Raw genomic sequence first — 109485 nt, 5'->3', positions numbered from 1 at the left:
ATCGAACGCACCTTCTCCATGATCAAGCCGGACGCGACCAGGCGCAACCTGACGGGCGCCATCACCAAAATGCTGGAAGACGCCGGCCTGCGCGTCATCGCATCGCGCCGCGTGTGGATGAGCCGCCGCGAGGCGGAAGGATTCTACGCCGTCCACAAGGATCGCCCGTTCTTCGGCGAGCTGGTGGAATTCATGTCGTCGGCGCCGACCATCGTGCAGGTGCTGGAGGGCGAGAACGCCATCGCCAAGAACCGCGAAGTGATGGGCGCCACCAACCCGGCGAACGCCGCCGAGGGCACCATCCGCAAGGTACATGCACTGTCGATCGGCGAGAATTCGGTGCATGGCTCGGACGCGCCCGAAACCGCCGCGCAGGAGATCAAGTACTGGTTTTCGGACACTGAGATCGTCGGCTGAGGCGCAAGCTCGAGTTTCACCAAACGGCCCGCTCCAGCGGGCCGTTTTTGTTTGAAACGGGTGGTCACATCCGCCGCCTGCCCTAGGTTCAGCGAAATTGGCAAAAGTAGCGCTGGGCGTCGGCGGCTGTGAGCCGCGCTTCCGCCGAACCGAGGGAGGGAGGCATGATCAAGCCTCATGTTTCTGAAAGTGGCGGCCTTGCCTATCCGGACGACCTCGCCCTGTTGAAGCGTATCTATGACGAGGTCTGCGAGGAGCGCGGCATCGTCTTAGGCAGTCCCGAGGCGTCGGACCTGGCGATAGAGGCGATGAGACTGTTTTCCGCCGGTGTCTTCGATGAAGTGGCGATCGGCCGCCGTCTCCGAGGCGGTGACGTGGAGACCGGGGAAGTTCAGTCCCCGTCGCCGTAGCGGATGACTTCCACCTTCTCCCGGGTGATCAGGCAGCTCTTCGTCCTGGTCAGTGCCTTGATCTCTGGGATCAGCGCATCGATCTTCTCCGGCGCGTCGACGATCTCGACGACGATGGGCAAATCCTGCGACAGGCGCAGGATCTTGGCGGTGTGGAGCACGCTGGAGCGGCCGAAGCCGAGTGGGCTCCTCAGCACCGTGGCGCCGGCCATGCCGGTCTCGCGCGCCTTGATGACGATTGCTTCATGCAGCGGCTTGCCGTCGGCCGCCCTGTCGTCCTCGCCGAAGAAGATCCTGAGCAGCGCGCATTGCGCGGGAAGTTCCATGTTCTCTTCTCCCTGATCACCTGTGTGGCCCATCACCTATTGGCCGACTGCCTGTCGACCGGCAGGCGGTTGAGCCTGGACGCCATGAGATAGCCCAGCCACGCGGCGGCGAGCGACAGGCCGACCACACTGATGAGATAGGTCGCGGCCAGCGGCAAGTCGCCCTTGAACAGCAGAGTGAAGGTGTCGAGGCTCATCGCTGAGAACGTGGTGAGGCCGCCGCAGAAGCCGGCTATGACGAAGTTGCGCCCGGCCTGCCCGACCATCAGGCGGCCGTCCGGCCCGGTCAGCGTGGCGAAAGCGATGATGATCCAGGAGCCGACGACATTGACGAAAGCGGTCGACCAAAGCGCATTCAGGCCGAGCAGGGAGACGATGACATAGCCCGACAGGAAGCGGGCCAGCGAGCCGATCGCCGCGCCGCAGCCGACCGCCAGATAAAGCCGCATTGCCATCTGCCTGTCCACCATCGCTCAGCCCGCAGCCCCGATGGATGAACCAAACACCCACACCACCGCCCAGAAGCCAAGGGCGACGAACAGCACGCACAGAGCCGACGACGCTACGACATTGAAGGCGGCCAGCCGCCCCTCGCCTTCGAGCGCCAGGCTGAGCGTCTGCAGGCAGAAGGACGACACCGTGGTGTAGCCGCCGAACAGGCCGACGACGATCAGGTCGCGCACGAGATCGCTGGCGAAGACGCCGCCGACCGAGCGTGCCGCGCCGGCGAAGGCGCCGATGGCCAGGGCGCCGGAAACATTGACCAACAACGTGCCCCAGGGAAAGGTCTCGCCGATGGAACGGCCGACCACGCCGGAGAGGAAAAAGCGGGAAATGCCGCCGAAGAAACCGCCGATCAGGACCAGGGCGCAAGCCGCAAGGGTCATCGCTTCAAAGCCTTTCCAAACGCGATCCCAAGCCGGAATCACTTCATAAGAACAGGCACGAAGCGAAGCGGAAAAACAAATCCTGCCGCGCGAGAGCACGCCTGGCAGGAGTCATCAGCCCATAAGGGCGGTTTCGGGGGAACCCCATCCCCATTTTCGAGGGAACCTAGGCGGTCGCAACAGCGCGGTCAATTGCGACGTGCTTGAATGACGGGCAGAACCGTCGAGACGGTCAGGCCAGCCAGAGCATGATGCCGAAAAGCGTGAAGCGGCTTTCGGACGACATCATGCTCTGTTGTTTTCGACGCAATTCGGGACGGAAAACCGCGCCCCGTTTTTCCCGGAATTGCTCATAAAACCCGCCGCCCCCCGGCGGGCAGACGTCATTTGGCTTGACGGTCTTTCACATTCGCATGGGCGTTCGCTGCCTCGGTATCGGTAGACGGCGTCTTCGTCTCCTCACCGGTGAATGGACTGCCCTGTCCAGGCGCAAGGTCGCCGCTGTGGCCGGCCTTGTTGGTCTGGAACGGCTGGCTGTCTGGGCTGAGGCCATGCTGCTCGGCATTGAACAGATGATCGTCCGCCCGGGCAACGCCGGCAAAGGCAATCAGCGATACACCCGCGGCTGCGAGGATAAGCGTGCGCTTTTTCATGTCTGGTCTCCTTTGAGTGGCCAGATCGAGCCCGCGCATTCGGTCTGGCGGCTTAAGTGAAGGGACATTGTCCCTTTGCCTGCCCGCCATCTGCATAAGTCAACGCCCGGCGTTGCCGGTTTATTCCGGAGAAAACGGTGTCCAGGTACAAAAGTTGCGCGGTCGGGCTCGGCGCGCGACGTCAGCGCGCCATTTTCAGCAGAACCGTCTGGGGCTTGCCCGTCAGCGGATCGACCTGATGACTTGTAGCGGTAACGAACATCAGCCGTTCGCCAACGATAATACGCGCCTGCAGCGTATAGGTCCGGCCCTTCTGGATCGCCTTGCGATCGAAACCGATGTCGAACCTGATCGGCACCTGGCCGGTGGGCGCTATCCTGCGCCTAGCGACCACGGTTGCCGGCGCGTCGGCCAGCGAAACATCGGCGAGCTCGACCACGAGCACGGCGTCGGGCGGCAGCGCGATGCGCTCGCGGTAGGTCACCCCGCCCGCGATCGTCATTTCGCCGGCGTTGGTCGCTTCCGGCACGGCGAGCGCGCCGACGACCAATGGCACCAGCCCGAAAATGAAGAATTCCGCGATCCGGTCCAGCATGAGATTGCTCCCGCCAAGCAAATCAAACCAATCGAAAGGCTTGGGAGGGATTGCGGTCGTTCAATGGCCGAACGGGAGTTTTTTCTGATGCATGTCGTTGTCCAGAACCGCTGCACACTTCTGGGCGACATGCATTATTCGCCCTGTTTCTTCCAGCGCTCCGCAGCTTGATCGTCGGCTTCCTTGGCCTCGACCCAACCGCCCTCGGAGCCGTCGGCGCGGTGTTCCTTCTTCCAGAAGGGCGCACGCGATTTCAGGTAGTCCATCAGGAAATTCGCCGCCTCGAAGGCCGCCTGCCGGTGCGACGAGGCCGCGACCACCAGCACGATATTCTCGCCCGGCGCTATCTTGCCGTGGCGATGGATGACGGTGAGCCCCTGCAGGGGCCAGCGCCCGGCGGCCTCGGCGGCGATGCGGCCGATCTCGGCCTCCGCCATGCCGGGATAGTGCTCGAGCTCGAGCGCCGAGAGCGCGCCCTGCTCGTCACGGCAAAGGCCGGAAAAAGTGACCACGGCGCCGATATCGGTCCGGCCTTTGGCCAGGCCGGCGATCTCGGCGGCGACGTCGAAGTCCTCGCGCTGGATGCGGATGGCGGGCACGACCGCGCCGGCCATGTCAGCCCCCGGTCATCGGCGGGAACAGGGCGATCTCGCGCGCGCCTTCGATCTTCTCGCGATGGCCGACATGCTCCTGGTTGATGGCGACGCGGATGACGTCAGGGTATTGCAGCGCGTTCTCATACTCCTCGCCGCGCGACTTCAGCCAGCGCAGCAGATCGGCGACCGTCTCGATGCCGGCAGGCAAGTCGACGTCCTCTTCCGGCTTGCCGATCCGCTCGCGCACCCAGGCGAAATAGATGAGTTTCGTTGACATCCGCGCTTCCTACTCGTCCATGATGTGCTTGAGGCCGGCGCGGAAATAGTCGTAGCCGGTGTAGAGCGTGACAAGTGCCGCGACCCACAGCAGCACGAGGCCGATCTGCGTGGTCAGCGGAAAGATCTTGTCGCCGGCCGGGCCGACCAGCAGGAAGGCGATGGCGACCATTTGTATGGTGGTCTTCCATTTGGCGAGCTGGGTCACCGGCACCGACACCTTCAAGGCGGCCAGATATTCGCGCAGGCCCGAAACCAGGATCTCGCGGCACAGGATGATGATTGCCGCCCATAGCGACCAGCCGGCGATGCCGCCATGGCGGTCGGTGTCGGCGGCAAGCAGGAGCAGGCAGGTGGCGACCAGCAATTTATCGGCGATCGGGTCGAGCATCTTGCCGATGTTGGAAGTCTGCTGCCAGGCGCGCGCGAAATAGCCGTCAAAGTAATCGGTGATCGAGGCAAGCAGGAAAATGACCAGCGCCGACCAGCGGGCGAAGTCGGACGACTTCAGGTGGCCTTCAAGAAAAAAGCACAGCACGACCAGCGGCACCGCGATGATGCGGGCATAGGTAAGGATGTTCGGCAGGTTGAACGCGCGCTGTGCCATGTCGTCTCGGGAAATCTCCACCGCCAGACGTACTCAAATCAGAAGCCAATGTAGGGGGTCAACAGCCGAGATTCGATTGACCAGGGAAAAATGGCGCGAAGGTCGGCGTGAAGCACCCCGCTCTGGTCTGGGCATTCCACGTCAGAGGGCAGAGATTGGCAACTTCGATGTATACTATTCTTGCAACGTTGGGATTGGCGAAGCCTAAGCAACTTCGTCATCCACGGGCGGAGCGGGAGCGAAGCGGACGCGCAGACCCGAGGATCCATTCCGTGACCTCGCGCGGACTGCAATGGAGCAGAACGGAGGTTTTCTGAACCGCTGCAACGCGTAGAGGTAACGGAATGGATTCCAGGGTCTGCGCCGCGTCGCTGCGCTCCTTGCTCCGCCCTGGAATGACGACGTGGTGGGCGTTTGAGCTAATCGCCAAGGTGCAACATCCCTCACCACACCGACGCCTTGGTCAACCTTCCGCGCGCGTGACCAGCCCTCAGCTCTCGTGGAAGTGATTGTAGACCAGCTTCGCCACGTGCTCCGAAATGCCGTCGACCTTGACAAGGTCCTCGACCGCGGCGCGGCTGACTGCCTTGGCGGTGCCGAAGGCGTGGAGCAGCGCACGCTTGCGGCCGGGGCCGATGCCGGCGATCTCGTCGAGCGGGCTTTTGACCATCTCCTTCTTGCGGCGGGCGCGGTGGGAGCCGATGGCGAAACGGTGCACCTCGTCGCGCAGGCGTTGGACGAAATAGAGCACCGGATCGCGCACCGGCAGCATGAAAGAGTCCCTGCCCTTGACGAAGAAGCGCTCGCGGCCGGCGTCGCGGTCCGGGCCCTTGGCGATACCGATTGCCACCACCCTGTCCTCGACGCCGAGATCGGCAAGAATCTGGCGCACGGCCGTCATCTGGCCCTGGCCGCCGTCGATCAGGATGACATCCGGCCAGGCCGGGAAGCCGCCATTGCCGGCGACCAGATCCTCCTCGCCGGCTTCGTCCTCGACGGCCGAGCCGGACTGGACGTCGCCATGCTCCTTGAGCAGCCGCGAAAAGCGCCGCTGCATCACTTCGCGCATCATGCCGAAATCGTCGCCCGGCGTCATCTCGGTGGAGCGGATGTTGAATTTCCGGTACTGGTTCTTGACGAAACCTTCCGGTCCGGCGACGACCATGGCGCCGACCGCGTTGGTACCCATGATGTGCGAGTTGTCGTAGACCTCGATGCGCACCGGCGGCTTTGCCAGGCCGAAGGTCTCGGCGAAGCCGGCGAGCAGCCGCGCCTGCGTCGAGGTCTCGGCCAACCTGCGACCAAGCGCCTCGCGCGCGTTCTGCAGCGCGTGGTCTGTCAGTTCCTTCTTCTCGCCGCGCTGCGGCACCGAAATCGTAATCTTGCGGCCGGCATGTGTGGAGAGCGCCTCGGCGAGCAGTTCCTGTTCCTGCGCGGCCTGGGAAAGCAGCAGCGTGCGCGCCGGCAGCTTGTCGTCATAGAATTGCGCCAGGAACGAGCCCAGCACCTCCGCCGGCTCCAGCGCCGGATCGGCCTTGGGGAAATAGGCGCGGTTGCCCCAGTTCTGACCGGTGCGGAAGAAGAATACCTGGATACAGGTCTGGCCGCCCTCCTGGTGGATGGCGAAGACGTCGGCCTCCTCGACCGTCTGCGGGTTGATGCCCTGATGTGCCTGGACATGCGAGAGCGCCGCAAGACGGTCGCGGTAGATGGCGGCGCGCTCGAAATCGAGCTCTTCGGAGGCCTGCTGCATGGCGGCCGAGATTTCGGTCTTTACCTTCTGGCTGCGGCCGGAGAGGAAGTCCTTGGCCTCGGCGACCAGCTCGGCATAGCCCTGATGCGAGATCTCGCCGGTGCAAGGCCCGGCGCAGCGCTTGATCTGATAGAGCAGGCACGGCCTTGTGCGGTTCTCGTAGAAAGAGTTGGTGCAGCTTCGAAGCAGGAAGGCGCGCTGCAGCGAATTGATGGTGCGCCCGACGGCGCCGGCGGAAGCGAAGGGGCCGAAATAGTCGCCTTTTCGCGAGCGCGCGCCGCGATGCTTGTAGATGCCGGGCGAGACATGGTCGCCGGTCAAGAGGATATAGGGGAAGGACTTGTCGTCCCGCATCAGCACGTTGAAACGGGGCCGCAGCCGCTTGATGAGGTTGGCCTCGAGCAGCAGGGCCTCGATCTCGGTGCGGGTCACGACGAATTCCATCGTCGCTGTCTCACGCACCATGCGGCCGATGCGGGCGGTGTGGAAGCGCCCCTGCGCGTAATTGGTGACGCGCTTCTTCAGGCTGCGCGCCTTGCCGACATAGAGAACGTCGCCGGCGGCGTTCATCATGCGATAGACGCCGGGCTGGTTGGGCAGCCGCTTGACCAGGGTCTGGATCACCTCTGCGCCGACCATGCCGTCGGCGTCGCCGGCATGCGGCGTCCAGTCGATGGCCGTGAAGGCGACCTCGGGGCCGGACGGCAAAGGCTCGGCCTCGACGATCTCCTCCGTCGCCTCGTCCTCAACGTCCATCTCGGGGTCGATATCGGGCGGCAGATCGTCGGCGGCGCCGTTTCGTTTGTCTCTTTGGGCTACGGGACTCATTCCACCATGCCTGTCACATCGGGCGTATGCCACGCAAGATGCTGGCCGCCATCGAGCGCGATCATCTGGCCGGTCACCGAGCGTGCCTGCCACAGATAGCGGATCGTGGCGCCGAATTCGGGCAATTGCGGGCCGCGCTTCAGGATCAGGCCCTCGATCTGGCTCTCGAAATCATCGTCATCCTGGCGCTTGTTCTTCAGTGTCGGGCCGGGGCCTATGGCGTTGACGCGGATGCGCGGTCCGAGCGCCTGTGCAAGCATTTGCGTTTGCGTCCACAGAGCCGATTTCGACAGCGCGTAGGAGAAATAACGCGGCGTCGGCCGCCAGACGCGCTGGTCGATGATGTTGACGATCAGCCCCTCCCCGTCTTGCGGCAGCGCGCGAGCAAGGTTCTGCGCCAAAAGCGCCGGCGCCTTCACATGGATGGCGAAGTGGCGGTCCCAGGCCTGCCAGTCGAAATCCTCGACGCGATCGTCGACGAACAACGAAGCGTTGTTGACCAGCAGCGTGACGGGTCCGAGCGCCGCCTGCGCGCGACCGACAAGATCACCCACGGCATCCATGTCGGTGAGATCGGCGGCGACAACGGCGGCGCGGCCGCCACCGGTCACGATCTTCTTCGCCAGCGCCTCGGCCTCGTCGCCGGAGCGATTGGCGTGGATGGCGACCGCAAAGCCATTGGCGGCCAGATCCTCGACGATCGCCTTGCCGATCCGCCTTGCTCCACCCGTCACCAGCGCGACGGTCGTGGCTTGTCTCATGGTGTCAATCCTCAATCGGCTTCACGATTCCGGGAAGCCGGCACAATGTGACGGGCCAAGCGTTAAATGCCATTTCCACCTGGGGCAGGAATGTGGCGAAGCGGCCCGGACGCGCCTCCGCCCCATCGGATTCGGGGCGCCGTTCCCGGCAATATATGTCGCCGGACCCCTTGAACCAAGCGGTGTGCAGCGCAACATGACTAGCCTGCTGACATTCGCTGTTGCGAAGATGCAACGTCAACTTTCGGCCTTATTCGCGCCGGGGAATGACCCAAGTTCAGGTTCGCTTCAGCCGCATTTCAGCACGACATTCGGAACCGTTGAGCGCCAAGCCCGTTTATCCCCCCGGACGGGCCGGGGCGTTTCATGAACAAAAAAGCCTAAGTGTCTTGTGGCTTAAGGAGAGTATAACAATGAAGACCAATCTCAAATTCGCGCCGCTTGCCGCTGCGCTCGGGCTGTTCGCCTTTGCTGGCACCGCCTTTGCGGCCGACGTCGTTTCCGAAGAGCCGCCGGCTCCCGCCCCGGTTGCCGAGCTTCCGGTCGCTTCCTGGGCTGGCCCCTATGCCGGTATCAGCCTCGGCTACGGCTTCAGCGGCCATGCCGATGCTCGTGACGCCGGCGTCAATGTGAAGACCAAGGGCTTCATCGGCGGCGTGTTCGGCGGCTACAACTGGCAGCAGGATAACTTCGTCTACGGCGCTGAAGCCGATCTCGGCTACAACGGCGTCAAGGGCGACAGCGCTGGCATCAACGCCAAGGGCGGCCTCGAAGGCTCGCTGCGCGCTCGCCTCGGCTATGCCGTGACCCCGGAAATCCTGCTTTATGGCACCGGCGGTCTCGCCGCCAAGAACCAGAAGATCACGGATAGCGTCACCGCCACTGACGAGAGCAAGGCAATGCTCGGCTGGACGGCCGGTGTCGGCACCGACATCAAGATCACGGACAACGTGTTCGGCCGCGTCGAGTACCGCTACACCGACTACGGCGACAAGGACTTCGGCGCCCTCGGCAATGTCAAGTCGAAGGACAACCGCGTCACCTTCGGCGTCGGTATGAAGTTCTAAGTCGTAGAAGCCACGACACGAAAAAGCCGGGCCTTGAGCCCGGCTTTTTTTGTGTTTGTAATCCTGTCCTTCTGCCCTTGCCGGTTTCGAGAACCTTGTACGAGCAGGCAACAAACTGCACGCGAGCCGTATCGCCCTGACTTCAGGGAGTCGGCGTCGACGGCGCCTGCTGGAAATCCTCATGGACTGGAATCGACTGCAGCCGGTCGAGCCATTTTGCTCTTGAGCGCATCATGACTTGCGCATCCGCACGGTACTCGCCCGGGTCGTCCAGCGTGGCGGCGTGGACATGGATCTCGGCAGGCCATCGGTCGGAGCGGAAGTAGAGCCTCGCGCCGCAGGACGGGCAGAAACCGCGAAAAGTATTCGGGCTGCTTTCATAGTGCCTGATGTCGCCACTCCAGCTCAGCTTGTCCGGCCTCATTCCCAGAAAGGCCGTGAAGGGGGCGGATGTCGCCCGCTGACAATCGGTACAGTGACAGACCAAGTTGCGCGTGATCTCGCCTGAATAGGTCCAGGCCACAGCACCGCACATGCAATGCCCATTGAGTGCCATTGCTTCCTCCCCTGGCCGTTCGTTCCTCGAGGCCAGCTCAACAACACTGACCCATCGCGGTCCGCAAGGCCGATGCGACGAGCGGCTTACGCGCGTTTCTTTGCGACCTTGGCGGGTTTCGGCGGCAAAGTTTCGACGAATGCCAGCGCAAGGCCGAGCCAGCCACGGAGATCCGCCTCCGTGGCTGTGCCTTCCGGCGCGACATGGACATACCCTTCCATCGAGCGCCCGCCCATTTCCATCGGGCTTGCATGGGGCCGTGCGACTGCGGCCGCATGCGCGGCCTTGCCGATACGCACTAGCAAGCCGCGCTTCGACGTGCCAATCAGCATGTTGCCGTCGATCATGAAGCAGGTGCCGCCGAACATTTTCTGCTCGGTGAAGGCGCGCCGGCCGAGCGCCGCGCGCAGGCGCTCGACCATGGGGTCAGGCGCGAGGCCGGTTGAGGGCTTTGCCATGTCACCACTCCGACTTGGGCGGTGTCAGGCAAGCATGGAAGAGAATGGGATTCAAGGCGGTCTTCCCCTTCTCCCCTTGTGGGAGAAGGTGGCCGAGCGAAGCTCGGACGGATGAGGGGTGCTCCAGCTTGACGCATTCATCAGCGATGGACGGCACCGGGTTCGCCAGAGTCCCACTCCGTCCAACACCCCTCATCCGTCTCGGCGCTGCGCGCCGATCCACCTTCTCCCACAAGGGGAGAAGGAGGCGCCGCCGTCACCCCGGCACGCTGCCCTTCAGCTCCGGAAACTTCTCATCAAACCTCGCGGCCCAGCGCACGAGCCGGCTGCGGCCCTTCTCCCATTGGCCGGGAAAGCGCAGCGCCAGATAGCCGAGGCAGGCGCGCAGCGCCATATGGCCGGCGGTGATCTTCTTCGGCAGCTTCGGCGGGTTGGCGTTGATGAGGTCGAGCGCGGCGGTGACCTTCGCCCACTGGCGATCGAGCCAGGGCTGGTAGACCATCGTTTCCGGACGCGTGCGTCGTTCATAGACCATCGACAGCGCGCAGTCGCAGATGCCGTCGGCAAGCGCCTCGAGAACTTCCGCTTCGAGCCGCTTGTCGGGATTGCGAGGGAACAGCGCATTCTTCGACAGCCGGTTGAGATGTTGCGTGATGGCGCGGCTGTCATGGACCGACCGGCCGTCCTCCAGCACCAGCACCGGGATCTTGCCGAGCGGATTGGCCGAGATCAGCTCGGCCGGCTTGTCCTCCGTCTTGACCGGCACGAGATCGATGGCGATCCCGGCATGGAGGGCCGCCATGCGGACCTTCGAACTATAAGGAGACGTGGGCGCGTAAAGCAGCTTCGGCATGATCGGCTTTCCAGTTTGTCTGCGGCACTGTCGACCGAATGGGTCTCCAGGGCAACGGCCCAGCAAGGCCGATCCAGCTTGGCCAATGCATTTTTGACGCCCGGGCGCGGCAACAAAAAAGCTCCCGGAAGTTTTGCCTGGCAGCAAAATTACCGAGAGCTTTAGGAGGAGCGTGCGCTCCGACTCCGCTCGCCGTGACACCGAATTGGCGAGAGGGGTGCCTGAGTGGCACCCGCCCTCACCTGTTGCGGTTCGCGAGCGAAGCTACGCGATTACTTCTTGGCGGCCGGCTTCTTGGCCGGAGCTGCCTTCTTCACGGCTGCCGGTGCCTTGGCGGCGGCGGCCTTCATCGGAGCCTTGGCGGCGGGCTTGGCCGCAGCCTTCGCTGCCGGCTTCTTGGCGGCGGGCTTGGCCGCCGGCTTTGCCGCTGCCTTGGCGGCGGGCTTCGCCGCGGCCTTCGCTGCCGGCTTCTTGGCGGCGGGCTTAGCCGCAGCCTTCGCTGCCGGCTTCGCTGCTGCCTTGGCCGGGGCCTTGGCGGCTGCCTTCGGTGCGGCTGCCTTCTTCACTGCTGCAGGTTTCGCGGCAGCCTTAGCTGCCGGCTTCTTTGCCGGCGCTTTCGCCGCCGGCGCCTTGGTTGTCGTCTTTGCCATGCGATGCCCCTTGCGTTTTGCCAATGGTCGTGAGTGACCCGGCGTGTCTATGCATATCTGACTCGCGACTGTCTAGCCAGCGAAGCAACACAATGATTTTCAGTTATTGAATTTTGGTTACACGAAACGCTTTAAGATGCATCTCATGGAAAAATTGTGAGCGAATCTGTCACTTTCGAAGTGACGGCCTGGCGCACAGATTTTCGCGCGGCTTCTATCGCCCGATCCTCCATCGACCAGCGGCATAACCTTGCATCACAATGTGAGCAGAGTGCTCATAATAGACAAGAGGCCGTCGAACGTCGACTTCATCTTGTCCAGCAGAAACATCTACAGACGAACCGGCCAGATGCGACGACCAAAGCTTGAGCGCTTTAAAGTGAGCTTAAAGCTCATATTCACGCGCCGCATTCAAACGCCCGCCGGGTGGCGTCCGTGCCGCAGGCGGCGCGCCGGCTCGGCCTGGTGCAGATGGACGGCGTAGGTGTCCCAGGGCGGCGAGAGCGCGATGGCGGCCAGCATGCGGCCGATTTCGCCGCGATGGTAGCTGCCGTGCAATACGATATGGATCAGCATCTCCTGCCTCGTCATGCAGCCCCTGTCGCCGTCAGTGAAGGTGAAAGCGACAGGATCGGCAAGCCTTTGCTCCGAAACGGCTTCGAGATAGTCGAGATACCAGCCGTCGATCTCGGCCAAGGCGGCGCGCAACGCGCGCGGCTCGGGCGTGTCCGGCGTATTGTCGCTCGCATAGCCATGGGCGACGCCCTTCAGATGCGCGGCAAAAATCCGCGCCACGACATGGATATGGTTCATCAGGCGGATCGCGGCGTGGCGTTCCCCGGCGTCGCGAGACGGATCCATCCCGGCAAGCTTCTCCACCAGCTCGTCGTTCGCCCGCGCCTGGTAGGCGAGCATGCCCTTCAGCAAGGTCTTGGCACTCATCTTTGCCGCCCCATTTGCGTTGGTGAATTGAATGTGAGTATCCTGTCTATATTCTCGGGAGACGGGCCAGCATGTCTACTCGCGTTGCAAAGCCGGCCGCACGCATGCGCAAGCAGCCGCGCCAGGCGCGTTCGATCGCCACCGTCGAGGCGATCATCGAAGCCGGTGCTCACGTTTTGAGCGAGCTCGGCTGGGCAGGCTTTTCCACCAACAAGGTGGCAGAGGCCGCGGGCGTCAGCATCGGCTCGCTCTATCAATATTTCCCCGACAAGCTCGCCCTGGTCGAAGCGATCCGGCGCCGCCACTTCGATCATGTGCTGTCGGTGATTCGCGAAGCGGCGGCCGACGAGAAGCCGCTCAGGCAATTCGCGCGCGAGCTGGTGCGCGGCATGATCGGCGCGCACTCGATCCATCCGACGCTGCACCAGGTGCTGCTGGACGAGGCGCCCGGCGACCGCGGCTCACGCGCCGCGCATGCCTCGTTCCAGGCGCGCTATCTCGAACATTATGCGGCTGCCGTCGCGCAGTATCGCAAGCGCCGCAAGGATACCGAGACGATGGCGCGCGTGCTCTCCTCGGCGATCGAGGGCGTGATTCACAACGCGGCACGGCGCAACATGCTCGACGCGCCGGAATTGCAGAAGCAACTGGTCGAGCTGATCGAGGCTTACGTATCGGGCCACAAGGCAGCCTGAGTGAGCGGCAGCGGAGCTGGCTGTGAGCGGGAGCTGCTTGCATGGCTCCGGCGGCGACCTCTGAAAACCAGAAGCCAACTTCCGACAGGTCGGCGGGACAGCGCCCCATCTCCCCACAAGGGGGGAAATCAGATGGCGCGCCGGCTTTCGCCAATCACCAAGGCTGCAGAATGCAGCTGGACGCCGAAGCCGCTAATCTCCCCTCTTGTGGGGGAGAGGCCTGCAGGCCAGAGGGGGGCGCCGTAGAGCGCCGACCTCAATGTCTACCAGCCCGCAAAATATTATCGCAGCACGCGGCAGCGGCCGTTATACACCAGCCACCGGTCGAAGCCGGAGACGCAGAATTCGACATTGTCGCCGATCGAGGCAAAGCCCTGGCCTTCCTCGATCAGGTAGAAGATCGAACGGTCGCGGCCGTCCGTCAGGTTGACGGTGGCGCGGCAATAGTGGCGGCCGATCGGCCATTCATCGCTCGCCGGCTCATAACGATGCTGGCGGATGTTGCGGAAATCAGTGATCGCGACGTCCGGCAGATGCGGCACGTGATGCACCTGATAAGAGAAGCGGTCGGTGATCTTGTTCAGCACCCAGGCCTCGCCACAGACGCTGCCGTCATCCTCGGTGTAGATGGATAGGTCGGCGGCATGCGCTGCCTGGCTGAAGCCCAGCGATGTGGCCAACGGGGTGCATAGCGAAATCAGCGCGGCAAGGGCGGAATGGGCGAAGCGAGTCATGACAGCCTCTCAAGGTCGGTTCCGCACACTGTGCGGGAGCACTTGGCGGCGGTCAAGCGGTTGCGAAAACAATGGTTTCCGTAAAACTTCATTCCAGACTTCACCGGCTAATTGGGTTGCATGGAGATTCAGGTCAGCCGGCCTGACCTGAAACCCATCCAAACTAAAGCCCTCCGGCAAGCAGCAGCCCGCCGATAACGGCGATGTTGATCAGGACGCGTTGCGCAGCACCTGCCTCTCCGGCTCCTCCACGGCCCAGAAGCGTAGCAGCATGACGTTCGTCGCCAGCGTGAAGGTGGCGAGCGCACCGGCGGCAAAGGGCCGAGTTATGCCAACGGCAAGCAGGAAACCGGCAGCGACCTCGACCGTCGAACCGACGGCCAGCATCAAGGCCGGGGCCGGAAATTTCTGGGCGGCCAGATAGTCGCGCATCGCTCCGAATTTCAGGAAATGCTCGATGCCAGCGAAGACGAACACGCCGCCGATGAGGAGAGCGCCAAGCGCTTGAATGGATTGAACGGGCATGGCGGCCCCCTCTCTCGACGACGCGCTTCGCTTTGCTCAATCCAGCGGAATGAAGGCCGGGTTGTAGACGACCTCCCACAGATGATCGTCGGGATCCTGGAAATAGCCGGCATAGCCGCCCCAGAAAGTCTTTTGCGCCGGCTTGACCACGCGTGCGCCGGCCTTGACGGCCTCGGCCATCACGGCATCGACCTCGGCCTCGCTGCCGACATTATGGCCAATGGTGAGCTCGGTCGGGCTGCGGCCGCTCTGCGGCACCGTCGCGTCATGGGCGATGCTGGACCGTTCGAAGATGGCGAACTTCAAGCCGCCGGCGAGTTCGAAGAAAGCGACGGCGCCATGCTCGAATTCCCGGCCGATGATGCCTTCCGTCGGCAGCCCAAGGCCGTCGCGATAGAATTTGAGCGACGCTTCCAGATCGTCGACGCCGAGCGTCAATACGGTGATGCGAGCTTTCATTTCTCTCACTCCTTTCTATATTCGTGACCACAGCCGCAAACGGATGCGGTCTGATGCGAGCGCGTGAAGCGCGGTGAAGTTGCGTCCGTTTTGCCATGGATGACGTGGCCGGCCTTGAAGATTTCGGCCAAAATGACCGTCACACGATCCGGCAACTCCCGCTGGAGCAGATCGGAGAGAGAATGGAACCGGTCCTGGCGCAGACCACCGGCTTCTTTCGCGAGCGGCCCGTCGCTGGTGGCCTTGCCGCTGCCTTCTGCGCGGTCTGGGTCCACCGCATGGACGACCGCGCCGTTCCGCCCATCGTCATCACGCCGGATGCGACGATCGACCTGCAATGGATCGACGGCCGCTTCCGCGTGGCCGGCCCCGACAAGGAGCCGCAGATCGAGCGGCCTGCCGCGGGCGCGGTGATCGTCGGCTTCCGCTTCCGGCCCGGCGCCGCCGCCGGTTGGCTGGGCGTGCCGGCCAGCGAAATCGTCGGCGGGCGGCTCGATCTCCAGAAATTATGGGGTACGCGTGCCCGCGAACTGTCGGATCGCATCAAGGCTGCGAGCGATCTGCCGGCCATGCTGCGGCAGTTGGAAGAGACGGTCGGCATACGCACCGAAGGCCGCGATGCGCTCGACCCGCAGATGGGCCGGGCCTTCGACGTCATTCACAAAGGTTTGCCGCCGGAAACGCCGCTGGTTCCCTTCCTGCAGCGCCAGCTGCATATGAGCGAACGGACGCTGCGACGCCGCTTCGAGGACGCCTTCGGTTATGGCCCCAAGACGCTCGACCGCATCCTGCGCTTCCATCGGTACCGGCGCTTGCAACGACAGCAAGGCGACGCCTCGACCGCGCTGCTCGCCATCGAGGCCGGCTACGCCGACCAGGCGCATCTGATCCGCGAAAGCCGGCGGCTGACCGGCGTGACGCCTACGGCGCTGGCTTAGGCGATGCGGTCGCCTTACTCGCCCGCCAGCCAATCGAGCGACCAGCGCGACGGTTGCCGGAGGGCGAGCGCTTTATGCAGCACCGGCAGCATCAGCCGCAATTCGCTCTCCAGCGTATAGGGCGGATTGACCACCACCAGCCCGCTGCCGTCGAGGCTGGGCTCGTTCGAGGCGGGCCGGATCTCGAAGGCGATGTCGAGCAGCTTCGGAATGCCGGTCTCCGTCAACGCCGTGCGGAAAGCGGTGACCGCCTTGCGGTCCTTGATCGGGTACCAGAGCGCGTAGATGCCGCCCGGCCAGCGCCGATGCGCCTTCTGCAGGCCTTCGACGAGCCTGGAGAACTCGCCCTCCTCCTCGAAGGGCGGATCGATGAGGACGAGGCCGCGCTTTTCCTTCGGCGGCAGTTGCGCGCCAAGCGCCAGCCAGCCGTCGAGCTCGATGACCCTTGTCTGGAAATCGCCGGCGAAGACCGATTTCAGCCGCGCGGCATCCTCGGGATGCAGCTCGATCGCCGTCAGCCGGTCCTGGTTGCGCAGGAGATGGCGCACGATCAGTGGCGAGCCGGGATAATACTTGAGGCCGCCGTCGGGATTTCGCGCGCGTACCGCTTCCAGATAGGGCTGAAGCAGCGCCGCCGCTTGCGGCTCGAGCGCGGACTCTACCAGCCGGCCGATGCCGGTCTGCCATTCGCCGGTCTTGCCGGCCTCGACCGAGGCAAGATTGTAGCGGCCGATCCCGGCATGGGTGTCGATGACGCGAAAAGCCTTGTCCTTCTGCTTGAGATATTCGACGAGGCGCGCGAGCACGGCATGCTTGACGACATCGGCGAAATTGCCGGCGTGGTAGGCGTGGCGATAGTTCATGCGCGCTTACCTTCAGAGAGCATGAGGCCGAGCGAGAACCGCTTCACACTTTTAGCCATCATGCTCGTGGCGAACCGTTGCGGCCCCAGCGCGGCGGTGGCGGTTGCGAATTGGGATTTTGCGGGCCGCCGCCGCGGCGCCCGAAGACCAGCGAAACCGCCAGTCCGGCAAGGCCGACGCCCATCAGCGTATAGCCGGCCGGCCGCGCGCGTTCGTCGATCGAGCCGGTGTCCGCGCGCAGGATGAGATCGACCGCGCGCATGGCGATGCCGTCGGCATCGCCGGGTCCGACGGTGAAGAGGTAAGGACCGGGCACGACCTTATCGATGACGCCCGCCTCGTCGCGAAAGATCTTGTCGGGCAGTTGCGGGCTGGCCTGGCGCGGATTGTCCGTGTGGTTGAAGGAGAGCGCCGAGGCCAGCACCGTACGGCCGCCATGCGCTGCGGTCAGCGTCAGCACCGTTCGCTGCTGACCCGCGACGCGCTCGGCCCGCGCGGTCAGGTCGACCAGCACCCTTACTGGAGCGTCGCCTGCGGCAAGTTGCACGGTGGCGGGCCGGAAGCGGCCGCCCTCATAGACGCGATACGTGCCGATGGGGTGGCCGGAAAAATTGCTCATCGCCCAGGGATAAAAGATGCCGATGGCGGCACCGGCGATGAGGAGAAGGACACACAGGAAGCGCATTCAGAGCCTTGGTTTCTGAGCGAGATCGCTGCTATTTTTTGGCGGGTTCGTTTCGCGCAGCTTCGCGGACCCGCTCCATCTCGTCCAGAAACATTTCCAGGCCAAGCTCGAAAGTCTTGTCGAAGCCGGCGGCGCCGAAATAGGCGCCGGCCTTCACGACGCTCGGATAGTCGCGCGCCAGCTCCTCGTCGCTGACGGTGGTGACCGCCGAAGGGCCCTTGGCATAGCCGGCCGTCTCGTCGAGGATCGCGCCCATCAGATAGTAGCCGGCGGCGCGGAACAAGCGGGCGCTGAGCTCGGGGCCGAAGCCGCCATCCTCGAACAGGCCGATGATGGCGTTGAGCTTGGCGAGGCAGGGCGGCGAGTTCATTCGGTAGACGACGATGAACGGCGCAAAGGCCGGGTGCTCGGTGGCGACGCGCCGGAATTCCTGCATGCCGATGCGGGCCCGCTCGCGCCAGGGCAGCCTATCGTCGGGGATTACAAGCCCGCTCATCTGGCGGTCAACCAGCGCCTCGTAGAGATGCGCCTGCGAGGGGAAGTGGTGATAGATGCTCATCGCTTCGCAGCCGAGCCTGGCGGCGAGCTTGCGCATCGAAAAGCCGGAAAGCCCTTCCCGCTCGATCACCTCGAAGGCGGCGTCCTCGATCATCTCGCGGGAGAGTTTTCCGCGGGGTCGCTTTTTTCTGCTCGGTGCATCCATGGCGCTTGACAACTTACACTGTAAGGTTCATCTTCCACACACCTTACATCGTAAGGCTAACAAAAACCAGAGGAGAATATCATGTCAGTCATTCGCATCATCTCAACCGCGCATTCCTGCCTTCGCTTCGCCTCGCTGATCGCCGCGGCGGGCGTGTCTGCCGCATTGCTCGCCTCCGCGCCGGCCCGCGCCGATGACTATGACGCGGCGCTGAAGGACATCCAGTCGACCATGGGCGGTGTGCCGAGCTTCATCAAACAATTCCCCAAGGCCGGTCTGCCCGGCGCCTGGGCCGAGGTCAAGGCCATCGAGCTCAGCGACAAGACGGCGCTGACGCCGAAGGAGAAGTCGCTGATCTCGCTGGCGGTCGCGGCGCAGATCCCCTGCAGCTACTGCATCTGGTCGGACACCCAAAACGCCAAGCACGCCGGCGCCACCGACGAGGAGATCCAGGAGGCCGTGATCATGGCGGCGCTGACGCGCCATTGGAGCACCATCTTCAACGGCATGCAGGTCGATTTCGATCAGTTCAAGAAAGAGATGGGCGGAGAGTAAGGCTTAATCGGCATATCGGGCGGGCGCGACGTCCGCCCACTTTTCGCCGCCTCGATCGAGGCTCCAACCAAGCTTATGGATTCGCCGGCGCCGCTGCTCCAGAGCGTTTCACCGTTTCACGGAAACGGCGAACCGCTCTATCTCTTTGTTTTGACGCAATTCCGGACGGAAAACCGCTCACACTTTTCCTGGAATTGCTCTATAGGAACAGCGCCTTGAAAAAGCCGGCACGGATCCGATATCGGACCGGCGCCGGTCGGGCCGACATTCGAGAGCGCCCCCTTTGCAGGCCCTCGAATGGCGCTTCCGCCCCGACCGGGCGGCCCGTTGGAGACCTGTTTGAAGCGAGCGATATCGATAATCGTCACTCTGGCGCTGCTGGCATGGCTTGCCAGCGACCAGCGCTGGAAGATGGTCGGCGATGCCTTCGCCTCCATTACACCAGGCGCCTTCGTGGCAGTCGCGGCGGCGCTGTTCGTCACCTACGTGCTCAGGGCGCTGCGTGTCTGCGACGAATTCCGCGGCGACGTGAACGGCCGCTTCGGCGCCGTGCTTCGGGTCATCCTGATCCACAATGCGATGATCAACATCGTGCCGTTCCGCGGCGGCGAGACGGCCTTCCCGATCCTGTTGCGCCAGGTGTTCGGCGTGCCGATCGTGCGCGCCAGCGCTTCGCTGTTGTGGTTCAGACTGCAGGACGCCTTCGTCGTCGGCGTGCTGGCCTGCCTGGTTTGGCCGGGCCTGCATCCGGCGCTGAGGGCCGCCGGCATCACAGTACTGATCGCCGCCGCATGGTACCTGCCGCGCTGGGCGCGCGCGCCGCACAACTGGACGGCGGGCGGCAGGATCGTCTCGAAGCTCGGCAAATTGCGCGACATCTTCACCGAAGCGACGGGACGCTCGCGCTACGGCTGGTGGTGGACGATGGCCAACTGGGCGCTGAAGCTCGGCGTGCAGGGCTGGCTGCTCGCCATGCTGCTTGACACCTCGTTCCAGACCGCCTTTCCCGGCGCGGTCGGCGCGGAGGCGGCCGCCATCCTGCCGGTGCAGGGTGTCGCCGGCTTCGGCACCTATGAAGCGGGCGCGGCCGCCGCACTGCTCTATTCCGGCATCGCCATGAAGGACGGCCTGCAGGCCGCGCTCGCGCTGCATCTCTTCATCCTGTGCTCGGCGGTCGCAACCGGTGCGATCGCCTGGCTGTTCCCCTCGAAATCGACGCTGCCGGAAACCCCGGCGGCGGGGCCGGCAAGGAAATGACCGCCATGAACGTGCTTCCCATTCCGGCTTCCGGATTGCCCGAGGGCGCCATCATGCCCGAGCACAAGCTCTCCATCGTCGTCCCAATGTACAACGAAGCCGACAATGTCGAGCCGCTGCTGGTCCGCATCCATCAGGCGATGGAAAATTACAGCCAGCCCTGGGAAGTGGTGCTGGTCGACGACGGCAGCACCGACGCCACGCCCGCCGAGATCCGCCGGCTGGCGGCCCAATACGGGCCGCATGTGCATGGCGTGGAACTGGTGCGCAACTACAAGCAGACCGCCGCCATGCAAGCCGGCCTCGACGCCGCGCGCGGCGACGTCATCGCGACGCTCGACGGCGACCTGCAGAACGACCCGTTCGACATTCCGCGCATGGTTTACCGCCTGCTGACCGAGGATCTCGACCTCGTCGCCGGCTGGCGCAAGGACCGCAAGGAAGGTTTCTGGATGCGCCGCCTGCCCTCGCGCATCGCCAACAGGCTGATCGCCCGCGTCACCGGCGTGCGGCTCAAGGACTATGGCTGCAGCCTGAAAGTGTTCCGCGGCAGCGTCATCCGCAGCGTGCGGCTCTATGGTGAGATGCATCGTTTCATCCCGGCCTGGCTCGCGACGGTGACGACGCCGCGCCGCATCGCCGAGGAGGTGGTGACGCATCACGCCCGCATCCACGGCCAGTCGAAATACGGCATCTCGCGCACCTTCCGCGTGGTGCTGGATCTCGTCTTCATGTTCTTCTTCCTGCGCTACCGCACGCGGCCCGGCCATTTCTTCGGCGGCATCGGCATCGTGTTCGGCGTGCTCGGCTCGCTGATCCTTGCCTATCTCTTCGCGATCAAGGTTTTCTGGGGACAGGACATCGGCACGCGGCCGATGCTCATCACCGGCTTCTTCCTGGTGATCGCCGGGCTGCAGGCGGTGACCTCAGGCGTGCTCGCCGAGATGCTGTCGCGCGTCTATCTCGAGGCCAATGGCGCGCTCGCCTATGTGGCGCGGCCGCAGGCCGCGCATGGCGAGGGCGAAGGCTGGCATTGGCCGAGCAAGCCGGCGACCGAGAAGGCAAAGCCGCGTAAGAAATGATCTTGCCGCTCCGGCATCGATCGCTGCCCGCGTTGCCAACCAGGCCGATTTCGCGCAACGATTTTCGCGACGGGAACGACCGCGAATGAGCGATGCCGGGGGCTGACGGATCTATCCTGATTACCGGGGCGCGGGCGCCGGTTGCGCTGCATCTGGCGCGCCTTCTCCATGGCGCGGGCCATAGGGTGATCCTGGCCGACACGCCGGCGCGGCCGATCGCGGCGGCGAGCAAAGCCTGCGCGCGTTATCATCGATTGCCGCCGCCGCGCTTCGAGCCGCGGGCCTATGCCGATGCGGTTGAGGAGCTGATCCGGGCCGAGGGCATCGGCCTCGTCGTCCCGACCTGCGAGGAGGTCTTTCACCTTGCGCTTGCCTGGCGCGGCAGGAGCATGCCGGCGCTTCTGTTCGCACCCCATATCGAGCTGCTGGCGGAGGTCCACAACAAGCACAGCTTCATCCGGCTCGCCGAACGGCTCGGGCTGGAGGTGCCGGAAACGACGCTGCTCAGCTCGCGTAGCGATATCGAGGTCGTGCGCGGCTGCTCTCGCGAGCTGGCGTTCAAGCCGGTCTGGTCGCGCTTTGCCAGCCATGTGCTGCTGCGTCCGCCGCCCGAAGCGCTCGATGCGATCGCGCCCTCGGCCGCCATGCCCTGGGTGGCGCAGCGTTTTGTCGAGGGCGAGGAGATCAGCGCCTATGCGGTGGCGCGCCAGGGCAGGCTCAAGGCGCTCGCGCTCTACCGCTCGCTCTATCGTGCCGGAAAGGGAGCAGGCATCTTCTTCGAGCGGGTCGGGGACGAGGCCGCGCGCGAGCTGGTCGAGCGGATCGTGGCCGGCACCACGTGGACCGGGCAGATTTCCTTCGACCTGATGCGGGAGCCGGGCGGTCGTGTGCTGCCGCTCGAATGCAATCCGCGCGCGGTGAGCGGCCTGCATTTCTTTCGCGACCCCGCGCGCTTCGTGGATGCCGTGCTCGGCGACGGTCAGGAAGTCGCGCCCGACGTCACCGCCCCGCAAACGGTGCGGCTTGCGATGTGGATTTACGGATTGCCGGCGGCGCTGCGTTCGGGAGGGTTTGGCGGATTCCGAAAGGCGATGCGCGAGGGCGATGAGTTGCTCGATTGGCCGGAAGATTCAGCGCCGGTTAAGGCGCAATGGCCGGCCCTGGCGGAGATTGCACGGGTGGCATTGCGCGAGCGGGTCAGCCTGCAGTCGGCTTCGACGCGGGATATCGAATGGAATGGGCCTGCTGGAAGCGCTTCAAGCCCCGAGTGAGCCCGGGCCGACAGGCTTGACCTCAAGTTGCAAACCCAGCGCCCTAGTGACGCCCAGCAGAGTGCTGAGGCGCGGGTCGCCCTTCTCGCTCAGTGCTTTGTAAAGCGCCTCGCGCGTAACGCCAGCCTCTCTCGCCACGGCCGTCATGCCTATGGAGCGCGCTACGTCGCCAAGCGCGTGCGTAATGAGCGCGGGATCACCATCCTCGAAGGCAGCTTCGATGTAGGCCAAGCGATCCTCCGGAGTTTTCAGGTGGTCGAGAATGTCGAAGCGGGTGGTTTCGAGAGGCATAGTCATATCTCCTTTGCCATCTGTTTCGCCTTGGCGATGTCGCGCCTTTGGCTGGACTTGTCGCCGCCACAGAGCAGTATGATCACGGCGTTTCCAATCTTCACAAAGTAGAGCCGGTAGCCTGGGCCATGGTCGATCCGAAGCTCGCCGATGCCATCGAAGTATTTGACATCACCGATGTTACCGATCTCGACCCGACGGATGCGGGCGACGACGCGCTGTCGAGCCGCGGTGTCGCGAAGCGCGTCCAGCCAGTTGGTGAAATCGGCGGTCTGCCGGACCTCGATCATGCGTGAACTATAATTCACGAATGCATTCAAATCAAGGTATGTGCACTATAATTCACAGTTCGATATAATGCACCCTTGCCTCACTTGCAGCCGCTGGCATCTTCCCATCCATGATCGCCGCGATGTCGCGGCGCAGGAAATCGAGCGGGCCGATCACCGGCAGGGCTTGGGGCGGTAGCCGGGCATTGTCGCTGGCCGATTTCAGCACCCGGCGATCTTGGTGCAGCGCGATGTTGAAAAGCGGCCTGAAGGCCAGCGCCTTCAGCTCGCCGAGCAGGCCTTGGCGCCGGCCGATCAGCCAGCCGATACCCTCGACGGTGCGCTCGTCGGCCTGGCGCAGATGGAAGGTGGTGGCTAAGACCAGCCCGTCCCTGCCCCAATATTCGAGCTCGGCGATGCCGGGATGGCGGAAGCGGCCGATGGTCTTCGCACGCTCGCCTTCCATGAGCCGGCTGATCAGGCCCTGCTGACGGTCCTCGCCGGTGTAGCAGGCCTCGACCCAGCCCTCGCCGCCGGTCACCTCGACCCGCACCAGATGGCGCTTCGAGGTCAGGCCGCGCAGCAGACCTTTATGGGTGAAATGGGTATGGGTGGCATCGAGGATGTTTTCCACCGCATCGATGACTGTCGATTGCGTCGACGAGCGCACCCGCCGCACGATGACATCCTTGCCCTGCATGCAGTGCAGGTAAGGCTCGCTCGTCGGCGAGCCGGAAGAAATGAAGACGACGCCGTCGCGCTCGATCGCGGCAAAGCGGCGGACGCGGTAATGCGGCATGGCGCCGACATGGCCGGGGATCGCGGTGCAGCGTCCCTCGCCGTCATAACGCCAGCCATGATAGGGGCATTCGATCTCCCCGCCGACGATCCTGCCGGTCGACAGCTCGACCAGCCGGTGCGGGCAACGATCGAAAAGTGCCGCAATGCCTTGCGCCGAGCGGAACAGCACCACGGGCGCGCCGTCGAACAGGACGCGCTTCGGCCGCCTGCCGAGGTCGGTCGACAACGCCACCGCCTGCCAATGGGCTTCCCCGCCGCGCTCGCTCACAGTTCGAACCTCCTGAGCAGGGGGATGCCGACCCATGCCAGCACGGCCTCCATGACGCGGATCGCCATGCGTCGGCGAAGCGCAAGATGCCCGGCATAGACGGCGTTGTATTCGATCGCCGCGACCGCGCCGCGCCGGCGTTTGAAATCGGCGGCGCCCGCGCTCATGTTGAAGAACAGGCCGCGCGAAGTCGCGTGGTCCTGTGCCACCGCCATCATCATGCGATAGAGCCCGTCGGCGACCGGCAGGCTGGTGTCATAGCCGACGATGGGTTGGGTCAGCGTGCCGCCGTTCTCGAACAGGCCGGTGACGGCGACCAGCTCGCCGCGCGGCCGGCGCAACCCCGCCAGGCTGATGATGCCGCGCCGATGCATTTCGGCGATGTAGCGGGCGGTGTAGTGCGGATTGAGCGGCGTGTATTTGTCGAGATAGAGCATGGTGTAGAGCTGAGCGGCGCGCGCATAATCGGCCTCGGTGAAATCTTCATTGCCCACTCGCTCGAACGGCGTTGTGCGCAGGCAGGCGCGATCGCGTTTCATGTCGCGCGTCATTGCGGGCGCGGCGCTGCGATCGGCGAAGATGTAGATCTGGCGCGCCGCCAGCATGCGAAACCCCTCGGCCTTCAAGGCGGCAATGGTCGCCGGATCGGCAATATCGTTCAACGAGCGGATGACGATGGCGCGATCGGGGAAACGCGCGGTCAGGGCCGCGCGCAGCGACGCGATCGCCGGCCGGTCGAGCAGCGGCATCGGATTGGTCGAATAGAGCCAGTTGTTGACCTGCGCCTGACGGTCGAGGCCGCTCGCCCTGACCAGCGGCGCGCAGGCTCCAATCAAGGTACTCAGCGCGCGCCGCAACAGAGGATGGGCGGCGAAGTTGCGCGTCTCATCCATCGCGTAGTCGATATAGGCGCTGGTCGGGCAGCAGATATAGCAGTTGTGCGCTTCACTCCCGTCGTTCAACGTCAGCGGAAAAATGCCTCCGGCGATTTCGAGCGTCTCGACTTTCGTGTCCAGATTGGCGATGAGATGGCGCACCGGCATCTCGTTGAAGAACCTTACAAAAGCCTCGACCTTTGCCGGCTTGTTCTCGACCCGGTCGGCCTGCTGCACAAGCCTTTGCGCCATCGCCGCGCCGCTCATCGCGCGCGCTCCAGGCGGGCTTCGACGCGACGCAGCTTGCGGCCTATCTCCAGCGGCAGCGGCGCGCGGACAAGCGTGACGGTGGCGAGCGCCTTTCGCGCATCCAGCAACGCTTGCGCCGCTTGATGCGCGGCCGCCGCCGCATCATCCGCGAACGTTGGCGGAAGGCTGAGCTCGACCCTGTCCGGCCCGGTCTGGACAAGACGAAAATCGTCGATGCGGCGATCGGCCTTGAGCACGGCGTTGCGAAGCACATCCGGCGTGACGAGCACCGGACCGTCCGGCGACATGAGCCGGAACACATCATCCATGCGGCCGACGATCTCGTCGAGGCAGCGCAGCGGCGAACCACATCGGCAAGGTGCTTTGGACAAGCGCAGCAGGTCGTTCATCCTGTAGCGCGCCATGATCTGTGTCCGGCGGCGAAAGGTTGTCACCAACGGCGTCACCAGCCCCTCGCCCGCCGGCTCGAATTCGAAGAATACGGAGTCTTCGGCAAGATGCAGTCCGCCCTGCCGGCAGGTGACCGCGAACAAGCCTTCGGTCGCCATGTAGATCTGATCGAGCGGCAGCCGGAAGAAATCCTCTATAACCGGACGGTCAACCGGATCCAGCGTTTCAGCCGCCGAGAAGACACGCTTCGGACGCAGACGGAAACCCTCGCTCGCGAAATGCCGCAGCACCTTCGGCGGCGCGATAATGATCGTCGGGTCGAAGGCTTCGAGCGCGCCGCGCCAGCTTTCCGGCCCCAAGGTCAGGTCAAAGAAGGCGAGCCTTATCAGCCGCGATTTGCGGGCGCTGTCGTAAAGCCCGGTGTTCTGCGGCAGGATGACGGCGACGCGCATGCCGCGCCATAGAAGATCGGGCGCCGCTTTGGCCAGGATCGCGCCCAGCCAGCGGTATTTTTCGGCCTCGGAAATCACGAACAGGCCGCGATTGCCCGATGTTCCGGTGCTGGCGCCGATAGTGAGCGATCCGGCGCGGCCCTCGCCCGCCAGGGCCGCCCAGGCTTGTGCGGCGGTGAGATGGTGGATGTTGAAATCCTCAAAACGCGCCATCAGCAGCGCCTTGTCGGTGACCGGCAAATCGATGAGGCGCGCCGGCGCCTTGCCGTAAAAGGGCGCGCGCGGCAGGTCGCCGTTCAGGAAGCGCCGCAAGGCCGCCGCCTGCCAGTGCTCGAAATCCGCGCGGCTCTTCCGCGAGACCCAGCGCGTCAAGGCGAAGGAGCCTGCCGCTTCCGCCAGCCCGTTCATGCGGCCTCCGGTGCGAGGTCGTAAGATGTCGGGGCGGGATCATGGCAGAGCATCACTTCGCCGCCTGAGGCGAGGAAGCGACGCAGCATTGCGCTGGTCGGCTCGATCGCCGCGGCATCCTCGGCGATCAACGTGGCCGGGAAACCCGGCGTGCGGTTATGGGTCAAGGCATTGAGCAGCCATTGCGCATCGACGGCGTAGAGCAGCGGCCGGACCGGTCCGGTAAACAGCAGGCCGAACTGGCCGTCGGCATGTCCTGGAAGATCGACCGCGATCACGCTGCCGTCACCGAAGAGATCGGCGCCGCCGGGGATAGCGCCCTGCGGCGTTACGCGGGGCTTCGCGGAGATGCCCTCCAGCCGCGCCTCGAAATCCGGCGGAAAGAGTTCGGTGAAGACGCCGTGGCGCAGATTCCGCCGCGGGCCTCGCGCCTTGACCCGAGCCCAGGCCGCATCGCTGGCGATGAAGCGCGCGTTGCGGAACAGCGACAGGCCCGAAATGTGGTCAGCATGAAAGTGGGTGACGATGATTGTGCGGATGTCGTCAGGCGACAGATCGAAACGCCGCAGCACCGGCAGGACCTGCTCGTCTGCGTTGAGCTCGGGTTTCAGCAGCGCACCGTAGAGCCGAAGCGTGCGGCTACGCCGCTCACCGCTCAGCGCCTCAGATGTGTAGCCGGTGTCGATGAGCACAGGCCCGGCAGTTGGGTGAAAGAACAGCCCGTAGCGGACACGCAGCTTGACACTTTGCCAGCCGCCGCCGCGCAGGATCAATCGCTCGGCGGCGCTCACCCAGGCGCTGTTGGCGAAGACGATCCTCATGCCTGCGCACCACCGGAAAACGTGCGGTCAAGCCCTTGCTCGAACGAGATCTTCGGTGCCCAGCCAAGCATCCGCTTCGCCTTGGAAATATCGAGGCTTTGCGCATAGGCGAAGAGACCGAGCCCATAGCGGGTGACCGGCGGCTCGGGGCGGCCAGGCAACCGGAGCGCCACTGCTTCCATCAGGCCCGCCGCCAGCATCGCCGGCATGAGCGGCGTCGGCCGCCAGCGCGCCTCGAGACCGGCGCGGGCGCAGGCCTCGTCGGCAATGCGGCGGACCGGCAGCACCTCGCCGCCGGAGATGTTGAAGATTTGGCACTCCGCTTCCCCGGGCGCGGCAAGCGCCGCCATCACCGCGTCGACGACATCGTCGACATAAGTGATGTCGATGGCCGCCCGGCCATTGCGAAACAGCGGCAGCGGCCGGCTTTTGGCTGCCTTGATCAGGCGCGGCAGCAGCGCGTGGTCGCCTTTGCCGTAGATGCCGCGGGGCCGCAGCGCCAGCGGATGGATGGCGGGCTGGCCGAGCACGATCTTTTCGGCCTCGCGCTTGGTGCGGGCATAGTGATTGACGGGCTCCGGCAAAGCCACGTCCTCGCTGAGCCCAAGCTGGTCGCGGAAGGCAAAGCAGACGGACGGGGTGGAGATGTGGACGAAGCGGCTGACGCCTTGCCGCTGCGCGAAATCGACAAGGTTGCGCGTTGCCGTGACGTTGGCCGCCTCGAAATCAGCGAGGCGTCCAAAAGGCGAAGAGAGCGCCGCGCAATGGATGACCCGTTCGACCCTGCCAAGCCTCGGATCGAGCGCGGCGTCGAGCGGCTGCGCGAGATCGTGGCGGACGATGCGATGGCCGGCGGTCTCCAGCGCGGCGCAGCACGCTTCATCGCGGCCGAGCCCGAGCGCCAGCGTTCCGGACGCAGCCAGCCGCTCGAGCACATGCGAGCCCAAGAAACCGCTGGCGCCGGTGACGAGCACGGCCATTCCTCAGACCTCCAGCGCCATGCCGCCGAAGGAGACGCCGGCCGACGTGCCGAGGATGAGCAGCTTCATGCCCGGCGCCACGCGGCCCTCGCGGCGCGCGACGTCCAGCGCGAAGGGAATGGAAGCCGCGATCTGGTTGCCGAAGCGGGCGGAGATGTCGACGAGCTTTTCCGACGCAAAGCCGGTCTGGCGCGCCACATGGGCAAGCGCGAACGGGCTCGCCTGGTGCGGCACGACGAGATCGACATCGCCATGCCGCCAGCCGGCGCGCTCAAGCAGAGCGGCGACGAAGCCGTTGAAATGGCGCGCGGTGAGCCTGAACAATTCCTTGCCGTCCATGTGGAACAGGCTGTGCGCGGCGAACGCTTCCTGCTCCTTGCGGAAATCGAAGCGCGTGCCGCCCGAACCGATGCCGCAGGCTTCCCAGCCCGACGGATAAGTGCGCATCAGGCTGGCCGCCACCTTGCCCTCGCCTTGGCCGCCTTTGCGCAGCACGGCGGCCGCGGCGCCGTCGCCGAAGAGCGCGGCGATCTCGGGCGCATCCTGCCACGGCAAGGCGCGCGAGGCGATCTCGGAGGAAAACACCAGCGCCGTCTCGCATTGCCCGGCCTCGATCATGCGGCCCGCGGTCTCGAAGGCGGTGAGGAAGCCCAGGCATGTGCTGTTGACGTCGAAGGCGGCAGCCGAGCCGTCGGCCAGCCCAAGGCGCTGCATGACCAAGGGCGCGGTCGCCGGCAGCGGCTGATAAGGCACGCCGCAGCCGCCGATGATCAGGTCGACGGCGCCGGGATCGAGGCCGGCATCCTCAAGCGCCAGCGTCGCCGCCGCGCAAGCTAGATCGATTTGCGATTCGCCCTCGCAGACATAGCGCTCGACGACGCCGGTCGCGGTTTCGAGCGCGCCCTCGCCGAGGCCAAGCCGCTCCTCCAGCGTCCGCGTTGTGACGCGCTCAGCCGGTACCGCCCTGTCGGTTCCGACGATCCTGATCCGCATTCTCCCCCCGCCGCATGAGCTTGGCCCTTATCTAACGCATGAAGCGCCGCGTTTGCGACTCCGAAGTCGATCAGCCGCCGTGAGGCCAGATGGATCGACCGCCGATCCGACCTGCTCCAACTGGCCGACGAGCCAGGCAATGCCAGCGTCCATCATCGCGACCTTCGGCACTACGGCGGTGATCTGGAAAGGTGGCAGCGTCACGGGAGGATCGACCGCGATCACAGCGAAGCGGCGCGCATGCCTGGCCACGAAACGACGCGGCAGCGCCGAGACAAAATCCGTCTCGGCCAACACGGCGAGCGCGAACATGAAATTGGGAACGGTGAGCGCGATGCGCCGCGACAGACCCCGCGCGGCGAGCGCGATATCGACGAAACCGTGCGCGTCGCCTGTCTGCGACACGACGAGGTGCTGCATGGCGCAGTATGCCTCGATGCTCGGGGCCAGTGAGAACCGGTGTCCAGCCCGCATGGCGATGACGAAATCCTCTTCATAGAGCGCGCGCCGGAGAAAGCGTTCGGGCACGTCGCCGATCGGGAGGACCGCGACATCCATAGTTCTTGCCTCAAGTTCGGCGATGACGTCGCTCCAGGCGGGCAACGGCGACGTCTCACCTTGCCTCGGCAGCAGCTGGCGGATGCCGATGTCAATGCCCGGTGCGAATTGATGCAGAACTTCGAGCAGCGGCGGCAGGAATACCACCGAGGCGCCATCAGGCGCGCCGATGAGGAAACGGCGGCTGGAACGGCTGGGATCGAAGGGCTCGGCGCTGGCGACCACGCTCCTCACCCGCGCCAGGATTTCGGCGACAGGCGCGGCAAGCTCCAGCGCGCGGTAGGTCGGCACGACGCCCCTCGGCGTGCGCAGGAACAGCGGATCGCCGAGCAGGCCGCGCAGTCGGCCGAGGCCATGGCTGACCGCCGACGGCGACAGGTTGAGCCGCGACGCCGAGCGGCCGACATGGCGTTCCTCCATGACAGTCTCGAACAAGACCAACAGGTTGAGATCGGCGCGAGAGAGATCGATTTGATGCAGCATATTCTTGAAATCATATCACTGGATTCATCTCGATTGAAGTGAGATCCCTCAGCGCATCGGTCGGACGGCCAGAGCGCCGCCGGTATCCACTTTCAAATTTGAGGAGATTTCCCATGTCCAAATTAACCGACACAACCGGCAAGGCCAGCGCGCCGCTTGAGAGGAAAGCCCGCAGGAAAACCGTTTCCAGGCGGCTGGCGCTGGCGGCACCGCTTGCCTTGCCGCTGGCGGTGCAGGCAGCGTGGAGCGAAGCTGCACCGCAAGCGGCCATCGACGATGCAGCTCTGAAGGAGCTTTTGACACGGGCGGAGGCGGCCAGCACGGCGTTCATGCGTGGCGACATGAAAACCTATCTCGACCTGATCGAGATCGCCCCCGACTTCACCTTGATGCAGCCCTTCGGCGGTCCGTTCTCGAGGGGCTTCGACAGAAGCCCCGGGCACCTGGCCGAACTGGCCAGCTACTTTCAAGACGGCGGGGTGAAAATGGAGTTGGTGCAAGCGTACGCATCGGGCGACATGGCGGTGCTCGCCGTGATCGAATGGGGGCATGGCAAGGTCGGTGGCCTGGACCAAGAATGGCCGCTCAGGGTGACGCTGGTTTTCCGACGTGAAAACGGCGAATGGCTGCTGGCGCACCGGCACGCCGATCCGCTGGTCCACAAGATAACTCTGGAGCAACTGTCGGCGCTGGCAAAGGGTTGAGCGGGAGCCGGACGTCTTGGTGCGGCCGCCGCCGAAGGTGTGGCCGCAGTTCGATTGCGAAGAAGCGCTAAGCCTTGCGTTCCCAGCGTCGGTCCTGCGTCTGCTGCCAGTAGGTCACGGCGTGACCGGCTTCCTTCATCGTCTTCCAATGGCCGCGGGCGGCTTCGAGCTGTGCTGCATCATGGCCGTCGAACAGGAATACGGCGCGCTCGTAGCCGGACAAGTCGGGAGGCGTCGCGCCGTCGACCAGGAAACGGATCTGCGCCGCGTTCTGGTTGCCCTCGCCGGTGGTGAGCAGGATCGGCTGCTCGGCCGGATAGGCTTCGCGGTCGGTGGCATGCGCCAGGAAGGAATCGTCGCGAAAAATCCACAGATGCTGGTCGAGCGCGTCGCGGCGATCTTCCGTGCCGGTCTGCACCACCGCGCGCCAGCCGCGCTCGACGCTACGCTCGAGCAGGCCCGGCAGCGCCTCCTCGAGCGTCGATTCGGTCAAATGGTAGAACAGGATGTCGGTCATCCCGGAAACCTAACCCTCATAGTGATCGCGGACCAGGCGGTCGAGCAAGCGCACGCCAAAGCCCGAGCCCCAGGACTGGTTGATCTCGCTCGACGGCGCGCCCATCGCGGTGCCGGCGATGTCGAGATGCGCCCAGGGCGTGTCCTTGACGAAGCGCTGCAGGAACTGCGCGGCGATGATGGCGCCTCCATAGCGGCCGCCGATGTTCTTCATGTCGGCGTTCTTGGAATCGATCAGCTTGTCGTATTCGGGTCCGAGCGGCATACGCCATAGCCGCTCCTGCGATGTCTGGCCGGCGCCGAAAAGCCGGCCGGCAAGCTCGTCATTGTTGGAGAAAAGGCCGGCATAGTGCTGGCCGAGCGCCACCATCACGGCGCCGGTAAGCGTCGCCAGATTGATCATGAACTTCGGCTTGAAACGGTCGTTGGCGTACCAGAGCGCATCGGCCAGAACGAGGCGGCCTTCCGCATCGGTGTTGAGCACCTCGATCGTCTGGCCCGACATCGAGGTGACGATGTCGCCGGGACGCTGGGCATGGCCGTCGACGGCGTTCTCGACCAAGCCGATGACGCCGACCACATTGGCCTTCGCCTTGCGAGCGGCGAGCGCACGCATAAGACCGGTGACGGCGGCGGCACCACCCATGTCGCCCTTCATGTCCTCCATGCCCGAGGCCGGCTTCATCGAATTGCCGCCGGTGTCGAAGGTGACACCCTTGCCGATGAAAGCGAGCGGCGCGTCCTTGGCCTTGCCGCCGTTCCAGCGCATCACCGCCAGGCGCGCGCCGCGCGGCGAGCCTTGCGCGACGCCGAGCAGCGAGCCCATGCCGAGCTTCTTCATCTCCTTTTCGGCGAGGATCTCGACCTCGACGCCGAGCTGCTCCAGCGCCTTGACGCGCTCGGCGAATTCGACGGGCCCAAGCGCATTGGCCGGCTCGTTGACCAGATCGCGCGCAAGCAGCACGCCGTCGACCACCGCTTCCTCGCCGGCGAAAGCCTTTTTCGCGGCAGCGGGATCGGCGCAGTGAATGGTTACCCTGGCGGGCTTGCCCGACTTCGTGTCGGATTGGGCGTCTTCCTTGTCTTTCCTGGTCTTGTATTTGTCGAAGGAATAGCTGCGCAGCAGGATGCCGGCGGCGAGGCTCGCCGCCTGGCGACCGTCGGGCTGCAGCTCCGGCAGATCGAGGATGACGGCCACCTCGGTCGCCTTGCGTAGCGAAGCGGCAACGGCGCCACCGAGCTTCAGCCAGGCATAGTCGTCGAGGCTCGAGACCTTGCCGGCGCCGACCGCCACCAGCCGGTCGACCGGCGTTCCTTCCGGCGCCAGCACCTCGGCCGAGCTTGCGAATTTGCCGGAGAAATCGGCGACCGGAAAGGCGCGAGCCAATGCACCAGCCGGATCGCAGGCCTTCGCCGCCTCGCCGAGCCCGCCATCATCGGCCGCGAAGACGAAGACGCTGCCCTTTTTGGGCGCGGCGAATTTGGCGAAGGAAATGGATGGTCTCGACGTCATCAGGTCCTGCTTTCGGGGATGGCCGTAGGGTGCCGGCAATGGTAATTTTCAACGGGCGAGAGGTTTGGCAAGAGTGCGCGACATTTGGTCGTTTTCCGCCATTTGGCAAGACTTTGGCCGAAATCGCGGTCTATATCGGCGCCACCATAGACAAAGGATTCGCCTCGGCACGGCCTTAGCTTGCTGCCGCAACCTGCTGTTAACCATCGATGTTTCGCATTTCTTATTCATTGGCGCGGAGACTCCGCCACGCCGGGGCACGTGGCGTGGGGCGACAAACCGGAGCGAGCCGCCCATGACGCAGTTGTGCGGGCGCCGCCGGATCACTACCTTGTCGGCGGGCATGATGCCGTTCGGCAAAATCGAGAAAAGCCTTCATGAAGGTCGTTGAACGCTACATCATGCGCCGCGCGCTGACGATGTTCCTCGCGGCGCTGGTCTGGACGCTGGCGATCGTGTGGACCACGCAGGTTCTGGCCAAGATCGACCTCGTCACCGACAATGGCCAGTCGGCGCTGACTTTCTTCGAAGTCGCGGCACTCATCATCCCCTCGATCATCCCGATAGTGGTGCCGTTCGCCCTGGTGGTGGCGGTGGCGCAGACGCTGAGCGCCATGAACACTGATTCGGAGCTCGCCGTGCTAGGCGCCGCCGGGGCCTCGCGCTGGACGATCGCGCGGCCGATCCTGCTGCTCGCGATAGCGGCCTGCGCGTTTTCCTTCATCGTCGACAACGCCATCGATCCCTATGCCAGGCAGAAGAATCGCCAGCTGGTGGCGGCATCGCGCGCCGACCTTCTGTCGCTGATCATCCAGGAAGGCACGTTCCGCAAGATCGACGAAGGCCTGTTCCTGCAGGTCGGCGAGCGGCTTCCCGGCAACCGGCTCGGCGGCATCTTCGTGGCCGATTCGCGCGAGGAAGGCGCCAGCCTGACCTACTACGCCAAGACCGGCAGCATCGTCGAAAAGGGCGACGAGAAGGTGCTGATGATGAATGACGGCGTCATCAACCGCAAATCGGTGACCGGCGACCTCTCCGTCATCCGCTTCACCTCGTATGCCTTCGACATGTCGGCGTTCATGTCGGCGGCGAACGACATCACGCTTTTGCCCAAGGACCGCACGACGCAATATCTGCTCAGCCCGGATCCCAACGACAAGATGTTCCAGCGCGAACCGGGCAGCTACCGGGCGGAGCTCAACCAGCGTCTCGCCGAATGGTCCTATTCGCTGGTGTTCGCGCTGATCGCGCTTGCCGTTGCGGGCGACGCGCGCTCGCACCGGGAAGCGCGCATCAATCCGCTGATCACGGCAATCGCGATAGCGCTTTTCGTGCGATGGCTGGGCTTCTTCGCCGCAGGCAAGGCCGACAGGGTCTGGTACTATGTCTACCTGCTCTACGCCATACCGCTCATCGCCTCCGCGGTCTCGATCTGGTTCATCGTATCGTCGCGCACCATGGAATTGCCGGTCAGCTGGGCAGACTGGCTGACGGGCCTCGCCAAGCGTGCCGGCGACAACTGGACAACATTCAAGCTCTGGCTCGTCCGGCGCACTTCCGGCCAGGGAGCCTGACCATGGGCTGGACGCTGGGCCGCTATTTCTTTTTCCGTTACGTCTCGATCACCTTCTGGTTCTTCCTCGGCCTGCTGGCGCTGGTGTTCCTGATCGACTTTACCGAGCTTTCGGGCCGCACGACCGGGCTGCCCGGCTTCACCTACGGCACAGCCTTCGCCATTTCGGCGCTCAGGATGCCGATGATCATGCTGCAGACGGTGCCGTTCGTCGGACTGTTCTCGGCAATGGCAACGCTGGTGTCGCTCAACCGCCGTTACGAGCTGGTGATCGCCCGCTCGGCCGGCGTCTCGGCCTGGCAGTTCCTGTTTCCGTGCTGCGTCGGCGCGCTGATGTTCGGCGTGCTGTCGGTCGCCGTGATCAATCCGATCGCAGCGCACGGCTTTTCCTGGTCCGAGCAGATGGAGAACGACCTCAGGGCCGGCAAGTCGAATGCCGTCACGACCAACGTCACGCCCTGGCTCAGGCAGAAGACCGAATCGGGCGACACCATCATCGGCGCCCGCGCCATCCTCAATCAGGGGCTGGAGATGGCGGAGGCGGTGTTTTTCATCCTCGACCCGCAGGGCAACATCGCCGAACGCAAGGATGCAGCCAAAGCTTTCCTGCGCGACGGCTATTGGGACTTGCAGGACGTAAAGGTCTTCAAGGGGGGCAATATCCAGGCGCTGGCGTCCGACAGGGTGCCGACCAATCTCAAGCCGGAATTCGTGCAGGAGCGCCTGGCACGCCCGGAAACCATCCCCTTCTACGAGCTGCCGCGTAAGATCGAGGTTGCCCGGTCCTTCGGACTCAAGGCGAATGCCTTCGCCATGCAGTTTGATTCGCTGGTGGCCTTGCCGTTCCTTCTCGTCGCCATGACGCTGATTGCTGCAACGGTTTCAATGCGATTTGCGCGAATGGGACAGTCGGCAACGATGATTCTGGGTGGCGTCGTGGCCGGCTTTCTGCTTTATGTCGTTTCGGTACTGGTCAAGGCATTCGGTGTAGCCGGATTCGTGCCTACTGTGGTGGCTGCATGGGTTCCGGTTGTCGTGGCTATGTTCTTTGGGGTGACGTTTCTGCTATACAAGGAAGACGGCTAGTGAGGGAGGCGGTTTTGCGCAGCCATAGGCAGGCCGGTTTGGCACGCCTCTATGGGGCGACTGCCTTGGCGTGTCTGTTCGCTTGCGCGGTGCCGACGGCATCCGCGCTGGCGCAGCAGATCACTGCCAAGTCCGTCCCTTCCGGCACGCAGATGCTGCTGGCCGCCGACACGCTTGTCTACGACAACGACAAGCACACGGTGACGGCCGTCGGCGGCGTGCAGATCGACTATGGCGGCAACAAGCTGGTCGCCCAGCGCGTGGTGTATAACCGCGACACCAAGCGCCTCGTCGCCAGCGGCGCCGTCGAGTTGATCAACAGCGACGGCACCAAGGTCAATTCCGACCATATCGACATCACCGACGACTTTGCCGACGGCTTTGTCAACGCGCTGCGCGTCGAGACGATAGACAAAGCCTATTTCGCCGCCGAGAGCGCGGAGCGCATGGGCGGCGTGCTCACCACCTTCCACAACGGCGTCTACACCGCCTGCGAGCCTTGCGAAGACAAGCCGGACAAAGCGCCGACCTGGCGCATCAAGGCGCGAAAGATCATCTGGAACGGCGAGAAGAAGACGGTCCGCTTCGAAAACTCGAATTTCGAGTTCTTCGGCTTCCCGCTCGCCTATCTGCCGGCCTTCGAGATCGCCGACCCGACGGTGAAGCGCAAGAGCGGCTTCCTGATCCCCGGCATCGTCTACAACAACCATCTCGGCGTCGGCATCAAAGTCCCTTATTATTTCGCCCTGTCTCCGACCTATGACCTGACCGTCACCGGCAGCGGCTATACCAAGCAGGGTTTCCTCGGCGAGGCCGAGTGGCGCCAGCGCTTCAACAACGGCCAGTACACGCTGAAGATTGCCGGCATCAACCAGCAGGATCCGAACGCGTTCATCGATACGCGCACGCTCGACATCAACCATGGCCATAACGTCAATTCCGGCCCGGAAGGCGACCCGAACAAGTTCCGCGGCATGATGGGCACCAAGGGCCAGTTCGCCATCAATGAGCGCTGGGATTTCGGCTGGGACGTGCTGCTGCAGACCGACAAGGAATTCTCGCGCACCTATAACATTGAAGGCTACAACGACCTCGTCCACCAGTCGTCGATCTATCTGACAGGCTTGAGCGACCGCAATTATTTCGATGTCCGCGCCATGCGCTTCGAGGTGCAGGAAGACACGCTCTCCAGCGATCCGACGGCGCGCGCCGCCAAGCAGCCCTGGGTGCTCCCGTCGCTCGACTACGCCTATATCCCCGACACGTCGGTGGCCGGCGGCCAGTTGTCATTCAACGTCAATACACGCGTGATCAGCCGCAACCGGCTGGACGAAACACTTGACGGAGGCTCGGTTCTACGCGTTCCGGGTATAGAGGGCCAATCAAGCCGGCTGTCGGCGGAAGCCGAATGGAAGCGTACCTTCACTACCGACGACGGCCTGCAGGTGACGCCATTGCTGGCGTTCCGTGGCGACGCCGGCTATGTCAATGCGAATTCGGCTTCGCTTGACGCAATTACGTCGATGGCTAACAATCCCGTGGTGGGCACACCCGGCGATGACATGCGTTCCTCGCTTGCCCGCTACATGGCCACTCTCGGCCTCGAGGCGCGTTGGCCGCTCCTGTTCTCGATGGCGAACTCCAGCCATGTCCTGGAGCCGACGGCGCAGGTCTTCGTGCGCCCGAACGAGCAATATGTCGGCGGGCTGGCCGTCCCGAACGAAGACGCGCAGAGCTTCGTCTTCGACGCCACCACGCTGTTCGAACGTGACAAATTCTCGGGCTATGACCGCATAGAAGGCGGCACGCGCGCCAATGTCGGCTTCCGGTATTCAGGCGCCTATGACAATGGCTGGGCCACGAACGCAATTTTCGGCCAGTCATACCAGCTCGCGGGCGAAAACTCCTTTGCCGCGCCCGACCTCGTCAATGTCGGGGCCGAGTCCGGCCTGGACAAGCAGACCTCGGATTATGTCGGCCTTGTCGGCTTCAACAGCCCGAGCGGTTTCTCCGGCTCGCTGAGCGGGCGTTTCGACGAGCAGACATTCGAGGTCAGGCGCGCCGAAGTGAAGGCCGCCTATTCCAGCCTGCCGATATCGCTCAGCGCCAAATATGCCTTCATCGAGGCGCAGCCGCTCTATGGCTTCACCACCGACCGCCACGAGCTCACGCTCGGCGCTTCGACCCATCTGGCGCAGAACTGGCGGCTGTTCGGCACCGGCACCTACGACATCGAGACAAATGTGCTGGTCAAGGACGGCGTCGGCTTCGCCTACAACGATAGCTGCTTCACTTACATCATGACGTATTCGCAGACGCGCGACACCGTCACCAAGGAAGTGTCGCAGAACATCGGTTTCAACCTGTCGTTCCGCACGCTCGGCGATTTCGGTTCATCAACAAGCGCGGTCGATACCATCCAGTGATCAAGCGGCGGGCGCGCGGTCTCCGAGCCGTGCGCCGGCTGGGGCGCTGATGGGCTTTGGTCTTGATTTGGAGCGTGTTCCTTCGAAAATGGGCGCGTTTCCCAGGGCCATGCGCCGGCGACATCGTTTCGCCGCATAAGATGGGCATGGGGTCGACTGCATCCGGCAGGCGTTCGGAGGACGCGCGGCGCCGCGATGGCGGGAAACTCGAGATGGGGAAAAATTAGGAAGGTAAGATGAGGAAATACCTGTTTTCAGCGGGATTCGCGCTTCTGGTGGCGGCCTCCATTTCGGTCACGGCTGTCGTACGGCCTGCTTTCGCCGCTGAGATCAAGTATGTCGTCAACAACATGCCGATCACCACCGGCGACATCGCGCACCGCGCCGCCTTCTTCAAGCTGCAGCACAAGAAGGGCGATGCCGCGCAGGAGATGATCGACCAGACGCTGCGCCTGGCCGAGGCCAAGCGGCTCGGCATCCACATCACCGACCAGCAGGTCGACGCCGCCTACCAGCGCTTTGCCTCGGGCAACAAGATGCCACTGGCGAAACTCGACGCGATCATGGCGCAGTCGGGCGTCACCAAGGAACATTTCAAGGAATTCATCCGTGCCCAGATGGCCTGGAACCAGGCGCTCAGCTCGCGCTACCGCTCCGGCGAAGGCGGCTCGGTGACCGAGCAGGACGCCGTGCGGCGCATGCTGGACAAGGGCGGCGCCAAGCCGACCGCGACGGAATACATGCTGCAGCAGGTGATCTTCGTGGTTCCGGCATCGGAGCGCGCCGGCACGCTCGCCAAGCGCAAGCGCGAGGCCGACGCCATGCGCGCCCGCTTCAGCGGCTGCAACACTACGCGGGAATTCGCCAAGGGCCTGATCGACGTCACCGTGCGCGACCTCGGCCGCGTGCTGGCGCCGCAATTGCCGTCCGACTGGGCCGAGCAGATCAAGGCGACCAAGGTCGGCGCCGCGACGCCGACGCGCGAGACCGAGCGCGGCGTCGAGTTCATCGGCATCTGCTCCTCGCGCGAGGTTTCCGACGACAAGGCCGCGCAGATGGTGTTCCAGGCTGAAGGCAGCAACGACAAGGACGCCGACGAGCTCAGCAAGAAATATGTCGCCGAGCTGCGCCAGAAGGCCAAGATCGTCGAACGCTAGAGCCGGATGATTTCAGGTCGAGTCGACCTGAAATCTGAATCCGGCTCTAAATCAAAGAGATAGAGCATGATGTCGTCCGAAAACCGCTGCACACTTTTCGGCATCATGCTCTGAGCGACAAGCGTGCGATGCCGCAGCCAGCCGACCGCATGAGCACGCAGAAGACCCACGCGCCGCTGGCGCTCAGTGTCGGCGATCCCTCGGGCATCGGGCCCGAGATCGCCGTCGCCGCCTGGCAAGCTGGCGACAGCGCCGGTGTGCCGCCCTTCTATCTGCTTGCCGACCCCGCTTTGATCGAAGCCCGCGCCCGCCTGGTCGGCGCGAATGTGACGATCGCCGAGACCTTGCCCGGACAGGCGGCGCACCACTTTGCCCGGGCTCTGCCTGTCGTTCCGCTCGATGCGCGTCATTTCGACAGCCCGGGAGAGCCGAACCCGGCCAACGCCGCCGGCACCATCGAAGCCATCGACCGCGCCGTCGCCGACTGTCTCGCCGGCCACGCCGCGGCGATAGTCACCTGCCCGATCTCCAAAAAGCCGCTTTATGATGCCGGATTTGGCTTTCCCGGCCACACCGAATATCTGGCGCATCTGGCCTCGCGCCACACCGGCAGGGATGTGACGCCGGTGATGTTGCTGGCGGGACCGGATCTGCGCACCGTTCCGGTGACCATCCACATCGCTTTGGCCGAAGTGCCGAAGGTACTCACGACGGAGCTGATCGTCGCGACCGCGCGCATCACCGCCGCCGATCTCGAGAGCCGCTTCGGCATTGCGCGGCCGAAGCTTGCGATCGCCGGACTCAACCCGCATGCCGGCGAAGGCGGCGCCATGGGCCTGGAGGATGCTGCGATCGTGACCCCGGCCGTCGAGATGCTCAAAGCGGAAGGGATCGACGCGATCGGACCACTGCCGGCCGACACGATGTTTCATCCGCGCGCGCGCGCTTCCTATGACGCGGCGCTCTGCATGTATCACGACCAGGCGCTGATCCCGGCCAAGACTTTAGCCTTCGACGAGGCGGTGAACGTGACGCTGGGCCTGCCCTTTGTCCGAACCTCGCCCGATCACGGCACCGCTTTCGACATTGCCGGCAAGGGTCTTGCGCGCGCCGACAGCCTGATCGCCGCGCTAAGGCTGGCGCGCCGGCTGGCCGACAGCGGACGGCAGGCCACCGCCGCGTGAGGATCCATTGAGCGGGCGCACCACAATCGACGGGTTGCCGCCGTTGCGCGAGGTGATCGAGCGGCATGGCCTGCAGGCCAAGAAGGCGCTCGGGCAGAATTTTCTGCTCGACCTCAACCTGACAAGCAAGATCGCGCGCGCCGCCGGCGATCTCGGCGAGGCGACGGTGATCGAGGTCGGCCCGGGCCCGGGCGGACTGACGCGGGCGCTTCTCTTCAACGGCGCGCGGCGCGTGATCGCCATCGAGCGCGACGAGCGCTGCCTCGAAGCGCTGGCCGAGGTCTCCAGCCACTATCCCGGTCGCCTGGAGGTCATTCCCGGCGATGCGTTGAAGACGGATTTTGCCGCGTTTGCCGGCGCGGCGAACGGCGGGCCGGTGAAGATCGTTGCCAACCTGCCCTACAATATCGGCACCGAGCTTCTGATCCGCTGGCTGACGGTGGCCGATTGGCCGCCCTTCTACCAATCGATGACGCTGATGTTCCAGCGCGAGGTGGCGGAGCGCATCACGGCGGTCCCGGACAGCGACGGCTATGGCCGGCTCGGCGTCCTGGCCGGCTGGCGCACCGAGGCGAAGATCGCCTTCGACGTGCCGCCGCAGGCATTCACGCCGCCGCCGAAGGTCACCTCATCGGTGGTGCATCTGGTGCCGCGCTTATCTCCCCTGCCCGTGGACGCCAGAAAGCTGGGCCGCGTCACCGAGGCCGCCTTCGGCCAGCGCCGCAAGATGCTCAGGCAAAGCGTGAAGAGCCTTGGCGGCGAGGCGTTGCTGACGCGGGCCGGCATTGACCCGACGCGGCGGGCGGAGACGCTCAGCGTCGAGGAATTCGTAAGGTTGACGAACGCGGTTTGACCGCCAGCGTCACTGGAATCCAGAACCCGGCGCCATAGATAGTCAGGCGAAACCAGCCGGAGCCTGCAATGCCTGCCTATGTCATTTCCGATGTCACTATCCGCGACAGGGAGGCGTTCGAAACCTACCGAACTCGCGCCGCGGCCTCCATCGCCGCGCATGGCGGACGCTATCTCGTTCGTGGCGGCGAGGTGGAGACACTGGAGGGGAGTTGGAAACCCGGGCCGCTCATCGTCGTCGAGTTTCCCGACATCGAGACCGCGCGGCGCTGGTATCACTCCGGCGATTACGCGGCCGCACTTGAGGTTCGCGACGCTGCGCTTAGCCGCAACCTCATTCTGATCGACGGGATCAGTTCGTGACGCGGCGAATTGCCCGAAAACGGCCGCGCACGATCAAGCTGAGGTGCTTTTTGCCGAGAAACGGGCGGCAACGGGTCGCAAATAGAGGTCTGGTTCACTTTTGCTTTTTGTACCGCCGCAGGCCGGCGCTGCCCCTCATCCGACCCTTCGGCCACCTTCCCCCCGTAAGCGGCGAGAAGGAAAGATCACCCCGTCTTCTCGTCCAGCAATCCCGAAATGAAGTCGAACAGCCCAGGCCGCCTGTCTCGGCGAAGCCGCTCCGCCGTGACGATGGCGCGGACCTCGGCGAAGGCGCGGTCGAGATCGTCGTTGACGATGACGAAATCGTATTCCTTCCAATGCTCGATCTCAAGGCGGGCGTTCTTCAGCCTGGTCTCGATGACCGATTCCTGGTCCTCGGCGCGGCGCTTCAGGCGCGCCTTCAATTCCTTCATCGACGGCGGCAGGATGAAGATCGAGACGATGTCGGCGCGCATCTTCTCCTTGAGCTGCTGGGCGCCCTGCCAGTCGATATCGAACAGCATGTCGCGGCCTTCGGCCAGCGCGATTTCGGCCGGCTCGCGCGGCGTGGCATAGCAATTGCCGTGCACTTCGGCCCATTCCAGCAGCGCATCGGAATCGCGCAGCCGCTCGAATTCGCGCATGGTGCGGAAGTGATAGTGGACGCCCTCGATCTCCGAACCGCGGCGCGGCCTTGTCGTGACGGAGACCGAAAGCTCGAGACTTCCATCGCTTTCGAGAAGATTGCGCGCGATGGTCGACTTGCCGGCGCCCGACGGCGACGACAGCACCAGCATCAATCCGCGGCGGCGGATGCGGGACCCCAGATCCCTGGCGGCCGTCGGCTCCTTGGCAACCATCCCGTCACTCCAGATTCTGGACCTGCTCGCGAAACTGGTCGACCACCGCCTTGAGCTCCAGCCCGATCGCGGTGACCGCGGCAGCGTTCGACTTGGAGCATAAGGTATTCGATTCGCGATTGAATTCCTGTGCCAGAAAATCGAGCTTGCGGCCAACGGCGGCGCCGCTTTTAAGCAGGGCGCGCGCCGAAGCGACATGCGTCTTCAACCTGTCGATCTCCTCGCGGATGTCGGCCTTGCTGGCGAGGAAGGCCGCTTCTTGGTGCAGCCGGATGGCGTCGAGATTGGCCGAAGCATCCGTCAAGAGGCGCACCTGCTCGGCGATACGCTCGCGGATTGCCGCGGGCTCGCGCGAGGGATCGGCCTCGGCCTTCAGCGTCAGCGCCTCGATGATATCGACATGGCCGGCAAGAAGCGCGCCCAGCGCCGCGCCCTCGCTGCGGCGCGCCTGCTCCAGCCCGGCGAGCGCCATCTCGAGCGCAGACAGAATCGCGGCGTCGAGAGTGGCCCGCTCCTCCTCCGTCTCCACGGCTTCGGGAATGTCGAGCACACCGCGCAGGGAGAGCAGGCCGTCGGCGGTGGCGGGCTCGGTGCCGAACTGCTCTTGCAAACGCCTGGCCAGCCCTGCCAGGTCCTTGAGGAACGCCTCGTTGACCACCGGCTGGATTTGCCTTGCGGCGGCGCGGCCGACGGTCAACGTCGCCTGGAAATTGCCGCGCGCGAAACGCTTCTGAACGGTCTGCCGGACGGCCGTCTCCAGCCGGTCGAAACCCTGCGGCAATCTCAGCCTCACCTCGGCGCTCTTGCCGTTCACCGATTTCACCTCCCAGGCTATCGAGGTGCCCTCGCTTTCAGCGGCGCACCGCGCAAAACCGGTCATGCTTTGCAGGCTCATTGCCCTGTCGTCCCCCTGTCGCAGCCAAGGCATGCGTTGCCCAGCGCTGCGCGCCCAAAAATCGCCGGATGATCGGCCGGCGTCCCCTCAAAACATGAATATGGCCTCGCGTCAAAGGACGCGTTCTTCTGCGTGGTGCATGTCGTTTCCCAAAACCGCTGGCGCACTTTTGGGCGACATGCAGTGAGTTTCGATGCATGTCGTCTTCCCAAAACCGCTGCGCACTTTTGGGCGACATGCATTGCGCCTATTGCGCGTCGTCGCCGCCGGCGTCGCCATTCTCGCCATTGGCCCCGGCGTCGCTGCTGTCGGCGTTGCCATCGGGGGCTGCCGGCGCCGTCGTCTGGCCCGAGGCCTTGGCGGCGGCATCAGCCTGCTTCTTCTGCAGCGCCCGGTAACGGGCGACGTTCTGGTTGTGCTCTTCCAGCGTTGCCGCGAAGACATGGCCGCCATTGCCGTCGGCGACGAAATAGAGGTCGTCGGTCTTGGACGGATTGGCGACCGCTTCAAGCGCCGCTCGGCCCGGATTGGCGATCGGCGTCGGCGGCAGGCCCTTGATCATGTAGGTGTTGTAGGGCGTCTGCTTGTCGAGGTCGGACTGGTAGATCGGCCGGTCCGCCGGCTTTCCCTTGCCGCCGAACAGGCCGTAGATGATGGTCGGGTCGGATTGCAGCCGCATGCCCTTGGCCAGGCGGTTGAGGAACACCGCGGCGACGCGGGAGCGCTCGTCGCTTCTGCCCGTTTCCTTCTCGACGATCGAGGCGAGCGTGACGAAGTCGTCGATGTTGGCGATCGGCAGGTCGGCCGCGCGATGCGACCAGACATCCTCGACCAGCTTCTTCTGGTCGGCGACCAGCTTGTCGACCATTTGCTGCCTGGTGGCGCCGCGGGTGAAGCGCAGCGTGTCGGTGGCGATGGTACCTTCCGGCGGCAAGGTACGCGGCATGTCGCCGGTGAGCGCCTCCTGATCGGCGACGCGCTGCAGCGCCTGCTCGACCGTCAGCCCTTCAGGAATGGTAAGCGAGTACATCACCGACTTGCCGCTCTTGAAGAGCTCCATGATGTCGCGCATCGAGGCGCGCGGCTTGATGGCATATTCGCCGGCCTTGAGCGCCGATTCATTGCCCGTGGCGCGCACGCCGAGCCGGAAGATGCGGGCATCGCTGATCAGGCTGCGGCGTTCCAGCTGGTCCGCGATCTCCTGCACGCCGGTGTTCGGCTTGATCATGAAGGTGTCGCCATTGGCGGACGGGCCGGGCTCGACGAAAGCCTGCATGCCGAAATAGAGCGCCGCACCCGAGGCGATGACCGCAAGGATAACCATGGAGAGGAAGAAGTTCAGGAACACGACGAACTGGCTGCGCGAAGCGCGCGAGCGCTTCGACGGCGGCGGCGTGCCGGCTTCCGGGCGCAACGCCTCGGCCGCAGTCTTCGGCATGATCGGCACCTTTGTGCCCTGCCGTGCGAAATCCCCGTCGCCGCCCGGATTTGTGCTCCCAGGATTTGTGCTCATGGCGCCCTACCGTCTGATCTTGCAACGAATCCCCTAGCTACAAACTAGGGGAGAATTTGGCAAAAATGACGGCAGGTGGCGGGACTGCCGGCTGGTTGTCTTTTTCTGAGCAATCCCAGGGCGGAAAGCGCTGAGCACTCTTTCCGGGATTGCTCCCGTTGGCCTTTCAGCCATTGTAGCGCTGGAACACGAGCGAGGCGTTGGTGCCGCCGAAGCCGAAGGAATTCGACAGCGCGACATCGATCTGACGCTGGCGCGGCTTGTTCGGCACGAGATCGATCGCCGTCTCGCGTTCCGGATTGTCGAGATTGATGGTTGCCGGCGCGACGTTGTCGCGGATGGCGAGGATCGAGAAAATCGCTTCCGCGGCACCCGCGGCGCCCAGCAGATGGCCGATCGACGACTTGGTCGACGACATCGAGATCTTCGAGGCGGCATTGCCGACCAGCCGCTCGACGGCGCCGAGCTCGATCGTGTCGGCCATGGTCGAGGTACCGTGCGCGTTGATGTAGTCGACGTCGGCCGGCGAGAGTTTCGCCCGGTTCAGCGCCGCCATCATGCAGCGGAAGGCGCCATCGCCATCTTCGGCCGGCGCGGTAATATGGTGGGCATCGCCGGTCAGGCCATAGCCGGTGACCTCGGCATAAATCTTGGCACCGCGGGCCTTGGCATGCTCCAGCTCTTCCAGGACGACGACGCCCGCGCCCTCGCCCATGACGAAGCCGTCGCGGTCGCGATCATAAGGACGCGAAGCTGTTTCGGGGCTGTCATTGCGCTCGGTGGAGAGCGCCCGGCAGGCGGCGAAGCCGGCAATCGACAGCCGGGTGACCGGCGCCTCGGCGCCGCCGGCCAGCATCACATCGGCATCGCCCCACATGATCAGCCGGGCGGCGTCGCCAATGGCGTGCGCGCCGGTCGAGCAGGCAGTGACCACCGCATGGTTCGGGCCCTTCAGGCCGTGGCGGATGGAAACCTGGCCCGAGACCAGATTGATGATCTGTCCGGGGATGAAGAAGGGGCTGATGCGGCGCGGGCCGCGTTCCTTCAGGATCATCGCGTTCTCGGCGATGCCGTCGATGCCGCCGATGCCGGAGCCGATCAGAACGCCGGTGGCGCACTGGTCCTCATGTGTCTCAGGCTTCCAGCCGGAATCGGCCAGCGCCTCGTCGGCGGCCGCGATGCCGTAGAGGATGAACTCGCCGATCTTGCGCAGTTCCTTCGGCTCGAGCACAGCCTCCGGATTGAAGGTGCCGTTCGAGCCGTCGCCGCGCGGAATGATGTGGGCGATCTTGCAGGCAAGATCGTCCACCTCGAATTCGGTGACACGCCGACAGGCGCTGCGGCCGGAGAGCAATTCCCGCCAGCTATGCTCGACGCCCATGCCGAACGGCGAAAGCAGGCCAAGGCCCGTGACGACGACACGCCTCATCGCAGGTCCTCCCCGGTTATGCCTGCGAAAGAACTCAGGCCGAGGCCTTGTCGATGTACTTGACGGCGTCGCCGACGGTGAGGATGGTCTCGGCCGCATCGTCCGGAATCTCGACGCCGAACTCTTCTTCGAACGCCATGACGAGTTCAACCGTGTCGAGGCTGTCCGCGCCCAGATCGTCGATGAAGCTCGCCTGCTCCGTCACCTTGTCGGCATCGACGCCGAGATGCTCGATGACGATCTTCTTGACGCGCTCTGCGGTGTCACTCATTTGGGGCAATCCTCGTCTTAGGTTGTCTATCTTCGTTAGCGGGCGGAATGCCGCTAATCAAGCTGAAAGATGGTCTTGCGGGCAACGCAACGCCACAGGACCGGTTTTTGCCCGAACCGCCGGGTTGCGGGCCGCATTACACGAAAAATGACGGGCGTCCAAGCCGAAATGGCTGTTTTCACAGGCGCCCGCCCTGCCTCAGATCATTGCCATGCCGCCGTTGACGTGAATGGTCTGGCCGGTGACATAGGCCGCCTCGTTGGAGGCGAGATAAGCGACGGCGGACGCCACTTCAACGCCGGTGCCCATGCGCCGGGTCGGGATCGCGGCCATGATCGTCTCTTTCTGCTTGTCGTTGAGCTTGTCGGTCATGGCCGATTCGATGAAGCCCGGGGCGACGCAGTTGACGGTGATGTTGCGGGTGGCGATCTCCTGCGCCAGCGACTTGGAAAAGCCGATCATGCCTGCCTTGGAGGCGCAGTAATTGGTCTGGCCGGGATTGCCGGTGACGCCGACCACCGAGGTGATGTTGATGATGCGGCCATGGCGGCGGCGCATCATCGGATGCGTCAGCTCGCGGGTCAGCCGGAACACGGCAGTGAGGTTGACCTCGATCACCGAATCCCAGTCGGCGTCCGACATGCGCACGAACAGGCCGTCCTTAGTGATGCCGGCATTGTTGACCAGGATGTCGACACCCTCGAGATCGGCCTCCGCTTTCTGGCCGAGCGCCTTGACCGCGTCGCGGTTCGTCAGGTCCGCCGGAAACAGTTTTACGCGGTCGCCCAATTCGCCCGCCAAGGCTTCCAGCTTCTCCACACGGGTTCCGTGCAGGCCGACGATCGCGCCCTGGCTGTGCAGCACCCTGGCGATCGCCTCGCCGATGCCTCCCGATGCGCCGGTGACGAGCGCCTTCCGGCCGGTCAGTTCGAACATATCTTCAACCTCATTTTTCCAGACGGCTGCAAGCAGTCGCGTTCCGTATACGTCATATCGTCCAAGTCACGCTAGACAAGCGTCGGACATTGGCGAAGGCCTCCTTCCCGTCGTCATCCACGGGCGGAGCGGGAGCGAAGCGGACGCGTAGACCCGAGGATCCATGCCGTGACATTGGCCGAAGGATGCAACGGAGCAGAATTCTGCACCGCGGCGGCACTTCCAAGTCACGGCATGGATTCTAGGGTCTTCGCTGCGTCGCTTCGCTCCTTGCTCCGCCCTAGAATGACGAAAACGGGGCCTCACCCCAAAGCCGCCAGCGCGGCCTCGACTTCCGCCGCCGTGCCCACGGCGCCGGTGGCGATGTCGCGGTTGATGCGGCGCGCCAGGCCCGACAGCACCTTGCCTGCGCCGACTTCATAGAGGCTCGCGACGCCGTTGGCGCCAAACCATTCCACCGTCTCTCGCCAACGTACGCGGGCGACCACCTGCTCGACCAGGCGGCGGACGATCTCATCGGGGTCGCTGGTCGGGGTTACGGTGACGTTCGAGACGATCGGAACCACCGGCGCGGATTTCGCGACACCGGCCAGCGCCTCGCGCATGATGTCGGCGGCAGGCGTCATCAGCGCCGAATGAAAGGGGGCGGAAACCTGCAGCATCAGCGCCCGCTTGGCGCCTTTTTCGGTGCACAGCTTCGCCGCCAGCTCGACCGCCGGCCTGGCGCCGGAGATCACCAGCTGGCCGCCGCCATTGTCGTTGGCGATCTGGCAGACGGAGCCGTTGCCGACCTCGCGAGCTGCCTCGGCGCAAGCGGCCTCGACGTCGGCCTGTTCCAGCCCGATGATCGCGGCCATGGCGCCCTCGCCGGCCGGCACCGCCGCCTGCATGGCGTTGCCGCGGGTCCGAAGCAGCCGCGCCGCGTCGCCGACCGAAACGAAGCCGGCCGCAGCAAGCGCGGAATATTCACCAAGCGAATGGCCGGCGACATAAGCCACCTTGTCCTTCAGCGAGAAGCCGCGCGCTTCGAGCGCGCGCATCGCCGCCAGCGACACCGCCATCAGCGCCGGCTGGGCATTGGCGGTCAGCGTCAGCGTCTCTTCCGGCCCTTCCCAGATGAGTTTCGACAGTTTTTCGCCGAGCGCTGCGTCCACTTCCTCGAAGACGCGACGCGCTTCGGGGAATGCATCGGCGAGGTCCTTGCCCATGCCGACGGCCTGGCTGCCCTGTCCCGGAAAGGTGAATGCGACGGCCATTTTGAGGTCTCTCCAGAGGCTGGTTTTGTCTGCCTCTGGCGCAAGGCGGACAGCCAAGTCAAGCCCGCAGGCGTCTCTTCGGCCTGCATTTCGGTCGGAAATCCTGCTGACTGCCTGTTCCAAAAGGCCTTTTACTTGATCACACCTGATGAAAACCGCTCACGTTTAGTTTGCTGGCTCTTCTTATTTCCGCCACAGGCGCTAGCTTTGCGTGACATTTCGATGACAGTGGCGTGACGCGAGTGGAAGACGCGTGACAAGGGCCGGGGAAGCAAAGTGGCAAGGATCAGGAAAGGCGCGGCCAAACCCGCGCCGCAATTTTTGGAAGACGATCCGTCCACCGGCTATCTGCCGGGACGAGCCTGGCCGACCGTACGCTACGGCCTGTCGACGCTTCTTGCCTCAGCCCTGCTCGTCTTCGCGATCGAGCTGATCGTACGCGGCGATTTCTTCGGCACAGTCGATTTCTTCATGCAGCCCTTCAAGCCCGGCTGGACCACCATCATCGTCTTCGCCCTGGTGCTGCTCGGGCTGGACGCCATACTCGGCCGAAGCCACCAGAGCCTGATGATCGTGGCGCCGCTGACGCTGGCGCTGGCCTTTGTCGGCCACCAGAAATCGCGTTACCTCGGCGACCCGCTCTATCCCACGGATTTCCTGTTCGCCCGCCAGATCATGGCGCTGATGCCGCTCCTGGTGCGCGAGCGCCCGTGGACGGCCGTCATGCTGGCGGTCGGCATCGTCGGCGGTCTGACGCTGCTCGTCTACGGCTGGCGGACCTGGCGCCGGCGAGTACCCATCCTCAGCCGCAAGGGCCGCCTGGCGCGGCTGGCGCTTGCCGTGCCGCTGCTCGCCTTCTTCGTCTCGATCATGGACTACGCCACCTTCTCGTGGACGCGCGACCGGCTGCAGATCATCCCGATCATGTGGGACCAGAAGGAGAACTACGCCTCCAACGGCTTTGCGCTGGCCTTCGCGATGAACGTGCCGATGGCGCATGTCGCGGCGCCGCCCGGCTATTCCGAGAAGACGATGGCCGCGATCCAGCGCCCCGACGCCGCCGCTTCCATGCCGGACGAGAAGCCGGATATCGTGGTGGTGATGAGCGAATCCTTCTGGGATCCGACGCACCTGCCCGGCGTCACCATCAAGCCCGACCCGATCCCGACGGTCAGGGCGTTGCGCTCCGGCTCGATGTTCTCGCCCGAGTTCGGCGGCATGACCGCCAATATTGAGTTCGAGGCGCTGACCGGCTTTTCCAACGCCTTCCTGCCGGCCGGCTCGATCCCCTATCAGCAATATGTGCGCACCCCGACCCCGTCGCTGGCGACCTTCCTGAAGAGCCAGGGTTACCGGGCGCGCGCCATCCATCCCGGCACCAACTGGTTCTGGAACCGCGGCGCCGTCTATGCCGATTTCGGCTTCAACGACTTCCGCTCCGAAGAGACGCTGCCGCCGATGGAAAAGCGCGGGCCGCTGGCTTCCGACGCGGCGATGACCGACGAGATCATCCGCGAGGCCGACACCAGCGACGATCCGGTGTTCCTGTTCGCCGTCAGCCTGCAGAACCACGGTCCTTACGAGCCCTACCGCTACTACAACCCGACGCATTCGATCGACGCGCCGATCAGTTCCTGGGCGCGGGAATCGCTGCTTTCCTATGCCGAGGGGTCGGCCGACGCCGACCGCGGCCTGCAGCGCCTGATCGACTGGGCGAAGGCCCGCCAGCGGCCGACCATCATCGCCTTCTTCGGCGACCATCTGCCGCCGCTCGGACCCGTCTATGTCGAGACCGGCTTCCTCAAGGACAATGTCGCGCCGCGCAAGGAGCCGGCGGTCGCCGCGCTCGAACACCACGATACGCCTTTGGTTATCTGGTCGAACCGCTCCGGTCCGGTCGAGAACATCGGCTCGGTGAGCCCGGCCTTCCTGCCCTATCATATCCTGACCACGGCAGGCATCAGCCACCCCTATTACACCGGCTTCCTCGGCGCGCTGCGCGAACACTACCGAGTGGTCGACCGCAACCTGCTCCTGTCGCCCGTGGGCGAAGCAACGCCGGATTGGGCGAGGCAGAAGCAGATCGATCCGAAGATCAACGATTTCCGGCTCATCCAATACGACATGATGTTCGGCAAGCGGCTCTCGGCGCCCGATTTCTTCCCCGAGACGGTGAACAGGCTGGTCGCGCATACAAGCTGAGCTGACCGCGGTCACAGCCGATCGCGGCTATCCCGGTCCGTGGCGGGAAACGATGCTCCGATGCCGGGCCTTGGAAAGATTTCGTCGCTGCGATTTAGAGCAATTCCAGGAAAAGTGTGAGCGGTTTTCCGTCCGAAATTGCGTAAAAAACAAGGAGATAGGGCGTTTCGCCGTTTCCGTGAAACGGTGAACGCGCTAGACGTCAAAAGCCTGGAACGGGCTGGACCTTTCCACTCAGCCGAGCGCCAAGCGTCAAAGCGGCCGGAAAATTCTTGATCACGGCGCGCATGGCCGACGCGCCACCTGGCCCAAGCGCTATTTTGGCAATCAAGGCCGCGGCACGCAGACGGGTCGAGAATTGCCGACGCCATTCGCGTTCGTAGCGATGCCCGGCGGCGTCGCGGTCCTCGCGACGTTTGCCCGATACGATCAGTTCTCGCGCAAGCAGCCAGCCCGATTGCAGCGCCATCGAAATCCCTTCGGCGATGACAGGATGCGACTCGCCCGCGATGTTGCCGACACGGAAGATGCCCTGATCGTAACCGGCCCGGATGCCCGGATGAATCGGTCCCGCAGCCAGCCATGGGCCATCCAATTCGGCACCTGCCAGCGCAGTTCGCACGCCTCGGCACGAGGCCAGGACGTGGCGCGACACCGCATCCGCCGCCGCAATATTCCCAAAGCGCCGGCGCAGCCCGGATAGAACATCGCGGCGGATACAGCAGGAGATTGAAACCCGACCATTGTCCGCAGTTACCATCCCGCCATATCCGCCTGGGAATACCAGCAGCGGCATCAGATCGGGCGCCAGCGCGGCGCCGGTAAAATGCGCCTTGAAGCCGAAAAGGTCGGAGGGTTGGCTGGTTCTTTCAAGTTGGCTCGGAAGTTTCCCGGTTTCCCAGGATCCGTGCGCGGCAATGATGACGGGTGTGCTGAGCAGCTTCTGTTGCTGGTCGGATTCCACAGTCAGAAATTGCAAGTCATCGCGCCGGCAGATGGCGACTGCCTTGCAAGGCTGGAGGATCTCGACACCCGCACGTTCGGCAGCCTGCAGCAGGATGGTGTCCAGACGATCGCGGCCGAGCGCGCGGCCGAGACCCGTCTTGGCGCTCGGCATTCGCGCCTGCGCCGAGACATCGCCCGAAAAGAACCCGACGCGCCTTATCTCGGGGCCGGCTTCCGCGCGCCAGCTCTCGCCGACGCCCAGCTGATCGAGCAAGGCAAGGCTGGTGCCCGACATGAATTCGCCGCAGACCTTGCGGCGAGGAAATGCCACCTTCTCCACCATTGCCACCGACCAACCATGTTGGGCGAGTGCAATGGCGGTGGAACTTCCGGCAGGACCGGCACCGATGACAATTGCGTCGTGCATCATTTCGTATCGAGCGTGCTCGCGCCAACAAAACCTTGCGTAAACAGGCCTCTGCGGCCCTCCATCACGGGCGTTCCACCTGACAGTTGCCACAATTGTGAAAGTTCCGTGCCACGAAAACCGGCGCGCACACTTTGCGCTGCATCATTCAGCGTTACCGCACAGGCGCCGATCAATCGCAGAAACCGTGTCGCCACAAGCGGCACCTTGGCTCTCAACGGCTCCGTGGCGACGAGCATCGGGGCCATCGTCATCATCCGAGAAAACAGCTCCTGCAGACGCATGTCGTCGAAGTGGTGGAGGATAAGGTTGGCGCAAACAAGGTCGAAGGGCCTGTCCTGGGTCCAATCGAACAGATCCGCAGTCACGGGCTGCGCCCGCCAGCCCAATTCAGCGAAAGAGCTGCGCAAGTCCTCGCCTATCAAGCCGATCCTGTCGACCATGACGATCTCGACGTCGGGCCAATGGCGCGCCATCAGCCGCGCCACCGCCAGCATGAACTTTCCGTCGCCGGCGCCTATTTCGAGGATGCGCAGCGGCGGCTTTTGCACGTTTTGCCGCATCAGCGATGCCATGATCCTGGCCTGGAACATCAATGCATTGATGCGAACGAGATCGCGACGGGATGCAATCGCACGGGGATCGTCAGCCGGGAGGCCGTCGAGGAGTTCTGGCTCCAGATGCCGGATGTCTATGTCGGTCATGCGATGGATCGGAAATCTAGACTTCAGCCGGCAACCCGGCAAATAGAATTCGGGTCGTTCCTTCATGGCAGCGCGCTGCTGGTCGCGGAACCCGCATTTGAACCCACCCGGATACCGAAGAAAGTCGGTCCCTTCATGCGACATCGGAGGCTGATATCACAGTTTGCTAATGAGAAATATCGGCACCGCGCAATAAAATGCTCTATGCAGGCGTTTACCTTAGGAACGCTTCTCCAATTCGCAGACCTTATGAGCCCGATTGCGCTCATGCTCGGAGCTATTTTGTCCCCTCAAGCGTATCTGAACGGCATTGCCACGTGTGTCCCCGAACATGACGTGCATCGGTTCTTCCTCGGCTATGGAGCCTCGCTGCTTGAAAACGACGCGCAGCGCCTTGCGCTCTTCGAGCGAATGGTCGCTCTGGCCGGGATCGAACATCGCTATTCCTGCTTTGCGCCTGCCGACGATCCGCGCGGCGGGGCAATCGACCGCGACGGCACCTCGGTCAGAGGCTCGTTCGCCAGCACCGCAATGCGTATGCGGATGTACGAAGCCGCCGCACCGGAGCTCGCGCAAAGGGCCGTCGACAGACTTCTGGCCAACGACGACCGCTCGCTGATCACGCATTTGATCGTGACGAGCTGCACCGGCTTTTCGGCGCCCGGCATCGACCTCGAGCTGGTGCAGCGATGCGGCCTGTCGACGTCGGTCGAGCGCACCATCATCGGCTTCATGGGATGCTATGCCGCCATCAACGCCTTGAAGCTGTCGCGCCACATCGTGCGATCGGATCCGAAGGCCCGCGTGCTGATCGTCAACATCGAATTGTGCACGCTGCATTTCAAGGAGGCCACGGAGCTCGAGAAGCTGATCTCGTTCTGTCTATGGGGCGACGGTTGCGCGGCCTCGCTGGTGACAGCCGAGCCGCACGGCATCCTGCTCGAAAGCTTCCACGCGATCGTGGCGGCGGAGCGCAAGGAGCTGATGAGCTGGAATATCCGCGACGACGGCTTTGACATGGTGCTGTCCGGGCAGGTTCCCGGTGCCGTCCGTGAGACGCTGCGCAACGAGCATCCGGCCATCCTCGGCGGCAGGCCCGCCAAGGAGATTGATTTGTGGGCGGTCCATCCCGGCGGCCGCTCGGTGCTCGACGCGGTCGAGCGGGCACTCGAACTGAAGCCGGCCGCGCTCGCCGCATCGCGCGAAGTGCTCCGGCAATACGGCAACATGTCGTCGGCCACCGTAATGTTCGCGATGGCCGAAATGCTGAAGGAGCCGTCGGGCTTGCTCGGCTGCGGCATGGCGTTCGGGCCGGGATTGACCACCGAGACCATGATGTTCCGGACTGCCTGATGAAGTCGAACGCCATCCGGCACCGCGTCCGTGCTTTCGCAGCCCGTTGGCTGGTGCCCTACCTGCCGTATCCGCACTTCATGTGTGTGGCACCTCTTGACGCCGTGTTGCGGGTCCTATGGCGTGCGGAAGGCCGGCTGCCTCCCGTTTATTGGCCGCGCCTGATGCTCCTGTTCCTGATTTCGGGCATCAACACGATCGCCTCCCTGCCGGAGCGCGTGATCCTTGGGGCATGGCTGCGGCTGCGACCTCCCCGGATGGAACCGGATAACGCGCCTGTGTTCGTTCTTGGCTACTTCCGCTCCGGGACGACTTTTTTGCAGAACCTGCTGTCGGCGGACCCGGACCTGAGATCGCCGGGCTGGCCGCAGGTCCTGGCGCCTCAGACATTCGTTCTTGGCTGGGCCCTGCTGCGCTATCTTTTCGTGCCCTTGCTGCCGTTGACGCGCCTCGACGCGGTCGTGCCGGTTGGCGCCAGGCTGCCGGCGGAGGACGACTTCGCATTGAACAATCTGGGTGGAATGTCGATCCTGGCGGGACGCGCCGTGCTTCCCCGCCGGCAAGCCTTCTTCAATCGGTATCAGGATCTCGACTCGCTTTCGGCGCAAGAGCTGAACCGCTGGCGCTCACATCAGCTCGCTTTCGTGCAGAAGCTCACGCTCGTTGCCGGAGGGCGGCGACTTCTGCTCAAGTCGCCGAGCCACACGGCGCGCGTCCGCCACCTTTTGGAGCTGTTCCCTGGCGCCAAGTTTGTCCACATCTCGCGTCCGCCGGAAGCGGTGTTCCGGTCCAACCTTGTTCTGACGCGCGAGTTGCAGCGTGCGTTCGCCCTGCAGCCGCCGCTGCCCGAGCACGAGCAGGAAGAGATCATCGCCAGCGAATATCTCGCGACGGAAATGCACTATCTGGCTGATAGAACCCGGATTCCAGCCGCCGACCTCGCCGAGGTGCGGCTACAGGATCTGATTGCCGATCCGACGGGCGAGATGAAGCGGATCTACCGCGAACTGGGCCTGCCATTCTCCCAAGGCTGCGAGGAGCGCATGCTGCAAGTCGCCGCGACGTTCGGCAAACAGCCGCGCAACCGCCATCCCGACCTGACGGAAGGGCAGAAAGCGCGCCTAGCCCGCCTCGAACCGCTCGCTTCCAATTTCGGGCATGTGCCTGCGCTGCCTCCCGGACGGTCAATATTGACAGCCAACCGCGCATTGGATGACATGGCATCATGACGGCGGGCCCATGGTCATACGCAAGCTGGGCAGGTTTGGCCCGGCTGTTGCTCGTCCCTCTGTTGCTCAGCATCTGCGCCCCGCCGATCTCGGCGGTTGCCGACGAGCAAGGCGATGCGATCAAGCTGGTTGAGACCGTGCGCCAGGCGGCGCTCGTGCTCGGGCACGGCGGGCCCGCCGAGGCGCAGCTCCGCTCGATCTCAGCGGCCTTCGACGGAAAGGGAATTGCCCAGGCCGTGCTCGGGACGCGCTGGCGCAGCGCGAGCGCGGGCGACCGCGCCGCGGTGGTCGATGCGCTTCTTTATGCCATCGCACACGGGCTGGCCGACAAGCTGGAACGGACGCAGGACAAGACTTTCACCGTGCTCGGCACAAAGACCCTGGCCAACGGCGACATACTGGTGCGCAGCGAATTCCGCCGGCAGCTCCGCGGCCCGACGTCCGTGGACTGGCGTGTCCGCCGCTGCCGCGGGCAACTGTGTATCGGCGATGTCTTTGTCGACGGCGGGTCGGTGACCGTGCGGCAGCGGGACCGCATCGGCCAGATCCTCGCCGGCAATGGCGGCTCGATCCCCGCGCTTGTCGTCGATCTCAGGAAAGGCCGGGTATGATTCCTCGCTGGCGCTCATGTCCTCCCTCGTCGAATTGAGCAATGTCGGCCGCGATTTTGACGGCGGCCGCATCGTCGCCGTCGACGACGTGTCACTCGCAATCGGGAATGACGAGACCGTCGCGATTGTCGGCCGCAGCGGCAGCGGCAAATCGACGACCCTGAACCTGGTCTGCGGGCTCGACCGGCCGACCCGCGGCGAAGTTCGGTTCGAAGGGCGGGCCGTCAATGGAAGCGCTGCGTGGGCAGCGGTCCGGGCCAGCAGGATCGGCATCGTCTTCCAGAACTTCTGCCTGCTCCCCTCTTTGTCGGCGCGCGAGAACATCGAGGTGGCTCTGCTAGGAAACCTCGGCGGAGCGCAGCAGCGTCGCGCTCGCGCGCTGGAACTTCTGGCGCATTTCGGTCTTGCCGATCGCGCTGCGCTGCGGCCGGCCGAGCTTTCCGGCGGCGAGCGCCAGCGCCTTGCAATTGCGCGGGCGCTGGCCAACCGTCCGAAGCTTCTTCTTGCCGACGAGCCGACAGGAAGCCTCGACGTGCAGACAAGCCAATCCGTCATGGACATCATCGGCAATGCGCATCGCGAGTTCGGGACCGCAGTAATCGTGGTGACCCATGACGAGGACGTGGCCGCGTTGTGCGGACGCCGGGTCGAGATCTCGGATGGCCGCATCCGCTCGGACAGCCGGGCGGCGGCAATCTCAGCGCCCGCACCGGCATCGCGGATCGGCTAGCCCATGACGGAGCTGACCCTGCCCTTGCGCGGTCTCATCGCACGTCCGCTGCGCACTTTGCTCACGGTGCTCGGCATCGCCTTGGCGGTCGCCGGCTTCGTGGCGCTTACCGGCCTGACCGCCGGCGTCCAGCGCTCATTTGCGTCGGGAATCGACGAGAACGGCGCGGATCTGGTGGTTAGCCAGCGCAGCACCTTCAATTTGGTGAGCAGCACCGTGCCCAGAGCGCTCGGCCCGGCGCTTTCGGCGGTGCCGAATGTCGAGGCGGTGTCGGGCGTTCTCCTCAACATCACCACCGCCGACGAGGACGCCAATATCGTCATGGCCGGCTGGCCAAGCGGCAGCTTCCTGTGGAAAGACGTGCCGCTCGTGGCGGGGCGGCTCCCTGTGCCGGGGGACCAGTGGCCGGTGATCCTTGGCCAATCGATCGCCGGCGCATTGGACAAGCGGGTCGGCGATACCGTCGAGCTGCAGTTCCAGCCCTATCGGATCGTCGGCATCGCGTCGTTCTCGTCCATGCTGAACCAGAACAGCGCCATCGTTCCGCTCGAGGGGCTGCAGCAGCTCCTGTCGCGGGAGGACGCCTTTACCTTGTTCGAGGTAAGACTGAAGCGCCCGCTCGACGCCGACGGCATCGCCGCTGCCCGAACCCGGCTCGTTGCAGCCGCCCCGGGATTCGTGGTCGTCGACACCGAGCAGTTCGCCAACAGCATCCGCATCTTCGATCTGCTTCGGGCGATCGCCCGCACGATTTCGCTGGTCGTCATGGCGATGGCCTCGGTTGCGGTCGCCAACACGCTGCTGATGGCCGTGAACGAACGGACGTTCGAGATTGGTGTTCTGGCGGCGCTTGGCTGGGCGCCGCGGCGGATTCTTCGGCTCATCCTCATCGAAGGCGTCTTCATGAGCGCAGCCGGCGGCGTTATCGGCATCGTTCTCGGCGCCCTGACCATGGAAGCGGCGGCGAAGACAAGGGTCGCGGCGGGGCTGATCGTGCCCTATCTGTCAGGCTGGTCGATCGCCCAGGCGCTGATCTTCGTCTTCATCGCCGGGCCGCTCGGCGCACTCTACCCGGCTTGGCGCGCCACGCGCCTTCTCCCCGCTGAAGCGCTCCGCAGGATCTGACTTGCCGTGTCGGCCGGGCAGCGCTCCGGTGCCAGCAAAAGCATCGATCTGTCGTGTAAACGAAACGGCCGCTTCGCAGGTCCGCGGCATCGGCGACGCGGCCGGGCCTTGCCTTCCTGGCGAATTGCTATATAGACCCGCGCAATCTGCCGGTCCTTGCTGGGGGCTGAACGGAGGGCCGCGGCCTTTTCGAAGGTCGCGACACGAAGCCGGAAGGGCTTCCAGCCTCCCGTGTCTCCGCTCTCGACCGTCTCGTGATGCTCCTTTCTTCCCCGCTCTTTCGCGATCGGGTCAGACAAGTTGCAGAGGCTTAGCCGCGAGGGCCGGTGAGAGAAACGAAGAAAGGCACTTAAACATAATGGCTCTTTACGAACATGTGTTTCTTGCCCGGCAGGACCTGTCGCAACAGCAGGTTGATGCGCTTGTCGAACAGTACAAGGGCGTCATCACGGCGAATGGCGGATCGGTCGGCCGGATCGAGAACTGGGGACTGAAGTCCCTCACCTACCGGGTCAAGAAGAACCGGAAGGCTTACTACACGCTGATGGACATCACCTGCCCGCCGGCCGCGCTCAACGAAATGGAGCGCCAGATGGGCCTGTCGGAAGACGTCCTTCGCTTCCTCACCATCAAGGTGGAAGCGCATGAGGAAGGCGCCTCGGCGATGATGCAGAAGCGCGAAGAGCGCTCCGAGCGCGGCGGCTTCGGCGACCGCGACCGTGGCCCGCGTTCGTTCGGCGACCGCGACCGCGGTGACCGCGGCCCGCGTTCGTTCGGCGACCGTGACGGCGGCGACCGTGGCCCGCGCCGTCCGCGCGAAGGCGTTGAAGGAGGTGCAGAATAATGGTCGACATCAACCAGATCCCGACCCGGCGCCCCTTCCACCGCCGCCGCAAGACCTGCCCGTTCTCCGGCGCCAACGCGCCCAAGATCGACTACAAGGACGTGCGTCTCCTGCAGCGCTACATTTCCGAACGCGGCAAGATCGTGCCCTCGCGCATCACCGCCGTCAGCCAGAAGAAGCAGCGCGAGCTCGCCAAGGCGATCAAGCGCGCCCGCTTCCTCGGCCTGCTGCCCTATGTGGTTCGCTGAGGCCTGAAACTTCGATGCGGGCGCTTGGCGCCCGCATCCCCACCCACGGCGACGGGCGCCGCGGTTCAAATCAAATCCCGAGTTGGGGCCGGATGGCCTCTAACTGCCAGGACAGGCAGGACAGCGACAAGAGCGGCGAGCGCCGCAAAGAGCTTCCTGACCTGTTCCAGATCATTGCGCCAGCCTTCCGGCCGGCGCCAACCGAAGGAACGAAACCATGGAAGTCATTCTCCTCGAGCGCATTTCCCGCCTCGGCCAGATGGGCGAGACCGTCAAGGTCAAGGACGGGTTCGCCCGCAATTTCCTGCTGCCGCAGGGCAAGGCGCTGCGCGCCAACGAAGCCAACAAGAAGAAGTTCGAGGGCCAGCGCGCCCAGCTCGAAGCCCGCAACCTGGAGCGTAAGTCGGAGGCCGCGCAGGTCGCCGAGAAGCTCGACGGCAAGAGCTTCATCGTGGTGCGCTCGGCCGGCGAGACCGGTCAGCTCTACGGCTCGGTGTCGACCCGCGACATCGCCGATCTGCTGATCGCCGAAGGCTTCACCGTCAACCGCAACCAGGTCGAGCTCAACCAGCCAATCAAGACCATCGGCCTCTCCAACGTGGCGATCGCGCTGCATCCGGAAGTCGAGGTCACCGTGACGCTCAACGTCGCCCGTTCGGCCGACGAGGCGGAGCGCCAGGCCAAGGGCGAGACGCTGACCACCGCCGAAGCCATCTATGGCGAGGACATCAACGACAACGCCCGGCCGGAGAATTTCTTCGACCCGAACGCCGAATTCGAAGGCGGCGAAGAGAACGCCTGATCTCCGGACCTGATTTGGCACATCCTCCGAAGCGTCGCTTCGGCTCGCAGACGTCCAGGATTTCTGGACCAACGCCCGGGTCTTTGACCCGGGCTTTTTTGTGCCAAAAGGAACTTTTCGACACCCCATATCTTGTGCACATTACAGCGTGGCGCGTCGATTGGACGCGGGCGAGGCGCCGTGGCATTTTCGATCTGGCATTCCAGTCCGATTACCGGGTGATCCGACTGAGGGGACATTTGGTCATGAATATCCTGTTGAAACACGTTCTCGAACGCCTGGTGCGCGCCGGCGACCTCAAGGTGACCGGACCGAAGGGCGCGACGCACAAGTTCGGCGACGGCAGCGGCGAGCCGGTGCATATCCACATCAAGACCACGCATGCCGAGCGCGCCATCACCTTCGATCCGATGCTGGCGGTGCCCGAAGCCTACATGGACGGCGAGCTCGACGTGATCGAGGGCGGCGTTCTCGGCCTGATGCGCATCGCGTTCCAGAACATGGGATCGAGCGGCATCGACGTAACCTGGTCGAAGGCGATCGAGGGGCTGCGCCACGCCTTCCGCCGGCTGCAGCAGATCAACACCGCCGCGCGCTCGCGCCGCAACGTCGAACGCCACTACGATCTCTCGGGCGAGCTCTACAAGCTCTTCCTCGACGAGGACATGCAGTATTCCTGCGCCTATTTCGAACAGCCCGACATGACGCTCGACGAGGCGCAGCTTGCCAAGAAGCGCCACATCGCCGCCAAGCTGCGGCTCAAGGCCGGCCAGACGGTGCTCGACATCGGCTCCGGCTGGGGCGGGCTGGGCCTCTATCTCGCCAAGGTCTTCGACGTCGATGTGCAGGGCGTCACCCTCTCCACCGAACAGCATGGCGTCGCCACCGACCGCGCGCATGCGCAGGGCCTGCAGGACCGCGTGCATTTCGAACTCAAGGATTATCGCCACATCAACGAACGTTTCGACCGCATCGTCTCGGTCGGCATGTTCGAGCATGTCGGCGTCAATCACTACCGCACCTTCTTCGACAAGGCCGCGACGCTGCTCAAGCCCGACGGCGTGATGCTGCTCCATACCATCGGCCGTTCCGGCGTGCCGTGGGCGACCAGCGCCTTCGTCCGCAAATACATTTTCCCGGGCGGCTACATCCCGGCGATGTCGGAGGTGATGCCGGCGATCGAGAAGTCGGGCCTCGTCGTCACCGATATCGAAATCCTGCGGCTGCATTACGCCGATACGCTCAAGCATTGGGGCGAGCGCTTCGCCGCCAACCGCGACAAGGCGAAAGCGATCTATGACGAGCGCTTCTGCCGCATGTGGGAGTTCTATCTCGCCGCTTCCGAGGCCGCCTTCCGCTGGCAGGACCTGGTGATCTTCCAGTTCCAGATCGCCAAGAAGAACGACACGCTGCCGATGACGCGCGACTACATGGCCAAATGCGAGAAGGCGCTGGAGCTGCGCGATATCGGCCACCAGGAGCCGGCGGCGCCGGCGCCCTCCAAGCCGACCCGCCGCAAGAAGGTGGGGTAGCCGCGCAATGCCGCTTGCCATTGCGGCCTGACGCCACGAAAAAGGTCTCGTTCGCGAGACCTTTTTTCATGACCTACCTCATCTACACCGCAGCCGCTCTTGCCGAGATCGCCGGCTGCTTTTCGTTCTGGGCGTGGTGGCGGCTGGAGAAGTCGGCGCTCTGGCTTCTCCCTGGCCTCATCTTGCTGGCGCTGTTCGCGTCGCTGCTGTCGCTGGTCGGCACGGATGCGGCGGGCCGCGCCTACGCCGCTTATGGCGGCATCTACATCGCCGCGTCGCTCGGCTGGCTATGGCTGGTCGAAGGCGTGCGTCCCGACCGCTGGGATCTGGCCGGCGCTGCGCTCTGCATCGTCGGCGCCTCGGTCATCCTGCTCGCTCCAAGGGGAGCCTGAGATGGAACTGCCCGCCCCGCTCCGGCAAGGCGTCGACAGCCTCTTGGAGAAGGTACCATTGCCGGCGCTGAAGCAGGCGGCGCGGACGCTCTCGGAGCGCTACCGCGCCGAGCTGCGCGACGGCCGCCTGCATATGGGCGAAGACATGGCCGTCAAGGCCTATCTGGCGACGCGGCTGCCCGCCACCTATGCCGCCGTGCGCGCCAGCCTCGATGCCTTGATCGAGGTTCGCCCCGACTTCCGGCCGGCGAGCCTGCTCGATGTCGGCGCCGGGCCTGGCACCATGCTGTGGGCCACGTCAGACGCCTGGCCGGAGTTGGAACAGGCGGTTCTGGTCGAAGCAAGCGCCGCGGTACGCAAGGTCGGGCAGTCGCTTGCGGCCGGCACGATCGCCGCCCGCGCCGAATGGATCGCCGGCGACGCCACCATCGATCTCGACGACATCAAGCCCGCCGACCTCGTCAGCGCCGCCTATGTGCTGGACGAGATCGTGCCTTTATCGCTGCCGAAGCTCGTCGGTCGCCTCTGGCAGCTCACGGTCGACACATTGCTCATCGTCGAGCCTGGCACGCCCGCCGGCTGGCAGCGCATCCTTGCCGCGCGCCGCCAACTGATTGCGGCCGGCGCGCATGTTTCCGCACCCTGCCCGCACGCGGCGCCATGCCCGCTTGCTCCGCCCGACTGGTGCCATTTCGCGCGCCGCCTCGCCCGGTCGCGCCTGCATCGCCTGGTCAAGGAGGCCGAGGTGCCATGGGAGGACGAGAAGTACATCTACCTCGCCGCCTCCCGGCAGCCCGCGCCTGCGCATTCGGCGCGGGTGATCGCGCCGCCAAAGGGGGGCTCCGGCAAGGTGGTGCTAAAACTCTGCCAACCGGACGGCAGCGCCGGCGAGCGCCTGTTCAGCAAGCGCGACGGCGAGTTGTTCAAGGCGGCGCGACGGGCTGACTGGGGCGATGCGGTGGACTGAGGCAGCGTAGGCCGATGAAATCGGGAGAAGACGTATCGTCGATGCCCGTCGCTACTTTGGAGATCAGCCGACGCGCGCGAACTTCGTCATCCACGGGCGGAGCGACGCGAAGCGGCGCGCAGACCCGAGGATCCATTCCGTGCCGTTGCGCGAAGAATGAGGCGGCGCAGAACGAGCTCGTTCTGGCTCGCCGCGACGCTCACAGGTCACGGAATGGATCCTCGGGTCTGCGCGCGTCGCTTCGCGCCCGTGAATGACGATTTCACCAACGTTTCGGCTAATCTCGAAGGTGAACGCCCAAAAGAAGCAACTTGCTACTTTGGCGATCAGCGAGGACGTCCGCGATTCTTTGCGCGAGCGGATGCGGCTGGTCGGTTGTGAGCGAGCGTTCGACGACAATCGGTCGCCCGAATGTTCTTGCTTCGTTCCAAATTTGCAACTAAGAATGGCCGCTTGCCGAGTCAACCGGAATCAGGCCCCCGGAATACTGTCCTGTGGATGGTTTGCCGATCCTGTGAACATTGGGGCGTCAAGCTGGTTGGACCGAGGGTGTTGCAGAAAGGTCAGCATCGAATCTTCCCGTTCTGATATCGAGGACAGCGGGATCAAAACCGGGGATATCATGGCAGAGGCGGCACTGAAATTCGGCGCGGCGGAAACGCCGCTCTATCGCGAAGCACCGAACAACATCGAGGCCGAGCAGGCGCTGCTCGGCGCCATCCTCGTCAACAACGACGCCTTCTATCGTGTCTCCGATTTCTTAAAGCCGGCGCATTTCTACGAGCCGCTGCACCGCCGCATCTTCGAGATCGCGGCCGAGCTCATCCGCATGGGCAAGATTGCGACGCCGATCACGCTCAAGACCTTCCTGCCGGCCGACGAGAAGGTCGGCGACATGACAGTGGCGCAATATGTCGTGCGCCTCGCCGTCGAGGCCGTCACCGTCGTCAACGCCACCGACTATGGCCGCGCCATCTACGACCTTGCGACGCGCCGCGCGCTGATCACCGTCGGCGAGGACATGGTCAACATCGCCTATGACGCGCCGGTCGACATGTCGCCCTCCGACCAGATCGAGGATGCCGAACGGCGGCTGTTCGAGCTTGCCGAAACGGGCCGCTATGACGGCGGCTTCGAGAGCTTCAACGATGCGGTCAAGACCGCCGTCGACATGGCCAACGCCGCCTATATGCGTGACGGCCACCTGTCGGGCATCGCCACCGGCTTGCGCGACCTCGATCGCCGCATGGGCGGCCTGCAACCCTCCGACTTGATCGTGCTCGCGGGGCGCCCGGGCATGGGCAAGACCTCCTTGGCCACCAACATCGCCTTCAACATCGCCGAGGCTTACGTTCCGGCGCAGCAGGCCGATGGCAGCTTCAAGGCCGCCAACGGCGGCGTCGTCGGCTTCTTCTCGCTCGAAATGTCGTCGGAGCAGCTCGCCACCCGCATCATCTCCGAGCAGACCGAGATCTCGTCCTCGAAGATCCGCCGCGGCGAGATCACCGAGATGGATTTCGAAAAACTCGTCGCCTGCTCGCAGACGATGCAGAAGATCCCGCTGTTCATCGACCAGACCGGTGGTATCTCGATCGCGCAGCTTTCCGCCCGCGCGCGGCGTCTGAAGCGCCAGCGCGGCCTCGATCTCATCGTCATCGACTATATCCAGCTGATGCAGGGCTCCTCCGCGCGCGCCTCGCAGAACCGCGTGCAGGAAATCACCGAGATCACCACGGGCCTGAAGGCTTTGGCCAAGGAGCTCGGCGTGCCGATCATCGCGCTGTCGCAGCTGTCGCGTCAGGTCGAAAGCCGCGACGACAAGCGCCCGCAGCTCTCGGACCTGCGCGAATCCGGCTCCATCGAGCAGGACGCCGACGTGGTGCTGTTCGTCTATCGCGAGGAATATTACCTCAAGAACCGCGAGCCGAAGCTCGGCACCGAGGAATACATCAAGTGGGAAAACGAGATGAATGAAGCGCGCGGCAAGGCCGAGTGCATCATCGCCAAGCAGCGCCACGGGCCGACCGGCACCGTCAGCCTGGCCTTCCACGGCGAATTCACGCGGTTCTCGGATCTGGCGGAAGAGCATCATCTGCCGGAGAGGTTCGAGTGAGTTGAGACAGGTCTCACTCCGTCACCCCCCTCTCTGTCCTGCCGGACATCTCCCCCTCAAGGGGGGAGATTGGATGTCGCATCGGCTTTCGCCAATCGCCGACGTTGCAAGATGGGCGCCGTCGGCGAAACTGCCGATCTCCCCCCTTGCGGGGGAGATGTCCGGCAGGACAGAGGGGGGCGCTGTCCCGCCGGCCTATCCAATGTTGGGCCGTCCCTAATGGCCAAATCGCGCGTTCAGTTCATCTGCCAGAATTGCGGCTCGGTGCATCAGCGCTGGGCCGGCAAATGCGATGCCTGCGGCGAGTGGAACACGCTGGTCGAGGAAGGCACGTCCGGCGGCATCGGCTCGGGACCGGCCAACACGCGCAACGCCCGCAAAGGGCGTGCGGTGGTGCTGACCAGCCTGTCGGGCGACATCGAGGACGCACCGCGCATCGTGTCGGGCATCGGCGAGCTCGACCGCGCCACCGGCGGCGGCTTCGTGCGCGGCTCGGCGCTTCTCGTCGGCGGCGATCCCGGCATCGGCAAGTCGACGCTTTTGACGCAAGCTGCCGCTGCGCTCGCCTCGAAAGGCCACCGCATTGTCTATGTCTCGGGCGAGGAAGCGGTGGCGCAGATCCGGCTGCGGGCACAACGCCTCGGCGTCGCCTCGACGCCGGTCGAGCTTGCGGCCGAAACCAATGTCGAGGACATCCTGGCAACCATCGCCGACGGCAAGCGGCCGGACCTCGTCATCCTCGATTCCATCCAGACGCTGTGGACGGACCTTGCCGATTCGGCGCCGGGCACCGTCACCCAGGTGCGCGCCGCCGCCCAGGCGATGATCCGCTACGCGAAATCCACAGGCGCGGCGATCGTGCTCGTCGGCCATGTCACCAAGGAAGGCCAGATCGCCGGCCCTCGCGTCGTCGAGCACATGGTTGACGGCGTGCTCTACTTCGAGGGCGAAGGCAATCACCACTTCCGCATCCTGCGCACGGTGAAGAACCGCTTTGGGCCGACCGACGAGATCGGCGTGTTCGAAATGTCGGACAAGGGGCTGCGCGAGGTTTCCAATCCATCCGAGCTTTTCCTCGGCGAGCGCCATGCAAAGTCCCCGGGCGCCGCGGTTTTCGCAGGCATGGAAGGCACGAGGCCGGTGCTGGTCGAGATCCAGGCGCTTGTCGCACCCTCCTCGCTCGGCACGCCGCGCCGCGCCGTCGTCGGCTGGGACGGCGCGCGGCTGTCGATGGTGCTCGCCGTGCTGGAGGCGCATTGCGGCGTCCGCTTCGGCCAGCACGACGTCTATCTCAACGTCGCCGGCGGCTATCGGATCTCGGAGCCGGCGGCCGATCTCGCGGTCGCCGCGGCGCTGGTTTCGTCACTCACCGGTCTTGCCCTTCCCGCCGATTGCGTCTATTTCGGCGAAATCAGCCTATCGGGCGCTGTGAGGCCGGTTGCGCATGCGCAGCAGCGCCTCAAGGAAGCCGAAAAGCTGGGTTTTGGAAGCGCGGTGCTGCCGCTCGGCAGCGAGGAACTTGCCGGGGGAATCGGGGCCGGCGCTTTCCAGCCCACCGAGCTTGCCGACCTTGTGGCGCGCATAGCCGGCTCACGGCGCGGTCGTGCCGACGACGGGGAGTGATGCGGCTCGTCGGGCCGTAAGACAGGAAGTGGGGCGAGAACCATGCCGATTACGCTGCTTGACGGAATCCTCGTCGGCTTCACCCTGGTCTCAGCAATGCTCGCCATGGTGCGCGGCTTCTCCCGCGAAGTGCTCTCGGTGGTTTCCTGGGCGGCGGCGGCGGCGGCGGCTTTCTTCTTCTACAAGCCGGTCCTGCCCTATGTTCAGCCCTATGTCGACAACGACAAGATCGCGATGGCGGCTTCGGCGGGCATAGTCTTCCTCATCGCGCTGATCGTCGTCTCCGTCATCACCATGAAGCTCGCCGACTGGATCATCGATTCGCGCATCGGCGCGCTCGACCGCACGCTCGGCTTTCTCTATGGCGCGGCGCGCGGCATCCTGGTGGTCGCGGTGGCGCTGCTGTTCTTCAACTGGCTGGCTGGCGCCAAGGCGCCTGCCTGGATCGCCAACGCCAAGTCGCGGCCGTTGCTGGAGACGATCGGCGCCAAGCTCGAAAGCGTGCTGCCGGAAAACACCGAGGAACTGGTCAACAAATACACCCATAAGGGCACGCCGCAGGCCGGCGCGCCGGCCACGACCGACCAGCCCGCGGCCGAGCCGCCATCAGGCGACGACAACGCGCCGGCGCCAGACGACAGCGAGGGCGAGGCGCCTGCCGACAACGAGCCGGCGCCGGCCACGCCAGCGCCCGCCCCGGCTCCAGCGCCGGCAAACTGATCGCAGACCGGCCTGGTGCCGGTTGTGAATGCAAAAGCGTGCGTTGCGTTCGGCGAAAGATCACCTTATATGGCGGCTTTAGCGGAGCTTGAGCACCAGATGGCAGACTCAACGGCAGATGAAGGCAAGGTCCTTTCCGCCGAGGCCGACGATCATTTTCATGACGAATGCGGCGTGTTCGGCATCTTCGGCCGGCAGGACGCGGCGGCCATCGTCACACTCGGCCTTCATGCCCTGCAGCATCGCGGCCAGGAAGCGGCCGGCATCGTCTCCTATGACGGCACCCAGTTCCATGTCGAACGCCATGTCGGCCTGATCGGCGATACCTTCACCAAACAGCGCGTCATCGACAGCCTGCAAGGCAACCGCGCCATCGGCCACACGCGCTACGCCACCACCGGCGGCGCCGGGCTGCGCAACATCCAGCCCTTCTTCGCCGAGCTCGCGGAAGGCGGTCTTGCCGTGGCTCACAACGGCAATCTCACCAACGCGCTCACCGTGCAGCGCGCGCTGCAGAAGCAGGGCTCGATCTTCTCCTCGACCTCCGACACAGAGACGCTGCTGCATCTGGTCGCGACCAGCAAGGAGCGCGATTTGAATTCGCGTTTCATCGATGCGATCCGCCAGGTCGAAGGCGCCTTCTCGCTGGTGGCAATGACCGCCAAGAAGATGATCGGCTGCCGCGATCCGCTGGGCATCCGCCCGCTGGTGCTTGGCGACCTCGACGGCGCCTGGATCCTCGCGTCCGAAACCTGCGCGCTCGACATCATCGGCGCCCGCTTCGTGCGCGACATCAAGCCCGGCGAGATGGTGGTGGTCACCGCGAAGGGCATCGAGAGCATCTTCCCGTTCGAGCCGCAGAAGACGCGCTTCTGTATCTTCGAATATGTCTATTTCGCGCGGCCGGATTCCTCGGTCGAAGGCCGCAACGTCTATGATGTGAGGAAGCGCATCGGCGCGGAACTCGCGCAGGAAAGCCCGGTCGAGGCCGACATCGTCGTGCCGGTGCCGGATTCCGGCACGCCGGCCGCGATCGGCTTCTCGCAGGCTGCCGGCATTCCCTTCGAGCTCGGCATCATCCGCAACCATTATGTCGGCCGCACCTTCATCCAGCCAGGCGATTCCATCCGCCACATGGGCGTGAAGCTCAAGCACAACGCCAACCGCCGCATGATCGAGGGCAAGCGCGTGGTGCTGGTCGACGATTCGATCGTGCGCGGTACCACCAGCCAGAAGATCGTGCAGATGGTGCGCGACGCCGGCGCCAGGGAAGTGCATATGCGCATCGCCTCGCCGCCGACAAGTGCCTCCTGCTTCTATGGCGTCGACACGCCGGAGAAGTCGAAGCTCTTGGCATCGCGCATGTCGGTCGAGGAGATGGCGGAGTTCATCCGCGTCGATTCGCTCGGCTTCCTGTCGATCGACGGGCTCTACCGCGCCGTCGGCGAGGCACGCCGCGACAACGACCAGCCGCAATTCTGCGACGCCTGCTTCACGGGACAGTACCCCACCCGCCTGCTCGACTTCGAAGGCCACGACAATGTGCGCACGCTGTCGCTGCTGGCGAGCGGCGGGGCGTAGGGCGCCCGGACTATCAATTGCCTTCGCCGAGCTGTTTCGCGCCTTATGGAATTTCTCACATGACCCTCGACCTTTCAGGCCGCGTGGCGGTCGTCACCGGCGCCTCGCGCGGCATCGGCTATTTCATCGCCAGGGAGCTGGCTGCGGCCGGCGCGCATGTGATCGCGGTGGCGCGCACAGTGGGCGGGCTGGAAGAGCTGGACGACCAGATCAAGGCCGACGGCCGCGGCCAGGCGACGCTGGTGCCGCTCGATCTTGCCGACATGGCCGGCATCGACCGGCTGGGCGGCGCGATCCATGAGCGCTGGGGCAAGCTCGATATCCTAGTCGCCAATGCCGGCGTGCTCGGCGTCATCTCGCCGATCGGCCATGTCGAGGCCAAGACCTTCGAGAAGGTGATGACCATCAACGTGACGGCGACCTGGCGGCTGATCCGCTCGGTCGATCCGCTGCTCAGGCTCTCCGACGCCGGCCGCGCCGTCATTCTCACTTCCAATGCGGCGCATTCGGCGCGCGCCTTCTGGGCGCCCTACGCGGCCTCGAAAGCGGCGGTCGAAACGATGATGCGTTCCTGGGCACATGAAACGGAGAGCCTGCCGTTGCGGGTGAACGCCGCCGATCCCGGCGCAACCCGCACCGCAATGCGCGCGCAGGCCATGCCCGGCGAAGACCCGGAGACGCTGCCGCATCCGTCCGAGATCGCCAAGCGCATCGTGCCCCTGGCAAGCCCGGAACTGAAGGAGACCGGCCTGATCTTCCAGGCCAAGCACAACCGCTTCGTCGCCTACCGGCAGCCGGAATAAAGCCTGGGTGCCTGAGGCGTCGCAACCCCTCTATTCACGGGTCTGTGAACGGAGCGGCGAAAGCGTGTGCCGCCTCGCTGCTTTCGCTGCTCCATGGGAGTTGCTAGGATCGGCCCGACTCCGACATTTCAAAGCGAGGAATTCCCATGGCTGCTACTCCCAGCGTAGCGTTGGTCTGGTATCTGGTGATCGCCGGCCCGCAAGGCGGCATGGTGGTGCTGCCCAGCACCTTCGACACCCGCGAACAATGCACCAACGCCATCACCGAATATCAGAAGCAGCCGACGCCGCAGGGATGGGCCGTGCAATGCGTGCCGAGCGCTTCGCCGTTCACCGATGAAGGGGATGCGGAAACGCCTTCGGCGCAGTAGCGCGAGGCGTCGTTTCAGCGCCGCGCGCTCACGCTCAACGCCGGCTTGTTGTTGATCGTCTGGAACACCACGCAGTAGCGCTCGGTGAGCTTGATGAGTGAATCGATGCGCTCTTGCGGCTCGTCGGTGTCGAGATCGAATTTCAGCCTTATCTCGCGGAAGCCGACCGGCGCGTCGCGGGCGACGCCCAGCGTGCCGCGAAAATCGAGATCGCCCTCGGCCTCGACGGTAGCGTTGCCGAGCTTGAACTCTAAGGCGGTCGCCACCGCTTTCAGCGTCACGCCGGCGCAGGCGACCAGCGCTTCCAGCAGCATGTCTCCCGAGCACAGCTCGAGGCCCGAGCCGCCGGTGGCCGGATGAAGCCCGGCGACAGCAAGCGCCCTACCGGTCTCCACCTTGCAGGCGATCGACTGGTCGTCGAGCGTGCCGCGGGCTCTCAGCGTGATCAGCGCCTTGGCGGCGTCCTCGCGATAGGCTTCCTTCAACGGGGCCTGCACGGCCTTGAGCGCGGTTGCGTCCATTGTGTTGTCCTTCCGATCAGCCTTTGATGCCTTGATAGCACTGATATGCCAGCGGAACAGCGCCCCCCTCTGTCCTGCCGGACATCTCCCCCTCTTGGGGGGAGATTGGCAGCTTCTCCGGCGGCGCCCTTTCCGCAGCGTGGGAGATTAGCGAGCGTGGGAGAATGGCGAAGGCCGACGCGACATCTGATCTCCCCCCTTGAGGGGGAGATGCCCGGCAGGGCAGAGGGGGGCGCGAAGGATCGCAACGTTTGCGATTGTTGTTTTGACTTCACACGCCCAGGCCATACCTATTCCGAGACCATTTCCGGAGCCCACATGCGATCCAAGCTCGTCTCCCTCGTCCTGCTGGCGCTCGCCGCCTTCGCTCAGCCCACCTTCGCCGAAGCACCCGAGCGTCCAGCCCCGACCGGCGGCGTGCTGTCGCTGTTGCCGCCTCCGCAGGTGACAGAGCATTCGATCACGCTCGGCGGGCGCAAGCTGGATTACCAGGCCAAGGCCGGCACGCTGTCCCTCCTATCCGGCAAGGGCGAGGTGACGGCCGAGATCTTCTATGTCGCCTACTCGGAGCAATCGCCCGCCCCGGCGAAGGAGCGGCCGATCACCTTCGTCTTCAACGGCGGGCCCGGTGCCGCGTCTGCTTACCTGCATCTCGGCGCGATCGGACCGCGCATCGTCGAGACCGCCGCCGACGGCGAGTTCCTGCGGCCGCCGCAGAAGCTCATCGACAACCCCGACAGCTGGCTCGACATGAGCGATCTCGTCTTCGTCGATCCGGTCGGCACCGGCTATAGCCGCGAGGCGCCGGGTCACGAACCGAAGGAATTCTGGAGCGTGGATGCCGACGCCAGCTCGGTCGGCGCCTTCATCCGCCTCTATCTGGTGCAGAACGGCCGCACCGGATCGCCGCTGTTCCTCGCCGGCGAGAGCTATGGCGGCTTTCGCGCCGCGCTGCTTGCCCGCACGCTGCAGGAGGATGTCGGCCTCAGCCCCAGCGGCATCGTGCTGATCTCGCCGGCGCTGGAGTTCATGCTGGTGCGGCCCGACCAGTTCGACCAGCTGCACTGGGCGCTGGAGCTGCCTTCGCTGGCGGCGACGCGGCTCAAGGCCGACGGCGTGAGCGGCGACGCGTTGCGCGACAGGCTGGCCGAGGTCGAGCATTATGCGCTCGGCGATTACCTGACGGCGCTGAACAGCGGGCTGGAGCAAGGCGGCAAACTCGCCAGCGGGCGCGTTTCGGAGATCATCGGCCTGCCGCTGGAGCTCGTCCAGCGCAATTTCGCCCGCATCCCCATCGGGCTTTTCGCCAAGGAATTCCAGCGCGCCACCGGCAAGGTTCTGAGCCCCTACGACGCCACCATCGGCACTGCCGACATCGCGCCGCAAAGCGCCCGTGAGGCCGGCCCCGACCCGGTGCTCGACCGCAGCGTTCCGGTGCTGACCTCCGCCTTCGTCGCTTACGCCCGCGACGAGCTGAACTACCGCACCGACGTCAGCTACCGGCTGCTCAATGGCGAGGTCAGCCGCAGCTGGGATTACGGCACATCGGGCCAGGGCTATGCCGGTGTGATGAACGACCTGCAGCGGGCGCGTTCGCTCAACCCGGCGCTGGGTGTCGTCATCGTCAACGGCTATACCGATCTCATCACGCCCTATCTCGCCTCGCGCTATCTGGTGAACCAGCTTCCTTCGCTATGGGACGCCAAGCCGATCCGGCTCGACGTCATCGAGGGCGGCCACATGATGTATCTGCGGCCCGATGGCCGACGCGCGCTGAAGGATGCGGCATCGGAGCTTTATCAGGCGACGCAGTAGCCCCGACCGGCCTCCGGCGAACAACCTGCGCCAACGCAAGCGCTGCGCTGGAGCAGCGCAGTGCAAGCTTTCGCCCCTATAGCTGGAGCAACGGTCCCGACCGGGGCGGAACCGCCTCACGCAAACACGCTGAGCCCTTATGGCCGATGTCGTCATCCTGGAAAGCCGCGAAAGGGTGCTGGCCGGCATCCTGTTCACGGCCGCGGCCTATTTCCTGTTTTCGGCGCAGGATGCCTCGATCAAGCTCCTGGTCGCTGGCATGACGGTCTGGCAGATCATGTTCGTCCGCTCGATCACCGTGCTCGTCGCCTGCGGCGCGGTCGGCGGCAGGCGGCTGTTCGCCGACACGATCGATTCGCCGATCGTCAGGCCGATGCTGGTGCGCAGCGCCTTCACGCTCGCCGCCTGGCTTTGCTACTACAACGCCGCGCGCTCGCTGCAGCTTGCCGAGCTCACCACCATCTATTACGCCGCGCCGATCATCGTCACCGTGCTGTCCGTGCTGATCCTGGGCGAGACGGTGCCGCTGCTGCGCTGGCTGGCGGTGTTCATCGGCTTCGTCGGCGTCTTCATCGCCTGCGATCCGACCCGACTCGGCCTCTCCGTGCCGGTGCTCCTGGTGCTGGCAGCGGCCGTCCTTTGGGGGATCGCCGTGGTGCTGCTGCGCAAGACGGCGCTGCAGGAGCGCACGACGATCCAGCTCGTGCTCAACAATTTCTATTTCCTGCTCTTCTCGGCCGTGCCGGCGCTGCTTTGGTGGCGCATGCCCGATTGGCGGCAGCTTCTTTTGCTTGTCAGCGTCGGGGCACTCGGCGGGGTGGCGCAATATGTGCTGTTCGAAGGCATGAAGCGCGCGCCGGTGTCGATTATCGCACCCTTCGAATACACTTCACTGGTCTGGGCCTTCGCGCTGGGCTACGCCATCTGGGGCGACGTGCCGCGCACGAAAGTGTTCATGGGCGCGGCGCTGATCATCGGCGCCGGCCTGCTCATCGTCGGCAACGAGCATTTCCGCAGACGGGAGCAGGCCTCATGACGGAAGGCTGTCAGGAGCAACTGGGTAGGCTGGCGCCATGACGGACACGCTCGACATGCCGGAAAAGCTTGCGCCTGCCGCCGCCGACGTGGCTGCCGAGCGCACGCTCGGCATCATCCTGGTGTCGGCATCGGCGATCGCCTTCGCGCTCACCGGCGTGCTGACCAAGTCGATCCATGCCGATCCGCTGACGATCACCTGCTGGCGCGGTTTTTTCGGCTCGATCCTGATCAGCTTCTACGTGCTGTGGCGCCGGCGCCGCTCGGACGGGCGCCTGAAACTCGGCTGGCGGGGCTGGCTGCTTGCGGTCGAGGGCGCCGCCGCCAGCATCGCCTTCATCTCGGCCTTCAAATTCACCTATGTCGCCAATGTCGCGGTGATCTACGCGACCTCGCCCTTCATCGCCGCACTGCTCGCCTTCCTTCTGGTGCGGGAAAAAATCCGGCTGCAGACGATGATCGCGGCGGCCGTATCGCTTTGCGGCGTCGCCATTATGGTGGGCGCCGGCCTCGGCAGCGGGCACCTGTTCGGCGACGCCCTGGCGCTGCTGATGACCGCCGGCAGCGCGCTCTACATGATCATGGTGCGCGCTTTTCGCGACTCGCCGGTCGTGTGGGCGGGCGCTGTCTCGGCCTTCCTGCTTTTCGTGCTCGGCTGGTTCGTCACCGATCCGCTGGCCGTGTCCGCCCGCGACGTGGCGCTGCTTGCCACCTTCGGCTGCTCTTTCGCGCTCGCCTCGATCCTGTGGACGGAAGGCTCGCGGCTGATCCCGTCGGCGGAAGCCGGCCTGCTCGGTTCCGCAGAGGTGCCGTTCGCCATCCTGTTTGCCCTGCTGTTTCTGGGCGAACTCCCACCGATGGCCAGCATCATCGGCGGCGCCATCGTGCTTTGCGCGGTCTTTGCGCATGCCGGACGCGACTGGCTGAAGGCGAAATCGGCGGGTTCATAAAAATATTTCGCCGGTCACGGAACCATCATCCGCGCGGAGCATTATTGGATCGACGGGTCACCCCCCAAGTCCCCCCAAACCCCTCGACCCGTCCGACTAGAAGCCGACCCTCAAAAAGGTCGGCTTTTTCTTTGGGCGACCGGCCTCAGGACGGAAGGGCCAGGCCGCCGGCAAGCAGCTCCGCCAGGTCCCGCGCGGGACGCGTGGCTTCGCGGCCGAGCCGGATGGCGAAATCGGCCATCGGCAGCGGCGGGAGGTCGAAACCGGCAGATGCCTCGACGATGCCGGAATGGGCGAAACGCCGGGTGCGCGGCGTCAGCGCGATGCCGGCATCGACCGCCGCGCGCAGGCCGGCAAGGCTGGCGCTGCCGGCGGCGATGCGATAGCGGCGGCCGGCTGCGTCGAGCGCATTGAGCGCCGCCTCCCTGAAGCCGCAATAGGGATCGAGCAGGGCCAACGGTACCGCTTCCTGCCGCGCCGCCAAGCCTTTTTCCGAGCAGAGCCACAGGATCGGCTCGCTGATCAGGGCCGCTTCATCCGGCGACGGGGCATGGCGCATGGTGATCGCGAGGTCGAGCTGGCCTGCCTGCAGGGCCGACCCGAGTTCCATGGAACGGCCAACGCGCAGCTCGACCCTGACGCGCGGGTGGCTGGCGGCGAAGGCCCGGAGCAGGTCCGGCAGGCCCTGATCGGCGAAATCCTGCGTCGTGCCGATGGCGATGCGGCCGCCGGCGCGCGCGCCTTTCAGCGCCAGCCAGGCTTCGGTGTGGACGGTAAGGATGCGTCGCGCATGGCCGACAAGATCTTCGCCGGCCGGCGTCAGCCCGCGTCCCCTGCCCTGCGGGATGAGCAGCGGCTCGCCGACGATCTCCTCCAGCCGCTGCATCTGCGCGGTCACCGCTGACGGTGTGCGGCCGACGGTGGATGCGGCCTTGGCGAGCGAGCCGCCGTCGACAAAGGCAAGGAAGGTTTTCAGAAGATCCGGATCGAGCGTTTCCATACTTCAATGCTATCGAACTATTTATCAAAAACAATTCGATTTTATTGATGCCATGCCGATGGCATGGTCCTCCCATCGTCGGCGCGAGGCGCCCAACTCGGAGGATAGAAAAATGCCGATCATCAATGTGAGCGTCACCGGCAAGCCGGATGCCAAGCTGTCCGCCGCAATCGCCAGGGTGGCGACCGAAATCACCGCGAAGCTGTTGCACAAGGATCCGACGATCACCGCGGTCGCCGTCAACTACATCGATCCGCAGCACTGGTTCGCCGGCGGCAAGTCGCTGGCCGAGTACGGTACCAACACGTTCTGGCTGGATATCAAGGTGGTCGACGGCACCAACACCAAGCTCGAGCTCGAAGCCTATCTCAAGGCGATCTTCGAGGCCTTCGGCCGGCTGCTGGGCGGCGTGCATGAGGAAAGCTACGCCTTCGTGCACGAAGTGCCGGCGGCGGCTTATGGCTATGGCGGCAAAAGCCAGGAGTTCCGCTTCATCAGCGGAAGGTTGAAGGCGGCGTAGCGCCGTCTTCCCCTTCTCCCCTTGTGGGAGAAGGTGGCCAAGCGAAGCTCGGTCGGATGAGGGGTGTTGGACGGAGCGCGGCGTCGCAAGCTAAGCGCCTCAAGAGCTGGATTTTCCAGCGCCTCATTTCTTCCAACACCCCTCATCCGTCTCGGCGCTGCGCGCCGATCCACCTTCTCCCACAAGGGGAGAAAGGAAAGCTCTCCGACCCCGCATTGACCTTGCCCGCACTTCCGCTACCCTCTGCCACCGAAGCGGTCGCTCAAGAGCCGCGCCCTGGAGGAGACTGGGAGAGAGCGGCATGATCCTGACCCTGGCGCTGCTGGCGGGCCTTGTCTTTGCCTGGCTGCTGATTGCCGTGATCGAGCGGTTCCGGCTCGACCTGCGCTTCACCCAGGCGCTGCTCTATGTGCCGTTCAAGCTCGCCTACCGCATCGCCGACAATCGCATGCGCATCGCCCGCAGCGCCAAGACGCCGGTCATCTATGTCGTCTGGCACCAATCGCGCATCGAACCGGCGCTGATGCTGTCGCTGCTTCCCGACGACACGCTGCATATCTTGGACGAGGCTTCGGCGCGCTCGCCCTGGCTGGAGCCGTGGCGCGAGCTTGCGCGTACCATCGCCTTCAACGCCGAACATATCTTCGTCAGCCGCCGGCTGGTGCGCGTGCTGAAGGGCAAGGGGCGGCTCGCCGTCTACCTGCCGGACAATGTCGAGCCGGACGTCAAATCGTTCCGGCTGTTTCGCGCCATCACCCGCATCGCCATGCAGGCCGATGCACGCATCGTGCCGATCTTCGTTGCCGGCACGCGTGACCTGCCGGTGTCGCTGACGCCGAAGGAAAAAGCGCCGCGCCACTGGTTCCCGCGGCTTTCGATGAGTGTGCTGGAGCCGATGACCATCGCCGAGCTGGTGGCGTGCAACCCCGACATGGCATCCAACACCAACGCGCTGTTCGACCGGTTCGCCGAGGCACGGCTTTACGGCACCAATCTCGATCGCGGGCTCTTCCTCGCCATGCGCGACGCCGCCGACCGCATCGGACCTTCGCGCCCCATCATCGAGGATGTGATTTCCGGTTCGCTCAGCTACCGTAAGCTGTTCATCGGCGCTCGCGTGCTCGGCCGCCATTTCGAGGCGGTGACCGCGCCCGGCGAAGCGGTCGGCGTGCTGTTGCCCAACGCCAATGGCGTGGTGCTTACCTTCGTCGGCCTGGTCTCAGCTGCCCGCGTGGCGGCGATGATCAACTACACCGCCGGCCCGGCGAGCGTGACCGCGGCGGTCCGCACTGCTGTCATCAGGACGGTGGTTTCCTCCCGCGCCTTCATCGAAAAGGCGGGCATCGACGACATCGTCGCAGCGGTCGAGGCGGGTGGCGCCAAGATGCTGTGGCTGGAAGATGTGCGCGCCAATGTGACGACCCTGGACAAGGTTGCCGCCGCGCTTCTGTGGCGTTTGCCACTGCAGCGGCAGCAAGCCTCGAAGCCCGCTGTCATCCTGTTCACCTCCGGCTCGGAAGGCACGCCGAAGGCGGTGGTGCTGTCGAACCGCAACCTGCTTGCCAATGTCATGCAGGCCGAGGCGCGCGTCTCCGTCTCGCCGGCCGACATCCTGCTCAACGTGCTGCCGGTGTTCCATTCCTTCGGGTTGACCGGCGGCACCATCCTGCCGCTGGTGCTGGGCGTTAAGCTGTTCCTCTACCCCTCGCCGCTGCACTACAAGATCATCCCAGAGATCGCCCGCAAGGTGAAGCCGACCGTGATGTTCGGCACCGACACTTTTCTGGCCAACTACGCCCGCACCGCCAAGGACGGCGACTTCTCCAGCCTGCGCTTTGTCGTGGCCGGCGCCGAAGCGGTGAAGCCGGAAACGCGGCGCACCTACCGCGACCGTTTCCAGGCCTCGATCGTGGAAGGGTTCGGGCTGACCGAGGCCGCGCCCGTGGTGGCGGTGAACACCGCCATCCACAGCCGCGACGGCACAGTCGGGCGGCCGCTGCCGGCGATCCGCATGAAGCTGGAGCCGGTCGAAGGCATCGCCGAGGGCGGCCGGCTGTGGCTCGACGGGCCGAACATGATGATGGGCTACATGACCGCCGACCGTCCCGGCGAATTGCAGCGGCTGGAAGGCTGGCACGACACCGGCGATATCGTCTCGGTCGACCGCGAGGGCTTCATCACCATACGGGGGCGGGCCAAGCGCTTCGCCAAGATCGCCGGCGAGATGGTGTCGCTGGGCGCCGTCGAGATGCTGGTGCAGTCCCTATGGCCGGAAGAACGCCACGCGGCGGTGGCAGTGCCCGACAAGAGGCGCGGCGAGCGCATCGTGCTGGTTACCACCGCCGACGAAGCCAATGCCGAGGAGCTGCGCCAGTTCGGCAAGAAGGCCGGCGCGGCCGAGCTGATGGTGCCCAACGACATCATCAAGGTGGAAGAGATCCCGGTGCTGGGCTCGGGCAAGACGGATTACATTTCGGCGCGCAAGCTGGCGATCGACCGGCTGGGGCTGAGTGCGGCGGCCTAGGGCGCAGCGCTACCCGATATCCGACGGCGGCACCTTCTCGCCTTCGCGCATGGCCCGCTTGGAATAGGCGCGCACCGACAACGGCAGGAAAAGCAGGTACCCAGCGACGGAAGCCGTCAGCGTGTACCAGGGATAGGTCATCAGCAAGAGGATGTAGAGCACGACGCCGAGGATGACCGGCAGCACCCTGTCGCCCGGCACCTTGACGCTCTTGCCCGAATAGACCGGCAGGCGGCTGACCAGAAGGAAAGCGACCAGCACGGTAAAGCCGGTGGCGACGAAGGCGGCCGGCCGGCTGGGCTCCAGACCGAGCCGTAGGAAATAAAGATAGAGCGGCAGCATGACCAGCACAGCACCCGCCGGGGCCGGCACGCCGACGAAATATTCGGTCTGCCAGGCCGGTTGCTCGGCGTCATCGGCCAGAACGTTGAAGCGGGCCAGCCGCATGCCGCAAGCGATGGTGAAGAGAAGTGCGGCGATCCAGCCTGGCGAGCCGGCGCGGTCGAGCAGGAAAGCATAGAGCACCAGGGCCGGCGCCACGCCGAAATTGACGATATCAGCCAGCGAATCCATCTGGGCGCCGAATTTCGAAGTCGCCTTCAGCATGCGCGCCAGTCGCCCGTCGATGCCGTCGAGGAAGGCGGCAAGCAACACCATGACCACAGCGATCTCGAAGCGGTTCTCGAAGGCGAAGCGGATGCCGGATAGGCCGGCGCAGATGGCAAGCACGGTGACCAGGTTGGGCAGCACCATGCGCATCGGGATCTCGCGGATGCGCGGGCCGCCGCTGGCATGGGCTTCGAATTTCTTGAACGGCGCGCCCAACGCTCAGGAAACCCTGACCAAGGGCGTGACCGCGGTGCCGCCGAATTCGGCAAGCACGGTCTCGCCGCCGACCGCCGTCTGGCCGACCGCGACGCGCGGCACGGCGCCCGACGGCAGGAAGACGTCGACGCGCGAGCCGAAGCGGATCAGGCCGAAACGCTCGCCTATCGCGATAGTACCGCCGGCCTCGGCCCAGCAGACGATGCGGCGCGCCACAAGGCCGGCGATCTGGACGGCGGCAATGGTGCCATTGGGGCTGTCGATGACCAGGCCGTTGCGCTCGTTCTCCGCGCTTGCCTTGTCGAGCTCGGCATTGAGGAATTTGCCGGGCTTGTGCTCGATGCGCGTGATCCGGCCGCGCACCGGAGCGCGGTTGATGTGGCAGGAAAACACATTCATGAACACCGAGATCCGGGTCATCTCGCCGGAGCCCAGCCCGAGCTCGCTCGGCGGCACGGCGGGGCCGACCGCCGAGACCACGCCATCGGCCGGGCTCACCACCAGCCGGTCGTCGACCGGGGTGACGCGCTCGGGGTCGCGGTAGAAATAGACGCACCATGCGGTGAGGATCAGTCCGATCCAGAACAGGACCGAGGAGAAATAGCCGAGGAAGAGCGTGGCCGCGGCGAAGGCGGCGATGAAGGGGTAGCCTTCGCGATGGATCGGAACGAACGTATTCTTGACCGAGTCGAGAAGCGTCATAGGGCTTGGGGCGGTCCCTGTTTCAGGTTGCGCCTCAATAGCGGAAAGCCCCCCTCCCCGCAACGCAACAATGGGGGAGGCAGCAACGCCGGCGTGCAAGCCTAAATTTTGCTCCGGGTGTCGGAACTCGGCTCCGTCGCGCGTCCTTGGCGAGTGGACACCCAGGGAGCCCGCCAAATGCCTTCGCAGAAACCGTCTGCAATGAGTGCCAATATCATCACCGAAGGCCTCGCCTTCGGCGAGTCTCCGCGCTGGCATGACGGCCGCCTCTGGCTCTGCAACTGGGGCACCGGCGAGATCGTCGTGCTAGACGAAAATGGCCGGAGCGAGTTGATGCTTACCGTCCCGGCTGTCCTGCCCTATTCGATCGACTGGCTGCCGGACGGGAGGCTTCTGGTGGTCTCGGGACGGGAAGGCCTGCTGCTGAGGCAGGAGGCAGGCGGGACGCTCGTCACCCATGCCGATCTGAGGCATCTGTCGAAGAACCCCTGGAACGAAATCGTCGTCGATGGGCGCGGCAACATCTATGTCAATGGCGGCGGGCCGGCACCGGCGCCGGGCGAGCATTTCGGACCGGGCACGATCGTGCTGGTCGCAGCGGACGGCAGCGTGCGGCAGGTCGCCGAGGATATCGCCTTTGCCAACGGCATGGCGGTGACGCCGGACAATCAGACGCTGATCGTCGCTGAATCCCACGCCAACCGATTGACCGCCTTCGACATCGCCGAAGATGGGAGCCTTTCCAAGCGGCGCGTCTGGGCCGATCTCGGCAACGACTATCCCGACGGGATCTGCATCGATGCCGAAGGCTGTGTCTGGTATGCCGACGTGCCGAACCGCCACTGTGTCAGGGTTCGCGAGGGCGGCGAGAAAATCGACAGGGTCGAGGTCGATCGCGGCTGCTTTGCCTGCATGCTGGGCGGCTCCGACGGCAGGACGTTGTTCATCGCCGCCGCCGAATGGCGCGGGTTCGGAAACATGGTGAGCGACGCCCGCACCGGCCAGGTGCTGAGCGCCGCTGTTTCGGTGCCCGGAGCCGGGTGGCCTTCCTATAGTTCGGGCACGCGCCGATAGTTGGCTATGTCGGCCTTGACGCCGAGGCGGGCGATCGTTTCCTGCGCGCTGAAGGCGATGCGCTCGTGCGCTGCCTTGACGATCGGCACCACCCTGTCGACCGCGGCCTGGTTTTCCCATTCGACCATGGTGACAAGGTTGAACTCGCCGGGGCCGGAAAATTGCTCAAGCAGGAAGTCCTGCACGAAACCCTCCTGCTGACGCAGCAGTTCATGCGTCATCCTGGCCTTGCTGAGGATTTCGTCGCGCGCTTGCGCCGGCACGACGAATTTGTCGACCCGGAACACGCTACCGGTGCGGTGATTGTTGGTGCTCATTTTCATCCATCTCCGATTTGGAAGGTTTGCCTGGCAGGTGGCTCGGAGGTTGGTTTGCAAGCTCAAGATAGGTTGAGGTCAAGGGGGAATTTGGCGCCGACTTTACCTTCTCCCCTTGTGGGAGAAGGTGGCCGAGCGAAGCTCGGTCGGATGAGGGGTGTTGGAAGAGGTGAGACGTGGGCGTTCCCTGGAACACCCCTCAACCGTCTCGGCGCTGCGCGCCGATCCACCTTCTCCCACAGGGGGAGAAGGTGAACAGGCACTAGCTCACCTCCGACGTCCTTCTCCTCACAATCACCCCAAGCTCGTCGCCCTCGCGCGCGATGCGCAGGCGCTCCTCGGCTTCGGTCGCCTCGCGCTGGCGGTCCCACATCGAGGCGTAGAGGCCGTGCTTGGCAAGCAGCGCCGCATGGGTGCCGCGCTCGGCGATCTGGCCGTCCTTCAGCACGATGATCTCGTCGGCCGAAATCACCGTAGACAGCCGGTGGGCAATCACGATCGTGGTGCGGCCCTTGCTGACCAGGTCGAGCGCTGCCTGGATCTCCTGCTCGGTCTGGGTGTCCAGCGCTGAGGTCGCCTCGTCCAGCATCAGGATCGGGGGCGCCTTGAGGATGGTGCGGGCGATCGCCACGCGCTGCTTCTCGCCGCCCGACAATTTCAGCCCGCGCTCACCGACCATCGACTTGTAGCCCTCGGGCAGCTTCTGGATGAACGGGCCGATCTGGGCGAGCTCGGCCGCTTTGCGCACCTCCTCCTCGCCGGCGCCGACACGACCGTAGCGTATGTTGTAGGCGATGGTGTCGTTGAACAGCACGGTGTCCTGCGGCACCATGCCGAGCACCGCCCGCAGGCTCTCCTGCGTGACGTCGCGGATGTCCTGGCCGTCGATCAGCACCTGGCCGCCCTGAACGTCGTAGAAACGGAACAGCAGCCGGGAGATGGTCGACTTGCCGGCGCCGGACGGGCCGACGATGGCCACGGTCTTGCCGGCCGGCACCTCGAAGGAGACGCCTTTCAGGATCTTGCGGCTGGGATCATAGGAGAAATGCACGTCGCGGAATTCGACCTTGCCGGGCCCGACCTTCAAAGGCCTGGCATCCGGCTTGTCGACGATCTCCTGGGGCACGTCGAGCAGGTCGAACATATGCTCGATATCGGTCAACCCCTGCCTTATTTCGCGGTAGATGAAGCCGATGAAGTTGAGCGGCACCGAAAGCTGGATCAGCATGGCGTTGATGAAGACGAAGTCGCCCACCGTCTGCCTGCCGGCCTGCACCTCCAGCGCCGACATGCACATGACGATGACCGTGCCGAGACCGAAGATGAGGCCCTGGCCGAAATTCAGCCAGCCGAGCGATGTCCAGGTTTTCGTCGCGGCGAGCTCGTAGCGTGCCATCGAGCGGTCGAAGCGCTCGGCCTCCATGTGCTCATTGGTGAAATATTTGACCGTCTCGAAGTTGAGCAGCGAGTCGATCGCCTTGGTGTTGGCGTCGGTGTCGCTGTCGTTCATGTCGCGGCGGATCGAGATGCGCCAGTCGCTCGCCTTGACGGTGAACCAGACATAGAGGCTGACGGTGACGGCGACCACGGCGACGTATTTCCAGCCATAGGTGAAGGCAAATATGCCGGCCGTCAGCGCGAATTCGAGGATGGTCGGCGCGGTGTTCAGCATGATGAAGCGCACGATGGTCTCGATGCCCTTGGTGCCGCGCTCGATGATGCGCGACAGGCCGCCGGTGCGGCGCTCGAGATGGAAGCGCAGCGACAGCTGATGCATGTGGACGAAGGTGCGGAAGGCGAGCTGGCGCACCGCATACTGGCCGACACGGGCGAACAGCGCGTCGCGCAGCTGGTTGAAGCCGAGCTGGATCAGGCGCAGCACGTTATAGGCGATGACCAGCGCCACCGGCGCCAGCAGGAAGGATGGCAGCGGCGGCGGTGTCTTCGAGCCATGGGCCAGCGCATCGGTCGCCCATTTGAAGAAATAGGGGCCGGCGACCAATGTGACCTTGGCGACGACCAGAAGCAGCGTCGCCCAGGTGACGCGGGCTCTGAGATCGGCGCGGTCGGCCGGCCACATATAGGGCCACAGATTGCGCAAAGTGGTGAGGGTGCCGGCTTCGGCGGATACGGTCTTTTCGGCCACTAGTCTTGCCTTATGGGTGAGAGGCTGGGGCAGCAGGAGTTGACGAGCTGGGTGAGCGAAGCGGAGACGCCCGCAAGCGCGGCGTGGTCGACCGCGTAGCGCGAGCGCTGGCGGTCGGTCTCGAAGCGGACGAGTCCGGCCTCGACCAGTATCTTCAGATGCTGCGAAACGGTCGACTGTGCGAGATCGAGGTGATCGACCACCTCACGGCAGGAGCAGCAGCGGCTGGCCGAGAGATGTTTCAGGATCTCGATGCGCGCCGGATGCGACAGCGCCGCCAGCCGCGCGGCAATGGCACGGCTTTCGGTGCAGCGGGTCTCGGGGGATTCGGACATCGTTCATCGGCGATAGACGATGAACGGTGAGAGGGCAAGCTAGGCGCATGGGTAGATTTGTTGAAGGAGATCGCAGCCCTCTCGTTCGTCATTCTAGGGCGTAGCGACGCGAAGCGTCGCGTAGACCCTAGAATCCATGCCGGGACGTGCGCGCGAGATGCCGCGATCGAGAATGGAACTCCGTAGGATGCCTGAAAAAGACAGGTCTGCACCGTGGCATCGCCTTTATGTCACGGCATGGATTCTAGGGTCTGCGCGCGTCGCTTTGCTCCTTGCTCCGCCCTAGAATGACGAAGTGCCTCACTCCGTCTTCGCCGGCGCGGCTGTCATCTGCTCGCCCATGGCCTTCATGTCGGCGGCCTCGCCTTCCTTCGAAGTCGAGGGCACCTTGAACACCTGGCCTGGCCAGATGCGATCGGGATCGCGGATCTGGTCCTTGTTGGCCAGATAGATCGTCGAGAAGCGCGTGCCATGGCCGTAGACGCGGCGCGAGATGCGCCAGAGCGTGTCGTTGCGGCGGATGATGACGGAGCTGTCGGCATGTTCGAGCTTTGGCGCGACCGTTTCGGGCACGTCGGTCGAGGGCGTCGCCTCGGCAACCTTGGCAGCGCCCCCGGCGGCCGGGGCGGGCTTGGCCGCTTCGGCCGTTGCTGTGTCGGTCGTGATTTCGGCGGTCTTGGTCTCGGCCGGCTTGGCCTCGGCCGGCTTTGTCTTGCTTGGGGCGACGGCGGCGACCGACGCGCCGGCCTCGCGCTCGAACGGGACGGCAGCGCGGGCGACGACCTTGACGCCGTCATTGTCCAGGCCGTCGACATGGATAGTGTAGCTGCCGACCGGAATGTCGCGCGTCGCTTCGATCAGGAAATGCCCGTCGGCCGAAGTCTTGGCGTCGCCGAGCAGGATGGCGTCGGCATAGGCGCGCACCTTGCGGCCGGGATCGGCCGTGCCGGCGACGAAGATCTTGCTGCCGTCGATTTCGACCGCTTCGACCGCGATCTTGGGCTCCGCCGCGGCGGCCGCAGCCGGCGCGGTCGCTTGGTCTGTGGCGGCCGGCGCGGTCGCGGCCGGCGCCGAGGCCGTGCCCGATGCCGCCGGCGCGGTCGGTGCCTGGGTCGCAGGCGCCGCTGCCTGATCGGTCGCGGCCGGCGCCGCCGGCTTGCTCTCAGTCTCAGGAACGGTGATCAGTTGCGAGGCCTTGCCCGGCTCCTCAACCATGGCCAGCACCTGGCCGGTCGGGCTCTGCGGCACCGACACGACGGCGGTCTGGGCCGAGGCAACGGCAATGCCGCCAACCGTCTGGCGCAGCGTGATCGTATAGTCGCCGGGCTTCAGCGGATCGTCGAGCACGATGGCGAAGGCGCCGTCGGGTCCGGACTCGGTCGAGCCGAGCACCGTGCCGCCATTCAAGATCTCGACCTTGGCGTTGGGCGCGGCGCTGCCGGCGACGACGATCGAGCCATTGCCCTCGACGCGCACGACATCGAAGGTCGGCAATGTCGGGCCGGCGGCGGGCGCCTGGGCGGCCGGCGCCATCTTATTGGCGGGCGCCATGGTGTTGGCTGGCGCCATCGTGTTCGCCGGAGCCATTGTGTTTGCCGGAGCCTGGGGCACGCGCGCCTCTGTGCCGGTGCTCGAGGATTCAGCCGGTTTCGCATCGGTCTGCGGCAGCACCGCGACCTGCGCCGGCTTCTGGTCGTTGATATAAGGGTCGAGCGCGCCCGAGCCGTAGGCGACCGCCACGACGGCGACAACGCCACCCGCCGCGAACAAAAACGCCTTAGAAGGATTGATCGCCATAATTCCGTATTGCCCCCTTAGCCACCTAACGCCCGGTCTAGCGTGTTTTCCCGAGTCCGACAAGAAAAAGCCCGTCCGCGGGCTTGACCCGGCCGACCGTCCCCATCACCAATCATCGCCATGAACACGATTCGATCCGTCTGCGTCTATTGCGGCTCGTCTCCGGGCCGCGACGAGGCCTATATCAAGGCCGGCCACACACTTGGCCGCTCGCTTGCCAAATCCGGGTTGCGCCTCATCTATGGCGGCGGCACCAAGGGCATCATGGGCGCTGTCGCCGACGGCGCGCTCAAGGCCGGCGGCAAGGTCACCGGCATCATCCCGCGCTTCCTGATCAACAAGGAGGCGACCGAGACCGCGCTCGACAAGCTCGACGAACTCTTGATCACCGACAACATGCACGAGCGCAAGCACAGCATGTTCGAGAAATCCGACGCCTTTGTGGCGCTGCCGGGCGGCATCGGCACGGTCGAAGAGATCGTCGAGATCATGACCTGGGCGCAGCTCGGCCACCATCGCAAGCCGATCGTCTTCGCCAACGTCAAAGGTTTCTGGGACCCGATGCTGACGCTGATCGAGCATATGTCCGAGGAAGGCTTCATCCACACCGCGCATAAGGTGAAGCCACTGGTGGTTGACGACCCGGAAGCGATCGTCGCCGCCATCATGGTGGCGGGCTCGTCGGTCGACGCGCCGACTGAAGGGGTGCAGTCGGTGATCGACAAAATGTAGGCAATAGGGATTGGGCAGTAGGCAATAGCGAAAGACGACCCCTACTGCCTACTGCCTACTGCCTACTGCCTACTGCCTACTGCCTACTGCCTACTGCCCTCCTCAAATCCGCAATCGCCGCCCTCCGATCATTGCGCCGCCAGGCAAGGTGGATCTCAACGCTGCGCTTGAACCAGAACAGGTCCCGGAAGACGATGCCGGGAGGCGCGGTCGAGCGCAGGCTTTCCTGTACCGTCGCCAGCCCCAGCCCAGCGCTGACCAGGCCAAGCGAGGTCAAGGGATCGGCCGTCTCATAGGCGATATCGGGCATGAAACCGGATTCGGCGCAGGCCACCAGGAACTGCGCGCGGTTGGTGTCGCCGGGCTGGCGCACGACTGTGATCCAAACGCGGCCGTCGAGATGGCGGGGCGCGATGTCGGCGACATCGGCGAGCGGATCGCCTTCCGGCATTGCCAGAACCAACGGCTCGCGCCGCACCAATATGCTCTCGATATTCGGATCGCCTTGCGGCGCCGGCGCATAGACGAAACCGAGGTCGAGGACGCGCTGCCTCAGATCTTCGAACTGCGCAGCCGTCCGCCGGCTGCGCAACTGTAGATGAAAATCCGGCCGCGCGCGGCGAAAATCCCGCAGCATGTCCGCGATCAGCCCCGCATGCACCGCGCCTTCGACATAGCCGATGGCGAGGCTGCCTGTGGCGCCGCTGGCAAGGTTGCGGCCGAGCTCTTCCAGCCGCGCAGCATTGGCAAGCAGCGCTCGGGCTTCGGCAAGAAAGGCCCTGCCTTCGGCATTGAGGTGGACACGCTGCTTCGCCCGCTCGAACAAGGCGACACCGAGCTGTTCCTCGAGCTGGATGATCTGCCGGCTCAAGGGCGATTGCGAGATGTGCAACTGCTCGGCGGCACGGCCGACATTGCCGGCCTCAGCCACGGCCACGAAATATCTGATCTGACGCAGGTCGAGCATTTTTACCCTCCCCCACTCAAGTCCTCAAAGGTCTTAATTTTAGCCTAATCAGTCTTGGACAGTCTGACCAGCGGGAGCGATACCTCCAGCATCAACCGGCCACCAAGGAGATCGCCATGCAGTTCTTTGCCCTTCTCACCCGCAACACTCAGAAGTTCGGTGACGCCGACTTCGCGCCGCTGCTGCCGCCCGAATCCGAACAGCGCAAGACGCTCTACGTCCAAGGCGCCGTGCGCCAGATCTGGAACCGCGGCGACGTTCCCGGCAGCGGCATGATGTTCGAGGCGGCAGACGAAAAGGAGGTGCGCGGCCACCTTGCCACGCTGCCGCTGATCGAGGCAGGCATGATGGACATCGCGGCCATCGTGCCGCTCAACCCCTATCCCGGTTTCGGGCCGAAGCGGTAAAGCAGCTGCGGCGGCCCACCTGTCAGCCTACCCGCGACCGAAAAGACGACTGAAAAGCCCGGGGCGCGCGCCGCTGTAGCGCTCGGGCAGAGGGCGGGTGAGCAGGAACTGTTCGTGGCCTTCGACGGTCTCGGTACCGCGATAGCTGCATTGCAGCGACCTTGCCAGCGGAACGATTTCCTTCAGCACGGAGCCGAAACCCTCGCCGTCGATCGGCACGTCCTTCGCCATCCTTAGCTCACGCGAGACTATCTCCAGACTCAAGAAGCGGTAGCCGCGCTTTTCAAGTTCGGCGCGCAGCTTCGCCAGAGAAGGCTCGGCGCCCCAGAACTCGAAGCGTGTCGGCCGGATGCGGGCATCCGCGGCGACTTCCAGCCGGAGGTCGCCTATCGCCTCGGCGGGAAGGATGAGCGGCGCCAGCGCGGCAAGCGAATGCTGTTCCAGCGTGAGCGGAAAGGCCAGCGCCTCAGCGGTCTTGCCAGCTATCCGTTCGAAACCGGCAATGTCTTCGGTCGTAAAATAGAAATCGCGGCCGCCCTCGCCATGCTGTTCGGCGATATAACAGGCTGGGCAGTTTGCGGCAGCCAGATCCTGGCAAAGCTTTTCGAGGAAAGCGTAGCTTCGCTGCGATCCCTCGGGCGTCAGCAGAGCGTCTCGCGCCGTCAACTCGTCTGCGCGTGGCGCGAGCTTCAGGCGCAGGATCGGCAGCGAGGCGGCGGCCCGCAGCAGCGCCATGTTCACCCGCGTATGGATGAAGAGCTCGCCGCCATCGGAGCGGTAGCGTACCAGGGCGCGATGCGGTTCGGCCTCGCGGATGACCTCTTCCGTCTCATCGTTCGAGACCTGTTCGCCGGTGACCGGAAATTGAAGCAAAGTCATGCGATTGCCCCCAAATCGCGTTGATCGAGCCATCCTGCCAGTTTGTTGCGACCTAGCCTAGATGCCTCACGGCCAGGCGTCCTGCATCGCATTCAGAGACAGCCACGCCATCGCGGGAAGCGCGACGAGCAGCGCCAGCCGCATCCCCGCGGATCGCGCTTGGTCCGGCTCGTGGCGCTGAAACCGGCGCCAGATCTGGAATGCCGCGGCGAGAATGAGCAGCGCATAAAAGCCGGCGAGCACCCACAGGGCTGTCTGGCCGGATATCGCAATCCCGTTTTTCTCGAGCACCTTGCCGGTCAGCATCACCGGCCCGGCAACGAAGAAGGCAATGGCAATGCCGAACAGGAAGCCGATCATGGCGCCCAGGAACGATGTGGCCGACAGTGCCACAAGCACCGCCATCAGGACGAGCAGAGTGATGAACGCGCGCTGGCTCATGGCCACACCCCCGATCGAATGCCCCGGAATCTATCAGTCTGGCCTTAGTTGCGCGTAACAGTTGGAATCCTTGCCAGCGCAGTCGGACGGGCCTCCCTTGCCGGCAACGGAACCGTCGCTATTGTCGGCGGCTATCCGAAACAGAGGCGAAAACTTCCATGAAACTTGGCTTTGTCGGCACGGGCGCGTTGAGCTCGGCCATTGTCGCCGGGCTGAAATCGCTGCCGGGGGAGACGACGCCGGTGGTGGTCTCGCCGCGCAACGAGGCGATAGCCGCCGAGCTTGCCGCGCGTTATCCGGACGTGCGCATCGCTACCGACAACCAGGCCGTGCTCGACGACTGCGACACCGTGATGCTGGCGGTGCGGCCGCAGATCGCGCGCGAGGTGCTGAAGGAACTGCGGTTCCGGCCGGACCATCACGTCGTCAGCCTGATCGCCACCGTGTCGCGCGAGGAGATCGCCGCGCTTGTCGCGCCAGCGGCACAGGTGACGAAAGCCCTGCCCATGCCGATGATCGCCCGGCTGCAGGGCGCGACGATCATCTGCCCGCCGGACCCGATGGCGGCGGCGTTCTTCGGCAGGCTGGGCGGGGTGATCGAGGTCGAGGACCAAAGCGAGTTCGATGCGCTGAGCGTCGTCACCGCGACCTATGCCAGCTATTTCAAATATCTCGACACGATCCACGCCTGGGTGCGCAGCCAGGGTGTTTCGGGCGACAGGGCACGCGACTACATCACCAGCATCTTCAAGGCGCTGGCCAATGCGCCGGATACGGCGCCGGACGAAGATTTCATGCATCTTGCGCAGGACTATGCGACGCGCGGCGGCATCAACGAGCAGGTGCTGCGCGAGCTGACCGAGCGCGGAACATTCGATGCCTTCGCGGACAGCCTAGAGCGGGTTCATCGGCGCATTGCGGGGAAGTAGCCGGAGGACCCAAGCGGCGATTGCCGATCACTCAGCCGGCAGCATCCGCGGCGACGGCCTCGGCGCGCTGAGCCGGTCGCCAAGCCCGACCGCTCGAACAACGCCAACTCTGCCGCGGCTTGTCATCGCGCATGCGCTTCTCCACGATTGCGGCATACGGCTCCCAAGAACCGCTAGGATCATGAGATGAGTGACACTATCCCCGCCATCGACATCGCGCCGCTGTTCGGCCCGACTTCGCCCGCACGCGACGGGGCCGACCGCCAGATCTTCACTGCTGCCTCCGGCATCGGCTTCATGACCGCGCGCGGCTTTCCGGGCGCGGAGCTTCTGACGCGCGAGCGGCGCGGCGAGCTCCTGAAAATCTTCGATTTGCCGGATGCGGAAAAGCGGAAGCTGCTGCGCTGGAATTTCGACCCGTCGAAATCGAACTATTATCGCGGCTGGTTCCCGCTGCAGCCGACCGCGGTGTCCTACAAGGAAGGCATCGACATGGGGCCGGACATCGCCCATGCCGACGCCGGGTTCGCGCCCGACGATCCGCTGCTCGAGCGCACGCCGCTTCCCGCCGAGGCCGATGTTCCAGGATGGAAGGCGGCCGCCGCGCATTACTACCGCTCGATGGAGAAGGTCGGCGCGGCGCTGATGGGCTCGATCGCGCGCAGCCTCGGGCTTGAGGACGACATTTTCGACGGCCATTTCCGGGGCGGCATCTCGACGCTCAGGCTGATCCGCTATCCGCTGCGCAGCGAGGATGGCGCGGTCGACCTGTCGAAGCCTGAATATTGGGTCATGCACAAGGGCGAGCGGCGGCTGGTCATCGGCCGTGAGCATGCCGATTCCGGCTTCGTGACACTTTTAGCGCAGGACGGCGTCGAAGGCCTGCAGGCCAGGAGCCATGCCGGCGAATGGATCGACGTGCCGCCCGCCGACGGCACGCTGGCGGTGAATTTCGGCCAGTTGCTGGAACGCTGGACGGGCGGCGTGGTGCAGGCGACGCGCCACCGGGTGATCGCGCCGAAGACGGCGCGTTACTCCATTCCCTTCTTCTACGAGCCGCGCGTCGACGCCGAGATCGCGCCGCTGCCGATCGAAGGCGCCAGCGACTTCGCGCCGTTTCTCTATGGCGATTATCTGTGGGAGTCGGCGACCAATTTCGTCGAGATGGCCGGCGTCAAGACTTTGCGCAAGCCAAGGCGGCCGGCCGCCGCCTGAATGCCAATGCCTGCCGAGAGCGCGGCAGAAGCTCGATGATGAAATGGCGCGGGGTGGCACAGGCGCGCAACCAGCCCAGCACCGAAGGGTCGAGGAAATTCCAGTCCTTCAGCGGGCGGAAGCGCGACCCTCGCCGAGGGCGGGTGAGCAGCAGGCCCTTGGCCGACAGGATCTTCACCGCTTCGCGCGCGGCACTTCGGCTGGCGCCGAAGCGGGCGCAGATCTCTTCCTCGCCAAGCAGCGTCGCGCCGGGCGGAAACAGCCCGCCGAGTATCTCGCGGCCGAGACTGTTGGTTATGTCATCCGTCACCGATGAGGTCTGGTTGCCCGCCATTTGTCCCGGCCCGTTCAAGTCTGCCGCCGAGTGTTACACGTGCGGGATCGACCGCACCGACTAATTGCCAGGGCGGCACAGCCCGCTTGTTAGTCCGATTTATCAGATGAATCGGTTGAATGGAGCCGGGCTTTGCTGCTAGCTGTGCGAGGAAGGATCCCGGCACCTCTGCTCAGCAACATTTGCCGCTCGCCGAGGCCCGCAAGGTCAAACTGGCCAGCGACAAATCGCAATCGATGAAGGTGCAAATTGCGTTCGACTGATTATCTCGGCCGTCTCTTCGGCCTTGAAGGCCGGCATGCCTTCGTCACCGGCGCCAGCCGCGGGCTGGGGCTCGCTTTCGCTGAGGCGTTAGCTGCTGCGGGCGCACGCGTCACAATCGGCGGCCGCAAGGCCGACGAGTTGAAGGCCGCCGGCGACCGTTTGCGCGCCGAAGGCTACACGGTGACGGAAGCGGTTATCGACGTAACCGACACGCAGTCGGTCGACGCGGCGATCGCGGCGAGCGAAGCCGGCACCGCGCCGATCGACATCCTGGTCAACAATGCCGGCATCCAGCGCCGCGCGCCTCTGGAGACCTTTTCCGATGCAGACTGGGACGCGCTGATGGCGACCAACCTCGACGGCGTGTTCAAGGTGAGCCGGGCGACGGTCAAAGGGATGATTGCGCGCGGCAAGGGCGTGATCATCAACGTGTCGTCGGTGCAGAGCGCGCTCGCCCGGCCCTCGATCGCGCCTTACGCGGCGAGCAAGGGCGCCATCACCATGCTGACCAAGTCGATGGCCGGCGAATGGGGCCAGCATGGCGTGCGCGTCAACGCCATCGCGCCCGGCTATTTCAAGACCGAGCTCAACGCAGCATTGGTCGCCGACGAGAAATTCTCCACCTGGCTCGCCGGCCGCACCCCGATGCGGCGCTGGGGCGATGTCGAAGAGTTGGCGGGCGCGGCGGTTTTCCTGGCGTCGGATGCGGCAAGCTTCGTGACGGGACAGACGCTGCTGGTGGATGGCGGGATCACGAGCGTGTTGTAGAGGCCGCCCTCACCTCACGCGGACCCGCGTCTCAAACCGGCAAGCTCGTCTCCCCCACCGACGGATGCTGCTCGACGGGCGGATCGATCTTGGTGTCCTTCGCGAACCCAGTCAGCACCCTGTCCATCGACAGCCTGCCCGAACCGGCGAGCGCCAGGATGAACATGCCGCCGGCAATGGCGAGGTCCTTCTCGAAATGCAGCAATTCGTTCTGGCTGGCGAAATTGGTGTGGAAGAGGCCGGCCGTCATCAGGCAGAACAGGCCGAGCCCGATCGCGCCCAACCGCGCCAGGATGCCGAGCGCCACCGACAGGCCGGCGCCGAGCTGCAACGCGATGGTGGCGAGAAGCAGCGGCGTGCCGACGCCGAGCGCGGCCATCGCCTTCTCAGCGCCCTCGAAATGGGTCGCCAGCTGCAGGCCTTCATGCACGAAGATCAGCGACAGCAGCAGCCGGCCGGCAAGCAGGACGACGTCGCTGGCGTGAAGTTTTTCGGCAAGTCTGATCGGTGTCATAGTCGGCTCCAGTCTTTGGAAACAGGCAGTTTGGAAAATGGGCGGTCGCCCGCGTCCATGCAGGTGCGCTTGAGATTGAAAGATCGGAGCCGGCGCGAGGGAGAGGAACGCCGGCTCCGGTTTTCGGGCGCTACCGCCGTGGCGCCCAAAAGGTGGCGAGCTCTTGCGAGCCGCCTATTTCGTCACCTTGGTGGCGATCGCCTGCTTGAGATCGGCAAGCTCCTCGCAGCCGGCCGGACAGAGCTTTTGCAGCGAGGCGAGCTGCTCACTGGCCTTGGCCATGTCGCCGGTCTCGACATAGAGCTCGCCCAGATATTCATGCGCCGCCTTGTGGTCGGGCTGAAGCTCCAGCGCCTTGGTGTAGTAGGTGAGCGAGGTCTGGTAGTCGCCGGTCTTGCGCAGCGTGAAGCCGAGCAGGTTGTAGACGTCGGCCTGCTGCGTGTCCTGCGCGAGGTCGCGCAGGTCGGCCAGCGCGCTTTGATAGTCCTTGGCCTCGATCTTGGCCTTCACCGCCGTCAGGTCCGGCGCGTCGGCGCCTTCGATGTCGTCCACGGCATAGGCCGGAACGGCGATGGCGATCGGGGCCGCCGTCAAGGCCGCAATGGCGCCGAGCACCGCGAAAAGTGCGTGTTTCATTGAGTTGTCGCCTTCTGTTCAGGATCCGATTCAGATCAGATCTCGGTTGGGGTGAAGGCGTAGGCATTGCCGTCCTTGACGAAGCTGCCTGTGCCGGGGAACGGGAAGTGGGAGCCGCAGATGCGGACATTGTCGGCAATCACCTGGTCGATGATCTTGTGGCGCGTGGCGATCGCCATCGGCCCGTCCTGGTCGTAGGCGCCCTGCCATTCGGGATGCGGGGCGAGCAGCGCAGGCACGTACATGGTGTCGGCCGAGACGAGGAACTGCTCGGAGCCGGCATCGACATGGTAGACGGAATGGCCGGGCGTGTGGCCGGGCGCCGCCATGATGCGGATGCCGGGCACCACTTCAGTGCCGTCGTCGACCAGCTTCCAGTTCTTCCATTTCGGGAAGTTCTCAGCGATGCGCTTGCCCGCCGGCTTGCGGCCCTCGGGCAGCTTGGCCAGCCGGCTCGGATCGGTCCACCAATTATACTCGGTGGCGTTGACGATCAGCTCGGCATTCGGGAACACCGGATCGTTGGTGCCCTTTTCCATCAGGCCCCAGACATGGTCCGGATGGAAATGCGAGATCATGATGGTGTCGATCGCCTTGTAGTCGATGCCGGCCGCCTTCATGTTGGCCGGCAGATGCGTGGCGTTGGCCTGCCACTGGCCGACGCCGGAGCCGGCGTCCATCATGATAGTGCGGCCATTCATCTTGAGCACCACGACGGTGAGCGGGATCGGCATGAACTCGGTGGTCAGTCCCGCCTTGGCGAGCGCCGCCTTGGTATCGTCGACCGACACGTCCTTGATGAAGGCCGGGTCGTGGGGCTTGCGCCAAATGCCGTCATAGACGGCGGTGACCTCGAGCGAGCCGACCTTGTATTTGTAGAAGCCGACCAGCGGCTCGACCGGGGTTTCGGCGTAAGCCGCGGGCGCGAATTCCAGCTTGCCGGCAATGCCGAAGGCGGCAGCGGCGGCGGCGGATCCCAGCACCATGCGACGCGTCATGTTGAACATCGGAAATCTCCTCTAATGGCTGCGGGTTGTTTCAGGTTTCAGGCGGTAGTCCATTGGTTTGCCGCATGTCGTTGTCCCAAAACCGCTGCGCACTTTTGGGCGACATGCAGGGAATGGCGGAGGGCCCGGTGCTGCCCTCCGCCAAGACTGCGGAAACCGGCGCCGACCGGTCCGACTGAAGACCGACCGGCGCCGAGGAGATCAGGACTTGTGGTTTTCCGACCCGGCGAGGCGTGCCTTCCCCGCCGCGATCAGAACCCTTCGCCCCGGGCTCCGGAGCGAGGACCTTTCGGTCCCGCCGGCTCAGTGACCTCAAATGCCCTGGCCGGGCTCTTCCGCAGCAATCCTGGCCGCCGGCTTCGTGACGTGGCGGGCCATTTCGGGCCTCGCGATGGAGGCGGTGGTGGTGGTGTCGACGACGGCAGCCTGCTGGCCGCCATTCGTCCAGGAGAAGTGGTCGCTGCCGGCAAAGGCGCTGCCGGTGACAACCAGGATGGCGACTGCGGCAAAGGCGGTTCTGTTCATGTGCGTATTCCTTCCGGGTTGGTTGATGCGTGCCTAGGGAGGATGGCCTCGCTACAGCCAAGACCCGGAAGGCCCGGGCTTTATTCCCCGGGGGCGGAAAGAATTTTTTGGAGGCAACGGAAGATCACGATTTTTGCGCGATGAACGGCCCGGTTAGCCGGCGTTAATCATGGCTTGAGTTTGTTGGCTCAAGGCAAGCCTCCAGGCCGCGAATGGCGCAACTTGAGGCGGGCATGGAAGTTCTAATTTAAGCACTTTCCTTTAACTGCGATCGATGGCGCATCGTCCTCCGATCGACGGAGCGTCGCCCAGGAAAGCTATTCGGGTTGAATTGACCGCGACAAATTTCAACATCGGTCGTATCAGGCAGGCCGTTTTCTCTTCCGCCAACGTGCCGGCGGCGATTGCCTTCGTCGTGCTCATGATCTGCGCAATCTTCGTCGACCAGCAGAACAAAACGGTTTCCGATCAACTCACGCGCGCCGACGTCCTCTACAAGGTCAACATCATCCGCGCCAAGCTGGAAGGAAACATCAACGGCAATCTCCAGCTGGTTCAGGGCCTCGTCTCGGCCATCGTCACCGAGCCCTATATGGGGCAGCAGAGATTTGCCTCCCTCGCTGCCAATCTCTTCAAGCAGAAATCGCAGTTGCGCAATATTGGCGGCGCGCCCGATCTCGTCATTTCGCTGATGTATCCGATGGAAGGCAACGAGAAGGCGATCGGCCTCGACTACCGCAAGAACGAGGCGCAACGCTTGGCGGCGCTTAGGGCCCGCGACCAGCGCATATCGGTGCTTGCCGGTCCCGTCGACCTCAGGCAGGGCGGGCGCGCCTTCATCGGCCGGATTCCTGTCTTCGTGCCGACAGCGGGGGGCGGCGATCGTTTCTGGGGCCTTGTCTCGGCGGCTATCGATATCGATCGGCTCTACGCCGCAAGCGGCCTCACCGATCCCGGTCTCGACATAGATGTGGCGCTTACCGGAAAGGATGCGCTTGGCGGTGGCGGCCAGCGCTTCTTCGGTGGCGCCGACATCGTCAAGAACAATCCGGTGACGGCAGAAGTGCAGCTGCCGTTCGGTTCCTGGCAGATATCGGCAATCCCAAAGGGCGGTTGGCCGACCGTGCCGAAGAACGAGCGGGTCTTGCAGGCGCTCATGGCGCTCGCCGCCGTGCTGGTGGTGCTGCCCATCCTGGTGGCCGGACGGCTGTTCGGCGAAAGGCAGAAAAACTATGCCGAATTGAGGCGCCTGTCCGGGAGGCTGGAACTGGCTCTGGAGGCTTCGGGCATCGGCGTGTGGGAGCAAGACCTCATCACCGACGAGCTGCTGTGGGACGATCGCGTCAATGAGATCTACAGCAAGCCCGCCGACGGGAAGCCGCGCGGCTATGATGACTGGGCACTGGCGATCCACCCCGAGGATATCGCACGGGCACAGCGCGAGTTCGACCTTGCCGTGGCTGCAAAAGGTCCCTACTCGTCGCAGTATCGACTGCTTCGCCCAGACGGCACCGTCCGCCATGTGCGGGCGCGTGCAAGCTATTTCCAGGACAGCGACGGCACGCCGAAGATGGTCGGAGCCGAATGGGACGTGACCAGCGACGTTCTGCTCAACGAGAATCTGGTGCGTGAACGGCAATTGTCGGAATCGAAGAATGCCGAACTCAAGGCCGCCAAGGCGCGCATCGAGCATGTTGCGCTGCACGATTCGCTAACAGGCCTGCCCAATCGCCGTTACCTCGACGAGATGCTGGCCAATTCGCCCGAGGATCGCACTGCGCTGCTGCATCTCGACCTCGACCGCTTCAAGCACATCAACGACACGCTCGGCCATGCGGCGGGCGACGCCATGCTCATGCATGCCTCGAAGGTCATCAAAGCCAACGCCCGGGTAGGCGACTTCGTGGCGCGCATCGGCGGAGACGAGTTCGTTGTGGTGTGCCAGGGGCGCGATGACAATGAACTCGCCGCGCTGGCGGACCGTATTATCGAAGAAATGCGCCAGCCCGTCGACTATAAAGGCCACCAATGCCGGTTCGGGGTCAGCATCGGGATTGCGGCGCTTAGCGGCGTCGATGCAAAGCAGCTGCTGGTCAACGCCGATCTCGCGCTCTATCGAGCCAAGAGCCGCGGTCGCAATCGTTATGAGTTCTTCAACGAAGAGTTGCAGAGCGAGATCGTCAGGACCAAGCAGACCGCGGACGAGATCCTGGGCGGGCTGGAGCGCAACGAATTCATCGCCTACTACCAACCACAGTTCGATGCCAAGACCCTCGAGATCGTCGGCGTTGAGGCGCTGGCTCGCTGGCGCCATCCACGACGCGGCATCCTCGCCCCCGACATCTTCCTCAAAGTGGCCGAGGAATTGAATGTGGTCTCGCTGATCGACCGCACGATTCTCGAACAAACGCTGCAGAATTTCCAGCGCTGGTCGCGCGACGGTCTCAACATCCCGCGCTTTTCCGTCAACGTCTCGGCACGAAGGCTGGAGGACAAAGACCTGATCAACGGCCTGCGCAAGCTGCCGATCAAGGAGGGAACCGTCTCATTCGAGCTCGTGGAATCGATTTTCCTGGACGAAAATGACGAGCTTGTCGCCTGGAACATCGAGCACATCAAGGAACTCGGGATCGACATCGAGATCGACGATTTCGGCACGGGCCATGCATCCGTCGTCAGCCTGCTCAAACTGCAACCGAGCCGTCTCAAGATCGACCGGCAGCTCGTCACGCCGATAACCGGCTCGGCGGCGCAGCGGCGGCTGGTGTCGTCAATCATCGAGATCGGCAAATCGCTCGGCATTGGCGTCGTGGCGGAAGGCGTCGAGACGATGGAACATGCGCGCATCCTGAAGGACCTCGGCTGCGACATCCTGCAAGGCTACGCATTCGGGCGCCCGATGGACGCAAAATCCTTCAGGACCTTCGCCATATCGCGCAAATGGCTGGCCACGGCATAGCGGACGATGCGAGCCGCCGTTGACAGCACCGCCGCCGGCCGCGCGGGTTGTCCAGCAACGATAGGACAGCCCTGTCGAGAGTGACAGCAGCTCTAGTCATCGAACTGTCACACCAGGCGGCAACCTCCATGGTAGGTTTGCCGTGGCCGCCCCCGCGACCCCGACCGCATCAAGAGCCGGCGAAGCCGCCATGAACATCGCCCTCCCCGCCGAAGGCACCGACCTCTCGCCCTATTTGCCGGACGAGCACGGGCTGTTCTTCGTCTACCATTTCAAGGCCGACGGTAGCCGCACCAAGGATCCCGCCGAGGCGCATTGGAGCTGGCGCAGCTACCAGATCACCGACATGCGCGCCCGCCAGGAGATCGGCGCCGAGCAGGCCCTGCCGGCGCCGGTGCGCGATGCCTTCCTGTCACCCAGCCATGGCTGCCAGATCGATTTCGAGGACGACTTCCTCTACGGCGACCTGCCCGACCTCAGGCACGATTTCGCCGAGGCGCGCGGGCTCACCCATTTCCGCTTCGCCTTCAACGACAGGATGCTGATCGGCGCCCGCAAGCAGCCGCTGGAATCGGTCGACAAGATCCGCAAGCTCGTGGAGAGCGGCGCGCGAAAATTCCGCACGCCGGCCGAGCTGATCGAGGCGGTGATGGGCCAGTCGCTCGACGGCATGTCGGCCGAGCTCGACAAGATGGGCGACACGCTCGACGGCATCGAGGATCGCATCGTGTGCGATGCATGGCACAATGAGCGCCAGGCGCTGGTCGACGCGCGCCGGCAGCTGGTGCTGATCCACCGGCAGATGGCGACGCTCACCAGCCTCTTCCGCCATCTCGACCATTCGCATCGCAACGAACTGCCCGACCCCATCAACGACATGGCGACCCGGCTTTCGCACCGGGCGCACACGCTGCATCACGACGGCGAGCAACTGCAGGCGCGCACGCGCCTGTTGCAGGACGAGCTGATGGCCAAGCTGACCGAGCAGTCGAACCAGCTGCTCTATATCCTCTCCGTCATGACGGCGGTGCTGTTGCCGATGACCATCATCTCCGGGCTGTTCGGCATGAATGTCGGCGGATTGCCGCTGGTCGGCACGCCGCTGGGATTCTGGGTGGTGACGGCGATCTCGGTCGTGATCGCCGGCATCATCTACATGTTCGTGCGACGGCTCGGGCGGGTCTGACCATCAAGCTGTTGCCCGCAAATCCTCGACGATGGTGCCGGCGGCACGGACTTCGGCTTCGTGGCCAGGCTCGCGCCACGTCTCGGCAAGTCCGGCCGCGTACCATTCGCGCATGGCCGGCAGATCGAGCAGCCGCCGCGGATAGTTAGCCGCTTCGCCTTCGAAAGTCAGGCCATAGGACTGCGCCCTGAATGCGATGGGAGCAAAGAAGGCATCAACGGCGCCGGAACGGTCGCCGGCCAGGAAAGGTCCGCCGAAACGCACAAGGCCGTCGTTCCACAAGTCTCCCATGCGAAAGATGTCGTGCTTCAGCGCGCCGGACATCGGCAATGGCGCGACGCGCACGCCGCAGCTCATCGGGCAGTCATTGCGCATCGCGGTGAAGCTCGAATGCATCTCGGCGGCGGCCGAGCGCGCCCACGCGCGCGCCTTCGCCTCCGCCGGCCACACGCCCTGGTGGCGTTCGGCCAGGTATTCGACGATCGAGAGCGAATCCCAGACCGCCCAGCCGTCATCGATAAGGCAGGGCACCCGGCCGTTGGGCGAGAATTGTCGGTAGAGATCGAAACTCGATCCGCTCGGGAACGGCGTCAACCGCTCCTCGAAGGGAATGTCGAGGACGCGCATCAGCAACCACGGCCGAAGCGACCAGGACGAATAGTTCTTGTTGCCGATATGCAGAACGTACATCAGTCCCCTGCCCTGTTTGATGCAACCCTAGACGGAAAACTGTCTCGAACTTTCCCTGGAAGCTACTTTATCGCGGGCTCCGGCTGGCGGACCTCGCGGCCCCTGAACATCGACCATGAATACATCGCCAGCGCCGTCCAGATCAGCGCGAAGGCGATGGCCCGCGTGGTGCCGAACGGTTCATCGAAGATCAGCACGGCGATCAGGAACACCATGGTCGGCGCGATATATTGCATGATGCCGATGGTGGACAGGCGCAGCAGCCTGGCGCCGAAGGCAAAGAGCAGCAACGGCACCGCGGTGACGGGACCGCAGCCGATCAGCAATGCGGTGTCGGCACCGGTGCTGGAGATGAAATGATCCTGGCCGGTGGCGATCAGGTAGACGATGTAGCAAAGCGCCGGCACCGAAAGCAAAAGCACTTCGAGCAGGAAGCCCTGGCTCGGGCCGATCGGCAGCGTCTTGCGGAAAAAGCCATAGGCGGCAAAGGAGAAGGCGAGCGCCAGCGATACCCATGGCAATTTGCCGGCCTCGACTGTGAGCACCGTCACCACGATCGTGGCGAGCGCCACCGCGGCGATCTGCAGCCTGTCGAGCCGTTCGCCGAGCAGAACGGCGCCGACGACGACGCTGACCAGCGGGTTGATGTAATAGCCGAGCGCCGTCTCGACGGTGCGGTCGACCGCGATCGCCCAGACATAGATGCCCCAGTTGATCGAGATCAGCACTGCCGTCAGCGCAGCCATGGCAAGGCTTTTCGGCGAGCGGATCGCCGCCTTGAAGTCGGCGGTGCGGCCGGCCCAGATGAGCACCGCCGCGGCGATCGGCACTGACCAGACGACGCGGTTGGCGATCACCTCGGCAAGCGGCAGATGCGCCACCGCCTTCATGTAGAAGGGCAAGAGCCCCCAAAGGAAATAGGCGCCAAGCGCCAGGAGGAAGCCGCGGCGGCCTTTGGCATCCTGATCGAGATCGGCTGTAGCGGTGACCATGGCCTAACGCTATGGCCCAGCGGAGCGCCCAAGACCATCACAAAATTATGATGGATCAACGGAGTTTTGGTGATGGTTCAAGGAAGTCGCAGTTCCTCGCCCCACGGAGTGGGGAGAGGTGGCCCGGCGAAGCCGGGACGGAGAGGGGTCAGCGCCGCGGCTGACAATCACCGCTTCGGGTAAGTATTCTGGTGACCAACCTCACGCCCTCTCTTGCATCGACTCTGGCTTCGCGAAGGTCGCCCCCCTCTCCGTCCCGGCTGCGCCGGGACACCTCTCCCCCACTTTGTGGGGGCGAGGAAGGGCGGTGGCCTACTCCGCCGCCACCAGTCCCGCCATCTCGCGGTTCTTCATCAGCTTGTAGACGATCGAATCCATCAGCGCCTGGAAGGACGCGTCGATGATGTTTTCCGACACGCCGACCGTCCACCAGCGGGCTCCAGTGGAATCGTGCGATTCGACGAGAACGCGGGTGATGGCCTCGGTGCCGCCGTTGAGGATGCGCACCTTGAAGTCGGCGAGCTCGAGGTCGACGATCTCGCTCTGGTACTTGCCTAAATCCTTGCGCAGCGCGATGTCGAGCGCGTTGACCGGGCCGTGGCCTTCGGCCACCGACATCTTCTCCTCGCCGTCGACCTCGACCTTCACGATCGCCTCGGAGACGGTCTTCAGATTGCCGTTGGCATCGAAGCGGCGCTCGACCATGCAACGGAAAGAGGTGACGTTGAAGAACTCCGGCAGGCCGTGCAGCATCTTGCGGGCAAGCAGCTCGAAGGAGGCGTCGGCGCCCTCATAGGCATAGCCCTCAGCCTCGCGCTCCTTGACCACTGCAATCAGCGCGTCGAGCCGGTGATCGTCCTTCGGCACGTCGATGCCGCGCCGCTTCAGCTCGGCGAGGAAATTGGCCTTGCCGCCCTGGTCCGAGACCATGACGCGACGGCGGTTGCCGACGGCTTCCGGCGGCACATGCTCATAGGTCGCCGGCTCCTTGGCCAGGGCCGAGGCGTGGATACCGGCCTTGGTGGCGAAGGCGGAGGAGCCGACATAGGGTGCCTGCGCTTCCGGCGCCCGGTTGAGCAATTCGTCGAAGGCGCGGGAGAGCCTGGAGATTCCGGTCAGCGCCTCGGTCGAAATGCCGGTTTCGAAACGATCGGCGAAGGCGGGCTTCAGCGAAAGCGTCGGGATGATGGAGATGAGATTGGCGTTGCCGCAGCGCTCGCCGATGCCGTTCAGCGTGCCCTGGATCTGACGCACGCCGGCTTCGACGGCGGCGAGGGAATTCGCCACCGCCTGGCCGGTGTCGTCATGGGCATGGATGCCGAGATGATCGCCCGGGATGCCGCCGGCGATGACCTTTTCGACGATGGCACGTACTTCCGAAGGCTGCGTGCCGCCATTGGTGTCGCACAGCACCACCCAGCGCGCGCCGGCATCGTAGGCGGTTTTGGCGCAGGCCAGCGCGTAATCCGGATTGGCCTTGAAGCCGTCGAAGAAATGCTCGCAGTCGACCATGGCCTCCTTGGCCGAAGCGACCGCCGCCTCGACCGAGGCCTTGATCGATTCGAGATTCTCCTCGTTGGTGCAGCCGAGCGCAACGCGCACATGATAGTCCCAACTCTTGGCGACGAAGCAGATGGCGTCCGACTTCGACTGCACCAGCGCCGCCAGCCCCGGGTCGTTGGAAGCCGAGACCCCTGCCCGCTTGGTCATGCCGAAGGCGACGAATTTCGCGCTCTCAGTCCGTTTCTTCTGGAAAAACGTCGTGTCGGTCGGGTTGGCGCCCGGATAGCCGCCCTCGACATAGTCGATGCCGAAGTCGTCGAGCAGCCTGGCGATCGCGATCTTGTCCTCGACGGAAAAGTCGATGCCCGGTGTCTGCTGGCCGTCGCGAAGAGTCGTGTCGAAGAGGTAAAGGCGTTGCTTGGTCATGGCTGTAGCTCGAAAGGCTGCGATCCTTCGCCGTGGAGAGCGACATGCATCACTATTTCCCCGCGAACTTATCCGTCGCCCGGATCAGCCGGTCCAGAATCCCGGGCTCCGAATAGGCGTGGCCTGCCCCCTCGATGAGGTGGAAATCAGCCTTCGGCCAGGCCTTGTGCAGCGCCCAGGCATATTTCGCCGGGCACGGCATGTCATAGCGGCCGTGGACGATGGTGCCGGGGATGTCCTTCAGCTTCCAGGCGTCGCGCAAAAGCTGCCCCTCCTCCAGCCAGCCGGCGTGGACGAAATAGTGGTTCTCGATACGGGCGAAGGCGATTGCGTAGTCGTCCTGGGCGAACGCGTCGCTGGTCTCGGGCTCGGGAAGCAGCGTGATCGTCTCGCCTTCCCAGATGCTCCAGGCGCGGGCAGCTTCCACTTGCGCCTTGCGGTCGGACCCGACCAACCGCTTGCGATAGGCTGCCATCATGTCGCCGCGCTCGGCCTCGGGGATCGGCGCCAGGAAGCGCTCCCATTTGTCGGGGAACATCTCCGAGACGCCGAACTGATAATACCATTCGAGCTCGGCGCGGGTCAGCGTGTAGATGCCGCGCACGACGAGCTCGCTGACACGCTCGGGATGCGTCTCGGCATAGGCGAGCGCCAGCGTCGAACCCCAGGAGCCGCCGAACACCAACCATTTGTCGAAGCCGGCCATCTCGCGCAGGCGCTCGATATCGGCGACGAGGTGCCAGGTGGTGTTCGCCTCCAGCGAAGCGTTGGGTGTCGACTTGCCGCAACCGCGCTGGTCGAACAGGATGACGTCATAGAGTTTCGGGTCGAACAGGCGCCGGTGTTTCGGCGAGATGGTGCCGCCCGGGCCGCCATGCAGGAACACGGCGGGTTTGGCGCCCTTGGTGCCGCAGCGCTCCCAATAGACGGTGTGGCCGTCGCCGACGTCGAGCATGCCGGAATCGAACGGCTCGATCTCGGGGTAGAGCGTACGCAAGGAACCGCTGTGGATCGTCATAGTTTCAAGCCCTGCTGCGGCCAGTTGGCCGTCTCGTGGTCGGGATGCTGGAAGGAGATGATCTGCTCCTGCCGCCGATAGAAGTCGGGGTCGTCAAGGATCGGCGCCTCGAAGATCTTTTCCACCCAGGGCAGGCGAACCGCGTAATTCACCTGGATCTGCGGCGCGAGGTCGGAGCGGTCGTCGAAAGCGCCGATGGCGATCTCCAGCGAGCCGGGCTGGCGATAGGTCAGCGGCGTGCCGCAGCGGGCGCAGAAGCCGCGGTCGATGTTGACCGAGGACTGAAAGTAGCTCGGCTCCTCATGGGTCCACTCGACGCCGTCCTTCGGCACCGTCACCAGCGCGCCGAAGAAATTGCCGAACTGTTTCTGGCACATGCGGCAATGGCAGATGGACGGGCGCCCGAGCTTGCCGTGGACTCGGAAACGTACGGCGCCGCACTGGCAGCCGCCTGTTCGAACTTGATCGGTCATGGTCTTTCCTCCGGCGGCCATTGGTCGGTGTCGTGATCGGGATGCTGATAGGAGACGAGCTCGGCCAGGTAAGGCGCAGACGCGATATCGGCCATCGTGTCCTCGGACGGCAGTTTGGGGATGGCGTCGACATAGGGAAGCTTTGCTTCGATGCCCCACTGGATGGTGGGCGCGATGCCGGTCGGATCATCGAAGGCGGCGATCGCCAGTGCTGTGCCATCCGGTGCCTCGAAAGTCAGCGGCGTTCCGCATTCGGCGCAGAAGCCGCGCCAGACGGCGTTGGACGAGCGGAAGCGCTTCGGCTCGCCGCGCGTCCAGTCGAGCGTGGCGCCGCGCACCGAGACCAGCGGTAGATAGAAATTGCCGCTCGCCTTCTGGCACATGCGGCAGTGGCAGACCGAAGCGTCACCTAGCGCGCCCTCGACGCGGAAGCGCACGGCGCCGCACTGGCAGCCGCCTGTATAGACCGGCCGGTTGTCGAGGCTCATCGGTCACTCCTGGTCATGGGCTTACTCCGCATCATGGCAGACCGCCTCGACATTGTTGCCGTCGGGATCGAAGACGAAGGCGCCGTAATAATTGGGGTGGTAGTGCGGCCTCAGGCCCGGCCCACCATTGTCCTTGCCGCCTGCGGCAAGCGCTGCCGCATGGAAAGCGTCGACCTCGGCGCGGCTGCGGGCGGTGAAGGCGACATGCTGGGTGGATTTGGGCTTGTCCGTGCTATCGCTCAGCCAGAACACCGGCCGGTCGCGGCCATAGCCGCCAACCTTGGCGCCGCCGGTATATTCTTCCGGCACCATGTAAAGCAGCGAAGCCCCCAGCGGCGCCATCGCCTTGTCGTAGAAGGACTTGGACTTTTCGAAGTTGCAGACATTGATGCCGAGATGATCGATCACGGGACGAGCTCCTCCGTTTGTGGCGCGGGCGCATCGGCCAGGCCGGCCACGATGACGATGTGCTTGCAGACATTGTCGATATCGCGGATCACGTCGTCGTTCCAGAAGCGCAGGATGGTCCAGCCGCTTGCGCTTAGATATGCACTTCTTGCCTCGTCATATCGTGAATGTTCCGCATCGGCATGCTGGCTGCCGTCTACCTCGACTATGAGTCGATGCGCTGAACATGCGAAGTCAATAATGTAAGGTCCAATCGGCACCTGCCGTCGAAAGCTCATGCCCATCAAGCGATGCGCGCGCAACTCGTTCCAGAGTTTCAGCTCGGCATCGGTCATCGCGCGGCGCATGGACTTGGCGTTCTTGCGCTGACCAAGGGGAACGCGGTCGTGGCCCATGTTCAGACCGCCTTCCGCTGGAGATTAGCGAAACCGGACGCGCCGGCTAATCTCCCCCCTTGCGGGGGAGATGTCCGGCAGGACAGAGGGGGGTGCTGTCCCGCCAACGTGGCCGCAACTCGGGAGTGCTGCGCTCTCAGAAGATGGTTGTCGCCAAAGCGAGCAAGCTGAGGCGCTGGCGTTCCTTCACACCCCCCTCTGTCCTGCCGGACATCTCCCCCGCAAGGGGGGAGATTGGCCGTCGCCGACGCTTTCGCCAATCCCGCAAGGTCGCTCACCGCTTGATCTCCCACGTAGTCACGCGCTCGCCGGTGGCGGGGTCCTTGCCGTCCTTCAGTTGCACGCCCTGCGCCAGGAGCTCGTTGCGGATTCGATCACCCTCGGCCCAGTTCTTGGCAGCGATAAACTTCAGCCGATCGGCGATCGCCTTGGCGATCGCTTCCTCATCCACCTTGGCCGCGCCCGTATCGAAGCCGAGGAAGGCCAGCGCAGTCTTCAGCGAAGCGGCGGCAGTATTCTCATTGGCACCGGTGTGCTCAACCGCCTCGCCGGCGAGCTGTGTCAGCCGCTGGAAGGCAGTGTAGGTGGCGAGATCGTCCGACAGCGCTTCCACCACCTCGGCCGGCAATTCTTTTGCCGCCACAGGCGCAAGGTCGGCGGCGCGCTTCCATTTGCGCAGCGTGTTTTCGGCTTCTTCCAGCTTGCGCACGGAGAAGTCGATCGGCTCGCGGTAATGCGTCATTAGCATCGCCAGCCTGAGCACCTCGCCCGGCCAGGCGCGGCCGCCGAAAGTCTCGGTCTCCAGCAGCTCGTGGATCGAGAAGAAGTTGCCGAGGCTCTTCGACATCTTCTGGCCTTCGACCTGCAGGAAGCCATTGTGCATCCACACATTCGCCATGACCTTGGTACCGTGGGCGCAGCGCGACTGGGCAATCTCGTTCTCGTGGTGCGGGAAGATCAGGTCCAAGCCGCCGCCATGGATGTCGAAGACCTCGCCAAGATAGGCGGCCGACATGGCCGAGCATTCGATGTGCCAGCCGGGCCGGCCCCTGCCCCACGGGCTCTCCCAGCCGGGCTCTTCCGGGCTCGACAGTTTCCACAGCACGAAATCGCCGGGGTTCTTCTTGTGCGCGTCGACAGCGATGCGCGCGCCAGCCTGCTGCTCGTCGAGATTGCGCTTCGAGAGCTCGCCATAGTCCGGCATCGAGGCGGTGTCGAACAGCACCTCGCCGCCGGCGACATAGGCGTGGCCGCGCTCGATCAGCTGCCGGATCAGCGACAGCATGTCGGCCTTGCCGTCGGCGCGCGGCGCGACGAACTCGGTCGCACGCGGCTCGTAGGTGGGCTCAAGGCAACCGAGTGCGGCGACATCCTTGTGGTACTGATCGGCGGTCTTTTCGGTGACCTTGCGGATCGCGTCGTTGAGCGACAGCTTTCCGGCCGCGATGTCGCCGCCGAAGTCGCGCAGCGCCCTGGCATTTATCTTGTCGTCGACATCCGTGATGTTGCGCACATACGTGACATGGCTTTCGCCGTAGAGATGGCGCAACAGACGGAAGAGCACGTCGAAGACGATCGCCGGACGCGCATTGCCGATATGGGCAAAGTCGTAGACGGTCGGGCCGCAGACATACATGCGCACGTTGTACGGATCGATCGGAACGAAAAGTTCCTTCGCCCGCGTCAGCGTGTTGTAGAGGCTGAGGCCCTTCGATGCGTCCGACATGCGGTTCCCGGTCCTTAATTTGGGTTCACTGGAACCAGCTCTGCGCCGACGGCGCAAATCAGGCTCCAGCCTGCTGGCCGGGGCGTTTTTTCCGATCTGGGGAAAGATGAGGCGAAAACGTCCGGACCAGCGCGAGGCTAGCCAATAATGCAAATGCCACAAATGGCGAAAGACGTTTTCATGGGCGGCTTTATCGCGCCGGCGGGTGTTGCCGTCAAGTCGCTCCGCTCAGGAAACATGTCGTTGGGTCACAGGTAAAGACAGGCCGAAACATTTTATTAAACATGTCGGCACAGTGATGAAACATTCGCCGACTAGACCGCCAGAAGTCACGATTTGGTCGGAATCAGCCGACAAACGCTGAACACGAAACCGTTATCAGGGAGAGAATCATGGCTCGCACCAAGCAGGAACAGGACCGACAAACGCAGCCGGCTCTCGCCAGCCACTACCGCGCGATCGGCCCGGCGGCCATCGTCGCAGCGCTTCTTCACACCGCGAAGAAGAAGAAGCCGACGCAGAAGATCGTCTCGCCGCGCGCCGCCTGACAAGAACGACCGGCACGGTCCCCGATCATGGGGACGCCGGCGATGAGGGCGCAAACAAGCGCCCTGGAGATGAAGGCCCCAAAGCAGCCTCTCGAGGCGAGCAGCCTTCGCTAAAAGAGCGTCATTTGGTTTTCGTCCGCGCCGGGCTTCTGGCGCCTGGGCTTCTCGGCCTGTAGCCCGACGACGCCCCGTTCCTGAATCTCCGGCCCGGTGTTGGCGACCTTGTTGACCAGGTCTGAAACCGCAATCGCCTCGAAGAAATCGGGCTCGGCGGGCTTCAACAGGTCGAGCACGTCGCGCGGCTCCTGCGTGCGGCAATCGAGCCAGCGGGCGAAGTCGCACTCCTCGATCACCACGGGCATGCGGTCGTGGATATGGGCGATGCCGGCATTGGCCTCGGTCGTGATGATCGCACCGGTGTCCATCTCGGAACCGCCAGGTTCGGAGTAAGTCTCGATCAGGCCCGCGAAGGCAATCACCCCACCTCGCTTCGGCCGGATCCAGTAAGGCTGGCCCTTCTTGCCGCCCGACTGCTGCCATTCGTAAAAGCCGGAGGCCGGCACCAGAGCACGGCGGTGGCGCATGGCGGTTTTGAACGAAGCCTTTTGCAGCACGCCTTCGGAGCGGGCGTTGATGAGCAGCGGAAACGCCTTGGTGTCCTCGGCCCAGGCAGGAATCAGGCCCCAGCGCACCAGCATCGCCTGACGATCCGGCAGGTTCGAGCCCGGCTCCCGCCGCGGCCCGGCAAGCGCCATAAGCACCGGCTGCGTTGGCGCGATGTTGTAGCGCGCCGGAAATTCCTCCAGCTCGGCCAGGCCGAGCAAGGCGGCGGTCTGGTCCGGCGTCGCGGTCAGGGCAAAGCGTCCGCACATGGATCGGGCTCGTCAGTTGATGTGCCATGAAAGTGGCGATGGAACCGCCACGCCGCAACGGCTAAAGCTGGATTCGCCCAATCGGTCCACAAAAGGCTGCAGAAAGATCGGCACGCATGGAACAGCGCAAGATCATATCGGCCGTTTCCGTCGCCGTCGTGCGCGGCGGCACCGTGCTTCTGGTCAAGCGCGCGCGGGCGCCGTCGCAAGGGCTCTATGCCTATCCCGGCGGCAAGGTCGAGCCGGGCGAAACGCTTGCGCAAGCCGCGGCGCGCGAGTTGCAGGAAGAGACCGGGCTCGAGGCAACAGGCTACCGGCCGCTACGCGACATCCATATCGACGGCCATGCTGAAAACCACGCGGTCGACTACCTGCTGACCGTGTTCGGCGCTGCCTATGCCGGCGGCGAGCCCGTTGCCAGCGACGATGCCGAGACCGCTGCGTTCTACACGCTGGCGGAAATGGCAGGAATGCCGCTGGCGGGCGACGTGTTCTCGGTCGCCGA

At 64.6% G+C, this 109485-nt stretch carries 118 protein-coding genes and 1 riboswitch (2 of these 119 running past the window's edge); of the genes, 51 read left to right on the top strand and 67 right to left on the bottom strand.

Going from position 1 to position 109485, the window contains the following annotated elements:
- Together ndk and CK219_RS12510 are read left to right on the top strand one after the other, a co-directional pair.
- Positions 1-417 carry the 3' portion of a nucleoside-diphosphate kinase gene (gene ndk, locus CK219_RS12515; protein WP_027165590.1) on the top strand. It extends 6 nt beyond the left edge of the window, so only the last 417 of its 423 coding nucleotides appear in the window; the start codon falls outside the window, past its left edge; the stop codon is at positions 415-417.
- A 164-nt stretch (positions 418-581) separates the two neighbouring features.
- The gene (locus tag CK219_RS12510; protein WP_095767054.1) at positions 582-827 is read left to right on the top strand and encodes a hypothetical protein; all 246 of its coding nucleotides are present in this window, start codon (positions 582-584) and stop codon (positions 825-827) included.
- Here CK219_RS12510 and CK219_RS12505 read toward each other — a convergent pair.
- The 10 genes from CK219_RS12505 to CK219_RS12460 all read right to left on the bottom strand — a co-directional run bounded on the left by CK219_RS12505 (position 809) and on the right by CK219_RS12460 (position 8109).
- Entirely contained in the window at positions 809-1153 is a 345-nt protein-coding gene (locus CK219_RS12505) for a DUF190 domain-containing protein (protein WP_095767053.1), read from the bottom strand. The two genes, CK219_RS12510 and CK219_RS12505, sit on opposite strands and share 19 nt — an antisense overlap.
- A gap of 32 nt (positions 1154-1185) precedes the next feature.
- Complete coding sequence (gene crcB, locus CK219_RS12500) at positions 1186-1608, bottom strand: fluoride efflux transporter CrcB (RefSeq protein WP_245340464.1); 423 nt, start codon at positions 1606-1608, stop codon at positions 1186-1188.
- An 18-nt stretch (positions 1609-1626) separates the two neighbouring features.
- Positions 1627-2040 carry a fluoride efflux transporter CrcB gene (gene crcB / locus CK219_RS12495; protein ID WP_095767051.1) on the bottom strand — a complete coding sequence of 138 codons (414 nt, stop codon included), beginning with the start codon at positions 2038-2040 and terminating at the stop codon, positions 1627-1629.
- Between the two features lie 98 nt (positions 2041-2138).
- Positions 2139-2201, bottom strand: a riboswitch (Fluoride riboswitch).
- 222 nt (positions 2202-2423) lie between these two features.
- Entirely contained in the window at positions 2424-2693 is a 270-nt protein-coding gene (locus CK219_RS12490) for a hypothetical protein (RefSeq protein WP_095767050.1), read from the bottom strand.
- Positions 2694-2874: 181 nt separating this feature from the next.
- Positions 2875-3288 carry a YbaY family lipoprotein gene (locus tag CK219_RS12485; protein ID WP_095767049.1) on the bottom strand — a complete coding sequence of 138 codons (414 nt, stop codon included), beginning with the start codon at positions 3286-3288 and terminating at the stop codon, positions 2875-2877.
- Between the two features lie 134 nt (positions 3289-3422).
- Complete coding sequence (locus CK219_RS12480; RefSeq protein ID WP_095767048.1) at positions 3423-3902, bottom strand: molybdenum cofactor biosynthesis protein MoaE; 480 nt, start codon at positions 3900-3902, stop codon at positions 3423-3425.
- A 1-nt stretch (position 3903) separates the two neighbouring features.
- Positions 3904-4161, bottom strand: coding sequence for a molybdopterin converting factor subunit 1 (gene moaD, locus CK219_RS12475; protein ID WP_095767047.1), 258 nt, complete (start codon positions 4159-4161; stop codon positions 3904-3906).
- A 9-nt stretch (positions 4162-4170) separates the two neighbouring features.
- On the bottom strand, positions 4171-4767 hold the full coding sequence (gene pgsA / locus CK219_RS12470; protein WP_095767046.1) for a CDP-diacylglycerol--glycerol-3-phosphate 3-phosphatidyltransferase: 597 nt from the start codon (positions 4765-4767) through the stop codon (positions 4171-4173).
- Between the two features lie 490 nt (positions 4768-5257).
- Complete coding sequence (uvrC, locus tag CK219_RS12465; RefSeq protein WP_095767045.1) at positions 5258-7348, bottom strand: excinuclease ABC subunit UvrC; 2091 nt, start codon at positions 7346-7348, stop codon at positions 5258-5260.
- Positions 7345-8109: an SDR family oxidoreductase gene (locus CK219_RS12460; protein ID WP_095767044.1), complete on the bottom strand. Its 765-nt coding sequence runs from the start codon at positions 8107-8109 to the stop codon at positions 7345-7347. The genes uvrC and CK219_RS12460 overlap by 4 nt, the downstream gene beginning before the upstream one ends.
- A gap of 413 nt (positions 8110-8522) precedes the next feature.
- On the opposite strand from CK219_RS12460, the gene CK219_RS12455 reads away from it, so the two are divergent.
- The gene (locus CK219_RS12455; protein WP_095767043.1) at positions 8523-9176 is read left to right on the top strand and encodes an outer membrane protein; all 654 of its coding nucleotides are present in this window, start codon (positions 8523-8525) and stop codon (positions 9174-9176) included.
- A gap of 142 nt (positions 9177-9318) precedes the next feature.
- On the opposite strand, the gene CK219_RS12450 is transcribed toward CK219_RS12455, so the two are convergent.
- From CK219_RS12450 to CK219_RS12430, 5 genes are all read right to left on the bottom strand, one after another.
- Positions 9319-9732, bottom strand: a complete 414-nt coding sequence (locus CK219_RS12450; RefSeq protein ID WP_095767042.1) for a GFA family protein — start codon at positions 9730-9732, stop codon at positions 9319-9321.
- A gap of 86 nt (positions 9733-9818) precedes the next feature.
- Entirely contained in the window at positions 9819-10190 is a 372-nt protein-coding gene (locus tag CK219_RS12445; RefSeq protein WP_095767041.1) for a TfoX/Sxy family protein, read from the bottom strand.
- Positions 10191-10446: 256 nt separating this feature from the next.
- Complete coding sequence (locus CK219_RS12440) at positions 10447-11043, bottom strand: glutathione S-transferase (RefSeq protein ID WP_095767040.1); 597 nt, start codon at positions 11041-11043, stop codon at positions 10447-10449.
- A gap of 272 nt (positions 11044-11315) precedes the next feature.
- Entirely contained in the window at positions 11316-11693 is a 378-nt protein-coding gene (locus CK219_RS12435; RefSeq protein ID WP_176477000.1) for a hypothetical protein, read from the bottom strand.
- A gap of 411 nt (positions 11694-12104) precedes the next feature.
- Positions 12105-12635, bottom strand: coding sequence for a DinB family protein (locus CK219_RS12430; RefSeq protein WP_095767039.1), 531 nt, complete (start codon positions 12633-12635; stop codon positions 12105-12107).
- 104 nt (positions 12636-12739) lie between these two features.
- Between CK219_RS12430 and CK219_RS12425 the strand changes: the two genes are divergently transcribed.
- Positions 12740-13330 carry a TetR/AcrR family transcriptional regulator gene (locus tag CK219_RS12425; protein WP_095767038.1) on the top strand — a complete coding sequence of 197 codons (591 nt, stop codon included), beginning with the start codon at positions 12740-12742 and terminating at the stop codon, positions 13328-13330.
- Between the two features lie 281 nt (positions 13331-13611).
- Here CK219_RS12425 and CK219_RS12420 read toward each other — a convergent pair whose 3' ends face one another.
- From CK219_RS12420 to CK219_RS12410, 3 genes are all read right to left on the bottom strand, one after another.
- Entirely contained in the window at positions 13612-14064 is a 453-nt protein-coding gene (locus CK219_RS12420) for a hypothetical protein (RefSeq protein WP_095767037.1), read from the bottom strand.
- 210 nt (positions 14065-14274) lie between these two features.
- A complete protein-coding gene (locus tag CK219_RS12415) occupies positions 14275-14589 on the bottom strand; it encodes a DoxX family protein (protein WP_245340463.1) in 315 nt (104 codons plus the stop codon).
- Positions 14590-14625: 36 nt separating this feature from the next.
- A complete protein-coding gene (locus CK219_RS12410; protein WP_095767036.1) occupies positions 14626-15048 on the bottom strand; it encodes a VOC family protein in 423 nt (140 codons plus the stop codon).
- 182 nt (positions 15049-15230) lie between these two features.
- Here CK219_RS12410 and CK219_RS12405 point away from each other — a divergent pair, with 182 nt between their 5' ends.
- A complete protein-coding gene (locus CK219_RS12405) occupies positions 15231-15986 on the top strand; it encodes a helix-turn-helix domain-containing protein (protein WP_095767191.1) in 756 nt (251 codons plus the stop codon).
- Positions 15987-16000: 14 nt separating this feature from the next.
- Here CK219_RS12405 and CK219_RS12400 read toward each other — a convergent pair whose 3' ends face one another.
- The 3 genes from CK219_RS12400 to CK219_RS12390 are packed head-to-tail and all read right to left on the bottom strand — an operon-like array spanning position 16001 to position 18186.
- The gene (locus tag CK219_RS12400; RefSeq protein WP_095767035.1) at positions 16001-16849 is read right to left on the bottom strand and encodes a 23S rRNA (adenine(2030)-N(6))-methyltransferase RlmJ; all 849 of its coding nucleotides are present in this window, start codon (positions 16847-16849) and stop codon (positions 16001-16003) included.
- A 58-nt stretch (positions 16850-16907) separates the two neighbouring features.
- Complete coding sequence (locus CK219_RS12395) at positions 16908-17534, bottom strand: hypothetical protein (protein ID WP_095767034.1); 627 nt, start codon at positions 17532-17534, stop codon at positions 16908-16910.
- A gap of 31 nt (positions 17535-17565) precedes the next feature.
- A complete protein-coding gene (locus tag CK219_RS12390; RefSeq protein ID WP_224605650.1) occupies positions 17566-18186 on the bottom strand; it encodes a TetR/AcrR family transcriptional regulator in 621 nt (206 codons plus the stop codon).
- Positions 18187-18318: 132 nt separating this feature from the next.
- Here CK219_RS12390 and CK219_RS12385 point away from each other — a divergent pair, with 132 nt between their 5' ends.
- The 4 genes from CK219_RS12385 to CK219_RS12370 all read left to right on the top strand — a co-directional run bounded on the left by CK219_RS12385 (position 18319) and on the right by CK219_RS12370 (position 22402).
- Positions 18319-18792 (top strand): carboxymuconolactone decarboxylase family protein, encoded by a 474-nt coding sequence (locus CK219_RS12385; protein ID WP_095767032.1) that lies wholly within the window; start codon positions 18319-18321, stop codon positions 18790-18792.
- A 339-nt stretch (positions 18793-19131) separates the two neighbouring features.
- Complete coding sequence (locus CK219_RS12380) at positions 19132-20049, top strand: lysylphosphatidylglycerol synthase domain-containing protein (protein WP_095767190.1); 918 nt, start codon at positions 19132-19134, stop codon at positions 20047-20049.
- A gap of 5 nt (positions 20050-20054) precedes the next feature.
- Positions 20055-21131: a glycosyltransferase family 2 protein gene (locus CK219_RS12375; RefSeq protein WP_095767189.1), complete on the top strand. Its 1077-nt coding sequence runs from the start codon at positions 20055-20057 to the stop codon at positions 21129-21131.
- 92 nt (positions 21132-21223) lie between these two features.
- Positions 21224-22402 carry a hypothetical protein gene (locus tag CK219_RS12370; protein ID WP_095767031.1) on the top strand — a complete coding sequence of 393 codons (1179 nt, stop codon included), beginning with the start codon at positions 21224-21226 and terminating at the stop codon, positions 22400-22402.
- Here the strand turns inward: CK219_RS12370 and CK219_RS12365 are convergent.
- Genes CK219_RS12365 through CK219_RS12325 form a run of 9 tightly spaced genes read right to left on the bottom strand, consistent with a single transcriptional unit; the run spans position 22388 to position 30261 of the window.
- The gene (locus CK219_RS12365; RefSeq protein ID WP_095767030.1) at positions 22388-22693 is read right to left on the bottom strand and encodes an addiction module antidote protein; all 306 of its coding nucleotides are present in this window, start codon (positions 22691-22693) and stop codon (positions 22388-22390) included. The two genes, CK219_RS12370 and CK219_RS12365, sit on opposite strands and share 15 nt — an antisense overlap.
- A gap of 2 nt (positions 22694-22695) precedes the next feature.
- Positions 22696-22983, bottom strand: coding sequence for a type II toxin-antitoxin system RelE/ParE family toxin (locus CK219_RS12360; protein ID WP_095767029.1), 288 nt, complete (start codon positions 22981-22983; stop codon positions 22696-22698).
- Positions 22984-23035: 52 nt separating this feature from the next.
- On the bottom strand, positions 23036-24031 hold the full coding sequence (locus CK219_RS12355; protein WP_095767028.1) for a Rieske 2Fe-2S domain-containing protein: 996 nt from the start codon (positions 24029-24031) through the stop codon (positions 23036-23038).
- Positions 24028-25173, bottom strand: coding sequence for a GNAT family N-acetyltransferase (locus CK219_RS12350; RefSeq protein WP_095767027.1), 1146 nt, complete (start codon positions 25171-25173; stop codon positions 24028-24030). Before CK219_RS12350 ends, CK219_RS12355 begins: the two co-directional genes overlap by 4 nt.
- The gene (locus tag CK219_RS12345) at positions 25170-26426 is read right to left on the bottom strand and encodes a F390 synthetase-related protein (RefSeq protein WP_095767026.1); all 1257 of its coding nucleotides are present in this window, start codon (positions 26424-26426) and stop codon (positions 25170-25172) included. Before CK219_RS12345 ends, CK219_RS12350 begins: the two co-directional genes overlap by 4 nt.
- Positions 26423-27247: an MBL fold metallo-hydrolase gene (locus tag CK219_RS12340; protein ID WP_095767025.1), complete on the bottom strand. Its 825-nt coding sequence runs from the start codon at positions 27245-27247 to the stop codon at positions 26423-26425. The genes CK219_RS12345 and CK219_RS12340 overlap by 4 nt, the downstream gene beginning before the upstream one ends.
- On the bottom strand, positions 27244-28227 hold the full coding sequence (locus CK219_RS12335; protein ID WP_095767024.1) for an NAD(P)-dependent oxidoreductase: 984 nt from the start codon (positions 28225-28227) through the stop codon (positions 27244-27246). The genes CK219_RS12340 and CK219_RS12335 overlap by 4 nt, the downstream gene beginning before the upstream one ends.
- A gap of 3 nt (positions 28228-28230) precedes the next feature.
- Positions 28231-29220, bottom strand: a complete 990-nt coding sequence (locus tag CK219_RS12330) for a 3-oxoacyl-[acyl-carrier-protein] synthase III C-terminal domain-containing protein (protein WP_095767023.1) — start codon at positions 29218-29220, stop codon at positions 28231-28233.
- Positions 29221-29247: 27 nt separating this feature from the next.
- Positions 29248-30261, bottom strand: coding sequence for a LysR family transcriptional regulator (locus CK219_RS12325; protein ID WP_095767022.1), 1014 nt, complete (start codon positions 30259-30261; stop codon positions 29248-29250).
- A 113-nt stretch (positions 30262-30374) separates the two neighbouring features.
- Between CK219_RS12325 and CK219_RS12320 the strand changes: the two genes are divergently transcribed.
- Positions 30375-30965: a nuclear transport factor 2 family protein gene (locus CK219_RS12320; protein ID WP_095767021.1), complete on the top strand. Its 591-nt coding sequence runs from the start codon at positions 30375-30377 to the stop codon at positions 30963-30965.
- Positions 30966-31032: 67 nt separating this feature from the next.
- Here the strand turns inward: CK219_RS12320 and CK219_RS12315 are convergent, their stop codons facing one another.
- Complete coding sequence (locus CK219_RS12315; RefSeq protein WP_095767020.1) at positions 31033-31482, bottom strand: DNA polymerase III subunit chi; 450 nt, start codon at positions 31480-31482, stop codon at positions 31033-31035.
- 9 nt (positions 31483-31491) lie between these two features.
- On the bottom strand, positions 31492-32994 hold the full coding sequence (locus CK219_RS12310; RefSeq protein WP_095767019.1) for a leucyl aminopeptidase: 1503 nt from the start codon (positions 32992-32994) through the stop codon (positions 31492-31494).
- A 377-nt stretch (positions 32995-33371) separates the two neighbouring features.
- Here CK219_RS12310 and lptF point away from each other — a divergent pair, with 377 nt between their 5' ends.
- The 7 genes from lptF (at position 33372) to CK219_RS12275 (ending at position 41635) form a co-directional block, all read left to right on the top strand.
- A complete protein-coding gene (lptF, locus tag CK219_RS12305) occupies positions 33372-34568 on the top strand; it encodes an LPS export ABC transporter permease LptF (RefSeq protein ID WP_095767018.1) in 1197 nt (398 codons plus the stop codon).
- Positions 34569-34570: 2 nt separating this feature from the next.
- The gene (gene lptG, locus CK219_RS12300) at positions 34571-35653 is read left to right on the top strand and encodes an LPS export ABC transporter permease LptG (RefSeq protein WP_095767017.1); all 1083 of its coding nucleotides are present in this window, start codon (positions 34571-34573) and stop codon (positions 35651-35653) included.
- Complete coding sequence (locus CK219_RS12295) at positions 35653-38079, top strand: LPS-assembly protein LptD (protein ID WP_176476998.1); 2427 nt, start codon at positions 35653-35655, stop codon at positions 38077-38079. The genes lptG and CK219_RS12295 overlap by 1 nt, the downstream gene beginning before the upstream one ends.
- A gap of 236 nt (positions 38080-38315) precedes the next feature.
- Complete coding sequence (locus CK219_RS12290; RefSeq protein ID WP_095767016.1) at positions 38316-39236, top strand: peptidylprolyl isomerase; 921 nt, start codon at positions 38316-38318, stop codon at positions 39234-39236.
- A gap of 128 nt (positions 39237-39364) precedes the next feature.
- Positions 39365-40420, top strand: a complete 1056-nt coding sequence (pdxA, locus tag CK219_RS12285) for a 4-hydroxythreonine-4-phosphate dehydrogenase PdxA (RefSeq protein ID WP_245340462.1) — start codon at positions 39365-39367, stop codon at positions 40418-40420.
- A gap of 7 nt (positions 40421-40427) precedes the next feature.
- Entirely contained in the window at positions 40428-41273 is an 846-nt protein-coding gene (gene rsmA / locus CK219_RS12280) for a 16S rRNA (adenine(1518)-N(6)/adenine(1519)-N(6))-dimethyltransferase RsmA (protein WP_095767015.1), read from the top strand.
- Between the two features lie 68 nt (positions 41274-41341).
- A complete protein-coding gene (locus tag CK219_RS12275) occupies positions 41342-41635 on the top strand; it encodes a DUF1330 domain-containing protein (RefSeq protein WP_095767014.1) in 294 nt (97 codons plus the stop codon).
- Positions 41636-41820: 185 nt separating this feature from the next.
- On the opposite strand, the gene gmk is transcribed toward CK219_RS12275, so the two are convergent.
- The 7 genes from gmk to fabD all read right to left on the bottom strand — a co-directional run bounded on the left by gmk (position 41821) and on the right by fabD (position 48795).
- Positions 41821-42495 carry a guanylate kinase gene (gene gmk / locus CK219_RS12270; RefSeq protein ID WP_095767013.1) on the bottom strand — a complete coding sequence of 225 codons (675 nt, stop codon included), beginning with the start codon at positions 42493-42495 and terminating at the stop codon, positions 41821-41823.
- 4 nt (positions 42496-42499) lie between these two features.
- Positions 42500-43390, bottom strand: a complete 891-nt coding sequence (locus CK219_RS12265) for a YicC/YloC family endoribonuclease (RefSeq protein ID WP_095767012.1) — start codon at positions 43388-43390, stop codon at positions 42500-42502.
- 247 nt (positions 43391-43637) lie between these two features.
- The gene (gene mltG, locus CK219_RS12260) at positions 43638-44828 is read right to left on the bottom strand and encodes an endolytic transglycosylase MltG (protein ID WP_245340461.1); all 1191 of its coding nucleotides are present in this window, start codon (positions 44826-44828) and stop codon (positions 43638-43640) included.
- Between the two features lie 241 nt (positions 44829-45069).
- Positions 45070-46332: a beta-ketoacyl-ACP synthase II gene (fabF, locus tag CK219_RS12255; RefSeq protein WP_095767010.1), complete on the bottom strand. Its 1263-nt coding sequence runs from the start codon at positions 46330-46332 to the stop codon at positions 45070-45072.
- Positions 46333-46366: 34 nt separating this feature from the next.
- On the bottom strand, positions 46367-46603 hold the full coding sequence (locus CK219_RS12250; protein WP_006203723.1) for an acyl carrier protein: 237 nt from the start codon (positions 46601-46603) through the stop codon (positions 46367-46369).
- Positions 46604-46801: 198 nt separating this feature from the next.
- Entirely contained in the window at positions 46802-47539 is a 738-nt protein-coding gene (fabG, locus tag CK219_RS12245; RefSeq protein ID WP_095767009.1) for a 3-oxoacyl-[acyl-carrier-protein] reductase, read from the bottom strand.
- A gap of 302 nt (positions 47540-47841) precedes the next feature.
- Positions 47842-48795, bottom strand: coding sequence for an ACP S-malonyltransferase (gene fabD / locus CK219_RS12240; RefSeq protein WP_095767008.1), 954 nt, complete (start codon positions 48793-48795; stop codon positions 47842-47844).
- A gap of 276 nt (positions 48796-49071) precedes the next feature.
- Between fabD and CK219_RS12235 the strand changes: the two genes are divergently transcribed.
- A complete protein-coding gene (locus CK219_RS12235) occupies positions 49072-50997 on the top strand; it encodes an LTA synthase family protein (protein ID WP_095767007.1) in 1926 nt (641 codons plus the stop codon).
- A 202-nt stretch (positions 50998-51199) separates the two neighbouring features.
- Here the strand turns inward: CK219_RS12235 and CK219_RS12230 are convergent, their stop codons facing one another.
- Both CK219_RS12230 and CK219_RS12225 read right to left on the bottom strand, forming a co-directional pair.
- Complete coding sequence (locus CK219_RS12230; RefSeq protein ID WP_095767006.1) at positions 51200-52372, bottom strand: NAD(P)/FAD-dependent oxidoreductase; 1173 nt, start codon at positions 52370-52372, stop codon at positions 51200-51202.
- Positions 52369-52932 (bottom strand): class I SAM-dependent methyltransferase, encoded by a 564-nt coding sequence (locus CK219_RS12225; protein ID WP_348628334.1) that lies wholly within the window; start codon positions 52930-52932, stop codon positions 52369-52371. Before CK219_RS12225 ends, CK219_RS12230 begins: the two co-directional genes overlap by 4 nt.
- Between CK219_RS12225 and CK219_RS12220 the strand changes: the two genes are divergently transcribed.
- The 17 genes from CK219_RS12220 to CK219_RS12135 all read left to right on the top strand — a co-directional run bounded on the left by CK219_RS12220 (position 52834) and on the right by CK219_RS12135 (position 70117).
- Positions 52834-54426 carry a type III polyketide synthase gene (locus tag CK219_RS12220; protein ID WP_348628333.1) on the top strand — a complete coding sequence of 531 codons (1593 nt, stop codon included), beginning with the start codon at positions 52834-52836 and terminating at the stop codon, positions 54424-54426. The two genes, CK219_RS12225 and CK219_RS12220, sit on opposite strands and share 99 nt — an antisense overlap.
- Positions 54426-55655, top strand: coding sequence for a sulfotransferase (locus CK219_RS12215; RefSeq protein ID WP_095767005.1), 1230 nt, complete (start codon positions 54426-54428; stop codon positions 55653-55655). The genes CK219_RS12220 and CK219_RS12215 overlap by 1 nt, the downstream gene beginning before the upstream one ends.
- A 35-nt stretch (positions 55656-55690) precedes the next feature.
- Positions 55691-56266, top strand: a complete 576-nt coding sequence (locus CK219_RS12210) for an ABC transporter substrate-binding protein (RefSeq protein ID WP_176476996.1) — start codon at positions 55691-55693, stop codon at positions 56264-56266.
- A 16-nt stretch (positions 56267-56282) separates the two neighbouring features.
- Positions 56283-56996, top strand: coding sequence for an ABC transporter ATP-binding protein (locus tag CK219_RS12205; protein WP_095767003.1), 714 nt, complete (start codon positions 56283-56285; stop codon positions 56994-56996).
- Positions 56997-56999: 3 nt separating this feature from the next.
- Complete coding sequence (locus CK219_RS12200; RefSeq protein ID WP_095767002.1) at positions 57000-58121, top strand: ABC transporter permease; 1122 nt, start codon at positions 57000-57002, stop codon at positions 58119-58121.
- A gap of 358 nt (positions 58122-58479) precedes the next feature.
- Positions 58480-58965 (top strand): 30S ribosomal protein S6, encoded by a 486-nt coding sequence (gene rpsF / locus CK219_RS12195; RefSeq protein ID WP_095767001.1) that lies wholly within the window; start codon positions 58480-58482, stop codon positions 58963-58965.
- Positions 58965-59213, top strand: a complete 249-nt coding sequence (gene rpsR / locus CK219_RS12190) for a 30S ribosomal protein S18 (protein WP_006203718.1) — start codon at positions 58965-58967, stop codon at positions 59211-59213. The genes rpsF and rpsR overlap by 1 nt, the downstream gene beginning before the upstream one ends.
- A gap of 217 nt (positions 59214-59430) precedes the next feature.
- Positions 59431-60015: a 50S ribosomal protein L9 gene (gene rplI, locus CK219_RS12185; protein ID WP_095767000.1), complete on the top strand. Its 585-nt coding sequence runs from the start codon at positions 59431-59433 to the stop codon at positions 60013-60015.
- Between the two features lie 245 nt (positions 60016-60260).
- Positions 60261-61547: a cyclopropane-fatty-acyl-phospholipid synthase family protein gene (locus CK219_RS12180; protein ID WP_095766999.1), complete on the top strand. Its 1287-nt coding sequence runs from the start codon at positions 60261-60263 to the stop codon at positions 61545-61547.
- 68 nt (positions 61548-61615) lie between these two features.
- Positions 61616-61939, top strand: coding sequence for a YnfA family protein (locus CK219_RS12175; protein WP_095766998.1), 324 nt, complete (start codon positions 61616-61618; stop codon positions 61937-61939).
- Position 61940: 1 nt separating this feature from the next.
- On the top strand, positions 61941-62906 hold the full coding sequence (locus CK219_RS12170) for a small ribosomal subunit Rsm22 family protein (protein ID WP_095766997.1): 966 nt from the start codon (positions 61941-61943) through the stop codon (positions 62904-62906).
- Between the two features lie 622 nt (positions 62907-63528).
- The gene (locus tag CK219_RS12165; RefSeq protein WP_095766996.1) at positions 63529-65019 is read left to right on the top strand and encodes a replicative DNA helicase; all 1491 of its coding nucleotides are present in this window, start codon (positions 63529-63531) and stop codon (positions 65017-65019) included.
- A 219-nt stretch (positions 65020-65238) separates the two neighbouring features.
- Positions 65239-66642, top strand: coding sequence for a DNA repair protein RadA (gene radA, locus CK219_RS12155; RefSeq protein ID WP_095766995.1), 1404 nt, complete (start codon positions 65239-65241; stop codon positions 66640-66642).
- 42 nt (positions 66643-66684) lie between these two features.
- Positions 66685-67362 carry a CvpA family protein gene (locus CK219_RS12150; protein ID WP_095766994.1) on the top strand — a complete coding sequence of 226 codons (678 nt, stop codon included), beginning with the start codon at positions 66685-66687 and terminating at the stop codon, positions 67360-67362.
- Between the two features lie 99 nt (positions 67363-67461).
- Positions 67462-68943 carry an amidophosphoribosyltransferase gene (gene purF, locus CK219_RS12145; protein WP_095766993.1) on the top strand — a complete coding sequence of 494 codons (1482 nt, stop codon included), beginning with the start codon at positions 67462-67464 and terminating at the stop codon, positions 68941-68943.
- 59 nt (positions 68944-69002) lie between these two features.
- Complete coding sequence (locus CK219_RS12140) at positions 69003-69746, top strand: SDR family NAD(P)-dependent oxidoreductase (RefSeq protein WP_095766992.1); 744 nt, start codon at positions 69003-69005, stop codon at positions 69744-69746.
- A gap of 146 nt (positions 69747-69892) precedes the next feature.
- Positions 69893-70117, top strand: coding sequence for a hypothetical protein (locus CK219_RS12135; protein WP_041008353.1), 225 nt, complete (start codon positions 69893-69895; stop codon positions 70115-70117).
- A 14-nt stretch (positions 70118-70131) separates the two neighbouring features.
- Here CK219_RS12135 and CK219_RS12130 read toward each other — a convergent pair whose 3' ends face one another.
- Positions 70132-70638 (bottom strand): OsmC family protein, encoded by a 507-nt coding sequence (locus CK219_RS12130; protein WP_095766991.1) that lies wholly within the window; start codon positions 70636-70638, stop codon positions 70132-70134.
- Positions 70639-70956: 318 nt separating this feature from the next.
- On the opposite strand from CK219_RS12130, the gene CK219_RS12120 reads away from it, so the two are divergent.
- The 3 genes from CK219_RS12120 to CK219_RS12110 all read left to right on the top strand — a co-directional run bounded on the left by CK219_RS12120 (position 70957) and on the right by CK219_RS12110 (position 74438).
- Positions 70957-72453, top strand: coding sequence for a peptidase S10 (locus CK219_RS12120; protein ID WP_095767184.1), 1497 nt, complete (start codon positions 70957-70959; stop codon positions 72451-72453).
- Positions 72454-72592: 139 nt separating this feature from the next.
- Complete coding sequence (locus CK219_RS12115; protein ID WP_095766990.1) at positions 72593-73489, top strand: DMT family transporter; 897 nt, start codon at positions 72593-72595, stop codon at positions 73487-73489.
- A 37-nt stretch (positions 73490-73526) separates the two neighbouring features.
- Positions 73527-74438 (top strand): DMT family transporter, encoded by a 912-nt coding sequence (locus CK219_RS12110; RefSeq protein WP_245340459.1) that lies wholly within the window; start codon positions 73527-73529, stop codon positions 74436-74438.
- Positions 74439-74583: 145 nt separating this feature from the next.
- Here CK219_RS12110 and CK219_RS12105 read toward each other — a convergent pair whose 3' ends face one another.
- Positions 74584-75438, bottom strand: coding sequence for a LysR substrate-binding domain-containing protein (locus tag CK219_RS12105; RefSeq protein WP_095766989.1), 855 nt, complete (start codon positions 75436-75438; stop codon positions 74584-74586).
- Between the two features lie 112 nt (positions 75439-75550).
- Here CK219_RS12105 and CK219_RS12100 point away from each other — a divergent pair, with 112 nt between their 5' ends.
- Both CK219_RS12100 and CK219_RS12095 read left to right on the top strand, forming a co-directional pair.
- Positions 75551-75958: a 4-oxalocrotonate tautomerase family protein gene (locus tag CK219_RS12100; protein ID WP_095766988.1), complete on the top strand. Its 408-nt coding sequence runs from the start codon at positions 75551-75553 to the stop codon at positions 75956-75958.
- A gap of 301 nt (positions 75959-76259) precedes the next feature.
- Positions 76260-78482: an AMP-binding protein gene (locus CK219_RS12095; protein ID WP_095766987.1), complete on the top strand. Its 2223-nt coding sequence runs from the start codon at positions 76260-76262 to the stop codon at positions 78480-78482.
- Positions 78483-78491: 9 nt separating this feature from the next.
- Here the strand turns inward: CK219_RS12095 and CK219_RS12090 are convergent, their stop codons facing one another.
- Both CK219_RS12090 and CK219_RS12085 read right to left on the bottom strand, forming a co-directional pair.
- Positions 78492-79235, bottom strand: a complete 744-nt coding sequence (locus tag CK219_RS12090) for a phosphatidylcholine/phosphatidylserine synthase (RefSeq protein ID WP_224525202.1) — start codon at positions 79233-79235, stop codon at positions 78492-78494.
- Between the two features lie 75 nt (positions 79236-79310).
- Positions 79311-80267: a phosphatidylserine decarboxylase gene (locus tag CK219_RS12085; protein ID WP_280950889.1), complete on the bottom strand. Its 957-nt coding sequence runs from the start codon at positions 80265-80267 to the stop codon at positions 79311-79313.
- Here CK219_RS12085 and CK219_RS12080 point away from each other — a divergent pair.
- The gene (locus CK219_RS12080) at positions 80211-81083 is read left to right on the top strand and encodes an SMP-30/gluconolactonase/LRE family protein (protein ID WP_176476995.1); all 873 of its coding nucleotides are present in this window, start codon (positions 80211-80213) and stop codon (positions 81081-81083) included. The genes CK219_RS12085 and CK219_RS12080 overlap by 57 nt on opposite strands.
- Here the strand turns inward: CK219_RS12080 and CK219_RS12075 are convergent.
- The 4 genes from CK219_RS12075 to CK219_RS12060 form a co-directional block, all read right to left on the bottom strand.
- Positions 81059-81400 carry an antibiotic biosynthesis monooxygenase gene (locus tag CK219_RS12075; protein ID WP_176476994.1) on the bottom strand — a complete coding sequence of 114 codons (342 nt, stop codon included), beginning with the start codon at positions 81398-81400 and terminating at the stop codon, positions 81059-81061. The two genes, CK219_RS12080 and CK219_RS12075, sit on opposite strands and share 25 nt — an antisense overlap.
- Positions 81401-81662: 262 nt before the next feature.
- Entirely contained in the window at positions 81663-83546 is a 1884-nt protein-coding gene (locus CK219_RS12070) for an ABC transporter ATP-binding protein/permease (RefSeq protein WP_095766982.1), read from the bottom strand.
- Positions 83546-83881, bottom strand: coding sequence for a metalloregulator ArsR/SmtB family transcription factor (locus CK219_RS12065; RefSeq protein ID WP_095766981.1), 336 nt, complete (start codon positions 83879-83881; stop codon positions 83546-83548). Before CK219_RS12065 ends, CK219_RS12070 begins: the two co-directional genes overlap by 1 nt.
- Before the next feature lie 300 nt (positions 83882-84181).
- On the bottom strand, positions 84182-85678 hold the full coding sequence (locus CK219_RS12060) for a LysM peptidoglycan-binding domain-containing protein (RefSeq protein WP_095766980.1): 1497 nt from the start codon (positions 85676-85678) through the stop codon (positions 84182-84184).
- 120 nt (positions 85679-85798) lie between these two features.
- Between CK219_RS12060 and CK219_RS12055 the strand changes: the two genes are divergently transcribed.
- Positions 85799-86410 carry a TIGR00730 family Rossman fold protein gene (locus CK219_RS12055; RefSeq protein ID WP_095766979.1) on the top strand — a complete coding sequence of 204 codons (612 nt, stop codon included), beginning with the start codon at positions 85799-85801 and terminating at the stop codon, positions 86408-86410.
- Positions 86411-86486: 76 nt separating this feature from the next.
- On the opposite strand, the gene CK219_RS12050 is transcribed toward CK219_RS12055, so the two are convergent.
- Positions 86487-87377 carry a LysR family transcriptional regulator gene (locus CK219_RS12050; RefSeq protein WP_095766978.1) on the bottom strand — a complete coding sequence of 297 codons (891 nt, stop codon included), beginning with the start codon at positions 87375-87377 and terminating at the stop codon, positions 86487-86489.
- Between the two features lie 116 nt (positions 87378-87493).
- On the opposite strand from CK219_RS12050, the gene CK219_RS12045 reads away from it, so the two are divergent.
- Positions 87494-87784, top strand: a complete 291-nt coding sequence (locus CK219_RS12045) for a muconolactone Delta-isomerase family protein (protein WP_095766977.1) — start codon at positions 87494-87496, stop codon at positions 87782-87784.
- A gap of 27 nt (positions 87785-87811) precedes the next feature.
- On the opposite strand, the gene CK219_RS12040 is transcribed toward CK219_RS12045, so the two are convergent.
- Positions 87812-88663 carry a hypothetical protein gene (locus CK219_RS12040; RefSeq protein WP_095766976.1) on the bottom strand — a complete coding sequence of 284 codons (852 nt, stop codon included), beginning with the start codon at positions 88661-88663 and terminating at the stop codon, positions 87812-87814.
- A gap of 66 nt (positions 88664-88729) precedes the next feature.
- A complete protein-coding gene (locus CK219_RS12035; protein WP_095766975.1) occupies positions 88730-89104 on the bottom strand; it encodes a hypothetical protein in 375 nt (124 codons plus the stop codon).
- A gap of 158 nt (positions 89105-89262) precedes the next feature.
- On the opposite strand from CK219_RS12035, the gene CK219_RS12030 reads away from it, so the two are divergent.
- Both CK219_RS12030 and CK219_RS12025 read left to right on the top strand, forming a co-directional pair.
- Positions 89263-90033, top strand: coding sequence for a pyrroline-5-carboxylate reductase (locus tag CK219_RS12030; protein WP_095766974.1), 771 nt, complete (start codon positions 89263-89265; stop codon positions 90031-90033).
- Between the two features lie 186 nt (positions 90034-90219).
- Positions 90220-91248 (top strand): 2OG-Fe(II) oxygenase family protein, encoded by a 1029-nt coding sequence (locus CK219_RS12025; RefSeq protein WP_095766973.1) that lies wholly within the window; start codon positions 90220-90222, stop codon positions 91246-91248.
- Here CK219_RS12025 and CK219_RS12020 read toward each other — a convergent pair.
- The gene (locus CK219_RS12020) at positions 91208-91582 is read right to left on the bottom strand and encodes a GntR family transcriptional regulator (RefSeq protein WP_095766972.1); all 375 of its coding nucleotides are present in this window, start codon (positions 91580-91582) and stop codon (positions 91208-91210) included. The two genes, CK219_RS12025 and CK219_RS12020, sit on opposite strands and share 41 nt — an antisense overlap.
- Before the next feature lie 119 nt (positions 91583-91701).
- Between CK219_RS12020 and CK219_RS31645 the strand changes: the two genes are divergently transcribed.
- A complete protein-coding gene (locus CK219_RS31645; protein ID WP_176476993.1) occupies positions 91702-91845 on the top strand; it encodes a hypothetical protein in 144 nt (47 codons plus the stop codon).
- A complete protein-coding gene (locus tag CK219_RS12015; protein ID WP_095766971.1) occupies positions 91832-92614 on the top strand; it encodes a glucose 1-dehydrogenase in 783 nt (260 codons plus the stop codon). The genes CK219_RS31645 and CK219_RS12015 overlap by 14 nt, the downstream gene beginning before the upstream one ends.
- 31 nt (positions 92615-92645) lie before the next feature.
- On the opposite strand, the gene CK219_RS12010 is transcribed toward CK219_RS12015, so the two are convergent.
- The 4 genes from CK219_RS12010 to CK219_RS11995 form a co-directional block, all read right to left on the bottom strand.
- On the bottom strand, positions 92646-93128 hold the full coding sequence (locus CK219_RS12010) for a DoxX family protein (RefSeq protein ID WP_095766970.1): 483 nt from the start codon (positions 93126-93128) through the stop codon (positions 92646-92648).
- 174 nt (positions 93129-93302) lie between these two features.
- Positions 93303-93764, bottom strand: a complete 462-nt coding sequence (locus CK219_RS12005) for a tetratricopeptide repeat protein (protein WP_095766969.1) — start codon at positions 93762-93764, stop codon at positions 93303-93305.
- 35 nt (positions 93765-93799) lie between these two features.
- Entirely contained in the window at positions 93800-94771 is a 972-nt protein-coding gene (locus CK219_RS12000) for an MBL fold metallo-hydrolase (RefSeq protein ID WP_095766968.1), read from the bottom strand.
- Positions 94772-95083: 312 nt separating this feature from the next.
- On the bottom strand, positions 95084-95296 hold the full coding sequence (locus CK219_RS11995) for a DUF680 domain-containing protein (RefSeq protein ID WP_095766967.1): 213 nt from the start codon (positions 95294-95296) through the stop codon (positions 95084-95086).
- 421 nt (positions 95297-95717) lie between these two features.
- On the opposite strand from CK219_RS11995, the gene CK219_RS11990 reads away from it, so the two are divergent.
- Both CK219_RS11990 and CK219_RS11985 read left to right on the top strand, forming a co-directional pair.
- A complete protein-coding gene (locus CK219_RS11990) occupies positions 95718-98255 on the top strand; it encodes an EAL domain-containing protein (RefSeq protein WP_245340470.1) in 2538 nt (845 codons plus the stop codon).
- 190 nt (positions 98256-98445) lie between these two features.
- Positions 98446-99441, top strand: a complete 996-nt coding sequence (locus CK219_RS11985) for a transporter (RefSeq protein ID WP_095767182.1) — start codon at positions 98446-98448, stop codon at positions 99439-99441.
- Between the two features lie 3 nt (positions 99442-99444).
- Here CK219_RS11985 and CK219_RS11980 read toward each other — a convergent pair whose 3' ends face one another.
- From CK219_RS11980 to cysS, 9 genes are all read right to left on the bottom strand, one after another.
- Positions 99445-100131 carry a glutathione S-transferase gene (locus tag CK219_RS11980; RefSeq protein ID WP_095766965.1) on the bottom strand — a complete coding sequence of 229 codons (687 nt, stop codon included), beginning with the start codon at positions 100129-100131 and terminating at the stop codon, positions 99445-99447.
- A 62-nt stretch (positions 100132-100193) separates the two neighbouring features.
- Complete coding sequence (rarD, locus tag CK219_RS11975) at positions 100194-101123, bottom strand: EamA family transporter RarD (protein WP_095766964.1); 930 nt, start codon at positions 101121-101123, stop codon at positions 100194-100196.
- A gap of 312 nt (positions 101124-101435) precedes the next feature.
- Positions 101436-103052, bottom strand: a complete 1617-nt coding sequence (cimA, locus tag CK219_RS11970) for a citramalate synthase (RefSeq protein ID WP_095766963.1) — start codon at positions 103050-103052, stop codon at positions 101436-101438.
- A gap of 52 nt (positions 103053-103104) precedes the next feature.
- The gene (gene pip, locus CK219_RS11965; RefSeq protein WP_095766962.1) at positions 103105-104070 is read right to left on the bottom strand and encodes a prolyl aminopeptidase; all 966 of its coding nucleotides are present in this window, start codon (positions 104068-104070) and stop codon (positions 103105-103107) included.
- A complete protein-coding gene (locus CK219_RS11960; RefSeq protein ID WP_095767181.1) occupies positions 104067-104543 on the bottom strand; it encodes a GFA family protein in 477 nt (158 codons plus the stop codon). The genes pip and CK219_RS11960 overlap by 4 nt, the downstream gene beginning before the upstream one ends.
- Positions 104540-105031: a GFA family protein gene (locus tag CK219_RS11955; protein ID WP_095766961.1), complete on the bottom strand. Its 492-nt coding sequence runs from the start codon at positions 105029-105031 to the stop codon at positions 104540-104542. Before CK219_RS11955 ends, CK219_RS11960 begins: the two co-directional genes overlap by 4 nt.
- Before the next feature lie 21 nt (positions 105032-105052).
- Complete coding sequence (locus CK219_RS11950) at positions 105053-105439, bottom strand: VOC family protein (RefSeq protein ID WP_095766960.1); 387 nt, start codon at positions 105437-105439, stop codon at positions 105053-105055.
- Entirely contained in the window at positions 105436-105834 is a 399-nt protein-coding gene (locus CK219_RS11945; RefSeq protein ID WP_095766959.1) for an endonuclease domain-containing protein, read from the bottom strand. The genes CK219_RS11950 and CK219_RS11945 overlap by 4 nt, the downstream gene beginning before the upstream one ends.
- 274 nt (positions 105835-106108) lie before the next feature.
- A complete protein-coding gene (cysS, locus tag CK219_RS11940; protein ID WP_095766958.1) occupies positions 106109-107560 on the bottom strand; it encodes a cysteine--tRNA ligase in 1452 nt (483 codons plus the stop codon).
- A gap of 392 nt (positions 107561-107952) precedes the next feature.
- On the opposite strand from cysS, the gene CK219_RS11935 reads away from it, so the two are divergent.
- Positions 107953-108108, top strand: coding sequence for a hypothetical protein (locus CK219_RS11935; protein ID WP_095766957.1), 156 nt, complete (start codon positions 107953-107955; stop codon positions 108106-108108).
- Positions 108109-108218: 110 nt separating this feature from the next.
- On the opposite strand, the gene CK219_RS11930 is transcribed toward CK219_RS11935, so the two are convergent.
- Positions 108219-108980 (bottom strand): SOS response-associated peptidase, encoded by a 762-nt coding sequence (locus tag CK219_RS11930; RefSeq protein ID WP_095766956.1) that lies wholly within the window; start codon positions 108978-108980, stop codon positions 108219-108221.
- Positions 108981-109096: 116 nt separating this feature from the next.
- Here CK219_RS11930 and CK219_RS11925 point away from each other — a divergent pair, with 116 nt between their 5' ends.
- A protein-coding gene (locus CK219_RS11925; RefSeq protein WP_095766955.1) for an NUDIX hydrolase crosses the window boundary here: on the top strand, positions 109097-109485 show its 5' portion. It continues 37 nt past the right edge of the window; only the first 389 of its 426 coding nucleotides appear in the window; its start codon is at positions 109097-109099; its stop codon lies off the right edge, out of view.

The sequence above is a fragment of the Mesorhizobium sp. WSM4313 genome (assembly GCF_002294725.1).
Taxonomy (GTDB): Bacteria; Pseudomonadota; Alphaproteobacteria; order Rhizobiales; family Rhizobiaceae; genus Mesorhizobium.
The sequence above is the reverse complement of the archived record's forward strand: the minus strand, read 5'-3'. Positions and strand labels throughout refer to the sequence as shown.

Coding starts and splice junctions, on each gene's coding strand:
- CK219_RS12510 (WP_095767054.1), top strand. CDS start 582: ATGATCAAGCCTCATGTTTCTGAAAGTGGCGGCCTTGCCTATCCGGAC.
- CK219_RS12505 (WP_095767053.1), bottom strand. CDS start 1,153: ATGGAACTTCCCGCGCAATGCGCGCTGCTCAGGATCTTCTTCGGCGAG.
- crcB (WP_245340464.1), bottom strand. CDS start 1,608: ATGGCAATGCGGCTTTATCTGGCGGTCGGCTGCGGCGCGGCGATCGGC.
- crcB (WP_095767051.1), bottom strand. CDS start 2,040: ATGACCCTTGCGGCTTGCGCCCTGGTCCTGATCGGCGGTTTCTTCGGC.
- CK219_RS12490 (WP_095767050.1), bottom strand. CDS start 2,693: ATGAAAAAGCGCACGCTTATCCTCGCAGCCGCGGGTGTATCGCTGATT.
- CK219_RS12485 (WP_095767049.1), bottom strand. CDS start 3,288: ATGCTGGACCGGATCGCGGAATTCTTCATTTTCGGGCTGGTGCCATTG.
- CK219_RS12480 (WP_095767048.1), bottom strand. CDS start 3,902: ATGGCCGGCGCGGTCGTGCCCGCCATCCGCATCCAGCGCGAGGACTTC.
- moaD (WP_095767047.1), bottom strand. CDS start 4,161: ATGTCAACGAAACTCATCTATTTCGCCTGGGTGCGCGAGCGGATCGGC.
- pgsA (WP_095767046.1), bottom strand. CDS start 4,767: ATGGCACAGCGCGCGTTCAACCTGCCGAACATCCTTACCTATGCCCGC.
- uvrC (WP_095767045.1), bottom strand. CDS start 7,348: ATGAGTCCCGTAGCCCAAAGAGACAAACGAAACGGCGCCGCCGACGAT.
- CK219_RS12460 (WP_095767044.1), bottom strand. CDS start 8,109: ATGAGACAAGCCACGACCGTCGCGCTGGTGACGGGTGGAGCAAGGCGG.
- CK219_RS12455 (WP_095767043.1), top strand. CDS start 8,523: ATGAAGACCAATCTCAAATTCGCGCCGCTTGCCGCTGCGCTCGGGCTG.
- CK219_RS12450 (WP_095767042.1), bottom strand. CDS start 9,732: ATGGCACTCAATGGGCATTGCATGTGCGGTGCTGTGGCCTGGACCTAT.
- CK219_RS12445 (WP_095767041.1), bottom strand. CDS start 10,190: ATGGCAAAGCCCTCAACCGGCCTCGCGCCTGACCCCATGGTCGAGCGC.
- CK219_RS12440 (WP_095767040.1), bottom strand. CDS start 11,043: ATGCCGAAGCTGCTTTACGCGCCCACGTCTCCTTATAGTTCGAAGGTC.
- CK219_RS12435 (WP_176477000.1), bottom strand. CDS start 11,693: ATGGCAAAGACGACAACCAAGGCGCCGGCGGCGAAAGCGCCGGCAAAG.
- CK219_RS12430 (WP_095767039.1), bottom strand. CDS start 12,635: ATGAGTGCCAAGACCTTGCTGAAGGGCATGCTCGCCTACCAGGCGCGG.
- CK219_RS12425 (WP_095767038.1), top strand. CDS start 12,740: ATGCGCAAGCAGCCGCGCCAGGCGCGTTCGATCGCCACCGTCGAGGCG.
- CK219_RS12420 (WP_095767037.1), bottom strand. CDS start 14,064: ATGACTCGCTTCGCCCATTCCGCCCTTGCCGCGCTGATTTCGCTATGC.
- CK219_RS12415 (WP_245340463.1), bottom strand. CDS start 14,589: ATGCCCGTTCAATCCATTCAAGCGCTTGGCGCTCTCCTCATCGGCGGC.
- CK219_RS12410 (WP_095767036.1), bottom strand. CDS start 15,048: ATGAAAGCTCGCATCACCGTATTGACGCTCGGCGTCGACGATCTGGAA.
- CK219_RS12405 (WP_095767191.1), top strand. CDS start 15,231: ATGGAACCGGTCCTGGCGCAGACCACCGGCTTCTTTCGCGAGCGGCCC.
- CK219_RS12400 (WP_095767035.1), bottom strand. CDS start 16,849: ATGAACTATCGCCACGCCTACCACGCCGGCAATTTCGCCGATGTCGTC.
- CK219_RS12395 (WP_095767034.1), bottom strand. CDS start 17,534: ATGCGCTTCCTGTGTGTCCTTCTCCTCATCGCCGGTGCCGCCATCGGC.
- CK219_RS12390 (WP_224605650.1), bottom strand. CDS start 18,186: ATGATCGAGGACGCCGCCTTCGAGGTGATCGAGCGGGAAGGGCTTTCC.
- CK219_RS12385 (WP_095767032.1), top strand. CDS start 18,319: ATGTCAGTCATTCGCATCATCTCAACCGCGCATTCCTGCCTTCGCTTC.
- CK219_RS12375 (WP_095767189.1), top strand. CDS start 20,055: ATGAACGTGCTTCCCATTCCGGCTTCCGGATTGCCCGAGGGCGCCATC.
- CK219_RS12370 (WP_095767031.1), top strand. CDS start 21,224: ATGCCGGGGGCTGACGGATCTATCCTGATTACCGGGGCGCGGGCGCCG.
- CK219_RS12365 (WP_095767030.1), bottom strand. CDS start 22,693: ATGCCTCTCGAAACCACCCGCTTCGACATTCTCGACCACCTGAAAACT.
- CK219_RS12360 (WP_095767029.1), bottom strand. CDS start 22,983: ATGATCGAGGTCCGGCAGACCGCCGATTTCACCAACTGGCTGGACGCG.
- CK219_RS12350 (WP_095767027.1), bottom strand. CDS start 25,173: ATGAGCGGCGCGGCGATGGCGCAAAGGCTTGTGCAGCAGGCCGACCGG.
- CK219_RS12345 (WP_095767026.1), bottom strand. CDS start 26,426: ATGAACGGGCTGGCGGAAGCGGCAGGCTCCTTCGCCTTGACGCGCTGG.
- CK219_RS12340 (WP_095767025.1), bottom strand. CDS start 27,247: ATGAGGATCGTCTTCGCCAACAGCGCCTGGGTGAGCGCCGCCGAGCGA.
- CK219_RS12335 (WP_095767024.1), bottom strand. CDS start 28,227: ATGGCCGTGCTCGTCACCGGCGCCAGCGGTTTCTTGGGCTCGCATGTG.
- CK219_RS12330 (WP_095767023.1), bottom strand. CDS start 29,220: ATGCGGATCAGGATCGTCGGAACCGACAGGGCGGTACCGGCTGAGCGC.
- CK219_RS12325 (WP_095767022.1), bottom strand. CDS start 30,261: ATGCTGCATCAAATCGATCTCTCTCGCGCCGATCTCAACCTGTTGGTC.
- CK219_RS12320 (WP_095767021.1), top strand. CDS start 30,375: ATGTCCAAATTAACCGACACAACCGGCAAGGCCAGCGCGCCGCTTGAG.
- CK219_RS12315 (WP_095767020.1), bottom strand. CDS start 31,482: ATGACCGACATCCTGTTCTACCATTTGACCGAATCGACGCTCGAGGAG.
- CK219_RS12310 (WP_095767019.1), bottom strand. CDS start 32,994: ATGACGTCGAGACCATCCATTTCCTTCGCCAAATTCGCCGCGCCCAAA.
- lptF (WP_095767018.1), top strand. CDS start 33,372: ATGAAGGTCGTTGAACGCTACATCATGCGCCGCGCGCTGACGATGTTC.
- lptG (WP_095767017.1), top strand. CDS start 34,571: ATGGGCTGGACGCTGGGCCGCTATTTCTTTTTCCGTTACGTCTCGATC.
- CK219_RS12290 (WP_095767016.1), top strand. CDS start 38,316: ATGAGGAAATACCTGTTTTCAGCGGGATTCGCGCTTCTGGTGGCGGCC.
- pdxA (WP_245340462.1), top strand. CDS start 39,365: ATGCCGCAGCCAGCCGACCGCATGAGCACGCAGAAGACCCACGCGCCG.
- CK219_RS12275 (WP_095767014.1), top strand. CDS start 41,342: ATGCCTGCCTATGTCATTTCCGATGTCACTATCCGCGACAGGGAGGCG.
- gmk (WP_095767013.1), bottom strand. CDS start 42,495: ATGGTTGCCAAGGAGCCGACGGCCGCCAGGGATCTGGGGTCCCGCATC.
- CK219_RS12265 (WP_095767012.1), bottom strand. CDS start 43,390: ATGAGCCTGCAAAGCATGACCGGTTTTGCGCGGTGCGCCGCTGAAAGC.
- mltG (WP_245340461.1), bottom strand. CDS start 44,828: ATGCCGAAGACTGCGGCCGAGGCGTTGCGCCCGGAAGCCGGCACGCCG.
- fabF (WP_095767010.1), bottom strand. CDS start 46,332: ATGAGGCGTGTCGTCGTCACGGGCCTTGGCCTGCTTTCGCCGTTCGGC.
- CK219_RS12250 (WP_006203723.1), bottom strand. CDS start 46,603: ATGAGTGACACCGCAGAGCGCGTCAAGAAGATCGTCATCGAGCATCTC.
- fabG (WP_095767009.1), bottom strand. CDS start 47,539: ATGTTCGAACTGACCGGCCGGAAGGCGCTCGTCACCGGCGCATCGGGA.
- fabD (WP_095767008.1), bottom strand. CDS start 48,795: ATGGCCGTCGCATTCACCTTTCCGGGACAGGGCAGCCAGGCCGTCGGC.
- CK219_RS12230 (WP_095767006.1), bottom strand. CDS start 52,372: ATGATGCACGACGCAATTGTCATCGGTGCCGGTCCTGCCGGAAGTTCC.
- CK219_RS12220 (WP_348628333.1), top strand. CDS start 52,834: ATGGCGCGCCATCAGCCGCGCCACCGCCAGCATGAACTTTCCGTCGCC.
- CK219_RS12225 (WP_348628334.1), bottom strand. CDS start 52,932: ATGCGGCAAAACGTGCAAAAGCCGCCGCTGCGCATCCTCGAAATAGGC.
- CK219_RS12215 (WP_095767005.1), top strand. CDS start 54,426: ATGAAGTCGAACGCCATCCGGCACCGCGTCCGTGCTTTCGCAGCCCGT.
- CK219_RS12205 (WP_095767003.1), top strand. CDS start 56,283: ATGTCCTCCCTCGTCGAATTGAGCAATGTCGGCCGCGATTTTGACGGC.
- CK219_RS12200 (WP_095767002.1), top strand. CDS start 57,000: ATGACGGAGCTGACCCTGCCCTTGCGCGGTCTCATCGCACGTCCGCTG.
- rpsF (WP_095767001.1), top strand. CDS start 58,480: ATGGCTCTTTACGAACATGTGTTTCTTGCCCGGCAGGACCTGTCGCAA.
- rpsR (WP_006203718.1), top strand. CDS start 58,965: ATGGTCGACATCAACCAGATCCCGACCCGGCGCCCCTTCCACCGCCGC.
- rplI (WP_095767000.1), top strand. CDS start 59,431: ATGGAAGTCATTCTCCTCGAGCGCATTTCCCGCCTCGGCCAGATGGGC.
- CK219_RS12180 (WP_095766999.1), top strand. CDS start 60,261: ATGAATATCCTGTTGAAACACGTTCTCGAACGCCTGGTGCGCGCCGGC.
- CK219_RS12175 (WP_095766998.1), top strand. CDS start 61,616: ATGACCTACCTCATCTACACCGCAGCCGCTCTTGCCGAGATCGCCGGC.
- CK219_RS12170 (WP_095766997.1), top strand. CDS start 61,941: ATGGAACTGCCCGCCCCGCTCCGGCAAGGCGTCGACAGCCTCTTGGAG.
- CK219_RS12165 (WP_095766996.1), top strand. CDS start 63,529: ATGGCAGAGGCGGCACTGAAATTCGGCGCGGCGGAAACGCCGCTCTAT.
- radA (WP_095766995.1), top strand. CDS start 65,239: ATGGCCAAATCGCGCGTTCAGTTCATCTGCCAGAATTGCGGCTCGGTG.
- CK219_RS12150 (WP_095766994.1), top strand. CDS start 66,685: ATGCCGATTACGCTGCTTGACGGAATCCTCGTCGGCTTCACCCTGGTC.
- purF (WP_095766993.1), top strand. CDS start 67,462: ATGGCAGACTCAACGGCAGATGAAGGCAAGGTCCTTTCCGCCGAGGCC.
- CK219_RS12140 (WP_095766992.1), top strand. CDS start 69,003: ATGACCCTCGACCTTTCAGGCCGCGTGGCGGTCGTCACCGGCGCCTCG.
- CK219_RS12135 (WP_041008353.1), top strand. CDS start 69,893: ATGGCTGCTACTCCCAGCGTAGCGTTGGTCTGGTATCTGGTGATCGCC.
- CK219_RS12130 (WP_095766991.1), bottom strand. CDS start 70,638: ATGGACGCAACCGCGCTCAAGGCCGTGCAGGCCCCGTTGAAGGAAGCC.
- CK219_RS12120 (WP_095767184.1), top strand. CDS start 70,957: ATGCGATCCAAGCTCGTCTCCCTCGTCCTGCTGGCGCTCGCCGCCTTC.
- CK219_RS12115 (WP_095766990.1), top strand. CDS start 72,593: ATGGCCGATGTCGTCATCCTGGAAAGCCGCGAAAGGGTGCTGGCCGGC.
- CK219_RS12110 (WP_245340459.1), top strand. CDS start 73,527: ATGACGGACACGCTCGACATGCCGGAAAAGCTTGCGCCTGCCGCCGCC.
- CK219_RS12105 (WP_095766989.1), bottom strand. CDS start 75,438: ATGGAAACGCTCGATCCGGATCTTCTGAAAACCTTCCTTGCCTTTGTC.
- CK219_RS12100 (WP_095766988.1), top strand. CDS start 75,551: ATGCCGATCATCAATGTGAGCGTCACCGGCAAGCCGGATGCCAAGCTG.
- CK219_RS12095 (WP_095766987.1), top strand. CDS start 76,260: ATGATCCTGACCCTGGCGCTGCTGGCGGGCCTTGTCTTTGCCTGGCTG.
- CK219_RS12090 (WP_224525202.1), bottom strand. CDS start 79,235: ATGGTGCTGCCCAACCTGGTCACCGTGCTTGCCATCTGCGCCGGCCTA.
- CK219_RS12080 (WP_176476995.1), top strand. CDS start 80,211: ATGAGTGCCAATATCATCACCGAAGGCCTCGCCTTCGGCGAGTCTCCG.
- CK219_RS12085 (WP_280950889.1), bottom strand. CDS start 80,267: ATGCCAGCGCGGAGACTCGCCGAAGGCGAGGCCTTCGGTGATGATATT.
- CK219_RS12075 (WP_176476994.1), bottom strand. CDS start 81,400: ATGAGCACCAACAATCACCGCACCGGTAGCGTGTTCCGGGTCGACAAA.
- CK219_RS12065 (WP_095766981.1), bottom strand. CDS start 83,881: ATGTCCGAATCCCCCGAGACCCGCTGCACCGAAAGCCGTGCCATTGCC.
- CK219_RS12060 (WP_095766980.1), bottom strand. CDS start 85,678: ATGGCGATCAATCCTTCTAAGGCGTTTTTGTTCGCGGCGGGTGGCGTT.
- CK219_RS12055 (WP_095766979.1), top strand. CDS start 85,799: ATGAACACGATTCGATCCGTCTGCGTCTATTGCGGCTCGTCTCCGGGC.
- CK219_RS12050 (WP_095766978.1), bottom strand. CDS start 87,377: ATGCTCGACCTGCGTCAGATCAGATATTTCGTGGCCGTGGCTGAGGCC.
- CK219_RS12045 (WP_095766977.1), top strand. CDS start 87,494: ATGCAGTTCTTTGCCCTTCTCACCCGCAACACTCAGAAGTTCGGTGAC.
- CK219_RS12040 (WP_095766976.1), bottom strand. CDS start 88,663: ATGACTTTGCTTCAATTTCCGGTCACCGGCGAACAGGTCTCGAACGAT.
- CK219_RS12035 (WP_095766975.1), bottom strand. CDS start 89,104: ATGAGCCAGCGCGCGTTCATCACTCTGCTCGTCCTGATGGCGGTGCTT.
- CK219_RS12030 (WP_095766974.1), top strand. CDS start 89,263: ATGAAACTTGGCTTTGTCGGCACGGGCGCGTTGAGCTCGGCCATTGTC.
- CK219_RS12025 (WP_095766973.1), top strand. CDS start 90,220: ATGAGTGACACTATCCCCGCCATCGACATCGCGCCGCTGTTCGGCCCG.
- CK219_RS12020 (WP_095766972.1), bottom strand. CDS start 91,582: ATGGCGGGCAACCAGACCTCATCGGTGACGGATGACATAACCAACAGT.
- CK219_RS31645 (WP_176476993.1), top strand. CDS start 91,702: ATGGAGCCGGGCTTTGCTGCTAGCTGTGCGAGGAAGGATCCCGGCACC.
- CK219_RS12010 (WP_095766970.1), bottom strand. CDS start 93,128: ATGACACCGATCAGACTTGCCGAAAAACTTCACGCCAGCGACGTCGTC.
- CK219_RS12005 (WP_095766969.1), bottom strand. CDS start 93,764: ATGAAACACGCACTTTTCGCGGTGCTCGGCGCCATTGCGGCCTTGACG.
- CK219_RS12000 (WP_095766968.1), bottom strand. CDS start 94,771: ATGTTCAACATGACGCGTCGCATGGTGCTGGGATCCGCCGCCGCCGCT.
- CK219_RS11995 (WP_095766967.1), bottom strand. CDS start 95,296: ATGAACAGAACCGCCTTTGCCGCAGTCGCCATCCTGGTTGTCACCGGC.
- CK219_RS11990 (WP_245340470.1), top strand. CDS start 95,718: ATGATCTGCGCAATCTTCGTCGACCAGCAGAACAAAACGGTTTCCGAT.
- CK219_RS11985 (WP_095767182.1), top strand. CDS start 98,446: ATGAACATCGCCCTCCCCGCCGAAGGCACCGACCTCTCGCCCTATTTG.
- CK219_RS11980 (WP_095766965.1), bottom strand. CDS start 100,131: ATGTACGTTCTGCATATCGGCAACAAGAACTATTCGTCCTGGTCGCTT.
- rarD (WP_095766964.1), bottom strand. CDS start 101,123: ATGGTCACCGCTACAGCCGATCTCGATCAGGATGCCAAAGGCCGCCGC.
- cimA (WP_095766963.1), bottom strand. CDS start 103,052: ATGACCAAGCAACGCCTTTACCTCTTCGACACGACTCTTCGCGACGGC.
- pip (WP_095766962.1), bottom strand. CDS start 104,070: ATGACGATCCACAGCGGTTCCTTGCGTACGCTCTACCCCGAGATCGAG.
- CK219_RS11960 (WP_095767181.1), bottom strand. CDS start 104,543: ATGACCGATCAAGTTCGAACAGGCGGCTGCCAGTGCGGCGCCGTACGT.
- CK219_RS11955 (WP_095766961.1), bottom strand. CDS start 105,031: ATGAGCCTCGACAACCGGCCGGTCTATACAGGCGGCTGCCAGTGCGGC.
- CK219_RS11945 (WP_095766959.1), bottom strand. CDS start 105,834: ATGGGCCACGACCGCGTTCCCCTTGGTCAGCGCAAGAACGCCAAGTCC.
- cysS (WP_095766958.1), bottom strand. CDS start 107,560: ATGTCGGACGCATCGAAGGGCCTCAGCCTCTACAACACGCTGACGCGG.
- CK219_RS11935 (WP_095766957.1), top strand. CDS start 107,953: ATGGCTCGCACCAAGCAGGAACAGGACCGACAAACGCAGCCGGCTCTC.
- CK219_RS11930 (WP_095766956.1), bottom strand. CDS start 108,980: ATGTGCGGACGCTTTGCCCTGACCGCGACGCCGGACCAGACCGCCGCC.